This window comes from Burkholderia sp. BCC0322 (assembly GCF_902833045.1).
Taxonomy (GTDB): domain Bacteria; phylum Pseudomonadota; class Gammaproteobacteria; order Burkholderiales; family Burkholderiaceae; genus Burkholderia.
In genome coordinates this window covers 169,962-285,304 of sequence record NZ_CADFDU010000002.1, presented here as the reverse complement: position 1 = coordinate 285,304, position 115,343 = coordinate 169,962, and the positions used below count along the sequence as shown (strand labels likewise).

General features: G+C 62.6%; 82 protein-coding genes, 16 pseudogenes and 1 other annotated feature (1 of these 99 only partly in view). Of the genes and pseudogenes, 55 read left to right on the top strand and 43 right to left on the bottom strand.

All coding sequences use genetic code 11. The features are described 5' to 3' along the window. Positions 1–620: the start of a bifunctional [glutamate--ammonia ligase]-adenylyl-L-tyrosine phosphorylase/[glutamate--ammonia-ligase] adenylyltransferase gene (gene glnE, locus HWX39_RS07345; RefSeq protein WP_175966587.1), read on the bottom strand. 2,182 nt of this gene lie to the left of the window's left edge; the window shows 620 of its 2,802 coding nt (coding positions 1–620); it begins with the start codon at positions 618–620; its stop codon lies off the left edge, out of view. A 226-nt stretch (positions 621–846) separates the two neighbouring features. On the opposite strand from glnE, the gene HWX39_RS07340 reads away from it, so the two are divergent. The 4 genes from HWX39_RS07340 to aroG all read left to right on the top strand — a co-directional run bounded on the left by HWX39_RS07340 (position 847) and on the right by aroG (position 8,953). Beyond that, positions 847–5,049 carry an AsmA-like C-terminal region-containing protein gene (locus HWX39_RS07340; protein WP_175966585.1) on the top strand — a complete coding sequence of 1,401 codons (4,203 nt, stop codon included), beginning with the start codon at positions 847–849 and terminating at the stop codon, positions 5,047–5,049. 46 nt (positions 5,050–5,095) lie between these two features. After that, the gene (locus HWX39_RS07335; RefSeq protein ID WP_175966583.1) at positions 5,096–5,923 is read left to right on the top strand and encodes a carbon-nitrogen hydrolase family protein; all 828 of its coding nucleotides are present in this window, start codon (positions 5,096–5,098) and stop codon (positions 5,921–5,923) included. Positions 5,924–6,008: 85 nt separating this feature from the next. Continuing rightward, positions 6,009–7,475: a metalloprotease TldD gene (tldD, locus tag HWX39_RS07330; protein ID WP_059236024.1), complete on the top strand. Its 1,467-nt coding sequence runs from the start codon at positions 6,009–6,011 to the stop codon at positions 7,473–7,475. Between the two features lie 404 nt (positions 7,476–7,879). Continuing rightward, positions 7,880–8,953, top strand: a complete 1,074-nt coding sequence (gene aroG, locus HWX39_RS07325) for a 3-deoxy-7-phosphoheptulonate synthase AroG (RefSeq protein ID WP_089455614.1) — start codon at positions 7,880–7,882, stop codon at positions 8,951–8,953. Between the two features lie 87 nt (positions 8,954–9,040). Here aroG and hmpA read toward each other — a convergent pair whose 3' ends face one another. Both hmpA and HWX39_RS07315 read right to left on the bottom strand, forming a co-directional pair. Further along, complete coding sequence (gene hmpA, locus HWX39_RS07320; RefSeq protein ID WP_175966581.1) at positions 9,041–10,249, bottom strand: NO-inducible flavohemoprotein; 1,209 nt, start codon at positions 10,247–10,249, stop codon at positions 9,041–9,043. Positions 10,250–10,340: 91 nt separating this feature from the next. Beyond that, positions 10,341–10,892 (bottom strand): cob(I)yrinic acid a,c-diamide adenosyltransferase, encoded by a 552-nt coding sequence (locus HWX39_RS07315; RefSeq protein WP_175966579.1) that lies wholly within the window; start codon positions 10,890–10,892, stop codon positions 10,341–10,343. Between the two features lie 173 nt (positions 10,893–11,065). Between HWX39_RS07315 and HWX39_RS07310 the strand changes: the two genes are divergently transcribed. From HWX39_RS07310 to proC, 6 genes are all read left to right on the top strand, one after another. Beyond that, on the top strand, positions 11,066–12,475 hold the full coding sequence (locus HWX39_RS07310) for an FAD-linked oxidase C-terminal domain-containing protein (protein WP_175966577.1): 1,410 nt from the start codon (positions 11,066–11,068) through the stop codon (positions 12,473–12,475). 41 nt (positions 12,476–12,516) lie between these two features. Then, positions 12,517–14,010 (top strand): FAD-linked oxidase C-terminal domain-containing protein, encoded by a 1,494-nt coding sequence (locus HWX39_RS07305; protein WP_046544977.1) that lies wholly within the window; start codon positions 12,517–12,519, stop codon positions 14,008–14,010. 183 nt (positions 14,011–14,193) lie between these two features. Continuing rightward, positions 14,194–15,282, top strand: a complete 1,089-nt coding sequence (gene glcE, locus HWX39_RS07300; protein WP_175966575.1) for a glycolate oxidase subunit GlcE — start codon at positions 14,194–14,196, stop codon at positions 15,280–15,282. 339 nt (positions 15,283–15,621) lie between these two features. Then, positions 15,622–16,848, top strand: coding sequence for a glycolate oxidase subunit GlcF (glcF, locus tag HWX39_RS07295; RefSeq protein WP_175966572.1), 1,227 nt, complete (start codon positions 15,622–15,624; stop codon positions 16,846–16,848). A 131-nt stretch (positions 16,849–16,979) separates the two neighbouring features. Further along, entirely contained in the window at positions 16,980–17,678 is a 699-nt protein-coding gene (locus tag HWX39_RS07290) for a YggS family pyridoxal phosphate-dependent enzyme (RefSeq protein WP_175966570.1), read from the top strand. Positions 17,679–17,729: 51 nt separating this feature from the next. Next, complete coding sequence (gene proC, locus HWX39_RS07285; RefSeq protein WP_175966568.1) at positions 17,730–18,542, top strand: pyrroline-5-carboxylate reductase; 813 nt, start codon at positions 17,730–17,732, stop codon at positions 18,540–18,542. Positions 18,543–18,640: 98 nt separating this feature from the next. On the opposite strand, the gene ubiA is transcribed toward proC, so the two are convergent. From ubiA to recG, 7 genes are all read right to left on the bottom strand, one after another. Then, positions 18,641–19,504 (bottom strand): 4-hydroxybenzoate octaprenyltransferase, encoded by an 864-nt coding sequence (gene ubiA / locus HWX39_RS07280; protein ID WP_175966565.1) that lies wholly within the window; start codon positions 19,502–19,504, stop codon positions 18,641–18,643. 277 nt (positions 19,505–19,781) lie between these two features. Further along, positions 19,782–20,270 carry a Dps family protein gene (locus HWX39_RS07275; protein WP_175966563.1) on the bottom strand — a complete coding sequence of 163 codons (489 nt, stop codon included), beginning with the start codon at positions 20,268–20,270 and terminating at the stop codon, positions 19,782–19,784. Between the two features lie 120 nt (positions 20,271–20,390). Further along, positions 20,391–20,531 (bottom strand): hypothetical protein, encoded by a 141-nt coding sequence (locus tag HWX39_RS07270; RefSeq protein ID WP_175966561.1) that lies wholly within the window; start codon positions 20,529–20,531, stop codon positions 20,391–20,393. A 102-nt stretch (positions 20,532–20,633) separates the two neighbouring features. Next, a complete protein-coding gene (gene katG, locus HWX39_RS07265) occupies positions 20,634–22,820 on the bottom strand; it encodes a catalase/peroxidase HPI (protein ID WP_175966559.1) in 2,187 nt (728 codons plus the stop codon). 120 nt (positions 22,821–22,940) lie between these two features. After that, entirely contained in the window at positions 22,941–23,069 is a 129-nt protein-coding gene (locus HWX39_RS36625; protein ID WP_279613066.1) for a hypothetical protein, read from the bottom strand. Positions 23,070–23,462: 393 nt separating this feature from the next. Next, positions 23,463–24,422 carry a hydrogen peroxide-inducible genes activator gene (locus tag HWX39_RS07260; RefSeq protein ID WP_043189592.1) on the bottom strand — a complete coding sequence of 320 codons (960 nt, stop codon included), beginning with the start codon at positions 24,420–24,422 and terminating at the stop codon, positions 23,463–23,465. 124 nt (positions 24,423–24,546) lie between these two features. Continuing rightward, entirely contained in the window at positions 24,547–26,853 is a 2,307-nt protein-coding gene (recG, locus tag HWX39_RS07255) for an ATP-dependent DNA helicase RecG (protein WP_175966557.1), read from the bottom strand. A gap of 167 nt (positions 26,854–27,020) precedes the next feature. Between recG and queA the strand changes: the two genes are divergently transcribed. The 6 genes from queA to HWX39_RS07225 all read left to right on the top strand — a co-directional run bounded on the left by queA (position 27,021) and on the right by HWX39_RS07225 (position 34,820). After that, complete coding sequence (gene queA / locus HWX39_RS07250) at positions 27,021–28,088, top strand: tRNA preQ1(34) S-adenosylmethionine ribosyltransferase-isomerase QueA (RefSeq protein WP_175966555.1); 1,068 nt, start codon at positions 27,021–27,023, stop codon at positions 28,086–28,088. A 153-nt stretch (positions 28,089–28,241) separates the two neighbouring features. Further along, positions 28,242–29,429 carry a tRNA guanosine(34) transglycosylase Tgt gene (gene tgt, locus HWX39_RS07245; protein ID WP_175966553.1) on the top strand — a complete coding sequence of 396 codons (1,188 nt, stop codon included), beginning with the start codon at positions 28,242–28,244 and terminating at the stop codon, positions 29,427–29,429. A 233-nt stretch (positions 29,430–29,662) separates the two neighbouring features. Next, entirely contained in the window at positions 29,663–29,986 is a 324-nt protein-coding gene (gene yajC, locus HWX39_RS07240) for a preprotein translocase subunit YajC (RefSeq protein WP_006476868.1), read from the top strand. A 106-nt stretch (positions 29,987–30,092) separates the two neighbouring features. Further along, positions 30,093–32,114 carry a protein translocase subunit SecD gene (secD, locus tag HWX39_RS07235; protein ID WP_175966551.1) on the top strand — a complete coding sequence of 674 codons (2,022 nt, stop codon included), beginning with the start codon at positions 30,093–30,095 and terminating at the stop codon, positions 32,112–32,114. Positions 32,115–32,132: 18 nt separating this feature from the next. Further along, positions 32,133–33,083, top strand: a complete 951-nt coding sequence (secF, locus tag HWX39_RS07230; RefSeq protein ID WP_069247171.1) for a protein translocase subunit SecF — start codon at positions 32,133–32,135, stop codon at positions 33,081–33,083. Between the two features lie 192 nt (positions 33,084–33,275). Beyond that, on the top strand, positions 33,276–34,820 hold the full coding sequence (locus tag HWX39_RS07225) for a S41 family peptidase (RefSeq protein ID WP_175966549.1): 1,545 nt from the start codon (positions 33,276–33,278) through the stop codon (positions 34,818–34,820). Between the two features lie 18 nt (positions 34,821–34,838). On the opposite strand, the gene HWX39_RS07220 is transcribed toward HWX39_RS07225, so the two are convergent. The 4 genes from HWX39_RS07220 to HWX39_RS07205 all read right to left on the bottom strand — a co-directional run bounded on the left by HWX39_RS07220 (position 34,839) and on the right by HWX39_RS07205 (position 38,074). Further along, on the bottom strand, positions 34,839–36,116 hold the full coding sequence (locus HWX39_RS07220; RefSeq protein ID WP_175966546.1) for an MFS transporter: 1,278 nt from the start codon (positions 36,114–36,116) through the stop codon (positions 34,839–34,841). Between the two features lie 181 nt (positions 36,117–36,297). Next, the gene (locus tag HWX39_RS07215; protein WP_175966544.1) at positions 36,298–36,879 is read right to left on the bottom strand and encodes a YceI family protein; all 582 of its coding nucleotides are present in this window, start codon (positions 36,877–36,879) and stop codon (positions 36,298–36,300) included. A 65-nt stretch (positions 36,880–36,944) separates the two neighbouring features. Continuing rightward, complete coding sequence (locus HWX39_RS07210) at positions 36,945–37,505, bottom strand: YceI family protein (RefSeq protein ID WP_175955785.1); 561 nt, start codon at positions 37,503–37,505, stop codon at positions 36,945–36,947. An 8-nt stretch (positions 37,506–37,513) separates the two neighbouring features. Continuing rightward, positions 37,514–38,074, bottom strand: coding sequence for a cytochrome b (locus HWX39_RS07205; RefSeq protein WP_175966542.1), 561 nt, complete (start codon positions 38,072–38,074; stop codon positions 37,514–37,516). Positions 38,075–38,332: 258 nt separating this feature from the next. Here HWX39_RS07205 and HWX39_RS07200 point away from each other — a divergent pair, with 258 nt between their 5' ends. The 5 genes from HWX39_RS07200 to HWX39_RS07180 all read left to right on the top strand — a co-directional run bounded on the left by HWX39_RS07200 (position 38,333) and on the right by HWX39_RS07180 (position 42,361). Beyond that, entirely contained in the window at positions 38,333–38,998 is a 666-nt protein-coding gene (locus HWX39_RS07200; RefSeq protein WP_175966540.1) for a paraquat-inducible protein A, read from the top strand. Beyond that, on the top strand, positions 38,995–39,624 hold the full coding sequence (locus tag HWX39_RS07195; RefSeq protein WP_175966538.1) for a paraquat-inducible protein A: 630 nt from the start codon (positions 38,995–38,997) through the stop codon (positions 39,622–39,624). Before HWX39_RS07200 ends, HWX39_RS07195 begins: the two co-directional genes overlap by 4 nt. Beyond that, complete coding sequence (locus HWX39_RS07190) at positions 39,617–41,236, top strand: MlaD family protein (protein WP_175966536.1); 1,620 nt, start codon at positions 39,617–39,619, stop codon at positions 41,234–41,236. Before HWX39_RS07195 ends, HWX39_RS07190 begins: the two co-directional genes overlap by 8 nt. Next, entirely contained in the window at positions 41,233–41,907 is a 675-nt protein-coding gene (locus HWX39_RS07185) for a PqiC family protein (protein WP_175966534.1), read from the top strand. The genes HWX39_RS07190 and HWX39_RS07185 overlap by 4 nt, the downstream gene beginning before the upstream one ends. 130 nt (positions 41,908–42,037) lie before the next feature. After that, on the top strand, positions 42,038–42,361 hold the full coding sequence (locus HWX39_RS07180) for a DUF3331 domain-containing protein (RefSeq protein WP_175966532.1): 324 nt from the start codon (positions 42,038–42,040) through the stop codon (positions 42,359–42,361). A gap of 477 nt (positions 42,362–42,838) precedes the next feature. Here the strand turns inward: HWX39_RS07180 and HWX39_RS36165 are convergent, their stop codons facing one another. Further along, positions 42,839–43,597 (bottom strand): hypothetical protein, encoded by a 759-nt coding sequence (locus tag HWX39_RS36165; RefSeq protein WP_244134943.1) that lies wholly within the window; start codon positions 43,595–43,597, stop codon positions 42,839–42,841. A gap of 1,280 nt (positions 43,598–44,877) precedes the next feature. Next, positions 44,878–45,273 (bottom strand): hypothetical protein, encoded by a 396-nt coding sequence (locus HWX39_RS07170; protein ID WP_175966530.1) that lies wholly within the window; start codon positions 45,271–45,273, stop codon positions 44,878–44,880. Between the two features lie 34 nt (positions 45,274–45,307). Here HWX39_RS07170 and HWX39_RS07165 point away from each other — a divergent pair, with 34 nt between their 5' ends. After that, positions 45,308–46,531 carry an HAF family protein gene (locus tag HWX39_RS07165; RefSeq protein WP_175966528.1) on the top strand — a complete coding sequence of 408 codons (1,224 nt, stop codon included), beginning with the start codon at positions 45,308–45,310 and terminating at the stop codon, positions 46,529–46,531. A 230-nt stretch (positions 46,532–46,761) separates the two neighbouring features. Next, positions 46,762–47,034 (top strand): hypothetical protein, encoded by a 273-nt coding sequence (locus tag HWX39_RS07160; RefSeq protein ID WP_175966526.1) that lies wholly within the window; start codon positions 46,762–46,764, stop codon positions 47,032–47,034. A gap of 289 nt (positions 47,035–47,323) precedes the next feature. On the opposite strand, the pseudogene HWX39_RS07155 reads toward HWX39_RS07160, so the two are convergent. Then, a pseudogene (locus HWX39_RS07155) lies at positions 47,324–47,833 on the bottom strand (DNA methyltransferase); the annotation flags it as partial. Positions 47,834–47,896: 63 nt separating this feature from the next. Between HWX39_RS07155 and HWX39_RS07150 the strand changes: the two are divergent. From HWX39_RS07150 to HWX39_RS07130, 4 genes and pseudogenes are all read left to right on the top strand, one after another. After that, positions 47,897–48,166, top strand: a pseudogene (locus HWX39_RS07150) (phage baseplate assembly protein V); the annotation flags it as partial. A gap of 137 nt (positions 48,167–48,303) precedes the next feature. Next, a pseudogene (locus tag HWX39_RS07145) lies at positions 48,304–48,474 on the top strand (IS3 family transposase); the annotation flags it as partial. Positions 48,475–49,335: 861 nt separating this feature from the next. After that, on the top strand, positions 49,336–50,712 hold the full coding sequence (locus HWX39_RS07135) for a hypothetical protein (protein ID WP_175966524.1): 1,377 nt from the start codon (positions 49,336–49,338) through the stop codon (positions 50,710–50,712). 617 nt (positions 50,713–51,329) lie between these two features. Continuing rightward, positions 51,330–52,022: pseudogene (locus tag HWX39_RS07130) on the top strand (IS66 family transposase); the annotation flags it as partial. An 82-nt stretch (positions 52,023–52,104) separates the two neighbouring features. On the opposite strand, the pseudogene HWX39_RS36160 reads toward HWX39_RS07130, so the two are convergent. After that, positions 52,105–52,743: pseudogene (locus tag HWX39_RS36160) on the bottom strand (IS3 family transposase); the annotation flags it as partial. After that, positions 52,327–52,443 (bottom strand) — a sequence feature (AL1L pseudoknot). Its footprint overlaps the pseudogene before it by 117 nt. Before the next feature lie 693 nt (positions 52,744–53,436). Here HWX39_RS36160 and HWX39_RS36155 point away from each other — a divergent pair. From HWX39_RS36155 to HWX39_RS07085, 8 genes and pseudogenes are all read left to right on the top strand, one after another. Further along, positions 53,437–53,643, top strand: a pseudogene (locus HWX39_RS36155) (IS5/IS1182 family transposase); the annotation flags it as partial. A gap of 157 nt (positions 53,644–53,800) precedes the next feature. After that, the gene (locus tag HWX39_RS07115; RefSeq protein ID WP_175967629.1) at positions 53,801–54,574 is read left to right on the top strand and encodes an SDR family oxidoreductase; all 774 of its coding nucleotides are present in this window, start codon (positions 53,801–53,803) and stop codon (positions 54,572–54,574) included. Between the two features lie 261 nt (positions 54,575–54,835). Continuing rightward, complete coding sequence (locus HWX39_RS35925; RefSeq protein WP_208458834.1) at positions 54,836–54,985, top strand: hypothetical protein; 150 nt, start codon at positions 54,836–54,838, stop codon at positions 54,983–54,985. A 236-nt stretch (positions 54,986–55,221) separates the two neighbouring features. Continuing rightward, positions 55,222–56,598 (top strand): aldehyde dehydrogenase family protein, encoded by a 1,377-nt coding sequence (locus HWX39_RS07105; RefSeq protein ID WP_175966518.1) that lies wholly within the window; start codon positions 55,222–55,224, stop codon positions 56,596–56,598. A gap of 23 nt (positions 56,599–56,621) precedes the next feature. Beyond that, positions 56,622–56,891 (top strand): hypothetical protein, encoded by a 270-nt coding sequence (locus HWX39_RS07100; RefSeq protein ID WP_175966516.1) that lies wholly within the window; start codon positions 56,622–56,624, stop codon positions 56,889–56,891. Between the two features lie 50 nt (positions 56,892–56,941). Further along, positions 56,942–57,664: a DUF924 family protein gene (locus tag HWX39_RS07095; RefSeq protein ID WP_244134955.1), complete on the top strand. Its 723-nt coding sequence runs from the start codon at positions 56,942–56,944 to the stop codon at positions 57,662–57,664. A gap of 137 nt (positions 57,665–57,801) precedes the next feature. Beyond that, complete coding sequence (locus HWX39_RS07090; RefSeq protein WP_175966513.1) at positions 57,802–58,620, top strand: SDR family oxidoreductase; 819 nt, start codon at positions 57,802–57,804, stop codon at positions 58,618–58,620. A gap of 177 nt (positions 58,621–58,797) precedes the next feature. Further along, positions 58,798–59,097: a helix-turn-helix domain-containing protein gene (locus tag HWX39_RS07085; protein WP_175966511.1), complete on the top strand. Its 300-nt coding sequence runs from the start codon at positions 58,798–58,800 to the stop codon at positions 59,095–59,097. Here the strand turns inward: HWX39_RS07085 and HWX39_RS07080 are convergent. From HWX39_RS07080 to HWX39_RS07075, 3 genes are all read right to left on the bottom strand, one after another. Further along, the gene (locus HWX39_RS07080; protein ID WP_244134942.1) at positions 59,061–59,813 is read right to left on the bottom strand and encodes an IS110 family transposase; all 753 of its coding nucleotides are present in this window, start codon (positions 59,811–59,813) and stop codon (positions 59,061–59,063) included. The two genes, HWX39_RS07085 and HWX39_RS07080, sit on opposite strands and share 37 nt — an antisense overlap. A 22-nt stretch (positions 59,814–59,835) precedes the next feature. Then, entirely contained in the window at positions 59,836–60,057 is a 222-nt protein-coding gene (locus HWX39_RS36150) for a hypothetical protein (RefSeq protein WP_244134941.1), read from the bottom strand. Between the two features lie 190 nt (positions 60,058–60,247). Further along, positions 60,248–61,408, bottom strand: a complete 1,161-nt coding sequence (locus HWX39_RS07075; RefSeq protein WP_175966509.1) for an ROK family transcriptional regulator — start codon at positions 61,406–61,408, stop codon at positions 60,248–60,250. A 1,155-nt stretch (positions 61,409–62,563) separates the two neighbouring features. On the opposite strand from HWX39_RS07075, the gene HWX39_RS07070 reads away from it, so the two are divergent. The 7 genes from HWX39_RS07070 (at position 62,564) to HWX39_RS07035 (ending at position 73,055) form a co-directional block, all read left to right on the top strand. Next, positions 62,564–63,697, top strand: a complete 1,134-nt coding sequence (locus tag HWX39_RS07070) for a Gfo/Idh/MocA family oxidoreductase (RefSeq protein ID WP_208458833.1) — start codon at positions 62,564–62,566, stop codon at positions 63,695–63,697. Between the two features lie 102 nt (positions 63,698–63,799). Then, the gene (locus HWX39_RS07065) at positions 63,800–64,873 is read left to right on the top strand and encodes a sugar phosphate isomerase/epimerase (protein WP_175967623.1); all 1,074 of its coding nucleotides are present in this window, start codon (positions 63,800–63,802) and stop codon (positions 64,871–64,873) included. After that, the gene (locus tag HWX39_RS07060; RefSeq protein ID WP_175966506.1) at positions 64,870–66,078 is read left to right on the top strand and encodes an MFS transporter; all 1,209 of its coding nucleotides are present in this window, start codon (positions 64,870–64,872) and stop codon (positions 66,076–66,078) included. The genes HWX39_RS07065 and HWX39_RS07060 overlap by 4 nt, the downstream gene beginning before the upstream one ends. Positions 66,079–66,742: 664 nt before the next feature. Continuing rightward, positions 66,743–67,105, top strand: coding sequence for a transposase (locus HWX39_RS07050; protein WP_175966502.1), 363 nt, complete (start codon positions 66,743–66,745; stop codon positions 67,103–67,105). Beyond that, the gene (locus HWX39_RS07045) at positions 67,105–68,967 is read left to right on the top strand and encodes an Ig-like domain-containing protein (protein WP_175966500.1); all 1,863 of its coding nucleotides are present in this window, start codon (positions 67,105–67,107) and stop codon (positions 68,965–68,967) included. Before HWX39_RS07050 ends, HWX39_RS07045 begins: the two co-directional genes overlap by 1 nt. An 834-nt stretch (positions 68,968–69,801) precedes the next feature. Further along, entirely contained in the window at positions 69,802–70,119 is a 318-nt protein-coding gene (locus HWX39_RS07040; protein WP_244134940.1) for an H-NS histone family protein, read from the top strand. Positions 70,120–70,538: 419 nt separating this feature from the next. Beyond that, positions 70,539–73,055 carry a YadA-like family protein gene (locus tag HWX39_RS07035; RefSeq protein WP_175966497.1) on the top strand — a complete coding sequence of 839 codons (2,517 nt, stop codon included), beginning with the start codon at positions 70,539–70,541 and terminating at the stop codon, positions 73,053–73,055. Positions 73,056–73,151: 96 nt separating this feature from the next. Here the strand turns inward: HWX39_RS07035 and HWX39_RS07030 are convergent. From HWX39_RS07030 to HWX39_RS07015, 5 genes and pseudogenes are all read right to left on the bottom strand, one after another. Then, positions 73,152–73,733, bottom strand: a pseudogene (locus tag HWX39_RS07030) (transposase); the annotation flags it as partial. A gap of 28 nt (positions 73,734–73,761) precedes the next feature. After that, a pseudogene (locus tag HWX39_RS36785) lies at positions 73,762–73,869 on the bottom strand (plasmid pRiA4b ORF-3 family protein); the annotation flags it as partial. 31 nt (positions 73,870–73,900) lie between these two features. Further along, the gene (locus HWX39_RS07025; protein WP_244134939.1) at positions 73,901–74,269 is read right to left on the bottom strand and encodes a transposase; all 369 of its coding nucleotides are present in this window, start codon (positions 74,267–74,269) and stop codon (positions 73,901–73,903) included. Between the two features lie 170 nt (positions 74,270–74,439). Further along, positions 74,440–76,425 (bottom strand): CBM35 domain-containing protein, encoded by a 1,986-nt coding sequence (locus HWX39_RS07020; protein ID WP_175966495.1) that lies wholly within the window; start codon positions 76,423–76,425, stop codon positions 74,440–74,442. A gap of 316 nt (positions 76,426–76,741) precedes the next feature. Continuing rightward, positions 76,742–77,902: pseudogene (locus tag HWX39_RS07015) on the bottom strand (IS30 family transposase). Positions 77,903–78,457: 555 nt separating this feature from the next. Between HWX39_RS07015 and HWX39_RS07010 the strand changes: the two are divergent. After that, complete coding sequence (locus tag HWX39_RS07010) at positions 78,458–78,772, top strand: hypothetical protein (protein ID WP_175966492.1); 315 nt, start codon at positions 78,458–78,460, stop codon at positions 78,770–78,772. A gap of 125 nt (positions 78,773–78,897) precedes the next feature. Here the strand turns inward: HWX39_RS07010 and HWX39_RS07005 are convergent. Then, positions 78,898–79,038, bottom strand: a pseudogene (locus HWX39_RS07005) (integrase core domain-containing protein); the annotation flags it as partial. A 106-nt stretch (positions 79,039–79,144) separates the two neighbouring features. Here HWX39_RS07005 and HWX39_RS07000 point away from each other — a divergent pair. Continuing rightward, positions 79,145–80,094 (top strand): annotated as a pseudogene (locus HWX39_RS07000) (IS481 family transposase). 11 nt (positions 80,095–80,105) lie between these two features. Here the strand turns inward: HWX39_RS07000 and HWX39_RS06995 are convergent. The 6 genes and pseudogenes from HWX39_RS06995 to HWX39_RS06970 all read right to left on the bottom strand — a co-directional run. Further along, positions 80,106–80,247, bottom strand: a pseudogene (locus tag HWX39_RS06995) (IS3 family transposase); the annotation flags it as partial. Between the two features lie 456 nt (positions 80,248–80,703). Next, positions 80,704–81,331: pseudogene (locus tag HWX39_RS06990) on the bottom strand (IS3-like element ISBcen15 family transposase); the annotation flags it as partial. Between the two features lie 244 nt (positions 81,332–81,575). Continuing rightward, positions 81,576–81,923: a transposase gene (locus tag HWX39_RS06985; RefSeq protein WP_175966490.1), complete on the bottom strand. Its 348-nt coding sequence runs from the start codon at positions 81,921–81,923 to the stop codon at positions 81,576–81,578. 20 nt (positions 81,924–81,943) lie between these two features. Further along, complete coding sequence (locus tag HWX39_RS06980) at positions 81,944–82,591, bottom strand: transposase (RefSeq protein ID WP_175966488.1); 648 nt, start codon at positions 82,589–82,591, stop codon at positions 81,944–81,946. Positions 82,592–82,630: 39 nt separating this feature from the next. Beyond that, positions 82,631–83,131, bottom strand: a pseudogene (locus tag HWX39_RS06975) (transposase); the annotation flags it as partial. A gap of 193 nt (positions 83,132–83,324) precedes the next feature. After that, positions 83,325–85,250, bottom strand: coding sequence for a hypothetical protein (locus tag HWX39_RS06970; protein ID WP_175966486.1), 1,926 nt, complete (start codon positions 85,248–85,250; stop codon positions 83,325–83,327). Between the two features lie 1,880 nt (positions 85,251–87,130). On the opposite strand from HWX39_RS06970, the gene tssF reads away from it, so the two are divergent. The 7 genes and pseudogenes from tssF (at position 87,131) to HWX39_RS06935 (ending at position 98,862) form a co-directional block, all read left to right on the top strand. Next, positions 87,131–89,011, top strand: coding sequence for a type VI secretion system baseplate subunit TssF (gene tssF, locus HWX39_RS06965; protein ID WP_175966484.1), 1,881 nt, complete (start codon positions 87,131–87,133; stop codon positions 89,009–89,011). A gap of 145 nt (positions 89,012–89,156) precedes the next feature. Continuing rightward, positions 89,157–92,156: a type VI secretion system tip protein TssI/VgrG gene (gene tssI, locus HWX39_RS06960; RefSeq protein ID WP_175966471.1), complete on the top strand. Its 3,000-nt coding sequence runs from the start codon at positions 89,157–89,159 to the stop codon at positions 92,154–92,156. Then, entirely contained in the window at positions 92,156–93,025 is an 870-nt protein-coding gene (locus tag HWX39_RS06955) for an ankyrin repeat domain-containing protein (RefSeq protein WP_175966469.1), read from the top strand. The genes tssI and HWX39_RS06955 overlap by 1 nt, the downstream gene beginning before the upstream one ends. Before the next feature lie 43 nt (positions 93,026–93,068). Then, a pseudogene (locus HWX39_RS36780) lies at positions 93,069–93,511 on the top strand (hypothetical protein). Positions 93,512–93,576: 65 nt separating this feature from the next. Continuing rightward, positions 93,577–94,035, top strand: coding sequence for a DUF1795 domain-containing protein (locus tag HWX39_RS06945; protein ID WP_175966467.1), 459 nt, complete (start codon positions 93,577–93,579; stop codon positions 94,033–94,035). A gap of 21 nt (positions 94,036–94,056) precedes the next feature. Next, complete coding sequence (locus HWX39_RS06940; RefSeq protein ID WP_175966465.1) at positions 94,057–98,295, top strand: RHS repeat-associated core domain-containing protein; 4,239 nt, start codon at positions 94,057–94,059, stop codon at positions 98,293–98,295. Positions 98,296–98,301: 6 nt separating this feature from the next. Then, the gene (locus tag HWX39_RS06935; RefSeq protein ID WP_175966463.1) at positions 98,302–98,862 is read left to right on the top strand and encodes a DUF1629 domain-containing protein; all 561 of its coding nucleotides are present in this window, start codon (positions 98,302–98,304) and stop codon (positions 98,860–98,862) included. A 580-nt stretch (positions 98,863–99,442) separates the two neighbouring features. Here the strand turns inward: HWX39_RS06935 and HWX39_RS06930 are convergent. After that, positions 99,443–99,964: pseudogene (locus HWX39_RS06930) on the bottom strand (mechanosensitive ion channel family protein); the annotation flags it as partial. Between the two features lie 328 nt (positions 99,965–100,292). On the opposite strand from HWX39_RS06930, the gene HWX39_RS06925 reads away from it, so the two are divergent. Continuing rightward, on the top strand, positions 100,293–102,011 hold the full coding sequence (locus tag HWX39_RS06925) for a SulP family inorganic anion transporter (RefSeq protein ID WP_175966460.1): 1,719 nt from the start codon (positions 100,293–100,295) through the stop codon (positions 102,009–102,011). A 221-nt stretch (positions 102,012–102,232) separates the two neighbouring features. Here the strand turns inward: HWX39_RS06925 and HWX39_RS06920 are convergent, their stop codons facing one another. The 5 genes from HWX39_RS06920 to HWX39_RS06900 form a co-directional block, all read right to left on the bottom strand. Beyond that, positions 102,233–103,678 (bottom strand): DHA2 family efflux MFS transporter permease subunit, encoded by a 1,446-nt coding sequence (locus HWX39_RS06920; RefSeq protein WP_175966458.1) that lies wholly within the window; start codon positions 103,676–103,678, stop codon positions 102,233–102,235. Beyond that, on the bottom strand, positions 103,675–104,238 hold the full coding sequence (locus tag HWX39_RS06915) for an isochorismatase family protein (protein ID WP_175966456.1): 564 nt from the start codon (positions 104,236–104,238) through the stop codon (positions 103,675–103,677). Before HWX39_RS06915 ends, HWX39_RS06920 begins: the two co-directional genes overlap by 4 nt. Before the next feature lie 67 nt (positions 104,239–104,305). Continuing rightward, positions 104,306–104,761 carry a MarR family transcriptional regulator gene (locus tag HWX39_RS06910; protein WP_175030829.1) on the bottom strand — a complete coding sequence of 152 codons (456 nt, stop codon included), beginning with the start codon at positions 104,759–104,761 and terminating at the stop codon, positions 104,306–104,308. A 72-nt stretch (positions 104,762–104,833) separates the two neighbouring features. After that, positions 104,834–105,067, bottom strand: a complete 234-nt coding sequence (locus HWX39_RS06905) for a hypothetical protein (protein ID WP_175966454.1) — start codon at positions 105,065–105,067, stop codon at positions 104,834–104,836. 44 nt (positions 105,068–105,111) lie between these two features. Further along, complete coding sequence (locus tag HWX39_RS06900) at positions 105,112–106,206, bottom strand: serine hydrolase (protein ID WP_175966452.1); 1,095 nt, start codon at positions 106,204–106,206, stop codon at positions 105,112–105,114. A gap of 254 nt (positions 106,207–106,460) precedes the next feature. Here HWX39_RS06900 and HWX39_RS06895 point away from each other — a divergent pair, with 254 nt between their 5' ends. After that, positions 106,461–107,441 carry a hypothetical protein gene (locus tag HWX39_RS06895; RefSeq protein ID WP_175966449.1) on the top strand — a complete coding sequence of 327 codons (981 nt, stop codon included), beginning with the start codon at positions 106,461–106,463 and terminating at the stop codon, positions 107,439–107,441. Between the two features lie 71 nt (positions 107,442–107,512). On the opposite strand, the gene HWX39_RS06890 is transcribed toward HWX39_RS06895, so the two are convergent. Continuing rightward, a complete protein-coding gene (locus tag HWX39_RS06890; RefSeq protein WP_175967619.1) occupies positions 107,513–107,830 on the bottom strand; it encodes a hypothetical protein in 318 nt (105 codons plus the stop codon). 51 nt (positions 107,831–107,881) lie between these two features. Between HWX39_RS06890 and HWX39_RS06885 the strand changes: the two genes are divergently transcribed. Together HWX39_RS06885 and HWX39_RS06880 are read left to right on the top strand one after the other, a co-directional pair. Further along, entirely contained in the window at positions 107,882–108,757 is an 876-nt protein-coding gene (locus HWX39_RS06885; RefSeq protein WP_175966447.1) for a LysR substrate-binding domain-containing protein, read from the top strand. A 110-nt stretch (positions 108,758–108,867) separates the two neighbouring features. Continuing rightward, entirely contained in the window at positions 108,868–109,152 is a 285-nt protein-coding gene (locus HWX39_RS06880; protein WP_175966445.1) for a transcriptional regulator, read from the top strand. 70 nt (positions 109,153–109,222) lie between these two features. Here the strand turns inward: HWX39_RS06880 and HWX39_RS06875 are convergent, their stop codons facing one another. The 3 genes from HWX39_RS06875 to HWX39_RS06865 form a co-directional block, all read right to left on the bottom strand. Next, a complete protein-coding gene (locus tag HWX39_RS06875; protein WP_175966443.1) occupies positions 109,223–109,966 on the bottom strand; it encodes a transporter in 744 nt (247 codons plus the stop codon). A gap of 76 nt (positions 109,967–110,042) precedes the next feature. Then, positions 110,043–112,808, bottom strand: coding sequence for a magnesium-translocating P-type ATPase (gene mgtA / locus HWX39_RS06870; protein WP_175966441.1), 2,766 nt, complete (start codon positions 112,806–112,808; stop codon positions 110,043–110,045). Positions 112,809–113,524: 716 nt separating this feature from the next. Next, on the bottom strand, positions 113,525–115,165 hold the full coding sequence (locus HWX39_RS06865) for a S8 family peptidase (RefSeq protein WP_175966438.1): 1,641 nt from the start codon (positions 115,163–115,165) through the stop codon (positions 113,525–113,527). Positions 115,166–115,343 lie beyond the last annotated feature (178 nt).

Genomic DNA, 115,343 nt, shown 5'->3' with positions numbered 1-115,343 from the left:
CGCAGCCGCATGTCGACGCGAAATACGTAGCCGTCGGCGGTGACTTCCGACAACACGCCGATCAGTCTCCGGCCGAGCCGCGTGAAGTATTCCTGGGTGGGCAGCGGCGAACGCGCGCCGCCGGTCGTCTCGCCGTCGTCCTCGTAGACGAAGATCAGGTCGATGTCCGACGACACGTTCAGTTCCCGGCCGCCGAGCTTGCCCATCCCGACCACGCCGAGCACGACGCGCTGGCCGTCGGCGCCGCGCGGCTCGCCGTACAGCGCCTCGAGTTCGGCCGACAGTAGCGCGAGCGAGCGCTGCACGGCCACTTCCGCGAGATCGGTCATCGCGCCCGTCACTTCGGCGACGTCCGCCAGCCCGCGCAGGTCGCGTTCCGCGACCGCGCCGAACGCCTCGGCCCGCAGTTGCCGCAGCGCGCGCTTCAGTTGCTCCTCGGTCGGCGCGGCCGTGCCGGCCTGAGTCGCCAGCAATTCGGTGAGGCGCGCGTCGAGCTGCGCGCGACCGAGCGGCGCGGCAGCCCACGCGGCGACCTGGTCGGCGAGCGCGGGTCGCGCGGCTGACGCGCGGGCCAGGTAACGGGAATAGGACGTGCAGATCAGAGCGGAAGCGTCGGTCATCGAGAAGCGGGCCTGGCGGAAAGGCCGGCGGCGCGGGACACGCGTGCGCGCCCCGTTCCCGACCGGCCCCATGGACTCGGCGCGGCGTCGCGGGGCGTGTGCGCCCGTCGCGAAACCGCGCGCCGGAAAGCCCGTGCCGCGCTGCCGCAACGGCCGCCGGCACGAACCCGTGTGATACATTTCAACGTCAGTCTGCAAAACTACCATATCGCCGCCCGTCCGCCGCATGTCCGACCGTCAGGAATCCGCCGTAGCTGCGCCCGAAGCGGGACCTCCGAAGCACGATCATCCGGTCCTGCGTCGCGTGTTCAGGGTGACGCTGGCAGTCGGGATCGGCACCTACTTCGTTGCGTCCGGCGCATTCCTCGGGCTGCGCTATGTCCTGCTGCCGCGCATCGACGAATTCCGCCCGCGCATCGAGCGCGCGGTGTCCGACAAGCTCCACGCGCAGCTTTCGATCGGCAAGCTTTCCCCGAACTGGTCCGGCATGCAGCCGGGCGTCGAACTCACGAACCTGACGATCCGCGGCCGTGACGGCAAGGTTGCGCTGTCGGTGCCGCATGCGACGGCCGCGCTTTCATGGATGTCGCTGCTGCGGCTGTCGCCCGCGCTGTCCAGCCTGATCGTCGACCAGCCCGACCTGGTTGTCGCGCGTGCGGCCGACGGCTCGCTCAGCATCGCGGGCGTCGGCGTGGCGACCACCCATGGCGGCAACGACACGTTCGGCACGTGGCTGCTGAAGCAGGAGGCGATCGTGCTGCGCGGCGGCACGCTGCGCTGGCGCGACGCGCAGCATGACGCGCCGGAGCTCGTGCTGTCGGGCATCCGGCTCGCGGTGCTCAACGACGGCCGCGTGCACAAGGCCGCGCTGCAGGCGCCCGCGAACGGCACGCTGCTGCTCGGCCCGCTCGATTTCCGCGCGCGCTTCAAGCACAAGCCGCTCGCCCCGGTCGGCAAGCCGTCGAACTGGACGGGCGACGCGTACCTGTCGACCGGCCCGGTCGACCTGCAGACGCTGGCGCGCTACCTCGACATGCCGCTCACGATCCACGCGGGCCGGATCGACAACGCGATCTGGGCCACCTTCGGCGACGGCCATCTGCATTCGGCGGGCGGCGACCTGCAGGGCGCGGACGTCGCGCTGCGCGTGCGCCCGACGCAGCCGCGGCTCGACGTGCCGACGGTCGGCTTCGGCTGGGACATGCAGCTCGCCGCCGGCCACGACTACACGCTGCACCTGACCCGCTTCAATGCGGAGCTCGGCCAGCCGCCGTTGCCGGACGGCACGCCGCTCGCCCGCTCGCTGGCACTGTCGACGCTGACGGCCCGCTACCGCGTGCCGACCGCGAGCCAGGGGCAGCTGTTGAGCGTCGTCGGCGACCGCGTCGATCTCGGCATCCTCAGCGAGTTCATTCGCGGGCTGCCGCTGCCGGCGCGCCTGCGCAACGAACTGATCAAGATCGACCCGCGCGGGATGGTGTCGAACTATCAGATCGAGGTCGAACGCGCGAAGCCGGCGCGAGCCGACCTTGCCGACGAGGAGCGGCGCACGGGCGCCGCGCCGATCGTCCGCTACCGTTTCCTCGGCGATCTCCAGGGCATCAGCTTCGCCGCGCAAGAGCCGCCGCCGGGCCTGTCGCCACGCGGCCACCCGCGCGCCGGCTGGCCGGGCGTCGAAAACCTGTGGGGCCGCGTCGATGCGAACGAGACGGGCGGCAGCGCGCATTTCGACACGGTCAACGCGGCCGTCACGGTTCCCGGTGAATTCGACGAGCCGCGCCTGACGTTCGACCGGTTGCGCGGCAACGCCAAGTGGGTGATCACGCCCGTGGCCGGCGACAAGCACGCGCGCGTCGACGTGACGCTGCCCGACCTGCTCGTCTCGAACCCCGATGCCGAGATCGCGGTGTCCGGCTCGTACACGAACCCCGGCCACGGCCGCGGCTCGCTCGACCTGCGTGCCGATTTCGCCCGCGCGTCGGTGGCGCGCATTCCGCGCTACCTGCCGACCGGGATGTCCGAACACCTGCGCGACTATCTCGGCCACGCGCTGCAGGACGGCCAGGTGAGCAAGGGCGCATCGATCGTCGCCCGCGGCCCGCTCGAGAAATTCCCGTTCGAACACGAGCCCGACGCCGGCGTGTTCCATATCGTCGCGCCGTTCACCGGCGGCCGCTTCGAACCGACGCCGTACCCGCCGCGCAAGCTCGCGAACGGCACGCCGAGCGTCTGGCCGGCACTCGAGGGGATCGACGGCGTGCTCGAGCTCGCGCAGAACAAGCTGCGCTTCGACATCGAGCGCGCACACTACAAGCGCGTCGCGCTGACGAAGGTCACCGGCCGCATCGACGATCTGGGCAACCCGACCCACTCGCCGCTCGTCATCGACGGCCATGCGCAGGGGCCGCTGGCCGACCTGATCGACTACGCGGACAACAGCTCGCTCGGCACGATGAGCGGGCACATCGGCCAGCGGATCGAGGCGCAGGGGCCCGCGTCGCTCGCGCTCAAGATCACGATTCCGCAGCACGTCGCGCATCCGCACACGCACGTCGAAGGCGCGCTCGCGTTCGGCGGCAACACGCTGACGACCAGCGGCGTGCCGCCGCTGTCCGCGCTGCGCGGCAGTGTCCGGTTCACCGAGGCCGGCGCGTCGCTGCACGACCTGTCGGGGCGCTTCCTCGGCGGCCCGGTGCGCGCGAACGGCAACTTCCAGTCGCACGGGCCCTACTCGGTGGACGTCGACGGCCGGCTCGCGCTCGACGCCGCGCGCGGCCTGAACCTGCACGGCCCGGCCGCCGCGCTGCTCGAGCACGTGGTGGGCGACGCACCGTACAAGGTCGCCGTGCGCGGCGCGCCGGGCCGCCTGCCCGACATCAGCGCGCATTCCGACCTGACCGGCGTCGCGCTGAACTTCCCCGCGCCGTTCGCCAAGGCGGCCGGCACGCCGATGCCGTTCAGCTTCACGCTGCAACCGGCGCCGCAGGCGGACGGCAAGCGCCTCGAACATGCCGACCTGACGCTCGGCCCCGTGTCCGCGACCTATCTGCTCGACGCGACGCGCGGCCAGCCGCTGCGCGCGGTGCGCGGCGCGATGGGCATCCACCGGATGCCCGACATGCCTCAGGACGGCGTGAGCGCGGCCGTCGACGTCAACGAACTGGACGCCGATGCGTGGCTCGCGCTTGCCCATACGCTGAAGTCCGACACGCCGCGCGCGCAGGAGCCGCAGCCCGCCGCGCCGCGCGTCGATTTCGCGAGCTTCGCGCCGAAGCGCTTCGCGTTCCATTTCGGCACGCTGAAGCTGCTCAAGCGCAACTGGGAAAACGTGATCGTCGGCGCGTCGCACGTCGACGAGCTGTGGCAGGCGAACATCGCATCGAACCAGGTGTCGGGCTACCTGTCGTGGGCGCCGGGCGGCGGCCACAACGGCGCGGGCGTGCTGAACGCGCGGCTCGCGAAGCTCGTGGTGCCCGACAGCGCGCAGCACGATCTCGTCGGCCGCGCGATGAACCTGCCGACGCCGACCGACCGCCCGATGCCGTCGATCGACCTGATCGTCGACCAGGTCGTCGCGCGCGACCACGACATCGGCCGCCTCGTCGTCAATGCACGCAATATCGACGAAGCCGGCACGCCGGTCTGGCAGCTCGACAAGCTGGAGCTCTCGAACCCGGACGCGAAGCTGACGGCAACCGGCAACTGGCGCACGTCGCGCCGCGCGCTCGCCCGCGGCGTCGACGAGAACGACGCACCGCGCCGCACCGTGTTCGACTTCAAGCTCGACATCGGCAACGCGGGCGCGCTGCTCGACCGCGTCGGCCTGCCGCGCACGCTTGCGGACGGCCATGGCTCGGTGACCGGCAAGGTTGCCTGGCGCGGCGGCCCGACCGCGCTCGACTTCCCGTCGCTCGGCGGCCAGATCGCGCTCGATCTCGAACACGGCCAGATCCTGAAGGTCGATCCGGGCGCGGCGAAGCTGCTCGGCGTGCTGAGCCTGCAGAGCCTCGCCCGTTTCCTGACGCTGAATTTCCGCGACGTGATCGGCAAGGGGCTGCCGTTCGACAAGATCACCGGCACCGGCCAGATCTCGAACGGGATCGCCCGCACCGACGACTTCTCGATGATGACGGGGCCCGCGAACGTCACTGTGCGCGGTGCGGTCGATCTCGGTACCGAGACGCAGGACCTGCATGCGCACGTCGCGCCGAAAATCAGCGCGGGCGCGGCGGCAATCGGGGCGGCCATCATCAACCCGCTGCTCGGCGTCGGCGTGCTGGCCGCGAACTACGCGCTGTCGGAGACGCTGTCGCACGCGTTCGCGCTCGACTACGCAATCACCGGCTCGTGGGCGCACCCGCACATCGAGCGGGTGCGGGGCGATCAGGGTAAGATGAATCACGGTCCGGCCGATGCGGCGAACCATTGAGCCGCACGCCGAGCCGCACCCCATTTATGACGCAACCGATCCTGCGATGACCGACCACACCCGTTCCGCCACGCCCTTCCAGGTCGCCGCGCTGCAGATGGTGAGCACGCCGGACGTCGCGCGCAATCTCGCCGAAGCCCGCCGCCTGATCGCGGAGGCCGCCGGCGAAGGCGCGCAGCTCGTGCTGCTGCCCGAGTATTTCTGCTTCATGGGCCACCGCGACACCGACAAGCTCGCGCTCGCCGAACCCTACCGGGACGGCCCGATCCAGCACTTCCTCGCGGACGCCGCGCGTCGCCACGGCGTCTGGGTAATCGGCGGCACGCTGCCGCTGAAGGCGCCCGAGCCCGATCGCGTGCTCAACACGACGCTCGTGTTCGATCCGTCCGGTAACGAAGCCGCGCGCTACGACAAGATCCACCTGTTCAACTTCGAGAAAGGCGACGAGTCGTTCGACGAGGCGCGCACGATCCGCGCGGGCGATACGGTCGTCTCGTTCGACGCGCCGTTCGGGCGGGTCGGCCTGTCGGTCTGTTACGATCTCCGCTTTCCGGAGCTGTATCGCAGGATGGGCGACTGCGCGTTGATCGTCGTACCGTCGGCGTTTACGTATACGACGGGCCGCGCGCACTGGGAAACGCTGCTGCGCGCGCGGGCCGTCGAGAACCAGTGCTACGTGCTCGCGGCCGCGCAAGGCGGCAAGCACGAGAACGGCCGGCGCACCTGGGGCCACAGCATGCTGATCGACCCGTGGGGCGAGATCGTCGCGGTCCGCGACGTGGGCGCCAGCGTCGTGCTCGGCGCGATCGATCCGCAACGCATCGCCGACGTGCGTCAGAGCCTGCCCGCGTGGCGGCACCGCGTGCTGACCTGAATCCGCCGCGCCGCTTGAAACGCCGCGCGGCCAACCCATCTGCCCAGAAGCACCCGACAACTTTTTGAGAAACCCCGATATCCGCATGAACATCATCGAACCCGGCATCCGCAACCTCGCGCTGGCGAAGGACATCCTGCTCACGCCGTACGGCCTCGACGAAAGCCTGCTCACGCGCACGATCGCCGACATCTTCACGCATCGCGTCGACTACGCGGACCTGTACTTCCAGGCGACCCGCAGCGAAGCGTGGAGCCTCGAGGAAGGCATCGTCAAATCGGGCAGCTTCAGCATCGACCAGGGCGTCGGCGTGCGCGCGGTCGCGGGCGACCGCACCGCGTTCGCGTATTCCGACGACCTGTCGCCGGAAGCCATCGCGCAAGCCGCCGCAGCGACCAAGGCGATCGCGGCGGCCGGCGGCGGCCGCCAGAAGATCAAGGCGGCAACGTCGCTGAAGGGCATCTCGGGCCGCGACCTGTACCTGCCGTCCGATCCGCTCGCGTCGCTCGACGCGACGGCCAAGGTCAAGCTGCTCGAACGCATCGAGCAGATGGCGCGCGGCCGCGACCCGCGCATCACGCAGGTGATGGCGGGCCTCGCCGGCGAATACGACGTCGTGCTGGTCGCGCGCAGCGACGGCGCGCTCGCGGCCGACATCCGCCCGCTCGTGCGCGTATCGGTCACGGTGATCGCCGAGCAGAACGGCCGCCGCGAGATCGGCTCCGGCGGCGGCGGCGGCCGCTTCGACTACGGCTACTTCACCGACGAAGTGCTGTCGCGCTACGTCGACGACGCCGTGCATGCGGCGCTCGTGAACCTCGACGCCCGCCCCGCGCCGGCCGGCGCGATGACGGTCGTGCTCGGGCCGGGCTGGCCGGGCGTGCTGCTGCACGAGGCGATCGGCCACGGTCTCGAGGGCGACTTCAACCGCAAGGGCTCGTCGGCATTTGCTGGCCGGATCGGCGAGCGGGTCGCCGCGAAGGGCGTGACCGTCGTCGACGACGGCACGCTGCCGAACCGCCGCGGCTCGCTGAACATCGACGACGAAGGCAACCCGACGCAGTGCACGACGCTGATCGAGGACGGCATCCTGAAGGGCTACATCCAGGACACGCTGAACGCACGCCTGATGAAGATGCCGGTCACCGGCAACGCGCGCCGCGAGTCGTACGCGGCGCTGCCGATGCCGCGCATGACGAACACGTACATGCTGAACGGCGACAAGGATCCGCAGGAAATCATCGCGTCGGTGAAGAACGGCCTGTACGCGGTGAACTTCGGCGGCGGCCAGGTCGACATCACGAACGGCAAGTTCGTGTTCTCGGCGTCGGAGGCGTACATGATCGAGAACGGCAAGATCACCTACCCGGTGAAGGGCGCGACGCTGATCGGCAGCGGCCCCGAATCGCTGAAGGACGTGAGCATGATCGGCAACGACATGTCGCTCGACTCGGGTGTCGGCGTATGCGGCAAGGAAGGCCAGAGCGTGCCGGTCGGCGTCGGCCAGCCGACCCTGCGGATCGACCGGATGACGGTCGGCGGTACGGCATAACCGCATCGCGGCGCAGACATTCCGCGCATTTTGAAGAAAACGCGCGGAATGTCCGCATTTTCGACGTTTCCCGGTTGCCAGCCGCCCGGCGACGGGGTATAAATTCCGAATCAACTTTTTTTGACGAACCGAATCTCCGTCATGTCCGCCAAGTTTTACTTTTACTTTTTTTGGTATCTCAGACCGCTGGCGGATCGAGAGGGTTGATGGCGCGTAGAGCGCAACCGAAATTCCCGAAAAAACCGCCGGCGAACCCGGCGGTTTTTTTTTCGCCCTTCGCCACCCGGTCGCCGCCGCAGCGGTTCCGCAGCCCCGACCGACACCACTGAATCGCTTGAATTGATGAATCTGCCGCACGCGCACTCGCACTGACCGAACGGCGCCCGGAACCAAGGAGAAACAGCATGCCCCCGCACAACACCGACGACGTCCGCATTCGCGAACTCAAGGAACTGACGCCGCCCGCCCACCTGATCCGCGAATTCGCGTGCTCCGAAGCCGCGTCCGAGCTGATCTACAACTCGCGCCAGTCGATGCACCGCATCCTGCACGGGATGGACGACCGGCTGATCGTCGTGATCGGGCCGTGCTCGATCCATGACACGAAGGCGGCGATCGAGTACGCGGGCCGGCTGGTGAAGGAGCGCGAGCGCTTCAAGGGCGAACTGGAAATCGTGATGCGCGTGTACTTCGAGAAGCCGCGCACGACGGTCGGCTGGAAGGGTCTCATCAACGATCCGCACCTCGACAACAGCTTCAAGATCAACGAAGGGCTGCGCACCGCGCGCGAGCTGCTGCTCCAGATCAACGAGATGGGGCTGCCGGCCGCAACCGAATACCTCGACATGATCAGCCCGCAGTACATCGCCGACCTGATCTCGTGGGGTGCGATCGGCGCGCGCACGACGGAATCGCAGGTTCACCGCGAGCTCGCGTCGGGGCTGTCGTGCCCGGTCGGTTTCAAGAACGGCACCGACGGCAACGTGAAGATCGCGGTCGACGCGATCAAGGCCGCATCGCAGCCGCACCATTTCCTGTCGGTGACGAAGGGCGGCCATTCGGCGATCGTGTCGACGGCCGGCAACGAGGACTGCCACGTGATCCTGCGCGGCGGCAAGGCGCCGAACTACGACGCCGACAGCGTGAACGCCGCGTGCGCAGACATCGGCAAGGCCGGCCTCGCCGCGCGCCTGATGATCGACGCGAGCCACGCGAACAGCTCGAAGAAGCACGAGAACCAGATCCCCGTCTGTGCCGACATCGGCCGCCAGATCGCGGCCGGCGACGCCCGCATCGTCGGCGTGATGATCGAATCGCATCTCGTCGAGGGGCGCCAGGACCTGAAGGAAGGCTGCGCGCTGACCTACGGCCAGAGCATCACCGATGCGTGCATCGCATGGGACGACAGCGTGAAGGTGCTCGAAGGCCTTGCGGAATCGGTGAAGGCGCGCCGCGTCACGCGCGGCAGCGGCAACTGACCCCGCGACGCCTGTCGGCGCAGGCACAAACGAAAAAGCCCGGTTCACGCCGGGCTTTTCCGTTCCTCGGGAATCCGCGTCAACGCATCACTCGAGCGCGCCCGAGCCGAAGATCTCGGTATTCACGCGTTCCGGCGCGACGCCGAGCGCGACGAGCGCGTCACGCTGCGCCTTCATGAACCCGATCGGGCCGCAGATGTAATAGTCGGCATCCGGCACCAGTGCGTATTGCTGCACGCGTTGCGGCGTGAGGCGCCCTTCCTGGTCGTGGTCGATGCCGGCGCGATCGTTCGGACCGACCCGCTCGTACAGCACCGCGCGCTTGACGTTCGCATGGTCGCGCACCGTATCGTTCAGCCAGTCGCGAAACGCGTGCACCGCGCCCGAGCGGCAAGCGTGGACGAACCGCACTTCGCGCTTGCTGCCCTCGGCGATCAGCGCCGACGCCATCGACATCATCGGCGTAATGCCGACGCCGCCGGAGATCAGCACCACCGGCGTCTCGACGCCACGCTTCAGCGAGAATTCGCCCATCGGCGCGGTCGCCTCCACGATCGCCCCCTCTTCCACGCCGTCATGCATCAGCGTCGACACCTTGCCGGCCGGAATGACTTCCGGCTGGCCGGCCTCGCGCTTCACCGAGATGCGCAGCCACTTGCCGTGCGGCGCGTCGGACAGGCTGTACTGACGCGGCTGGTCGACGCCGAGGTCGCCGACGAAGCGCTTCACCGTGATGTACTGCCCGGGCTCGAACGTCGGTGCCGCGCCGCCGTCGGCCGGGCTCAGGTAGAACGACGTGATCTCGTCGCTTTCGCGCACCTTGCGCTCGACCTTGAACGGACGGAACCCGCTCCACGCGGCACCCGCGTACAGGTCGGCCTCGGCACCGATCAGGATCTGCGCGAGCTGGCCGTACGCGACGCGCCACGCCTCGAGCGTGTCGGCATCGACCGCGTCGCCCAGCACTTCCACGATCGACGCCAGCAGGTTCTCGCCGACGATCGGGTAATGCTCGGGGCGGATGTTCAGGCTCGCGTGCTTGTGCGCGATGTGCGACACCGCACCGCCGAGTGCGCCGAGGTTGTCGATGTTCGCCGCGTACGCGTAGACGGCCTTCGCGAGCGTTTCCGGCTGGCTGCCCGTCTTCTGGTGCGTCTGGTTGAACAGGTTTTTCAGTTCCGGATGGCGCGCGAACATGCGCTGGTAGAAGTGCTTCGTGATCGTCGCGCCGTGCACGGCGAGGACAGGGGCAGTGGCCTTCACGCGAGCCATCTGGTCAGCGGTGATGTGGGTCATGTTCGTTCTCCGTTAAACATGCACGCACAATACATCTTAAAAAATCGCTGCTCCCCGGGCAAATTGTCGCAGTGCGGCAAAGGGCAAAACGTCAGCGGACGCGGCCGCGCTCCCACAGCACGTCCGATCCGCCGCCGGTGCGGTTCAGCACGCGCGCCAGCACGAACAGCAGGTCCGACAGCCGGTTCACGTAGCGCCGCGGCGCATCATTGAGCGTCTCGGTGCGCCCGAGCGCGACGATCGAGCGCTCCGCGCGGCGGCACACGGTCCGGCACACGTGCGCGAGCGACGCCGCGCGCGAACCGGCCGGCAGGATGAACTCCTTCAGCGGCGGCAGCGTCGCGTTGTAGTCGGCGAGCCAGCGGTCGAGACGCGCGAGATGCGTGTCGTCGAGCACGGCATGGCCGGGAATGCACAATTCGCCGCCGAGATCGAACAGGTCGTGCTGGATCGTCACGAGCGCCGTGCGGATGTCGTCCGGCAGCGCCTCGGCGAGCAGCACGCCGAGGTTCGAGTTCAGTTCGTCGACGTCGCCGATCGCGGCGATCCGCGTGTCGTCCTTGCCGACGCGCCGGCCGTCGCCGAGTCCGGTGGTGCCATCGTCGCCCGTGCGCGTGGCGATCTTGCTCAAGCGGTTGCCCATGCGAATGTCCTCTCGTGCGCGGCCGCGACGCGGCCCGGTTGCGTTCGAACGCGATTATCGCAGCCCGCAGCGGCGGGCGCAGCGGGCGTTACAGCGTAGAATGGGCCGAAACCCTGCAGCACGGGAGCCGGGCCGGCGCCAACACGCTCACCCGGATCGACAAGGAGACGTACGTGAATCACCCTGCCCCGCCGGCCGCCACGCGCCGCCCCGTCCCCCCCGCCATGCTCGATGCGCTGCGCGCCGCCTTCGGCGAGCGCGTGTCGACGGCCGAAGCCGTCCGCGCGCACCACGGCCGGGACGAATCGCCGTTCGACCCGCAACTGCCCGACGCCGTCGTGTTCGCACACAGCGCGGACGACGTGCGCGAAGTCGTGTCGCTGTGCTCGCTGTACAGCGTCCCGCTGATCCCGTACGGCGCCGGCTCGTCGCTCGAAGGCCACCTGCTCGCAGTACGCGGCGGCATATCGCTCGACCTGTCGGAAATGAACCGCGTGCTGTCGATCAACGCCGAAGACCTGACCGTGACGGTCGAGCCGGGCATCACGCGCAAGGCGCTCAACGAAGCCCTGCGCGACACCGGCCTGTTCTTCCCGATCGACCCGGGCGCCGACGCCAGCATCGGTGGGATGACCGCAACGCGCGCATCGGGCACCAACGCCGTGCGCTACGGCACGATGCGCGAGAACGTGCTCGGCCTGACCGCCGTGCTCGCCGACGGCCGCGTGGTGAAAACCGGCTCGCGCGCCCGCAAGTCGTCGGCCGGCTACGACCTCACGCGCCTGTTCGTCGGCTCCGAAGGCACGCTCGGCGTGATCACCGAGATCACGCTGCGCCTGCATCCGCTGCCCGAAGCCGTATCCGCCGCGGTCTGCACGTTCCCGTCGATGGGCGACGCGGTGCGCACCGTGATCGAGACGATCCAGATCGGCGTGCCGATCGCGCGCGTCGAATTCGTCGATGCGCTCGCCGTGCGCTCGATCAACCGCCATTCGAACCTGACGCTCACCGAAGCGCCGACGCTGTTCTTCGAATTCCACGGCACCCAGGCCGGTGTCAAGGAACAGGCCGAGCTCGTGCAGGCGCTCGCCGGCCAGAACGACGGCCAGGGCTTCGAATGGGCAACCCGCCCCGAAGACCGCAGCCGGCTCTGGGCCGCCCGCCACAATGCGTATTTCGCGATGCTGCAGTTGAAGCCCGGCTGCCGTGCGGTGACGACCGACGTGTGCGTGCCGATCTCGCAGCTCGCCGCGTGTGTCGAGGAAACCGAAGTCGACCTGCGCGCGTCATCGCTGCCCTGCCCGATCGTCGGCCACGTCGGGGATGGCAATTTCCACGTCGCGATCCTGATCGACCCCGACAAGCCCGAGGAACTCGCCGAAGCCGAGCACATCAACGACCGGATCGTCGAGCGCGCGCTGCGCCTGGGCGGTACCTGCACGGGCGAGCACGGCGTCGGGCTGCACAAGATGCGCTTCCTGCCCAAGGAGCACGGCGACAACGCGATCGACACGATGCGTGCGATCAAGCTCGCGCTCGATCCGCGCAACCTGATGAATCCGGGCAAGATTTTCACGTGCTGACACGGCGGCGCGACACCATGCCGCCTGCTGCAGGAGACCCCATGAACGCTCCCGTCGAACTGTCGAGCGCGGCACGCGCGCAGCGCCAGCGTGAAGTCGTGCAGGCGCTGATGGCCGTGCTGCCGACGCACTGCCTGCTGTATCGCGACGAAGACACGGCGCCGTACGAATGCGACGGCCTGTCGGCGTACCGCCGCCTGCCGCTCGCGGTCGCGTTGCCCGAAACGGAATCGCAGGTGCAGCGGATCGTGCAGATCTGCCGCCGCATGGAAGTACCGATCGTGCCGCGCGGCGCGGGCACGAGCCTGTCGGGCGGCGCGTTGCCGATCGCGCTCGGCGTCGTGCTGTCGCTTGCGCGCTTCACGCGCATCGTCGAAGTCGATCCTTACGCGCGCACGGCGACCGTGCAGCCCGGCGTGCGCAACCTCGCGATCTCGGAAGCCGCCGCGCCGTACGGCCTGTATTACGCGCCCGATCCGTCGTCGCAGATCGCGTGCACGATCGGCGGCAACGTCGCGGAAAATTCCGGCGGCGTCCACTGCCTGAAATACGGGCTGACCGTGCACAACGTGATGCGCGTGCGCGCAGTGACGATCGACGGCGAGATCGTCGAATTCGGCTCGCTCGCGCTCGACATGCCGGGCCTCGACCTGCTCGCCGTGATGATCGGCAGCGAAGGGATGTTCGCGATCGTCACCGAGGTCACGGTGAAGCTGATCCCGAAGCCGCAAACGGCCCAGCTCGTGATGGCGAGCTTCGACGACGTCGTCAAGGGCGGCGAGGCCGTCGCGGCGATCATCGCGTCGGGGATCATCCCGGCCGGGCTCGAGATGATGGACAAGCCGGCCACGCAGGCCGTCGAGGCGTTCACGCACGCGGGCTACGACCTCGACGCGAAGGCGATCCTGCTGTGCGAATCGGACGGCACGCCGGAGGAAGTCGCGGAAGAGATCGTGCGGATGACGGCCGTGCTGCGCGAACACGGCGCGACGCGCATCCAGGTATCGCGCAACGAACAGGAGCGGCTGCGCTACTGGTCGGGCCGCAAGAACGCGTTCCCGGCCGCAGGCCGGATTTCCGCCGACTACTACTGCATGGACGGCACCGTGCCGCGCCGCGCGATCGGCCCGTTGCTTGCGCGCATCGAGCAGCTCGAAACGCGCTACGGGCTGCGCTGCATCAACGTGTTCCATGCGGGCGACGGCAACATGCATCCGCTGATCCTGTACAACGCGAACGATCCGGACGAACTGCACCGCGCGGAGCAGTTCGGCGCGGAAATCCTCGAATGCTGCGTGGAATTCGGCGGCAGCGTGACGGGCGAGCACGGCGTCGGCATCGAAAAGCTCAATTCGATGTGCGTACAGTTCTCGCCGCAGGAGCGCGACGCGTTCTTCGCGGTCAAGCGCGCGTTCGATCCGGCGGGGCTGCTGAACCCGGACAAGGGCATCCCGACCCGCGCGCGCTGCGCCGAGTACGGTCGCCAGCACGTGCGCGGCGGGCTGCTGCCGCACCCCGACCTGCCGCGCTTCTGAGCATCGCGCGCTACGCGGCCCGTGCCGGCGGCCGGGCCGCGGCGGACGGCGACGCCCGCGTCGGCCGTTCGCGCGACGGCGCAAGCATGCGGCCGGCAATACGGGGCTTAGGGATAGTCGCGATGTGGAATCGCGCCACCCCGGTACAATCGACCGAACAACAAGTCGAGGCAGCGACAGAACATGGAAGAGGACGACATCGTCGCCGGATGGGCCGAGCGCATCCGCGCCGCCAGTGCCGACGGCCGGCCGCTGCGGATTCGCGGCGGCGGCACCAAGGACTGGTACGGCCAGGCGCTCGAGGGCGAAATACTCGACACGCGCACGTTTCAGGGCGTCGTGTCGTACGACCCGGCCGAACTCGTCGTCACGGTCCGCGCGGGCACGCCGCTCGCGCAGCTTGAAACCGTCCTCGCCGAGTGCGGCCAGATGCTGCCGTTCGAGCCGCCGCACTTCGGCCGCGCGGCCACTGTCGGCGGCTGCGTCGCGGCCGGCCTCGCGGGGCCGCGGCGCGCCACGTGCGGCGCACCGCGCGATTTCGTGCTCGGCGTCACGCTGATGAACGGCCGCGGCGAAATGCTGCGTTTCGGCGGACAGGTCGTGAAGAACGTCGCGGGATACGACGTGTCGCGACTGATGGCCGGCGCGCTCGGCACGCTCGGGCTGATGCTCGACCTGTCGATCAAGGTGCTGCCGATGCCCGTCGCCGAAGTCACGCTGAAGTTCGAGATGACCGCGACCGACGCGGTGCGCAAGCTCAACGAATGGGGCGGCCATCCGCTGCCCGTCAGCGCGAGCGGGTGGCGCAACGGTACGCTCGTGCTGCGCCTGTCGGGCGCCGAAGCGGCCGTGAAATCCGCGAAGACGCTGCTCGGCGGCGAAGTCGTCGACGCTGTGGAGGCCGAGCGCTTCTGGGCCGGCCTGCGCGAGCATACCGACCCGTTCTTCAACGGCATCCCGCCCGGCTATGCGCTGTGGCGCCTCGCGCTGCCGTCGATCACCGAACCGATGCACCTGCCCGGCACCCAGCTGATGGAATGGGGCGGTGCGCAGCGCTGGTGGATCACCGACGCCGACGCGCAGACCGTGCGGATGAGCGCCAAGCAGGCCGGCGGCCACGCGACGCTGTTCCGCGCGGGCGACGCGTACGATCGCAGCGCGGGCGTGTTCACGCCGCTCCCCGCCCCGATGATGAAAATCCACCGCGGGCTGAAGGCCGCGTTCGATCCCGCGCGCATCTTCAACCGCGGCCGGCTCTACCCGGATCTTTAGGGCCTGTTCGCCTATGGAACGCACACGCGCATGCCCAAAATTGCTTGCCCCCCAAGCGGACTTCCCGCGAGGCGTAGGGCAGGAAATGACGGGCGCCGTTTGGCCGGGCCGAACGCCCCGCTGGACATCCCCTTGGGGGACAAGCGACGAGCGACGCCGCCATACGGACGACCGCGGGCATTCCCGTGGCATGTCTTCTTTAATTGGGGGTTGCCACGAGAACGGCCGCTTGCCGCGTTGCGCTCCTTGCAAGTTCGCCAGTATTCGCAACGTCGCGCGCCTCGCGAGCGGCGCTTCTCGTGGCAACGCATGCGCGTTCCCCAGGTAAACAGACCCTAAATGCAAACGAACCTCGCCGATTTCATCCGCAATACGCCCGACGGCGACGAGGCCGACGCGATATTGCGCAAGTGCGTGCATTGCGGGTTCTGTACCGCGACCTGCCCGACCTACCAGTTGCTCGGCGACGAACTCGACGGCCCGCGCGGCCGTATCTACCTGATCAAGCAGATGGTCGAAGGCGCGCCCGTCACGCGCAGCACGCAGCAGCACCTCGACCGCTGCCTCACGTGCCGCAGCTGCGAGACGACCTGCCCGTCAGGCGTCCAGTACGGCCGGCTCGTCGAGATCGGCCGCAAGCACGTCGAGGCGCAGGTGAAACGCCCGGTGCAGCAGCGTCTCGTGCGTCGCATGCTCGCGAGCGTCGTCCCGAACGCCGCGCTGTTCTCGCCGGTGATGCGGCTCGGCCAGCACGTGCGGCCGCTGCTGCCGAAGCGGCTGCGCGACAAGGTGCCGCCGCGCACGCGGCTGCTCGAATGGCCCCACCGTACGCATCCGCGCAAGATGCTGATGCTCGGCGGCTGCGTGCAGCCGTCGATGCTGCCGAACATCAACATCGCGACCGCGCGCGTGCTCGACGCGCTCGGCGTCGAGACGGTCGTCGCGCCCGATGCCGGCTGCTGCGGCGCGATCCGCCTGCACCTGAACTATCACGACGAAGCGCTCGACGACGCGCGCCGCAACATCGACGCGTGGTGGCCCCATGTCGAACAGGGTGTCGAGGCCATCGTGATGAACGCGTCGGGCTGCGGCGCGACGGTGCTCGAATACGCGCACCTGCTGCGCGACGACCCGGCCTACGCGGAGAAGGCGCAGCGCATCGTGTCGCTCACGCGCGACATCTCCGACGTGCTGCTCGCGTTCGAGGCCGAGCTCGCGACGCTCGCGCGGCGCCGCGCGATCCATACGGTCGCGTACCACCCGCCGTGCACGCTGCAGCACGGCCAGCAGTCGCGCGGCAAGGTCGAACGCCTGCTCGAGACGCTCGGCATCGACGTGCGGCTGCCGGCCGACAGCCATCTGTGCTGCGGGTCGGCCGGCACCTATTCGCTGACGCAGCCGTCGCTGTCGTACCGGTTGCGCAAGCAGAAGCTGCTGAAGCTGCAGGCGCTCGAACCGCAGATGATCGTCTCCGGCAACATCGGCTGCATCGCGCACCTGCAGAGCGGCACGCAGATTCCGGTTGCCCACTGGATCCAGCTCGTCGAGCATCTGCTGTACGGCTAGCGACTGCTCATGCGAATGACGGGAGGGCGCTGGGCCTCGCGCGCGGCGTCCGTATAATGGGCGGATCGATGCGTCGCGCGCCGCGGCGCATCCGCTACATGCCTGCTTCCGTGCCTGCTTCCGTGCCCGTCATGTCCGATCTCGCCGCCCGTCTCGAATCCGTCCATCGCCGCATCGCCGACGCCGCCCGCGCGGCCGGCCGCGATCCCGCCACCGTGTCGCTGCTCGCCGTGTCCAAGACGTTTCCCGCCGATGACGTGCGCGCCGCGTACGCGGCCGGACAGCGTGCATTCGGCGAAAACTACGTGCAGGAATCGATCGACAAGATCGACGCGCTCGCCGACCTGCGCGCGAACCTCGAATGGCATTTCATCGGGCCGCTGCAATCGAACAAGACGCGCCCGGTTGCCGAGCGCTTCGACTGGGTCCATTCGGTCGACCGGCTGAAGATCGCGCAGCGCCTGTCGGAACAGCGCCCCGCGCACCTGCCGCCGCTCAACGTGTGCGTGCAGGTGAACATCAGCGGCGAGGCGTCGAAGAGCGGTGTCGCGCCGGCCGACGTGGCCGAAGTCGCGCGCGGGGTCGCCGCGCTGCCGTCGCTGCGGCTGCGCGGCCTGATGGCGATTCCCGAGCCGGCAGGCGATACCGACGCGCAACGCGTGCCGCATCGTGCGCTGCGTGCGCTGTTCGACACGTTGCGTGCCGACGGCTTGCCGCTCGACACGTTGTCGATGGGCATGTCCGCCGATCTCGACGCGGCCGTGCTCGAAGGCGCGACGATCGTGCGCGTCGGCACCGCGATCTTCGGCGCGCGCGATTACGCGCACTGAATGCCGCGCCCTTTCCGCCCTACCGTTCACTCACTCGCTCAATCGAACATCATGAAAATCGCATTCATCGGCGGCGGCAATATGGCCGCGGCCCTGATCGGCGGCCTGATCAAGCGCGGCGTTGCCGCTGACGGCCTGTATGCCATCGACGTCAACGAAGAGGTGCGCGCGCGCACCGCCCGGCAGTTCGGCGTGCGCACCGGCGCAGCCGTCGACGCGACGCTCGCCGACTACGACGCGGTCGTGCTCGCGGTGAAGCCGCAGGTGCTGAAGGACGTCGCACGGGCGCTCGCGCCGCATCTGACGTCGCAGCTCGTGATCAGTATCGCGGCCGGCATCCGCGGCAGCGATCTCGCGCGCTGGCTCGGCGACTACGCACGCGTCGTGCGCACGATGCCGAACACGCCCGCACTCGTCGGCATGGGCGTGACGGGCCTCGCCGCGCTGCCGGGCGTCGACGCGGCAGGCCGCGAACTCGCATCGAACGTGCTCGGCGCGGTCGGCGAGATCGTGTGGTTCGACGACGAGTCGAAGCTCGACGCCGTCACGGCCATTTCGGGCAGCGGTCCCGCGTACGTGTTCTATTTCATCGAAGCGCTGCAGGAAGCCGCGCGCCAACTCGGCATGAACGACGAACAGGGCCGCGCACTCGCGGTCGCGACGTTCACGGGCGCCGCGCAACTCGCCGCGCAATCGGGCGAGCCGGCAAGCGTCCTGCGCGAGCGCGTGACATCGAAGGGCGGCACGACGGCCGCCGCACTCGCGTCGTTCGACGCGCAAGGCGTGAAGGATGCGATCGTGCGCGGCGCGCTTGCGGCCGAAGCGCGCGCGAAGGAAATGGGCGACGAGCTCGGTCGCGCGTAAGCGCGCCGGCGGTGCCTGCTGCTTTGGGTACCGGACGATAAAAAAGCGGCCGCAAGGCCGCTTTTTTATTGGCTGTGCGCGCCGACGCACGCCGTCGTTCAGCTGCCCGCCAGCAGGTAATGCACGGCGATCCCGGCGAACAGCACGCCGCCGAGCCAGTTGTTGTGGCGGAACGCCGCGAAGCACGGCATCCGCTCGCGGCCCTTGATCAGCGTGTAGTGATACAGCGCGCAGCCGACCGCCGCCGCCCAACCGGCCCAGTACGCAAGCCCGAAGCCGAGCGTCACGCCGATCCACACGTAGATGCCGAGCGTCACCGCGTAGCACAGCATGACGGCCGCGACGTCGAAGCGGCCGAACGTCAGCGCGGACGTGCGGATCCCGATCTTGATGTCGTCGTCGCGATCGACCATCGCATATTCGGTGTCGTACGCGACCGACCAGAAAATGTTCGCGACCAGCATCACCCACGCGATCGCCGGCACGGTGTCCTGCACGGCCGCGAACGCCATCGGGATGCCGAAGCCGAACGCGATGCCGAGATACGCCTGCGGAATCGCGAAGAAGCGCTTCATGAACGGATACGAGCCCGCAACGAACAGCGCGACGACGGACAATTGCTTCGTCAGCGTGTTGAGCGGCAGGATCAGCAGGAACGAGATGAAAGCCAGCCCGACGGCGATCGCAATCGCTTCCCACGCGCGGATCTTCCCGGAAGTCAGCGGCCGGTCGGCCGTGCGCTTCACATGACGGTCGAAATCGCGATCGGCATAGTCGTTCATCGCGCAGCCGGCCGAGCGCATCAGCAGCGTGCCGAGCGAGAAGATCACGAGCAGCGGCCAGCGCGGATGGCCGTCGGACGCGATCCACAGGGCGTTGAGCGTCGGCCACAGCAGCAGCAGGCTGCCGATCGGCTTGTCCATCCGGACAAGCCGCAGATACAGGGGAAAGCGGGCAAGCATGGCGAAGCACCGGGAAGATAACCCCGGCATTTTAGAGCCGAGCGGTGCTTCGCGTCATGTCGGCGCGGCGCGCGGGCGGCAGCGGCCGGATGCCGGCGCCCTGCTGCCGCCCGCCGCGCCTGGCCGAGCTACACCGCGCATCAAACAAGGGACAGAGCCAGCGCACGCGCGGATCCGCTCGTAGCACCGGCCCGGGCCCGGCCCGAAGCGTGCCGATCAATCAGGGCCGGAGCGCAGTATGCGCAGGCGTCAAACCGGCCCGCCGCGCGTCGTACGCCTATGCGAGCAGCGACCGCAGCATCCACGCGGTTTTTTCATGAACTTGCAGGCGCTGCGTCAGCAGGTCGGCGGTCGGCTCGTCGCTGGCCGCATCGGCAAGCGGGAAGATCGCGCGCGCGGTGCGCACGACGGCCTCGTGCCCTTCGACAAGCTGGCGGATCATCTCTTCGGCCGCCGGCACACCGTTCGCTTCCGGCACCGACGACAGTTTCGCGAAATCGCCGAAGGTGCCTGGCGCGGCGACGCCGAGCGTACGAATGCGTTCGGCGACCGAATCGACCGCGAGCCACAGCTCGTTGTACTGCGCCTCGAACATCAGGTGCAGCGTGTTGAACATCGGGCCCGTGACGTTCCAGTGGAAATTGTGGGTCTTCAGGTACAGCGTGAACGTATCGGCGAGCAGGCGCGACAGGCCTTCCGCGATCTTCTTGCGGTCCTTGTCGCTGATGCCGATGTTGATCCGGGCAGCTTGAGTCTTCCTGACCATGTTCCGGACTCCTTATTCAATGAAACAGAGCAATGAAAGCGAATCGGGCTACCTGCCTGTCGACACCGCACCACCCGCGCGCACGGCTCACCACGATGCGTGGCGCGTGAAACGCCGCGCTCAGGCGGCCGCGATCGCGTGCAGCGCCTGCGACACGAGTTCGGCCGCACCGCCGACGACGATCGCGGATCCGACTACGTACCGCGCGATCTCGGCCGGCGACGCCAGTGCGGCGCGCATGTTCGACATCATTTGCGACATGATCGTTACTCCTTCAACGAAACCCAGGGTCTGGAAGAAACGGCCGGTCGCCCGACCGGCCGTTTCCCGTTACTGCATCACCGCACGACTGCCCGGCGACGCTTACGCGAGATCGAAGCGGTCAAGGTTCATCACCTTGTTCCAGGCCGCGACGAAATCGCGCGCGAACTTCTCCTTCGCATCCGCGCTGCCGTACACCTCGGCCAGCGCGCGCAGTTGCGCGTGCGAACCGAAGATCAGGTCGACGCGCGTGCCCGTCCACTTGACCTGGCCCGTCGCACGATCGCGCCCTTCGAACACGTCGTTCGCGGCCGACACCGGCTTCCATTCCGTGCCCATGTCGAGCAGGTTCACGAAGAAGTCGTTCGTCAGCGTTTCCGGACGGTCGGTGAACACGCCGTGCTTCGCACCGCCGACGTTCGCGCCGAGCACCCGCAGGCCGCCCACGAGCACCGTCATCTCCGGCGCGCTCAGCGTCAGCAGTTGGGCCTTGTCGACCAGCAGCGCTTCGGCCGGCGTCTTGTATGCGCTCTTCAGATAGTTGCGGAAACCGTCCGCCACCGGTTCGAGCACGGCCATCGCGTCGACGTCGGTCTGCTCCTGCGATGCGTCCATCCGGCCCGGTGCAAACGGCACCGTCACCGCCACGCCCGCTTGCTTCGCGGCCTGCTCGACGCCGGCCGCACCGGCAAGCACGATCAGATCAGCCAGCGACACCTGCTTGCCGCCCGTCTGCGCGTCGTTGAACGCCTTGCGGATGCCTTCGAGCGTGTCGAGCACCTTCGCGAGCTGCGCGGGCTGGTTCACTTCCCAGTCCTTCTGCGGTGCGAGGCGAATGCGCGCACCGTTCGCACCACCGCGCTTGTCCGAGCCGCGGAACGTCGACGCCGACGCCCATGCGGTCGACACCAGTTGCGACACCGTGAGGCCCGACGCGAGCACCTTTGCCTTCAGCGCGGCGACATCCGCGTCGTCGATCAGCTTGTGGTCGACGGCCGGGATCGGGTCTTGCCACAGCAGTTCCTCGGCCGGCACTTCCGGGCCGAGATAGCGGGCGCGCGGGCCCATGTCGCGGTGCGTGAGCTTGAACCAGGCACGTGCGAACGCGTCGGCGAGCTGGTCCGGGTTCTCGTAGAAGCGGCGCGAGATCTTTTCGTAGGCCGGGTCGAAACGCAGCGACAGGTCGGTCGTCAGCATCGTCGGACGGTGCTTCTTCGATGCGTCGAACGCGTCCGGAATCACTTCGCCGGCATTCTTCGCGACCCATTGGTGCGCGCCGGCCGGACTCTTCGTGAGCTCCCACTCGTAGTCGAACAGGTGCTTGAAGAAATCGTGGTTCCACTGCGTCGGCGTCGTCGTCCACGTGACTTCGAGGCCGCTGGTGATCGCGTCCTTGCCCTTGCCCGTGCCGAACGTGCTCTTCCAGCCGAGGCCCTGCTGCTCGAGGCCCGCGGCTTCCGGCTCGGCGCCGACGTGCGAGGCGGGGCCCGCGCCGTGCGTCTTGCCGAACGTGTGGCCGCCCGCGATCAGCGCGACCGTCTCTTCGTCGTTCATCGCCATCCGCGCGAACGTCTCGCGGATGTCGTGCGCGGCGGCGACCGGGTCGGGGTTGCCGTCCGGGCCTTCCGGGTTCACGTAGATGAGGCCCATCTGCACGGCCGCGAGCGGGCTTTCAAGCTCGCGCTTGCCCGAGTAGCGGCTGTTCGGGCCGCCGCTCAGTTCCAGCCAGATCTTTTCCGAGCCCCAGTACACGTCGTCCGGTTCCCACGTGTCGACGCGGCCGCCGGCGAAGCCGAAGGTCTTGAAGCCCATCGATTCGAGTGCGACGTTGCCGGTCAGGATCAGCAGGTCGGCCCACGAGATGTTGCGGCCGTACTTCTGCTTGATCGGCCACAGCAGCCGGCGCGCCTTGTCGAGGCTCACGTTGTCCGGCCAGCTGTTGAGCGGCGCGAAGCGCTGCTGCCCGCCGCCCGCGCCGCCGCGGCCGTCGGCCGTGCGGTACGTGCCGGCGCTATGCCAGGCCATGCGGATGAACAGGCCGCCGTAGTGGCCGAAGTCGGCCGGCCACCAGTCCTGCGACGTCGTCATCAGCGCATGCAGGTCCTGCTTCACCGCCGCAAGGTCCAGCTTCTTGAACGCCTCGGCGTAGTCGAAATCCTTGTCCATCGGATCGGACAGCGCGGAGTGCCGGTGGAGGATGTTCAGGTTCAGCTGATTCGGCCACCAGTCCTTGTTCGTCGTGCCGCCACCAGCGGTGTGGTTGAACGGGCACTTCGTTTCGTTCGACATGCGATTTCTCCTTGGCTTGCTCGTATGACTCCACCGGTTTGCTCCGGCGGCATGCCGGACGCGGTTGATGGAGTGTCATTGCGGGGATGGGAAACGGAACAGGTTGGTCCTCCTGTCGTACTACGGGATGTCGTGCGCGGCCCGTGGCGCGCGCTCCTGCTGCGATGGGCCGCAGGCGGGACGCTCGGAGAACCGGCTGCCGGCAGGCGTCGTGCCGGCACTGCGAGCGATCTTCCAGCTTTCGGACATGCGATGCTCCCTCATGGCTTGACGGCAGGTGAATCGGGGGAACACTGAACCGGCGCGCGGCGGCGTTCAGCCACCATACACACGGTCCGCCAGGTACGCGAACGCAATCGGACGCAGGCTGCGAACCGCCGCCCTGGCGCGATGTACGACCGCGTCGCGCGACGGGATGTTCCGCTGCGCGTGCTGCAATACCGACCGCATCATGACATCCTCCTTTGACGCTTGCATTCAACGTGCGGATCAGTCGTCGACGTCAAGCCGATCCATGTAGATCATTCTATTGACATCTATCGATGGCGTGAATTTGATAAATGTTATCTATGCGATAGAGAAAAATAAACGGGGTCGCAAGACCCCGTTCATCGTGCCGCCACACGCGCATATGCGGCGTGCTCAGTTCATCGTCGCCGGCATGTCGAGCTTCGCGACGCCCGGCAGCTCACACGCGGAAATCGCATCGCTGATCGCGTCGATCGCGGGCATCCGCGTGAAGCTCTTGCGCCAAACGAGCACCACGCGGCGATCGGGCACCGGCTCGTTGAACGGCACATACGACAGCAGTTCGGCATCGGGGCCGTTCGCGCGCGGGCCGACCTCGGCGACCGACATTCGCGGCAGCACGGTGATGCCGACGCCGCTTGCGACCATGTGGCGGATCGTCTCGAGCGACGAGCCCTCGAAGGTTTTCTGGATGCCGTCGGCCGTTTGCGAGAAGCGCATCAGCTCCGGGCACACGCCGAGCACGTGATCGCGGAAGCAGTGGCCGTTGCCGAGCAGCAGCATGGTTTCCTGCTTCAAGTCCTCGGCGTCGATTTCCTCGCGCTTTTCCCACGGATGGCCGGCGGGCAGCGCGACGACGAACGGTTCGTCGTACAGCGGACGCACCATCAGGCCGGTTTCCGGAAACGGCAGCGCCATGATCGCGGCGTCGATCTCGCCCTGCTTCAGCAGTTCGAGCAGCTTGAGCGTGTAGTTTTCCTGCAGCATCAGCGGCATCTGCGGGACACGCTGGATCATCTGCTTGACGAGCGTCGGCAGCAGGTAGGGCCCGATCGTGTAGATCACGCCAAGGCGGAACGGGCCGACCAGCGGATCCTTGCCCTGCTTCGCAATCTCCTTGATCGCGAAGGTCTGCTCGAGCACGCGCTGCGCCTGCGTGACGATCTGGTCGCCGATCGGCGTCACGCTGACTTCGCTCGCGCCGCGTTCGAAAATCTGCACGTTGAGCTCGTCTTCGAGCTTCTTGATCGCCACCGACAGCGTCGGCTGGCTCACGAAGCATGCTTCGGCCGCGCGGCCGAAATGCCGTTCGCGCGCGACCGCGACGATGTATTTCAATTCAGTCAGCGTCATTGTGGGTCAATCAGAGATATACGGGCGATAGGTTTAATTTATACACCCTGTGACGCCGGTTCGCCAAGTTTCTCGGCATCGAAATGCTTCAAACGGCGGTTTTAAATCCGGCCCCAGCCTGCGATCAGGCCTTCAGGTACTGCTCCCGCGCGCCGAGCCAGCGCGCGAGATGCTGCGTGACGATCTCGGGATACGCGGCAATCAGCCGCGTCGCGGCTTCGCGGGCCGGTTCGATCAGCCAGCCGTCGGTCTCGAGGTTCGCAAAGCGCAGCATCGCCGCGCCCGACTGGCGCGCGCCGAGGAATTCGCCGGGGCCGCGGATCTCGAGGTCGCGCCGGGCGATCTCGAAGCCGTCGGTCGTCTCGCGCATCGTCTTCAGCCGCTCGCGACCGGTGATCGACAGCGGCCCCGTGTACAGCAGCACGCACACCGACGCCGCGGTGCCGCGCCCCACCCGGCCGCGCAACTGGTGCAGCTGCGCGAGGCCGAAGCGCTCCGCGTGCTCGATCACCATCAGCGACGCGTTCGGCACGTCGACGCCGACCTCGATCACGGTCGTCGCGACCAGCAGCTGCACGTCGTTGCGCGTGAACGCTTCCATCACGGCCGCCTTGTCGGCCGGCGACAACCGGCCGTGCACGAGCCCGACCTTCAGCTCCGGGAGCGCGGCGGCCAGCGTCTCGTAAGTCTCGACGGCCGTCTGCAGCTGCAGCGTCTCGCTCTCCTCGATCAACGGGCACACCCAGTACACCTGACGCCCGGTCAGCGCGGCCTCGCGCACGCGGGCAATCACTTCCTCGCGCCGCGCATCGCCGACGAGGCGCGTCAGCACGGGCGTGCGGCCAGGCGGCAGCTCGTCGATCGTCGAGACCTCGAGATCCGCGTAGTACGTCATCGCGAGCGTGCGCGGAATCGGCGTGGCCGACATCATCAGCTGGTGCGGCTGGAAGTCGCGCGCGCCGTTGGCCGCGTTCGCGGCCTTGGCACGCAGCGCGAGCCGCTGCTCGACGCCGAAACGGTGCTGTTCGTCGACGATCACGAGGCCGAGCCGAGCGAATTCGACCGTGTCCTGGATGATCGCGTGCGTGCCGATCACGAGCTGCGCGGTGCCGAGCGCGGCCGCCTCGATCGCCGCGCGCTTCTCCTTCGCCTTCAGGCTGCCCGCGAGCCACGCCACCGTGACGCCGAGCGGCTCGAGCCACGCACGCAGCTTGCGCGCGTGCTGTTCCGCAAGAATTTCGGTGGGCGCCATCAGCGCGGCCTGGTAGCCGGCGTCGATCGCCTGCGTGGCGGCCAGTGCCGCGACGACGGTCTTGCCGCTGCCGACGTCGCCCTGCAGCAGGCGCTGCATCGGGTGCGCGAGCGTGAGATCGTGCGCGATCTCGTCGACGACGCGCGCCTGCGCGCCGGTCAGCTTGAACGGCAGCGCCGCGTAGAGCCGGGTGGTGAGCGCATCGGCATCGCTCGCCGCGCGGCGCGGCATCGCGGGCGCCGCGCGCGTACGCCGCTCCTCGTGCGCGCGCTTGAGCGACAGCTGCTGCGCGAGCAGTTCCTCGAACTTGATGCGCGTCCACGCCGGATGCGAGCCATCCATCAGCGCGGCTTCGTCGGAATCGACACGCGGGTGGTGCAGGATCCGCACCGCCTGCTCGAGCGTCGGCACGTCGAGCGGCTTCAGGTAGTCGCGCTGGATCTCGGGCGGCAGCAGCTCGGGCAGCGGCGTACGCTCGACCGCGTTCTCGATCGCCTTGCGCAGATAGGCCTGCGACACGCCGGCCGTGCTCGGATAGACGGGCGTGAGCACCTGCGGCAGCGGCGCATCCGCTTCGACGACGCGCACCGCCGGATGCACCATCTCCAGCCCGAAGAAACCGCCGCGCACGTCGCCGCGCACGCGCAGGCGCTGGCCGACGGCCATCTGCTTGACCTGCGAGCCGTAGAAATTCAGGAAGCGCAGCACGAGGTGCTCGCCGTCGTCGTCCTGGATCTTCACGACCAGCTGGCGGCGCGGCCGGTAGGCGACCTCGTTGTCGAACACGACGCCTTCCGTTTGCGCGATCCCGCCCGGCAGCAGCTCGCCGATCGGCGTGAGCGTGGTTTCGTCCTCATAGCGCATCGGCAGATGCAGCACCAGATCGATCGAGCGCGTCAGGCCGAGCTTCGCGAGCTTGTCGACCGTCTTCACGGGCTTGTCGGCGGCCGGCTTCTTCTTGCGCTTCGCGCCCGCTGCGTCGCTTGCAGCGGCGCTGTCGGCATCGGGCGCGGCGGCGGCCGGCTGCGCGAGCCTGCCGTCGGCGCCGCGCTTCGGGCCGGCACGGCGCGGCGCAGTGCGCTCCGCCGCGTCCGGCGCGGGCGGCGCGACATCCTCCGCGTCGAACGGATCGGCGGAATCGGCAACGGCAGCGGGGGAACGGCGTGGTGACACTGGCATCGGATCGTCTGGGTGCTTCGCAAGGCAAGTACAATAGCGGCTTTCACGTCGTCCGAACGAACGACGCCGGCCAGGCCGCGCATCCCGCCATCATAGCGGCTCGCGCGCCCCATTTACGCGTTTCCGCCCTGCCGGCGACGCCCGCCGGCCGCTTCGAACCAGCCCGCATGTTCACGCTTTCCGATTTCGATTTCAATCTGCCGCCCGAGCTGATTGCACAAACCGCGCTGCCCGATCGCACCGCGAGCCGCCTGCTCGAGGTCGACGGCACCGTCGCGCCCGCGCGCCTGGTCGACCGCCATTTCACCGGGCTGCCGTCGTGCATCTCGGCCGGCGACCTGCTCGTCTTCAACGATACCAAGGTGCTGAAGGCGCGCTTCTTCGGCCAGAAGGCCAGCGGCGGCAGGATCGAGGTGCTGATCGAGCGCGTGACCGGTACGCACACGGCGCTCGCGCAGATCCGCGCGAGCAAGTCGCCGGGCGCCGGCACGATGCTGCGCCTCGCCGATGCGTTCGACGTGACGGTCGGCGAGCGCGTCGAGCCGTTCTTCACGCTGAACTTCCCCGAGCCGTGCCTCGACCTGATCGAACAGTACGGCCGCCTACCGCTGCCGCCCTACATCGAGCACGATCCGGACGCGACCGACGAGACGCGCTACCAGACCGTCTACGCGAGCAATCCGGGGGCGGTCGCCGCACCGACGGCCGGGCTGCACTTCGACCAGCCGATGCTCGACCGGCTCGACGCGATGGGTGTCGAGCGCGCGACGCTGACGCTGCACGTCGGCGCCGGCACGTTCCAGCCGGTGCGCGTCGACAACATCGCCGAGCACAAGATGCACAGCGAGTGGTACGACCTGCCGCAGTCGCTCGTCGACAAGATCGCCGCGACCCGCGCGCGCGGCGGCAACGTGATCGCGGTCGGCACGACGTCGATGCGCGCGCTCGAAGCCGCCGCGCGCGCTGCCGACGAAGCGGGCCGCCCGCTTACGGCCACGCAGGCCGAGACCGACATCTTCATCACGCCCGGCTATCGTTTCCGCGTGGTCGACCGGCTCGTCACGAACTTCCACCTGCCGAAGTCGACGCTGCTGATGCTCGTGTCCGCGTTCGCGGGCGTCGAGACGATCCGCGCCGCGTACCGGCATGCGATCGAGCAACGCTACCGCTTCTTCAGCTACGGCGATGCGATGCTGCTCACGCGGCGCGACGCGCCGGAGGCGCCGCGCGTTTGAGCGAAGCAGGCGCGACGGCCCGCACGCCGCTCAGCCGCCGTTCGCCCGCCGCGCGCTACGATGGCGCAGACCCCGTTTTTCCCCGCTGCCGGCTTGCCGGCGGCGTTTCCAACACGCGCCGGACTGTTCTCCGGTGGCAAGGAGAATGACGCGATGACCGAAGGTTCATCCCAAGATACGCACGCCCCCGTGCAGGAGCGCCCGGCGAACGGGCTCGAATTCGAACTACTGGCGACCGACGGCCACGCGCGCCGCGGCCGCGTGAAGCTCAATCACGGCGTGGTCGAGACGCCGATCTTCATGCCGGTCGGCACGTACGGCACAGTGAAGGCGATCCAGCCGCGCGAGCTGCACGAGATCAAGGCCCAGATCATCCTCGGCAACACGTTCCACCTGTGGCTGCGCCCGGGCCTCGACACGATCGACGCGCACAGCGGCCTGCACGGCTTCATGGGCTGGAACAAGCCGATCCTGACCGACTCGGGCGGCTTCCAGGTGTTCTCGCTCGGCGACCTGCGCAAGATCACCGAGGACGGCGTCACGTTCGCGTCGCCGATCAACGGCGACAAGCTGTTCCTGTCGCCGGAAGTGTCGATGCAGATCCAGAGGGTGCTGAACTCCGACGTCGTCATGCAGTTCGACGAGTGCACGCCGTATGCGACCAACGGCGTGCCGACCACGCACAAGGAAGCGGCCGACTCGATGCGCATGTCGCTGCGCTGGGCGAAGCGCTCGCTCGACGAGTTCAACCGGCTCGGCAACCCGAACGCGCTGTTCGGGATCGTCCAGGGCGGGATGTTCGAGGACCTGCGCGACGAATCGCTCGCGGGCCTCGCGGAACTCGGCTTCCACGGCCTCGCGATCGGCGGGCTGTCGGTCGGCGAGCCGAAGGAAGACATGATGCGCGTGCTGCGCCACGTGGGCCCGAAGCTGCCGGCCAACAAGCCGCACTACCTGATGGGCGTCGGCACGCCGGAGGACCTGGTCGAAGGCGTCGCGAACGGCGTCGACATGTTCGACTGCGTGATGCCGACCCGCAACGCGCGCAACGGCTGGCTGTTCACGCGCTTCGGCGACGTGAAGATCCGCAACGCGACGCACAAGAATTCGCTGAAGCCGCTCGACGCGAGCTGCACGTGCTATACGTGCCAGAACTTCTCGCGCGGCTACCTGCATCACCTGCACCGCGTCGGCGAGATCCTCGGCGCGCAGCTCAACACGATCCACAACCTGCACTACTACCTGCAGCTGATGAGCGAGATCCGCGCAGCGATCGAGACCCACACGTTCGACGCGTTCCGCCAGCGCTTCGCGGAGGATCGCGCCAGAGGGGTCGACTGACGGACCGGCCGCCCGCGCCGCGGCCCGTCACATGGGACGTGTACTAAATAACGCGTGCCAACTGTCGAACCCGACTGCTAAACATTACAATTACCTTTCCAAACAAGTCGCAACGGTACCGGTTCGCGCTTTAACAGCTTGATCCGAAAGCGCATTTGCCGATCCGTTTGCGCATGGGGCCGGTGGTAGAATAACCGGCTTATTTTTCGATCTTCCTTTACGGAGAGACCAACGTGCCGTTCATTTCCAACGCGTTCGCCCAAGGTGCCGGTGGCGCCGAATCGAGCCTGATGAGCTTCCTGCCGCTCATCCTGATGTTTGCCGTGCTCTACTTCATCATGATCCGTCCGCAGATGAAGCGTCAGAAGGAGCACCGCAACATGCTCGCGGCCATGGCCAAGGGCGACGAAGTCGTCACGAGCGGCGGCCTCGTGGGCAAGGTGACGAAGGTCACCGAAGGCTACATCGGCGTCGAGATCGCCGAAGGCACCGAAATCACCGTGCAGAAGGCTGCGGTCACGACCATTCTGCCGAAGGGCACGATCAAGTCGCTGTAAGCCCTTCACCGAGCGTCCGGCTCCCCGCGCCGTGCCCGCCTGAGAGAGCGGGCCGCCGCGGCGCCGGACGCGACGCTTTCACGCCAACCACCCGTTCGGCTCCCTCATGAATCGTTATCCACTCTGGAAATATGTCGTGATGGTCGTGGCGCTCGCCATCGGCCTTCTGTACACATTGCCCAACTTCTTCGGCGAAGCGCCGGCGGTGCAGGTGTCGAGCGGCAAGGCCACGGTCAAGCTCGACTCGACCACGCTGACCCAGGTCGAATCGGCGCTCGCCTCCGCGCAGATCACGCCGGACGACGTCACCTTCGAGAACACGGCGACCAACGCGAACATCCGCGTGCGCCTGAAGGACACCGATACGCAGCTGCGCGTCAAGGACCTGCTGCAGAAGTCGCTGAACACCGACCCGAACGATCCGCAGTACGTCGTCGCCCTGAACCTGCAGAGCGCGTCGCCGCGCTGGCTCACCGCCCTGCACGCGCTGCCGATGTATCTCGGCCTCGACCTGCGTGGCGGCGTCCACTTCCTGCTCCAGGTCGACATGACGGGCGCGCTGACGAAGAAGCTCGATTCCGACGCGTCCGACGCGCGCACGCTGCTGCGCGACAAGAACATCCGCGACGGCGGCGTGAGCCGCGTCGACCAGTCCGTGGTCGTCAACTTCAGCGATGCGCAGACGGCGGAAGACGCCCGCAAGGTGCTCGCGCTGTCGATCACCGAACTGCAATGGGCGACCCAGCCCGGCGGCGGCGGCACGCAGGTCGTCGGCACGTTCACGCCGGCCGTGCAGAAGTCCGTCGAGGACGCCGCGCTCAAGCAGAACCTGACGACGCTCCACAACCGCGTGAACGAACTCGGCGTGTCGGAGCCGATCCTGCAACAGCAGGGCAGCGACCGCATCGTCGTCGAGCTGCCGGGCGTGCAGGACACCGCGAAGGCGAAGGACATCATCGGCCGCACCGCGACGCTCGAGGCGCGCCTCGCCGACCCGATCAACACGCACCCGAACCCGAACGACCCGGTGCCGCCGGGTGAAGAGCTGTTCACGCAGGGCAACCAGGCGCCGGTGCTGCTGAAGAAGGACGTGATCTTCACCGGCGACCGCATCATCGATGCGTCGGCCGGCTTCGACGAACACCAGCGTCCGTCGGTCAACATCCGCCTCGATTCGGCCGGTGGCCGCTCGGTGCGCGCGGTCTCGCGCGAGAACATCGGCAAGCCGATGGCGATGGTGCTGTTCGAGAAGGGCAAGGGCGAAGTGCTGACGGTCGCGACGATCCAGTCGGAACTCGGCGACCGCTTCCAGATCACGGGCCAGCCGACGCCGCAGGCCGCGGCCGACCTCGCGCTGCTGCTGCGCGCCGGTTCGCTCGCCGCGCCGATGGACATCATCGAGGAACGCACGATCGGCCCGAGCCTCGGCGCCGACAACATCAAGATGGGCGTCCACTCGGTGATCTGGGGCTTCTGCGCGATCGCCGTGTTCATGATCGCGTACTACATGCTGTTCGGCGTGGTCTCGGTGATCGGCCTGTCGGTCAACCTGCTGCTGCTCGTCGCCGTGCTGTCGCTGATGCAGGCGACGCTGACGCTGCCCGGTATCGCCGCAATCGCGCTCGCGCTCGGTATGGCGATCGACTCGAACGTGCTGATCAACGAGCGGGTGCGTGAAGAACTGCGTGCCGGCCAGCCGCCGCAGCTCGCGATCCAGTCCGGCTACGCGCACGCATGGGCGACGATTCTCGACTCGAACGTCACGACGCTGATCGCCGGCCTCGCGCTGCTCGCGTTCGGCTCGGGCCCGGTTCGCGCGTTCGCGATCGTGCACTGCCTCGGTATCCTGACGTCGATGTTCTCCGCGGTGTTCTTCTCGCGCGGGATCGTCAACCTCTGGTACGGCGGCCGCAAGAAGCTGAAGTCGCTCGCGATCGGCCAGGTGTGGAAGCCGGAAGGCGCCGCGGCGGGCGCATCGTTCTCCGACGCAGACGAATCGACCGACACCGCGCGTGCCGCGAAGCTCGCCGCCCCCGCGAAGAGCAACGCGCCGCGCACCGGCAAGCCGCAGCTGCGCAACCGCGCGCAGCAAGGCGTGTCGCCGAAGAAACCGGGCTCGACCCAATAAGGCCCCGGAGACGAGACCATGGAATTTTTCCGCATCCGTAAAGACATTCCGTTCATGCGGCACGCGCTGGTGTTCAACGTGATCTCGCTGGTCACGTTCCTCGCCGCCGTGTTCTTCCTGTTCCACCGCGGGCTGCACCTGTCCGTCGAATTCACCGGCGGGACGGTGATCGAGGTGCAGTACCAGCAGGCCGCTGAACTCGAACCCGTGCGCGCGACGCTCGGCAAGCTCGGCTACGCCGACGCGCAGGTGCAGAACTTCGGCACGTCGCGCAACGTGCTGATCCGCCTGCAGCTGAAGGAAGGCCTCACGTCCGCGCAGCAGAGCGACCAGGTGATGGGCGCGCTGAAGGCGCAGAGCCCGGACGTCACGCTGCAGCGCGTCGAGTTCGTTGGCCCGCAGGTGGGCCGGGAGCTCGCGACCGACGGCCTGCTCGCGCTCGCGTGCGTCGTCATCGGCATCGTGATCTACCTGTCGTTCCGCTTCGAGTGGAAGTACGCAGTGGCCGGCATCATCGCCAACCTGCACGACGTCGTGATCATTCTCGGCTTCTTCGCGTTCTTCCAGTGGGAGTTCTCGCTGGCGGTGCTCGCGGCAATCCTCGCGGTGCTCGGCTACTCGGTCAACGAGTCGGTCGTCATCTTCGACCGGATCCGCGAGACGTTCCGCCGCGAACGCAAGATGAGCGTGCAGGAAGTGATCAACCACGCGATCACGACCACGATGTCGCGTACGATCATCACGCACACGTCGACCGAAATGATGGTGCTGTCGATGTTCTTCTTCGGCGGCCCGACGCTGCACTACTTCGCACTCGCGCTGACGGTCGGCATCATGTTCGGCATTTACTCGTCGGTGTTCGTCGCGGGCTCGCTCGCGATGTGGCTCGGCATCAAGCGCGAAGACCTGATCAAGGAAAAGAAGAGCGCGCACGATCCGGACGATCCGAACGCGGGCGCGCAGGTTTAAGCGCCACGCTGCTTCGGCACCGACGAAAAGCCGGCCCGGTTGGGCCGGCTTTTTCATGCCTGCGCCACTCGACCGACCTCGCGCAGCCCGCTCGTCCTGCCCCGTCACGCGCGTCGGCTACAATCGTGACCGTCCCGCCGCGCCGCCTGGCGGCTAAAGCACCTTCGCCCTCCGTTCAAACGTGCGGTCCCGATGATGCCTCCCACGCGTGTCGTTTTCCGCCTTGCCGCTTGCGCAACCGTCGCGGCCGCGCTCCTGCCGTGTGCGTCGTCCGTCGGTGCCCAACAGCCGGCGTCCGCCCCGCCCGCTTCTGCACCCGCTTCCTCACCCGCCACCGCCCGGCCGCCGTCGCCCTGCCCGCCCGACTGGGAGCCGCAGATCTGCGAGCTCAAGGCAGCGGTTGAAGTCCTGAAGCGGCAGCATCTGACCGACGTCGACATCGGCGCGCTGCTCGACGCAACGACCCACGCGGGCATCAAGACGCTACCGTACGCGCGCTTCTTCGACGCGAAGGAGGAGCAGGAGCGGCGCGAAGACGAACGGCGCGTGCGCGACGGCACGCCCGGCATCGGCATCGTGTTCGAGACGCGACCCGACGGGCTGCACATCGTCGACGTGATTCCCGACGCGCCCGCGGAAAAGGCCGGCGTGCGCCCCGACGATCTCGTCGTCGCGATGAACGATACGAGCGTCGTCGGCATCGACGCCGCCGACCTGACCCGGCTCGCCAAGGGCGACGCGGGCGTGCCGCTGAAGCTCACGGTCCAGCGCGGCCCGTCGCACGCGGTGCTGAGCTTCGCGCCCGTGCGGACGATCCTCAAACCGCATCCCGCGACCGCGAAACGGCTCGACGGCGACATCCTGTACACGCGGCTGTCGAGCTTCCCCGAACCGGCGGTCGGCGACTACGTCGACGCGGTGCAGGCCGCGCGCCGCGCGGGGCCGCCGGTGAAAGGCGTGATTCTCGACCTGCGCATCAACGGCGGCGGCGCGCTCAACGCGGCGATCGGCATCACCGCGCTGTTCGCCGGCCGCGACCGCACCGCGATGGTGACGGTCGAGCGCGGCGACGCCAACCGCCGCCGCTACACGACCAACTGGCCCGATTACGAATTGCCGGTCATGCATGGACAGGATCCGCTCGCGCCACTGCAGGCCGACGGCTGGTGGCGCACCGTGCCGCTCGTCGTGCTCGTCGACGGACAGAGCGCGTCGGCCGCCGAAGCGACCGCGGCGGCACTGAAGGATCTCGGCCGCGCGAAACTGCTCGGCATGCCGACCTACGGGAAGGGGCTCGCGCAAACGGGGGTCGACCTGATCGACGGCACGCGCCTGAATTTCACGTTCGCGCGCAACCTGCGGCCGAACGGCTGCCCGATGGACGGCTACGGTGTCGTGCCGGACTGGCTCGTGCCGCCGCGCCGCGACTCGGACGTCGACGGCGTACTCCTGTGGTACCGGGAAGCCGATCTCGCCCGCGCGCCGTATGCGGACCGGCTGGCGCCCGATCCGTTCGCGAAGGTGCGCAAGGAACGGCAGAAGCTGCGCGAGCAGCGAGCGCTCGCGAAGATCGATACGGCGAAGAGCGCGGCGCTGCCGCAGCGCGTGTTCGGCACGGCAACCGACTGGCAACTCAGGCAGGCGCTGGCCGCGCTCGCCGGGCGCCCCGTGCAGACGGTCGAGGCCCGACCGCAACTGATGCCCGCGCAGCCGGTATGCGAGCGCACCGGCAACTGACGCGCGCCGCCCGCCCTGTCACCGGAAGCCGAACCGCTTGCGCAGCACGACCAGCGCCGCGAGGCTCAGCACGGCCGCGAACATCAGGTAGAAGCTCGGCGCGGTCTTCAAGCCGGTCGCCTTGATCAGCCACGCGATGATGAACGGCCCGAAGCCGCCGAAGATCGTCACCGCGACGTTATACGCGAGCGACATCCCGGTCGTGCGCGTCTGCACCGGAAACACTTCGGACAACAAACCCGGCAGCGCCGCGAAGTAGCCCGTCATCAGGAACGCGAGCAGCACCTGCAGCGCGATCAGCGTGCCGAAGCCCGGATGGGCGACCAGGTACGCGAATGCCGGGTAGATCAGCACGAGAATGCCGACGGCCGGCGCGATCATCACGCGCACGCGGCCGTAGGTGTCCGACCAGTGGCCGACGAGCGGCGCGAACGCCATCTGGATCACGCCGACGACGAGGATCGCCGCGAACGCGGCCGACGGCGCGAGGCCGAGCTGCTTCACGCCGTAGGTCGGCATGAACAGCACGAGATAGGTCGCGACGGTACCGAGCACGACCACGCCCATCGCGGCGACGAGACGCGCCTTGTGCGTCGCGAACGTATCGCGCAGCGGGTTCGCGGTGCCTTCCGCCGCGAGGAATTCGGGGGTCTCGTCGACCTTCGTGCGGATGTAGTACGCGACCGGCCCGAGCAGCAGGCCGAAGAAGAACGGCACGCGCCAGCCCCAGGCAGCCATCTGCGCGGCCGTGAGCTGCGCGTTCAGCACGGTGCCGAAGCCAGCCGCAAGCAGCGTCGTGAGCCCCTGGCTCGCGACCTGCCAGCTCGCGAAGAAGCCGCGCCGGCCCGGCACGTGCTCGGCGAGGAACGCGGTCGCGCTGCCGAACTCGCCGCCGGCCGAGAAACCCTGCATCAGCCGCGCGGCGACGAGGATCACCGGCGCGGCGACGCCGATCGTCTCGTAGGTCGGCAGCACCGCGATGATCAGCGTGCCGGCCATCATCAGCAGGATCGACAGCGTGAGCGCGGCCTTGCGGCCCGCGCGGTCGGCATACGCACCGAGCACGATCGCGCCGAGCGGGCGCATGAAGAACGACACGCCGAACGTGCCGAGCGTGAGCAGCAGCGACACGGTATCGTTGCCCGCCGGAAAGAACAGCCTGGAAATCGTCACCGCGAAGAAGCCATAGACGACGAGATCGAACCACTCGAGCGCATTGCCGATCGACGCGGCGACCACCGCGCGCCACACGCGCGGCGACGAAGCAATGGAACGGGACTGCGTGACGGCATGCATCGGCGATCTCCTTGTCGTTGTACGTTCTGTTCGAGGCGGCCGCACGCGCCGTCGGCCTGCCCGGCGCCGCGCACGACGCTCGGGCGATTATAGGCGCGTAAAAAAACCGCCGCGCCCCCTGACGGGAACGCGGCGGCGGGCTCGCGGCGGGCCGGCGCGAAGGCCGGCCCGGCCGGCGGGCTTACTGCTGCTTGAGCGCTTCGGCCGTGATCAGCAGCTTCGTCTTCATCTTGAAGCCGTACTGCTTGCCGTAGTCGAGGCCGAAATCGCTGCGGTCGAATTCGCCGACGGCGTCGACGCCGCACACTTCGCGCTTGAGCATCGGGTGCGGCATGCACTTGAACGAATCGATCTTCAGCGTCACCGGCTTCGTGACGCCATGCAGCGTCAGGTTGCCGACCACCGACACCGGCTTGTCGCCGTCGAACTTGATCGCGCCCTTGTAGTTCGCCTGCGGGAACTTGGCCGCGTCGAAGAACTCGGCCGTTTGCAGATGCTCGTCGAGCTTCGCGCTGCCGGTGTGGATCGATGCGATGTCGGTCGTCACGTCGACCGTGCCCGTCTTCGCCGCGCGGTCCAGCGTCACGGTGCCGCTCGACTTGTCGAACTTGCCGCGCCAGACCGACAGGCCACCCATGTGGTCAGCCTCGAAGCTAGGGTACGTGTGGCTCGGGTCGAACTGGTACGTCACGCTTTCGGCGAAGGCCGAGAACGACAGCGACGCTGCCAGCGCGCCTGCGGCGATCATCAGTTGCTTTTTCAAACTCTTTCTCCTTGGAACGGCGCCGCGCCCTCGCGCGGCATTCAGGTGAGGCGACAGCCCGCCGCTTACTTGGTGGCGACGAGATGGAACTTGATCTGCACTTCGTCCGCGACGACCGACGTGTCCTTCCACTCGCCGGTGCCGACGTTGAACGTCGAACGCTTGATCGGCAGCACGCCGTCGAAGGTCTGCGTCGCGCCGCTCTGCGTGACCGTGACGGGCACCGTGACGTTCTCGGACTTGCCCTTGATCGTCAGCTTGCCGGTCACGTTGTACTTGTTGCCGCCCGCCGGCGCGATCGCCGACGACACGAAGGTGGCCTGCGGGTACGTCTTCGCGTCGAACCAGTCCTTGCCGGCGACCTGGTCGTTGTACATCTTGTCGCCGAGGTCATAGCTCGCGACGTCGATCGTCATCTGGGCGCTGCCCTGCGCGGCTTTGGCCGGGTCGAACTTCACCTGCGCGGAAAATTTCTTGAACGCGCCTTCGGTCGGCACGTTCATCTGCTTAGACACGGCGGACACCTTGCTCTTCGCGAGATCGACATCGGCGTGCGCCGTGCCCGACGCGACAAACGACACCGCGGCGAGCGCGGCCAGCATGGGGCGGGAGAAAGACATCTTCATGGGATCCTTCATTTGGCAAAGGGGAGCATCCGCGACAGCAGGCCGTCGCGGTCCAACAGCTGGTGCTTGAGCGCCGCGAGCACGTGCAGCGAGACGAGCGCAAGCAGAATGTAATTCAATGACACGTGAAGCGTCTTGAAGGTTTCCTTCAGCACCGGATCGGGGTCGATCAGCCGCGGCAGCGGCACAATGCCGAGATAGACGACCGGGATGTTCGACGCCGAGCTGTACAGGTAGCCCGTCACCGGAATCACGATCATCAGCACGTACAGCAGGATGTGCACGCCATGCGACGCCGCACGCTGCCACGCCGGCGTGCCGCCCGGCAGCGCCGGCGGCACGTGGGTCGCGCGCCACAGCACGCGGATGACGGCCAGCGCGAATACGGTCACGCCCATCCACTTGTGCCAAGAAAAGTACTTCAGCTTGGTCGGCGTGAAGCCCGGGATGTCGGTCATCACCCAGCCCAGCGCGAACGCGCAGACGATCAGCAGCGCGATCAGCCAGTGCAGCGCGATCGCCGTCTGCGTATAGCGTACCGGCCTGGCCAGCAGCGATTTCGATGCCATCTTGGATTCCTCAGTTCAGCGAACGGCCGCGCCGGCCATTCGTCCGACGCTTGTCAAGGGCGCCATGCTACCGCAACCTTTTGACACGCGCGGACTCTGAAGACAGGCGCGCCAGCCGGCTGACGGTTTCCCGTCATGTTACCGACCAGTCACCAAACCCGCGATCGTCGACACGCCGAAAAAGCCCTTTTGGTAAGATTGGCGCGGGTTCCGGCCCCGTCGACGCGTCTCCCCAGCCGTCGCACAACTGCCTTTTCCATGCAACGAAACGACCTGATTGCCTGTCACGAATGCGACGCACTGTTGCACAAACCGCGCCTGAGCGGACGTGAATCCGCGCGCTGCCCGCGCTGCGACGCGCTGCTCTATCGCAACAGCGCCGCGCAGATCGAGCGGATCTGCGCGCTCGCGCTCGCGGCGCTGATCACGTTCACGATCGCGCAGGCGTTCCCGATCCTCGAAATGGACGTGAACGGCAACCGCGTGCAGACCACGCTGATCGGTGCGATCGATTCATTGTGGCACCAGGACATGGCGATCGTCGGCGTGATGGTGTTCTGCTCGACCGTACTGTTCCCGCTCGTCGAGATGGCCGCGCTGCTGTACCTGCTGCTGCCGATCCGGCGCGGTGTCGTGCCGCCCGGTTTCAACCTGGTGCTGCGTGCGATCGAACTCGTGCGGCCCTGGGGGATGATCGAGGTGTTCATGCTCGGCATCCTCGTGACCATCGTGAAGATGGTCAGCCTCGCGCGTGTCGTACCCGATGCCGCGCTGTTCGCGTTCGCCGCGCTCACGCTGATGATCGCGGTCGTGCTGATGTTCGATCCGCGCACGCTGTGGGACATCGCCGACGAACTGCGCGCCGGGCGCGCTCCCGGGCAGCCCGACGATGCCGCCCCGCTGCCGGAAGCCGCCCGCCGATGACGATCCCGACCGCCGCCCGCGAAGGCTATGCCAGCTGCCACACGTGCGGCCTCGTGCAGACGCTCGACCATCCGCACGCACATTGCGCGCGCTGCGGCAGCGCCCTCCATTTCCGCACGCCGAACAGCCTGATGCGCACGTGGGCGCTGCTGCTCGCGGCCGCGATTCTCTACATTCCCGCGAACCTGCTGCCGATCATGCGCACCGCGTCGATCGTCGGCTCGCAGGAAGACACGATCATGAGCGGCGTCATCTATTTCTGGGTCTCGGGCGACTGGCCGCTCGCCGTCGTCGTGTTCGTCGCGAGCATCCTCGTGCCGATGCTCAAGCTCGGCGTGCTGCTGATCCTCGTGATCAGCGCGCAGCGCCGCACCGCCTGGCGACCGCTGCAGCGCACGCGCCTGTTCCGGATCGTCGAGCGCATCGGCCGCTGGTCGATGCTCGACATCTTCGTCGTGACGCTGACCGTCGCGCTCGTCCATTTCCGTTCGCTCGCCGTCATCACGGCCGGTCCCGGCGCGCTCGCGTTCGGCTCGGTCGTGATCCTGACGATGCTCGCGTCGATGCAGTTCGATCCCCGCCTGATCTGGGATCCAGTCGAAACCTCAGGGAATCACCATGAATAGTCCACAAGGCCCGCAGCACGACGCGCCCCGGCCCCCCGATCCGACGATCTCGACGAAATCCGGCTGGCTGCCGTCGCTCGTCTGGCTCGTGCCGTTGATCGCCGCGCTGATCGGCATCGGCCTCGTGATCAAGTCCGTGCGCGAGCGCGGCCCGGAAATCACGATCAGCTTCCACAGTGCCGAAGGGCTCGAGCCCGGCAAGACCCAGGTCAAGTACAAGGACGTCGAGATCGGCATGGTCAAGACGATCAAGCTGTCGAAGGACCTGTCGCGCGTGCTCGTCCAGGTGCAGCTCAAGAAGGAAGCCGAGGACTTCGCGGTGAAGGGCTCGCGCTTCTGGATCGTGCGGCCGCGCGTCGGCGCGACCGGCGTGTCGGGGCTCGGCACGCTGCTGTCCGGTGCGTACATCGGCGTCGACGCCGGGCGCTCGGAAGACACGCTGTCCGACTTCACGGGCCTCGAGACGCCGCCCGCCGTCACGGGCGACCAGAAAGGCACGCAGTACGTGCTGCGCGGCGATTCGCTCGGCTCGGTCGACATCGGCTCGCCCGTCTACTACCGCCGCGTGCAGGTCGGCCAGGTGGTCGGCTTCTCGCTCGACAAGGACGGCACCGGCGTCACGTTCAACGTGTTCGTCAATGCGCCGTACGACCAGTATGTCGGCGTGAACTCGCGCTGGTGGCAGGCAAGCGGCGTCGACCTGCGGCTCGACTCGAGCGGCCTGAAGCTGAACACGCAGTCGCTCGCGACGGTCATCCTCGGCGGCATCGCGTTCCAGACGCCGCCGGGTGAAGCTGCTGGCAAAGTTGCATCTAGTAACACGACGTTCTGGCTCAGCTCTGACAAAGCAGGCGCAATGCGTGCGCCGGATGGTGATCCGACAGAAATCGTGATGAATTTCAATCAATCATTGCGTGGGCTTGTCGTTGGCGCGCCGGTCGACTTCCGAGGCATCGTACTGGGTGAGGTAACGAACGTTGGAATCGACTTCGATCCGAAGACGAAGAACTTCCGGATGCCGGTGACGATGAACCTGTATCCGGAACGCCTTGGGCAGCGATTCCGAGAAGTAATCCAAAGACACGGTGACACAGCTCGTCGCGAGATTATTGCAAGCCTCGTCCAACACGGGCTACGCGGCCAGCTGCGCACCGGCAACCTGCTGACGAGCCAGCTGTACGTCGCGCTCGATTTCTTCCCGAAGGCGCCGGCCGTGAAGATCGACACGGCGCGCCAGCCGCTCGAGCTGCCGACCGTGCCGAACACGCTCGACGAACTGCAGCTGCAGGTCGCCGACATCGCGAAGAAGCTCGACAAGGTGCCGTTCGACCAGATCGGCGCGAACCTGAACAGCGCGCTATCGAACGCCGACAAACTGTTCAAGCAGCTCGACACGCAGGTCGCGCCGGAAGCGCGCGACACGCTGTCGGCCGCGAAGCAGACCTTCTCGACCGCCGAAGCGACGCTGCAGCAGGATTCGCCGCTGCAGTCCGACGTACGCGGCGCGCTGAAGGAGCTCACGCGCACGCTGCAGTCGCTGAACGCGCTCGCCGACTACCTCGAGCGTCACCCCGAATCGCTGCTCAAGGGCAAGCCAGGAGATCAACCATGACCACACGCGTGAACGGTTTCGCGAGCGGCGCGGCGGCGGCTGTCGCCGCCCTCGCGCTCGCCGCGTGCAGCTCGCCGCCCGCGCGGTTCTACACGCTCAGCCCGGCCGATGCCGCAGCGCCGCTGCGCACCGCGCCGGCCAACCCGGCGTTCCTGATCGAGGTGCCGTCCGTCGGCGTGCCCGAGCAGGTCGCGAAGAACCAGCTGGTCGTGCAGAAGAACGCCGCGCAGGTCGACGTGCTCGAGCAGGAGCGCTGGGCATCGCCGCCCGCCGACGAGATCCGCCGCGCGCTGTCGGACGATCTCGCCGCACAGCTCGGCACGATCGACGTCGCGAATTCCGCGTACCCGCCGGGCGTGCCCGTGTATCGGATCAGCGTGAACGTGCAGCGCTTCGAGTCGTGGCCCGGCAAGCGCGCGGCGGTCGACGCCGTGTGGAGCGTGCGCTCGCTCGCCACGCAGGCCGTGATGACGTGCCGCACGAGCGTCGCGGAACCGGTCGCCGACGGCTACGACGCGCTTGTCGCCGGCCACCGGCGCGCGCTCGATGTGATTGCCACGCAGGCCGTAGCCGGCGTGCGAACAATGGTTATGCAGCCGGTATTGGCTTTAAGGCAAGCAGCTACTCGGGTGATCGATTGCCCACGTAATGTCGTAATACAGACGAGATGAGAAATTGAGCTCCGTCAACGGCTTCCGGACAGTCGTCAGTATCAAAATCTTGCGTATCGACAGAGAAGGTGTGGTGCATAGCAACCTTGAGTAATGCGTATTTGAGTGCACTTTTCGAAGGGAGTGGGTAATGGTCTTTCGGAAGCGACGGGCGAAAAATATTGATAATCCGTATTCGTTAGTTGCGGGATCAATTCCGATATCTAAAGCATATGGAAATGTGCTCGTCAAAATCTTGGAAAAAACATCTGAGCATTTGCTTGTTCAGTGGCGGGAGCCCGGGCGTTGTCACTACGGCGAACAACTCTGGAGGCCAAGATTTGCTCGTAAGGTGGGCGTTTGTGCCTACAGTGGATTGCTAGTCGAAATCGGTGATTCTGTTTATATGCCTACGGGACGCTCTCGACCATCTAATTATGGGTCGATGATATTGGCGAATGAGATAATTGACTAAATTGGTGGGTGTATTTTTGTCATGGCAATTGCATATACAAAATATTAAACAAAAGTTTTAGAGGAGTGGTGGCGAAAATTATTACACCGATGGCGACTTTGTTGTCTTGTATTAGTTGATTTATGTGGATAGTTTGTAAATAACGTGGAAACTAAAGTCCTGATTTAGTGGAATGGAGTGGGTTGGGCGATAGTTAATCAGATCGAGGACTACCTCAGGGTGCTGGACGGCGGTGCCAGATTTTTTGGTATATAAGAGGGGATGGGGGATGCGACTGCGTGAAAATCAACACTGAGGCGGCAAGCCTCATGATCAACACGGAGCAGTAACGCTTTGCCGACGACGCATAATGTGCCGCTCGCGAGCCGCGCGTTTGCTTACCCTGCTGAGACGCTGCGCCCTGGCAGCCGCTTTGCGCACCGCCTTGATCTCCTGCAGCTTCTCGTCGGTCGCGTCGAGACGACGTTTCGTCGCTACTCATTCTGATGTCCTGTTCGAAGAAGTGGTTTGCGTGGACGGACGGCGTATTGGTGTCCGCCGGATCGTGACATCCGTGCCGTACTGCCGTGCCCACTTGTGCACTGCAGCCTCCACATCGACTGTCGGTGGCATGTCCGGCAGAACTTCTATCGTCCAGCCGCCCAGACGCTTCGGGGCGATGTAAGCTGGCCGCCAGCTGCCGTCGGCAACGACTTCGATTAGGAACAGCGACGTATCGACACATACCCGCCACGTCTCGATGACGGTAAAGTGATCAGGATCATTCGGCTGTAACATCGCGGTTCGCGGGGGTGAGGAAGAACGTACGGTTAGCTCATCAACCAGATCCAATTGGCCGAGTGACGAGGTGCTTGGGGTGGGCACGCGAGTTGGTCGAATTTGGCCGCCGCGTAGAAGTCCCTTTGCGACCGCATGCAGTCTGTGCCACAACACATCGGCCTCGGCGGGCGTCAGTAATTCGGCAGCCGCTTCCAGTGCGGTAGCCAGGGCATCCAGACGTGCCGGCGCGCTGGCAAAGATCATGCGAGCACACGTCTTCTTCTGACTGTCGTGCCAGGCGGCAAGCCATACAGATAGTTCACGGCGCTCATTCCGGTCCAAAAGATTGAGCAGTTCGGCAGGGACACCATTATCCAGGCGGAACGCACCAATCACAACCTGACGGCGTCGGCGTCTATCTTTACAGCGCTCGGTGCGCAGCAGCTTGATCAACTGGCCTTGCTCACGGATTTCCATCTTAATTTCGAATCCTAATAATAACAGAACGAAAAAATGTGCGTAGGGATGCCCGGCAATTCATCCCGCGCGTCTTGCATCGATGCAGATCACTAAAACGGCTGGATCAAACCGGCCCCCATCCTTTATCAACTTTATCAAAATCAGTGTTTCGGGTTGATGCAGTTCATCCGCCAGATTGCTGGCGTCGACATCGGCTTTCGCTTCGACGCCACCGTTCTGTCACGATAACAAGCCGAGCATGACTCAATGAGGAAGAATTCCGACTCGCAGGTGAAAAATGGACAGATTTCGCGGACTTTGTCACCACGCGTGGCGAAAGTTTGAAGTGACTACATTTTCCACTCGACATTGTCCTGATGCATGTGTGCTGGTATGTGGCCTATCCGCTAATCTTGCAGGCGATCGACACCGAGCGCGATCACCGATTCGGATTCGCCAGCAGAAGTGCCCGGACAAACTCGTCGAACATGACCACCGCGCGATCGAACGACGCATCTGCTCAATAATGAACTTCAATACGTTTAGCTGTGTCCGCATCATCCCATCAAGTGTCGAAGTGATGCACATGATCAAGAAAGGGCAGATGAAGGAGAATTGCAAGCATCAGACGTCTGCCTAGAAATTCTCTTTGATATCGATATAAGGAATCCGAGCTGACTGCGATTGTTCGTCACCAGTCATCCATTTTGCATAGAACCGGAAAAATGGCCTTCCGTCCGAAGGGAACGGAAGGCCGAAAGGCCATGGGCCTACGAACATGCTACGGAAAAGCGCTTTTCGACCAGGAGATAGTCAAAAAGCGATCACACAATACCATTGGAATTCGTCGGTGGATATGAAATTCATATTGATTTTGTTTTAAGTTAACAATATTTAACACATTGGTTATATTAAATAAATTTAATACGTAGCCTGAAGGCGGTATATTTTTAGAAATAAGGGATGTTTGGTAAGCTTGAGTCGTCTTGGGGTTCTCTTCGTTATTTCCTCGGTTCCTTTGTCTGTATTATCGCTGGCTCAGGCTCCGGCCAAACCACTTATCCGACTGTCCGAATTTGCGCGGCCACCTCTCGGCGCCCTGTTCGCCGAAGTGCAGGTTCGATGTGACGTGACGATCGTCGCCGCACGCTCGTCACGTGCATCCACGGGGTGATCGCTGCGAACGACCGAAGGGGAAATACGTCCGGCCCGACCGTAATTCAAGGGCCTGAGAGAGCAAAACCTCCCTAAAATGAGAGGGCCACTTAAATTAATTTCAAATAAATTACGTTATGGAACTAATTTAATATCTTGAATTTTTGTTCGTTTTTGATAAATTTCGGTTGCAATGTTTCCAGATTGTTGTGTAATTGATGTGGTGATTTCCAGGAATTTATCGTCTCAATGGGTGTAGCAAATGAAACATTTTTCTGTTCGGATTGTTGGTAATTTGGATTGACGGAATGGCTTGCAAGAGGTCGCCGGTGGGTTCTGCTTGCAAAGTGTTGGAAGGCCGTAGGCGTTGGCATGGGAAGGTATTGCATATCATTTGAAAATTTATCTAATAGCATTTGGTTTTTCGATGTCTCTGCCCCCATTGTTTTGTGCCGCATGATCGGCTTGGCGTTGGATATCGATGTACATAAAGAATGAATCGAAGCCTCGTACGGCATTGAATTTTTCTCGATTTCCATCACGGATCATTCAAGTTATTTCGGAGGGAGGGTTATGCGTGCATCAGTCGTTGCGTCATGGGTGATAATGGGCGCCGCCAGCGTCGGATCATCCGGGGCATGGGCCTGGATCTATGAGAATCCGTCCTCGGCGAGTCAATGTTCAGCATCTGATATCGATGATGCGGGCGTGGGCGCTGAAAACTGTTTGATTAACAACGTCCGGGTCGCGTACAAAATGCAGTCCACAGGCCCCGTCCAGTTGTCGCCGTTGTCGAGCGGCGCACCGTGTTCAGCTGGCGCAATCAACAATGCGTCGGTCGGCAAGGAAACCATCATCGGGGTGTGTGCGGACGGGAACAACGTATCGCAAGGTGTGATGTGGGCACGTGGCACCACGCCTACCCAACTGCAACCTGCCACCGCGCTGCTCGGCCTGATTGCGCTCGGTGTGTCGACCACCGCGATCAACATCAATGACGCCGGCGTCGTAATCGGCGTGAGCACTGATGGCAATGGCACAGATGCACCGGTGTACTGGTCGGGCAGTGGTGCGGCGACCCTATTGTCATCTCCTTTGCTAGAACCGCTGGCGAATTGTAGGCCTGCCTCAATCAACAGTGCGAAGTCGGTGGTGGGGAATTGTCCGTCCGGTGCGTTGGGGGGCGGCAAGAATATGCCGGTGCTGTGGTCTAGCCTGTGGGACCCCTACCAGGCGCTGCCAACGCCGTCGGGCGCGAGCTACTGCATTGCATTGGAAATCAATGCAAACAGCCAAATTTTGGGCGAATGTAGTTATGGAACGGATTCGAAGCGGGCAGTGCAATGGGGGGCAGGCGGCACGGGGCCGGTGGTGATGGCCAGTGTAAACGGCACCGCAGTGCTCCATTCTTCGGCGGCGACGCAGAACGACGCGGGTGTGGTAGCGGTGAACTACTTGGCAAACGGGGCTCAGAACGGGTTCGCGGAGCCGGCGGTCTGGAATCCGGCGGGCGGCAATACGAATGCGACATCCATCACGTTGCCATCCGGGGCAGTGAAAGGGACCGTGGGGGGGATCGGCAACAACGGCAAGCTGGTTGGGAATTTCGAGACGGCTGATGGCCGCGTGAATCCGTTTCATGTGGAGCCGGGAAGTACGGTGGCGGCGGGCGATGGCGATCCGGCCGGCGGAGCGAATGCGATGGCGACGGCACTATCCAAAGGCGGAGAGATGGAAGCGGTGACCGCTGAAGATACGTCGAAGCATGCGCAAGCGGAAGTGGGTTCCACTCCGTAGTGGTAGCGGTGAGACGAACTTGAATATATTTCCACGACTGCTGGTGTTGGAGAAACTGATTTATCCGGCCCGGTGATGATTGCCGACCTAGCCAAGGACGTCGTCGGAGATGCGTTCAATCTACCTGAAAGGCCGCTGCAGCAAAGACTGCGGCGGCCCGGTATGGTAAGCATTCGTAATCTCGGTTGACATCAGATCAAGTTATTAATTAATTGAAAGGCGGGTTTATTATGAAAAAGAATTTGGTGAAGGGTGGAAAGATTATTGCGACATTTATTGTAAGTATGTTTTTTGTTTGCTCCGCGCCTCCTGTTGTTGCGAAGAAAATTACGTTCACCAATAACGGTCATTTGATTTCCTATAATGTCTATGAATCAGATTATAATGATGATTTGTGGTATAGTGAAGAGCCGCAAAAAATTAAAGCAGATAATTGCGCAAGATCTTCCTGGTATAAACGTGCCGATGGAATGAGTGTTGAGAAATGTGATTTCTTTTGGTAAAAAATGTTGATTTTATGTCAAAAGTGGAATGCATCGCTGACGCTAGTCTAGATTGCGATTTATGTTCAATAAAGTCCGCTTTCGTGGGGTTTTATTGTTTTTATTTTGATGAGATGATTCCAAGTGTTTGCGGGAAACTAGTTTGAAAATTTGTGCCGTACCCGGTCAGTAGTTCTACCGGTTCAGCGTCGATGGTTTCCTGGGTCCATACCAGCAGGCTCCCGCACCAGTCCGCATTGGTCCATTCCGGTGCGTGAATTGCTGAATCACGGACTTCAGCCAGGCGCGATCACGCGATCGCGTAATACGCCGGGTTCGTCTTGCATCCGAGCCAATGCAGCCCGGCCTCTCTCGCGGCGACCAGAAACGTTCCCGCTCCGGCGAACAGGCCGCACTCGACGCCGCCATCTGACACCTGGCGCACCACGTCGTGCGCCAGCTCGATCGGCTTTTCGGTGACGTGTTGCTTCGGCAGCGCCAGGCGCATCGGGAACACGCCGGGCAGATACCTATCACTTTCGTTCATCGGGTCGCGGCTCGCCCAGACGATGAATTCCACCTGTTGCGCGAACCCGCCTCGACGCGGCCGTGGCCGCCCCGGCGTCTTGTCCCATACGGCGATGCCGCGCAGCGTCAGGCCGGCCGCCTGCACCACGTCCGTCAACGTCGCGAGCTGGCGCCAGTCGATGAAGCAGACGAGTAGCGCGCCGGGTTTCATCGCACGACGGCATTCGGTCAGCCAGGCGTGGCACTAGAACGCCCAGGCGCGTTGGTCCATGTTGCCGCATTCGAAGTCGGTACCCGCGAGCACGACATTTGCAGTTGCTCGCGTCGCGCGCGGGCGGCCGGCAACATGGTCGGCATGGATGCGACCGAAATTCAACGTCAGGCACGCAACTCGGTGCGCAAGGGCTCGATTCTCGATGTCGACCACGGCGCCGGCCTCTGCCGCGTCGCCGTCGGCGAGTCCGATGATGATGGCCTGCAAACCAACTGGATTCCCTGGCTTACGCCGGCGGCCGGCGGCACGCGCGAATGGCTTCCGCCGACGAAAGGCGAGCAGGTCGTGTTGCTCGGCCCGATGGGTGACTTCGCGCAAGCCGTTGCGCTGCGCGGCATCTACTCGGACACCAGTTGCTTGATCAGTTCCGGGTCCGGGTTCAAGCCCTTGCCCGGTTCTATCGTCACCTCTTCCTTGCGTTTGCGTGGCATAAAAGTGGCTCCTTGGCCGTCAGTTTATGCCACACACACAAAAGACCGGATAGGCTCCCCGAGCCAGCCCATGCGCTTACCGAAGAAGAGCGCGCAGCGATCATGCCGATCGCTAACGAGCCACGCTTTGTCGACATGCCGCCGGCGCGGACCGTGCCCGCCCTGGCCGACGAAGGGATCTACCTTGCCAGCGAATCGACTTTCTGTCGGTTGCTGCGAGCGCAAGGCGCAGAATGCGCTGTCACGCGCTCGCGGGCGGTGCTGAACTTACCAATGTGCGCGACAACCTGCGCCATGCGTCGATTGCGACGACCTCAATGTACCTGTGTGGCGATGATGCGGTACGCGCCAGGGAGATCAATCAAGCATTCAGAAGACGGTCGCGCCGAGCCCCGGCTGGCATTTGCGTACAGCATTTCGTCATCTTAAACACCGGGTGCACAGTGATTCGCTATGGTTGTTAAGAAATTCTATACATCATCTTAAAAAAAGTTGATAGCGCATAATTTTTCTTCTATCTACGCTCAGCTTTACTCGCTGGAGAATAACGGGGTCTCTAAGCTCCGGACATCACACGGCGTATTTTGTAAGGGGAGCTTCCATGCCGAAACACCGGCTGATATTAGTAGTGCTTACTTTAGCCAGCGCGACCGCGAACGCGCAGTACGATGGCGCTTACTACACGTGGCGCCATGGCGGTCGGATAACATGCGGGCCAACTGCACCCAATTCGTCCTGGCAACGCGTTGACGGGCCATACTTTGACGGTGACTGCACGCAGAAGTTGCCGGTGCGACCGGCTGCACCGGCACCAGCCAGCGCAGCTTCGGGAGGGACGGACGAATGAAAAACGCCGTACTTGTCTGCGCGTTGTGTGCCGCCGCATTGCTCCTCGACGGCTGTGGTGGTGACGATAACGTTGCCTCCAACACTGCCGTCGGACCTTCCTCGTCGACCAATCCGACTTCCGTTGGGCCAATCGTCCCCAATCTGCCCACGAACGCCCCGCTCGATCCTCCAGCCTCGCTCATTCCACCATCCAACGCGACTCCGCCTCCCGCACCGTCGCACCTGCCATACGCAGGCTGTATGAATACGAGCACTACGCTCTCGTATGAGGAGCAGCGGCTCGTCAATGTACTGCCGGGAAACACTACTCCGTTCGCTGATCAGATTCTCACCGCCTCGAACTTTGATCACTTTGGTCCTGACTTCTCAAAGCAGCTCTGCGAAGATGGCGCGATTCGCTCCTTTACCGATGCAGTGCGCATTGTGAAAATCGCTGGCGAGGGTTTATGGAATGCTGCTGTGGATCGCGTGCAGGGTCGTTCTGTCAGCGGCACACTACCGCGTAGCGACGACCGCATGCTGTACTGGGCGCGCCTCAAGATGACGCAGATACTGCGCCAGTGGGTTCCGCAGATAACGCTCACGACATTCGAGCGCGCACAGCTCCAGTGGGTACTTGAACGCGCATCGCGTGGACAATACGCTATTCAGTTTGCGCCCGGGAAGGGCGTAAAGCGAATTATCATCAGCGGCTTCGATCCGTTTACACTCGGTACACCCGGTGCAAATCATCCGTCGACCAACATCCGGATTGGCAATCCGTCGGGAGCCATTGCGCTTGCACTCGCCAATCGCAGCATCAAGCTCGCGAACGGCTCGACGGCATTAATCCAGACCTATCTGCTACCGGTGAACTACGATCCGTTCCGCAAAGGAATGCAGGAGCATACGCTCGCACCATTCTTTATCGGTGATGCACGGGTCGATGCGTCGATTACGATGAGTCAGGGTGGTTATGGTGCGTTCTGGATTGAGAATTGGCACGGCCGCTATCACGCGGCCGCATTCGCAGACAACCTCGGCACGACGATTGGCGATCCGTTTCGCGCTCCATTGCTACCTGGAATGCAAGACGCGGACATCTATCCACCCGACGACGTACTTGGCTACGATCCGCAGCCTTGGCAGCGCGATCAGCCGGAGCAATACACGACCACCACGCTACCTGTCGCGACCATAATTGCGGCGAACTCCGGCGCGGCCATTACGGAGCCGGGTAGCTCGCAGCCCGGCGGTTACAAAGTTATCTGGCATACGAACCACGATGACTTCAAGGATTGCAATAAGGCGATCACGACATCGTTCAATTCGGATACCGAATCACAGCCATATCCACCACCGACCGCCCCAATACCGGCAACCGCAACGTCGTGCGCATTTAATGGTGGAGGAGGTAATTATCTATCAAATGAGAGCGGATATCGCAACACACAGTTGCGTGACAAGCTGAATCCGCAGCACACGATCTTCGCGGGGCATCTGCATGTGCCGGTCATGACCAACTTTTCCGACGGAGACGACGGAACGCTCAGCGACAGCCTGTTCGAATCGTACCGAGACACGATTGTGCAGCAGGCAACCAATATCGTGACGGCGCTCGTGGGAGCGATCTATTAGCCGCCGACCCAGGTGTCCCACGTTCTCACTCGATGTCGGCGTTGTTGCATAAATCGTGCACGCCCGCGGTCGACTGACGTTTGCAGACAAAGGCCGGTCTGAAATCGCTTTTAGCGATTGAGGTTCCTGCATAGATTCTCGATTTTGGGCCTCGATAAGATGCGCAGGGACAAGGGCAAGACGAGCGACCCGAAGGCGCGCTACTGCGTCAAGAACTGGCCAGCCTCAACCATTGACGTCAACATGCTACGTGAACATAGACCAGTTAACAACGGAACAGGACACTGATATCTATGGACCGTGTCAAGTGCCCAAGAGTACGCGGTTCTCCGAAGTTTGACGGGTCAAGGGCGGGCTGAGCCCGGCGTAGCGGACCCTTGACGCGACTTCGGTTTTCCATGCTATGCATTGGTCGTGAGTGCAGAGCTTGCGCGCTCACGACCATGCGAGACCGTCTCTCTGGCGGTCATCAACAACAGGATGCTTGGGCCAGGACCGGGCGGCTATCCGACGGTTGATCATTCTGATATGCGCGGGTTGGTTACCGCATGACAAACGAAACGTCGGGGAGCTGCCTCAATCTAGTTTCGAGGGTTGTGCTGTTTCCAATTGCCTCCAAAGGGGTCCACCCTCAAACCCGACTCGCCACATTCCACGGCATCCTGCAGGCCGATGCTTACGCTGGGTTCGATCAGTTGTACGCGAACGGCGAGATCCAGGAGGCGGCATGCTGGGATCACGCGAGGCGGTACATATACAATGTTCACGCGCGCACGCCGACACCGGATACCCAGCAACTGCTCGAGATGATCGGCGAGCTTTACAGCATCGAAGCCGACATCCGCGGCAAGGCGCCTGACGAGCGTTTGCGCGTGAGGCAGGAAAAGACCAAGCCGTTGCTCGCGAAGTTCGACGCGACGATCAGGGCGAAACTCGCGACGCTGTCGACGAAGTCCGCGCTCGCCAAAGCGATCAACTACTCGCTGAACCACTGGGCGGCGCTCGAGTTCTACTGCGAGGACGGTCGTGCCGAGATCAGCAACGTGCTTGCCGAAAACGCCCTGTGCTGTGTCGCGCTCGGACACAAAAACTATCTGTTCGTCGGCTCCGACAGCGGGGGCGAGCGGGCTGCTGCGATATATAGCTTGATCGGGACGTGCAAGCTCAACGGAATCAACCCGCGTGCCTACCTGGAATACGTCCTGACCCATATCGCTGACCACAAGATCTCCCGCATAGACGAATTGCTGCCCTGGAACGTGGCAGACAAACTGAAGCCGGCCACCCCGCCTACACCCTCAACCGGGTGATCGCCAGCGGACTCCACCACGCCATCACCGTCATGCCTCACGCGCGCGCGAATGGGGGACTGGCCCACCCGAGTCGCTTACGAACGCCTTCCAAGCCGAGCTTGCGTATCAATCGCTCGACCGTACAGCGGGCCACCTCGAATCCTTCGCGCTTGAGCTGCTTCCACACCTTGTCGGCGCCGTAGACTTTGAAGTTCGCGTCGTAGACGCGCTGGATCTCGGGACTTAGCTCGGCGTCACGCTGAGCGCGCTCAGACAGTTTGATTGGATCGGTCCGCTGATCTGCACGCCGGAAGTACGTCGACGGCGCGATCGGCAGCACCCTGCAGATCGACTCGACGCCGTGCGACACGCGTTGCTATTCGATAAACGACACCATCATTTCGGTCGGCGGTCGAGCTCCGCCTGCGCGAAATATGCGGACGCCTTGCGCAGGATCTCATTGACCTGCCGAAGCTCGCGGACCTCGCGCTCCAACTCCTTGATCCGTTCGCGCTCTTGCGTGGTCGGCCCTGGCCGTGTCCCGCGATCCCGCTCGCCAGTTACGCAGCGATTCCGCCGAACAGCCGAGCTTCGCAGCGATCGAGCGAATCGCGGTCCACTGGCTCTCGTACTCGTGTTGGTGGTCAAACACCATGCGCACGCCACGCTCACGCATCTCCGGAGCATACTTCGGCTGCGCCTTCTTTTTTACATTACTTTCAGGTTTTAAGCTTCCCATAACCTCATTCTCTCAAAGATTGAGGTCTCCGAAAAACCCGGGCCGCTTCACCGGCGTGGCGCGCTTGTACCTGCTATGTTTCGCCTACGACCGTTTTCGTCAGGTCAACGATCACCTGATCGAGGCCTTCATTCGTCTCGTCAACGACTACGAGCAGACGTGTGGCCAATCATCCGCCCAGGCGCTGCGCGTCGACTGGCGCACCGACATCGGAAGGCTGGTTCCGATTTCCCATGCGACGTCGAGTGGATAGCGCTCTTTCAAGTGCGTAAGCTTGCCGTGACACTATTTGTAGGTGTGGCGTATCAGATCCCTGTACGCTTTGATGAAGATTGATGAATGAACCTGTCCATGATTTGAATGCTACGGGAGGTCACATCCGCCACGATTAACGCGACGTGGTCAGGAAAGCGAGCCTCTCTTCGACGTGCCTACTGCTCGGCGTGAATGTGTGCGCTGGGGGCTTTTGACGGTGCGGATGCACTTCGGTTCGACAGTGTTGTCTATGGATGTAACGAGCTCGAGTGGTTCAACATGCCGGCGTAGAAAGATACATAGATCTAGCCGTAAATCTCTTGACGCAGGCAAGGAGAGCCAGGTTGGGACGCCGTGTCTTCCGCTTGCACTTTGCAAGGGTCTGTTTACATCTGATGAAATGTGTTTTCATCTTGTCTTTTGCACCAGCGAGCCAAGGTGACCCGAAGATTGCTGAGCGACGAAGTATGGACACGAATCGAAACGGTTTAGCCGGGAAAGTAGGGCGATCTAGGACGAACGGCGTCGGACAATCGTTGGTTTTCTGGATTGGCCGCACGGGCTGCCCGTGGCGGGATCTGCAGAGGGACGGTGTACACGCTCTCTCTGTGGCGTCGCAAAGGCATGTGGGAGCGTGTGGTGCATCTTCAACCGATTCGACGTCGGTAACGAGATAGTAGACGAATTGTTCCGAATGCCTGGATGATTGATCCAGGTTTCTGGCATAAATCTTCGCATTTTTTGATGTGAATTGTCGAGTTTCACGAACAGATCGATATATCACTTAAATAGGATAACGAAATTGAAAAATCATGTCATCAAAGGCAAGACCGTCTTGATCGCCGGCGGTGCGAAGAATCTCGGCGGGCTGATTGCACGGGATCTGGCGGAACAAGGCGCGAAGGCTGTGGCGGTCCACTACAATAGCGCGGGTTCAAAGGCTGACGCGGATCAGACGGTCGCGGCGATCAAGGCTGCGGGAGCCGAAGCGGTTGCATTTCAGGCGGACCTGACGAGCGCGGGCGCGGTCGAGAAACTGTTCGCAGACGTGATCGTGGCGGTAGGGCGTCCGGATATCGCGATCAATACGGTGGGCAAGGTGCTGAAGAAGTCGTTCACGGAGATCAGCGAGGCTGAGTACGACGAGATGACAGCGGTGAACTCGAAGTCGGCGTTCTTCTTCCTGCGTGAGGCAGGCAAGCATGTGAACGACGACGGCAAGATTGTGACCTTGGTGACGTCGCTGCTGGGTGCGTTCACGCCGTTCTATGCGGCCTACGCGGGCACTAAGGCGCCGGTCGAGCACTTCACGCGGGCGGCGGCGAAGGAGTTCGGCGCACGCGGGATTTCGGTGACGGCAGTGGGGCCGGGCCCGATGGACACGCCATTCTTCTATCCGGCGGAAGGCGCGGATGCGGTCGCGTACCACAAGACGGCGGCGGCGCTGTCGCCGTTCTCCAAGACGGGGCTGACTGACATCGCGGACGTGGTGCCGTTCATCCGTCACCTGGTCAGCGACGGCTGGTGGATCACGGGCCAGACGATCCTGATCAACGGCGGCTACACGACGAAGTAACGCGGGCATGTCTCGTGCTCGTGCTGGGAGGGCGGGTCCGTATTTGACCGCTGAAAGTGGTTAAGAGCGTCCTTTCTCGGTATCCGTAACCTACATTCAAGGATGCCTAGCTTTCACTCGGACCGCACTAACAGCGCGCGGAGAATTTTGAGCGATCGACGGTTGCCGGGGTTGCTCTCCCTGCACGTCTTTCGCAGCTTGCTATTGGCGTGAGGCGACCGTAAGCCTTGGACCAGTCATCCATCATCGAGGATCGGCAACATGGATATCGGCACACTCGCTCATCCGACCATCAAACTGGCAATCAACGCATTGCAGAAGGGCGACCGGGTGGCCTGGGCCGCTCTGTTCGTGGCTGGCGCGTCGCTGTACAACGACGGCGAGCCACGCACTCTGCAGACGTTCAACTAGGAGGCGATCGGCGCGGAGCGCTTCACGCGGATCGACCGCGTCGACAACGGGGGGCGCGATGTCTATGGGCAATTCCATTCGGATCGCTCGGGCGATTTTGCTACCTGCTTCAAGTTCGAACTCGACGGCGACGGCAAGATCTCGCGGCTGGACATCGGTCAGGCCTGAGCTTCTCGCTTCTCGAAGCCGTGTTCCGGGGCAGCCGGGCGAGTGTTTCCCATCAAGATGGTGATCCCATGTCGAATCCGTTCCAGTTCATCTTCGATGCGCAACAGGCGCGCTTTCTCTCGAATGTTACGAAAAGCCGCACATGGCGCATCGACCAGCTCGCACGCATGGAGCGCATGCCGGTCGACAATCAGGAGGTGCTGTGCGCAGCGTTGCATCAGGATTTCGGCAAGCCGCCGTTCGACCAGCTATTCGAAATTTCGGTGCCGACCGGGGTGATCCGGTACTACCGTGAACACTTGGACGAGCTGATGGCGCCGCAGCTGGTTGCTATTCGAAAGGCGTTGGAGGCTGCGGGCAACAGCGGTGTGATCTACAAGGAGCCGTATGGGGTGACGCTCGTCATTGGGCCGTTCAACGCACCGATCCTGCTGCTGCTCGATCCGGCCATCGCCACGCTCGCCACGGGCAACACGGTCGTACTCAAGGCTTCCAATACAGCGCCCGCCACCGCGGCGCTGCTGGCCACTCTGGTGCCGGGATACTTCGCGCCGGAGGACGTCGCCGTCGTCACGGGCGGCCGCCAGGAAATCGGCACGCTGCTCGAACTGCCGTTCGACTTCATTTTTTTCACCGGCAGCTCGGCCGTAGGCAAGATCGTGATGCGGGCGGCCGCTGAGTATCTGACGCCGGTACTGCTGGAACTGGGTGGGCAGAACCCCTGCATCGTCGACGAGACCGCGAATCTCGACGTCGCGGCTGATCGGATTGCGTGGGGACATAACGCGATCTCCGGACAATGGTGCATCGCGCCGGGCTACGTGTATGTTCATGGGAAGGTGGCGGATGCATTTCTCGCGAAGCTTAAGGTGTCGATCACCAGGATGTACGGCGAGGACCCGCAGCGCAGCCCCGACTTCGCGCGGATGATCAGCGAGCATGACGCCGAGCGCGTGGCGTCCTATATTGTCGCGGACAAGGTCGTGCACGGCGGCCGCTACGATATCGCGGTGCGCTATGTCGAGCCGACCGTCCTGTACCCGTCGACTTGGGACGACACGGCGATGCCGCCGGAAGTGTTCGGTCCAGTACTGCCGGTGCTACCGTACCGTGACCTGCGCGGGATCGTCGACGTGATGAAGCGCAAGCAGAAACCGCTCGCGTGCTACGTATTCAGCAATCACCCGGGCAATCTCGATCTGGTGTTGAACGGGCTGTCGTTCGGCGGCGGCTGCGTGAACCAGACCAACCTGCATTGTTGGATCGACAGCGTGCCGTTTGGTGGTGTTGGCAACAGCGGAATGGGGAAGTACTACGGCAAGGAGGGTTTCGACGCACTGAGCAATACCAAATCAATGCTGATCGGCAATCCCGACGCTTTGCTCGATGTGTTTCCCCCTTATGCCGACAAGGACATCGACAAGTTGCTCGGCGTATTCGCCTGATCGATACCAACGGGAGACAACCCATGCATACGCTCTGGACGATCGTCGCTGGCCTGTTGCTGCTGGCGGTATTCCTGCTGTTTGGGTACCTTTGGGGCACGTCCGCGCCGACGTTGGCGTTGGCCGCCAAGGTATTCGTGCCGGTCTGGTTCGGCGTGTCGCTCGCCAATCTGTGGGTGGGTGTGTATAGAGCGGGATACAGCGTGCGCGAAGAACTGCCGGTCCTGCTCGTCGTGTTCGGTATGCCGGCTGCCATTGCGCTCGTCGCGGCCGCGCTGGTTCCGCGCGCGTGAGTCGTTGTCGATTGCGCACGCGGTCGCCATCAGCGCACTCGTTGGAACAAGTGATCTCGTTCTGGAACGACGCGGAACCGAAACGATGGTTCGCGAAGCATCCCGAATTCTATCGCCGCTTTCGCGATCGCTTCCGCGACATGCATTTCGCGGCCGCGCGGCGCGAGCTGAACGGCGGGCTGGACACGCCGTCCGGGACGCTGGCACTGCTGTTGCTGATCGACCAGTTTCCCCGAAGCGCGTTTCGGGGCGGTCATATGTATGCGACCGATTTCCTCGCGCGTCATTTTGCGCGTCACGCTTGCGAGCGAGGGTGGGTGGCGCGAGTCGATCGTCCGCTGCGCCTGTATTTCTGTCTGCCATTCGCGCGTCCGGAAGATCCCGGCGACGAGGCACTTTCGGTCGAGCTGAACGCGAGGCCGGGGCAGCATTTGCTGTCGCACGCAACCGGCTATCGTGACATCGTCGCGCGCTTCGTTCGATTTCCGCATTGGAGCCACATTTTCGGGCGAGAGGCGACGCCGGAGGAGGGCGCCGTGCTCGCGGGTGGCGGACTCTTCGGATTAGGTGGGCGGGGCGGGCCGATACATGCGTGTCGAACCCTCGCGCGAGCATGGAGCGAGCATCGCCACCCGGCCGGCGATGCGCGTTGCGGAGATACATGCCGAGGGCGGCTGGCGTTAGCGGGTGCGATGCGCCGTGGCTTGCATACCGCGGCAAATGCGACCGGGGTCGTCTGCAATGGGCAATCTATCGCTTCGAGCCCGACATGAAACGATGCTTGAGCCCAACGCGCAGAATTTCCGCTGCTTGGTTGGGTGCCGAACCGCCCCTATCCAGTTTCATCGCCGTTGGGCGAGGTATGAGGACGCCCGTAATGGGCTTCTCTTTTTAAAATAGGAGTATCGACATGGTTGCCATTTCCCATCAGAAAGTCGCCAAGACCTTTCCTTCGGCGACGAGTACCGGTGCGCGTCGCTTCACCGGCAAGACCGCCATCATCGCCGGCGCGTCGGCCAACGTCGGTCGCGCGCTTGCGGAGCTGTTGGCGGAGGAGGGCGCCGACATCGTGGTCCATTACAACTCGGCGAACAAGCTGGCCCAGGCCGAGGAAACCGCGGTCGCCGTGCGCAAGCGTGGACGCGAGGCGCTGGTTCTGCAGGCCGATCTGACGAAGCCAGCGCAGGCGACGGTCTTGTTCGACGCCGCCATCGCCAAGTTCGGAAAGGTCGACATTCTCATCAATACAGTCGGCAAGATTATTCGCAAGCCGCTCGCCGAGTTCGAAGAAGCGGATTTCGACGATCTGTTCGATGTCAATGCCAAGGCGGCGTTCTTCCTGCTCAAGGAAGCCTCGAAAAAGCTCGCTGACGACGGGCGCATTCTCAGCTTCGTCACCACGATGGTGGCGGCTTTTGCGCCCACCTATGCCGGTTACGCGGGCAGCAAGGCCCCCCTCGAGCACTTCAGCAAGGCGCTCGCGAAGGAACTGGGTTCCCGCGGCGTCACAGTCAACTGCGTCGCACCGGGGCCGCTCGACACGTCCTTCTTCTATCCCGCCGAATCCGATGAAAACATTGCGTGGCTCAAGTCGATGTCGATCGACGGAGGCATCGGCAACATCGGGGACATCACCGGCCTCGTGCTCTACCTCGTTTCGCCGGAGGCGCGCTGGATGACGGGGACCACCAGCTACATCAACGGCGGCATCGTCTCACCGATCAACTGACCGGGCTGTCTCCGGCTTTGTTCAGGAGGGACCTTGCGGGGCGGCCTAGAGTCGGGTAGAAAGCGGCCCGTGATCTATCCGACAGGTGAACTTTCATGCCTTAGAAGCGCTAAGTGTTGCTGGTAAACGAGATTGAAGTTTGTTAACTTCGGCGAACCGCATACACAGGAGTCTTTCATGAAGTGCGTCGTGGTACTGACTGAAGTCGAGGAGCAGACCTTGCAGCAGCTGTCGATCAATCACCCGTACCAGGACATGCGCACGCGGGCGGCCGCTCTGCTGATGCTGGCAGGCGGCAAGCTGCGTCCGCTGGCCGTTGGCGCGAAACTTGGTGTGAGCGGTCAGTCGGTCTACAACTGGGCCCTCACGTGGCGTGAACAGGGTGTGATCGGCTTGCTGGTTGAATCGCCCCGGGTTTACGGGAGACCGTTTTGTTTGAGTCAAGCCGCCTTGGCGACGTTCTCAAACTGCCGATAGTAAGCTTGCTCGGCTTCGGCCGGCGGGATGTCGCCGATCGGGCCGAACAGCCTACGATTGTTGAACCGATGACGGTAGGTCCACGCTGCTTCAACCAGCACGCGTCGCACATGGCTGTTGCCAGTCTTGGTGATGGCGCCACGGCGTTCGCGTTTGCCGCTGGAGTGTTCGCTTGGCACCAGACCCAGATAGGCCATCAGTTCGGGCGCGCCAGCGAAGCGTGCGAGATCGCCGAGTTCCGCGACCACCGTCACAGCCGCAAGCAAACAGATGCCGCGCAACGCCATCAACGCCTCGATCACTGGCCAAACCGGGCTGGCGTGCGCGGCTGTCTCGACTTCGCGGTCCAGACTGGCCACACGGCTGCCACAGGCCTGCACCGTGTCGATATATTCCTGCAACACAATTTGTTGCTCCGGCCGGGTGAACTTGATGCCTTCCAGCCAGCGCCAGTGCGCTTGCGTCCACCTCGAGCGGCCCGCGTAGCGATGGCCATGGCGCGACAGAAATGACAGCAGCCGTTGCTTGGCCTGGCGTTGCAGATGCTTCATGTCCTCCCGCGCACGGGTCAGATCGCGCAGCGCCTCTTGTGCCTTATCCGGAATCCACACGGGGCTTAACTCGCCCGCGCGATGCAGGCGTGCCAGGCTTAGGGCATCGCGCCGGTCGGTCTTCACACGTTCGCCCGGCTTCTTCGGAATCAGCGACGGCGCCACGACCTGACAGTCCTGCTTGAGCTCAAGCAGCTGTCGGCAAAATTGTGTAGCCGCAGGGGCCGGCTTCGTAGCAGAACGACAACCTTCCCGTGCCGCGCTTGATCTGTGCCACCAGTTTCGCGATGGCCTCGGGCGTGTTCACGATCTCGCCCATATACCGCAGCTCTCCGGCCGTGTCGGCAACCGCCACGGCGATCGTTTCCTGATGTACATCCAGGCCCACGTACTTGCTAAACTTGTTCATGACCTGCCCCCTCAATGCGGCTCTGAGCCGCGGAGTAACCGACCTCAAGCTTAATCCGCGTACCTTGAGGTGCGGCAGGTCCATACATGATGTCTAGATCTGTGCCGACTAATCGTCGTCGATGATCGCCTTGCCCATCTCCTCGATTTCAGATGTTCCAATGCTCGAGGCTAACAGTCCGCCTCAGAAGTCAATCGTCGCGCAAAATCACCGCGATTCCACGACCAGACAGTACATGTTCGGTGGCAAGTACGATGCCGCCGATTGTCCCCACATACCGATCCGGCGAGGTACTTTCGATCAATAGACTGCGTGTGGCCAGGGGTAAGGCACGTTGGTACACGACAGCCCGTACGCCCGCGAGCAAGTCGTTGCTGATCCGGGTCAAGCGGCCACCCAGGACGATCGTTGCTGGATTTAGTATGTGCACGAGCATTGCCATCACCTCACCAATTTTCGTCGCTGCGTCGCGGATCAAACGGATTGCGACTGGATCCCGGACTTTGATGAGCCAGGCGAGATCTTCAATCGTCGGTGTGGCGTTAGCGATCTGACCGAGTTGACGCAGCAGCGCAGTGGCTGACGCTACAGCCTCGATGCAGCCGATGTTGCCGCATCTACACACAGTGTCGTCATGCCCGGCCACGCGTATGTGCCCGATATCTCCTGCGGCGCCGTCAATACCTCGATGTAGTTGTCCGTCTGCGGTTACGATGCCGCAACCGATCCCCGTGGATATCTTTGCAAAAATTAATGGTGACTGCGTCGCCGGCCGCATGCGAGCTTCACCGAGCGCCATGAGATTGGCATCATTGTCGACAAGAACTGGAATGGGGGCGCGTAATCGATGTTGCAGATATGTTGATACGGGAAATTCGTCCCAGTCGGGCATGATTGGCGGTCTGACGCAAACACCGCGACCAAAATCGACTGGGCTTGGAAGGCCAACAACAACTGCGCGTATAGGCAGTTTCGCGAGATTTCGGCCAGCCACCATCCTCATGAAGTCGTCGGCGAGTTGATCAAGGACAACATTTGGCCCAGCCGCAAGATCAACATCGAAGTGATGCTCGGCCAGCGAATGTTGTCCTAGGTCCGCGACAACCAGTCGGCCGTGACTTGCGCCAATGTCTGCGACAAGGATTAGCCCCGCTCGCGGATTAATCGATAGTCGGGTACAGGGGCGACCACGGCCGCTTGGGCCGGCCGCATGCTCAATAACAAGCCCGGCATCAATGAGTGGTTGGATCAATTGCGAGACGGTTGAACGGGCGAACCCGGTATCGCGGGACAGGTCCGCACGACTGATGCCCGGAAGCGAGGCGATTGCCAACGCAAGCTTGCTATGCACTTCGAATTCGTCGAGCCTGAACGGTCGATCGGATGAAGTAAGCCGAGGCGACCGAGACTGATTAGTGCGTTCGTTCATTATGGCAAGGGCTTTGATGCGTAAATCGAGCGAGAGGACGAGGCAAGGCCAATGTTCGGGACTTTAGGCGAAGCGAAAGGATTGAAGGCATGCAAGTTATGCCATGTGCTCAACCCATCTGCGCGGATGGCAACCTCGGCTACCTGCTAATCGATGCCCTCGGCAGTCAACCGCGAGCATCTTGGAGCGGTAAATCGCGTCCTCCGTGAGCCGGCGCCTAGTGCGGCGGATTCGCGGGCATAACGCTGCGCGCTACGATCGTTGCGTGGCACAATTTAGAGCCGCAAGCACTGTCGTCACCGATAGCATCGAGCAGGTTGTGATCCATGACTTCGCCGAATAGTTTGGCCAGGATGTCGCGCCGGTGAAACCCTGCTGCGTTTTCAGTGCAGCCCGCGCCGACCGGTGTCCGCATCGAGACCATGATGGAATATGCGCGACGCTTCGAATCGCCACGTTGGCGCACCTTCTATTTTCCTTCGTCATAGAACTTCCCACCAGTGTTGACGACCACCGAGTGGATGGCTTGCCGTTGGCCACAATCGACAGTTCGTCGTGTAGCTCCGCGTGGGCAATCGTCCATAGAACACAGTTATGTTGCCCAGCAACGAATGGATTGACGCGTCGCTGTACAGGCGCGGACGACCGGCTCCCAGCATGTCCGCTAGAGCAGCTACATCGATCCATATCGTGACGTTCCTTAGCTGATCAGATTGTCGTTGTAGGGCACCTACCCTTGACATGGTAACGCGTCCTTGCGCCTTCTCGTCTCACCGGTGTCTCTTCGTATCTCATCGAGGCAAAAAATCAAGAATCGGCACAAAATTCGGACCAGAAAGCAAGGGCGCCAGCATCGACGAGTCCGTCAACGTCAGCCCACTTCTGGCGCAATTGATTTATGCAAGTACACCGATGCCGGCATCAATCAGCTACCCCACACGACGGACCGCGCAGTCGGTGCACCTGGACGATAGTCTATCTATTTATGATGGACATCGAATTAAATAATACAAAATTCAAACCAATCACACTAGATTGTATTGTTTGGTTCTAGCACACTGGCTGACACAGAATCACATGATGGGAAAACGTAATCTTACGGCGGCGATCATCGGGGCGGGAATAATGGGGCAGGTACATCTGCGAGCTGCACGTCTCGCTGGCTCCCGTATCGCAGGGATTGTCGCTTCCACGCCTGAGCGTACCGCGGTCGCGGCTCAGCGACTTAATGTCCACGCCTACTCCTGTGCAGATGCTGCGATCGAAGACCCGTCGGTTGACGTCATTCATATCTGCACTCCCAATGTGACGCATCACGGATTTGTAACGGCCGCGCTCACATCTGGCAAGCATGTGATTTGCGAAAAACCGCTTACAGCCCAGGCGGGGCAGGCCGCTGAACTCGCCGCGGCCGCAGATCGTGCGGATCGCGTGGCCACCGTGCCGTTCATCTATCGTTATCATCCGATGGTTCGCGAGGCACGTGCGCGGATTCAGCACGATGGAATTGGCGTATTGCAAATGATTCACGGTAGCTATCTGCAGGATTGGTTGCTCGAGCAGCATGACACGAATTGGCGCGTCGATCCAAAGGTGGGCGGAGCCTCGCGTGCCTTCGCGGACATTGGATCGCATTGGTGCGATCTCGTGGAGTGGGTCACTGGCGAGCGGTTCGCATCGGTAATCGCTTGCCTGCGAACGACGGTTTCGTCCCGTCCGACGCAGGGCGTGCGGACATTCGCGACTGGCGTCACGCACGATGGCTCGAATTATCGTTCAGTAGTCACGGAGGATGTCGCCGGCCTGCTGTTCAATACGACCCGCGGAGTACTGGCTACGCTCTCTGTAAGTCAAGTGTCGGCAGGCCGCAAGAATCGATTGTGGTTCGAAATCGACGGTTCTAAATCCAGTATCGTGTTCGATCAGGAAGACGCCGAGCGATTGTGGGTCGGCACCCGGGACGCCGCAACACTGCTCGTGCGCGATCCGACGCGCGGCAGCGAAGAGCAGCGAAGACTCGCGTTGTTGCCAGCCGGACACACTCAAGGCTATGCGCATTGCTTCGAGGCGTTTGTTGAAGACACCTACGCGACGATTCTGGGCGAGCGACGCGACGGATTACCGACGTTCGAAGACGGGGCACGCTCGGCACGGATCGTCGCCGCCGTATTGAAGTCATCGCGGAAAAACCAATGGCAAAGGATCGGCTAGGTAGTAGCCTTAAAGTTTGCGCCGGAGGAATCGGTGCCTGCGTCCGCCGTCCGTGAACAAAACCGGCGCTTCGTATATTTGGCCCACGGCTTGATAAGGGGAATATTCATGATAAAGGGACCCGGTCTGTTCTTGGCGCAGTTCTTAGGGGAAACGCCGCCGTTCGATGACCTAGATTCGCTCGCAGAGTGGGCTGCCGGACTCGGTTATACGGGTGTTCAAATTCCGACAACCACGCCACGTGTGTTTGATCTTGCGCAGGCTGCACAGAGTCAGGCGTATTGCGACCGTGTTGTGGCACAACTAGCCGACCACGGCCTAGAGATCACGGAGCTTTCAACTCATCTTCAAGGTCAACTTATTGCCGTGCACCCGGCATACGACATTTTGTTTGACGAATTTGCACCGGCACATGTGCGCGCCGCGCCGAAAGCTCGTCAAGAGTGGGCCGTCGCACAATTGAAGTTGGCCGCTCAGGCCAGTCGCCGCCTCGGGTTGCGGACACACGCTACATTTTCTGGCTCACTGGCATGGCCTTACCTTTATCCGTGGCCTCAGCGTCCAGCTGGTCTGATCGATGCAGCCTTTATCGAACTGGCACGTCGATGGCGCCCAATCCTGGATGTCTACGATGCGCATGATGTTGACGTATGCTTTGAACTGCATCCAGGTGAAGATCTCTATGACGGAGCAACATTCGAGCGATTTCTCGAAGTGATTGATCACCATCCCCGCGCAAAGATTCTGTACGACCCGAGTCACATGCTGTTACAGCAACTCGATTACCTAGGTTTTATCGATCGTTACCATGCGCGAATTGGTTGTTTTCACGTGAAGGATGCGGAATTCCGCCCGACCGCGCGAAGCGGTGTTTATGGCGGCTACGAAGGATGGCGCGAGCGAGCAGGGCGCTTTCGATCGCCTGGAGATGGACAGATTGACTTTTGCTCGATCTTCTCCAAACTCGCGCAATACGGGTACGACGGTTGGGCTGTTGTTGAGTGGGAGTGCTGCCTCAAGCATCCTGAAGATGGCGCGCGTGAAGGTGCACCATTCGTTCGGGATCACTTGATCCGTGTCACGGAGCGGGAATTTGACGACTTTGCCGGTGCGCCAATTGCACCATCCACACTTCGGGGGATGCTCGGTATTTACAACGATTCGGAGGAGCAATGAATGGGGCGATGTTGCGCGTTAGCGCGATGATGTTCCTCGAATTTTTCATATGGGGCGCGTGGTTTGTCACCCTTGGTACCTATCTCGGTCACGGGCCTTTGGCCGCGAACGGTTCGCAAATCGCTACAGCTTACCTCAGTCAGTCGATCGGAGCGATTCTCGCACCCTTTGTTGTCGGATTGATTGCTGATCGATATTGGTCCGCACAGCACATTTTAGCTGTCATGCAATTTGGTGGTGCCGTGCTGATGTGGATCGCCTCTACGATGACCAGCTTTCGGGCGTTTCTCGTACTCATCATGCTCTATATGGTGCTGTTCATGCCGACGCTTGCGCTCGTCAATGCGGTTGCCATGCGCCATATGCGCGATCCTCGCAAACAGTTTCCGCCCATCCGGGTGATTGGCAGTTTCGGCTGGATTGTCGCCGGACTTGTGATTGCGTTGTTGAATTGGGAGCAGCAGAATCGACTCGATTTGACGTTCAAGATGGCATCTATCGCTGGGTTTATCTTTTCGATGTATGCATTCTCATTACCTGACACGCCACCGTTGAAACGGCATATAGCTGTATCGCTCAATGAAATTTTCGGACTGGACGCACTTAAGCTTTTAAAAAACCGTTCGTATCTGATATTCTTCACTGCGTCAATTGCAATCTGCATACCGTTGTCATTTTATTACAATTTCACCAATTCTTTTTTGAATGAAATCGGCATACAGGGCGCTACGGGTTTGCAGTCTCTGGGGCAGATGTCAGAGGTTCTATTGATGCTCGCCATGCCTCTTCTCTTCGCTACACTCGGTGTCAAGATGATGCTGACAGTAAGTATGGCCGCCTGGGTAATGCGTTATGTACTGTTCGCCTACGGATATACCGACACGGCGCACTGGTCACTGATAATTGGCATTGTGCTGCACGGTATTTGCTACGACTTCTTTTTCGTAGCTGGACAGATCTATACTGACAGCCATGCCGGGCCCCGTTTCCGAAGTGCGGCGCAGGGTTTGATCACGCTAGCGACATACGGCGTCGGCATGTTGGTTGGTACGTATCTTTCTGGTGTGGTAGTGGATCACTTCACGCATGGCACGGTGCGGGACTGGCGAGGAATATGGACAGTACCTGCGCTAATCTCTTTCATTGTTCTAGTCGTGTTTTTTGCAATGTTCCGCGAGCAGAAATCAAATTACCAGGGAGTTTGAATGATTTTCTGTCAAATGGGAAAAATCAAATTATAATTATTTATTGTAAATATCATGACTTTTAATTTTAAGATGAGTCTCAATATTTAAATGGATGGAACGAAATGACAAGATGATTTTTCACTGAGGCTTGTCTAGGGCGGCGGTAAGCAGTCGTTGGTCGTTACCGGAAAGAGTGGGTATACGAAGAACATTGCGGCGCAAACACGACTTTCTCACACGAACGCTTTCGATATTTGCAGGCGGTACGAGTGCGACGGCGAGAGCAGCTTGCAAGGCAAGCCGCGTGGCCGACAGGTTGACGAGCAGCAGAAAATCAAGATTCGTGCACTTCTATGCGATCAGATGCAGTGCCGTTTGCGATATGGACGCGGCCCACGGTGTGGGAATTGATTTGGCAGCGCTCGGGACGAACTCTGTCGCTGTCCGGTGTCGGTATGTACTTGGCTCAATGTGACTTTACGCTGCAGAAGCCGTTTAACCAGGCGTACGAACATAGGCGGTGAACCATGAAGAAGTGGTCGAGCGAGACGTATCCGGTGATTACTCGTCGCAAGCAAGCCGAAAGCCCGGAAATTCAGCGGTGGAGACGAGATGGATTTGCGTTCGGACGATGTGCGCCCCTTCTACGCGCCGATGGGCAAGGACGCCTGAGCGACGCGTGATGAACAAGCGCAAAGAACTGTTAACCGTGACGAACCAGGGCCGAGTGCGCTGGAACGTTCTCGAGGGCTCGATGAGCGCCGACATCCTCATCGACTTCTTGAGGCGGTTGATGAAAGGCATTCAGAGTAAAAAGGTGTTTCTGATTCTCGACAATTTTAAGATTCGTCACGCCAAACTGGTCAAGGCATGGTTGGTCGAACGCATCGACAAGATCAGAGCGTTCTATCAGCCTTCGTGCAGCCTAGAGCTGAATCGCGGCAAGATGCCTCGCGTCGATCTGAAGACCGGTATCGCGCATCACAATCCGGCGCGAACCAATAAGTTCTTTATCTGCATTTTTTTTGCATTGAGTGCAACATAATGATTGATATTCTGAGTAAATTAAAATCTGCCATAGGCATTGGCATCCTGGTGTTGCTAGCTGCTTGCGGGCGGGGGATCGACGGATCTCCGTCCCCGGTGCCAGTGACGGGCGTCACACTAAACATGACGTCGTTCGGTCTGCTGGTGGGTGCCACCCAAAAAATGACGGCATCGGTCAAACCTGCTAACGCGACACGGCCTGCCGTTACGTGGAGTAGCAGCAACGAGGCTGTTGCGACGGTCAATGCATCTGGAACCGTTACTGCGGTTGCACTCGGCACAGCATCCATTTCCGCTAGAACGATTGACGGTGGTTTTGTCGCTAGTGCTGTTGTCACGGTTTCCGGTCGTACTGTTCCGGTGTCGGGCATCAGTGTGACGCCGGCAAGCCTGAATCTTGTGCCTGGCGCATCGGAACCTCTGGTCGTGAATGTGCAACCCGCTGATGCGACGAACGCATCGGTCACGTGGCATAGTGACAACCCCGCGGTGGCCACAGTCAATTCCGCGGGCATTGTCACGGCGGTGGCGCCGGGTACAACACGTGTGGCGGCACAGACGGCTGACGGAGACTACACCGCAGACGTAGCGGTGGTCGTCTCATCCATCGCGCCTGCGACTTTCCGTATTGGAGGCACGCTGAATGGGCTAAGTGGCGGAACACTAGCGCTACTGAACAACGGTAATGCAGATACCCTTAATCTGATGCAGAACGGAGTGTTCACGTTTGCCAACAAGGTGTCTAGCTACAATGTGACGGTCGGTACGCAGCCTGTCGGTTTTCAGTGGTGTGCTGTAACCAATGGCTCCGGAACCGCCACGACCGACGTGACTCAGGTGGCTGTCGAGTGCGGGACGGCAGCCGCCCGCACGACGACCCTGGCGGGTACGGCGGGCACCAGTGGTTCGGCGGACGGCACTGGTGCTGCTGCATCGTTCTCGTATCCCACCGGCATTACCGTAGACAGTGCAGGCAGCCTGTATGTAGCCGACACTATGAACTCCACGATTCGCAAGATTACGCCGGGTGGGGTGGTGACGACGCTGGCAGGCACTGCGGGTGTAAAAGGTTCGGCGGACGGAACCGGTGCTGCTGCATCGTTCTATCGTCCCGGTAGCATTACTGTAGACAAAGCAGGCAACCTGTATGTAACCGACACGGGAAACGTCACGATTCGCAAGATCACGCCAGGTGGGGTGGTAACGACGCTGGCGGGCACTGCAGGTGTATACGGTTCGGCGGACGGCACCGGTGCTGCTGCATCGTTCACAAATCTCAGCGGCATTACCGTAGACAGTGCAGGCAACCTGTATGTAACCGACAATGAAATGGTTCGCAAGATCACGCCGGGCGGGGGGGTGACGACGCTGGCGGGTACTGCAGGTGTGTACGGTTCGGCGGACGGCACCGGTGCTGCTGCATCGTTCTCGAGTCCCAACGGTATTACCGTAGACAGCGCAGGCAACCTCTATGTAGTCGACTTCGGTGGCCCCACGATTCGCAAGATCACGCCGGACGGGGTAGTGACGACGTTGGCAGGCACTGCGGGTGTAAACGGTTCGGCGGACGGCGTCGGTGCGGCCGCATCGTTCAACGGTCCTGGTGGCATTGCTATTGACAGCGCAGGCAACTTGTATGTAAACGATAGTAATAATTTTACAATCCGCAAGATTACCCCGGGTGGGGTGGTGACGACGCTGGCGGGCACTGCGGGTATACGTGGTTCGGCGGACGGCATCGGTGCGGCCGCATCGTTTTCTCTCGCTTGGGGCATCACTGTAGACAGCGCAGGCAACCTGTATGTAGCCGACACTAGGAACAACTCCATAATTCGGAAGATCATGCCGGTTGCGCCTTAGTACGGTTGGCTCGTGGAGCGACACCGTGAATCTTCGGACACTCGACGCCTCTTAAAATACGAGGTAGTTCAGTGACTAACTTTCAGCTTATCCACATCGAGATTTTGATGGAGCCGGAGCACCGCTGGCGTCGCTCCCCGCAGGAGAAGGTGGCCCGGCAGATTGACCGCGGTAAAGGCGGTGAGCCCTAGGTCCGTGAAGAACAGCGCAAACGGGACCGTCTCGCACGGGTGTGGTCGACATTTACAAGCGGTGCGAATGCAACGGCGAAAGCGGCCTGCAAGACAAGCCGCGTGGCCGACTGGTTGGCAAGCGGTGCGTTCTGAGCGCGCAGTGGGAAATCGAGGTTCTCGTACTGCGGCGCGATGAGATTCGGACCAGACGAAGATGCTGTTCGCGCCATTGGGTGCTGCAACTGATTCGGCAGCGGACGTGAGCACGCTCATATTGTCAGTTGCCTCGCCGCGTTTCGCAGGACCGACTACTCGTTGCGATTGCGTGGAGCAGACGGTGGAAGACGTTGATCTGCTCGGCGCAAGCTCGCATGTGCTGGGGTGAGCCCGGCTGACAGGCCGCGCCTGACACGCGATCCGACGAACTTTGATGACTTACTGCAGACTTTTGGCAAAGCTGGCGTCGAGGAACTGCTGGTGACAACGATACGTGATGCATGCCTCTTCAACATCGACAACAATCCTATTTGTTTTATCGATTTGAAGGCGTTGGACGTAACCCGCCGAAATAGATGAATTTGCTAATATTTATTTGACGGTAGTGTTTTCCATTTAAAAAATATATTGCGCGCACGATCTTCGTTTATTAACGTCATCTGAAATGAAAAAAATCGCCATGACGGAGTTATCTGAATATCTAAAGCGAAAAGCCTCGTTAGAGGCCAAGATTACCGAGGATAGGCTGAACTCAAGAGGGAGAGTGTTAGCAGAGATTCTGTTGGCTATTGGAGAGTTTCATTTTGCGATGGAGGAATTGTTTCCGTGCGGAGAAAGGCGAAAAGCGAGGCCGCGTTACTTTGATCCAATTAGTGGCGCAATATGGAGTGGCCGCGGCCGTGAACCTTATTGGATTCGCGGAAAGGACCGTCGGCAATTTGAATTAAATGATAATTCAATGCCTGAAAGTGACGGGAAATAGTTGGCGCCACATTTTACCCCTTTGCCTACCAGAGCGAATCGAATTTAGATGGGATAGCACGCGACCAGTGAGAAGAAAGTCGCAGATTTCATGTCGCTGCGTACTAATGCGCCGACGGATGCCTTGCAGAGCGCTGACGCAGTCGTGTCCGGCACTAACGGACTGTTTCGTTTCGACAGTACGATGGATATAAGATTGTTGTAACGGCTTATACAAACCTCGTCGGCACCAAATCGTACAACGCGGCGCTTTCACTGGCGCGGGCGCGCAACGCGCGGCCTGTTAACCGCGACACAGTCCGACGAAGCGAAGGTTCGGTCCGTCGACCAGGGGCCTCATACATTCGTGCTTCGACGGGTTACAAATACTTTGCAATCCAAATTAAATAGACAATTATTGGATTTTATAGAGATAGTGAAATGAGTAAGATATACAGCGTTGTTTGGAGTCGGTCGCGTCGGCAACCGGTTGCCACGGCGGAATTAACACGGGGAAGGGGCAAGGGTAGTGCGAGGTCGGTTGTATCGTGCGCAGCGGCCGTCGTGATAACAGGGGCGGTGCCTGTTCACGCCCAGTCCACGTATTACGGGGTCAACGACGGCGGTACGACACAGTCTAATGCGGACGGCAGCGGCGCTAAGGGCGCGAATTCGGTGGCGATCGGACCGGGCGCGTTGGCGAGCCTAGACGCCGGGGTGGCGATTGGCGCAGGTGCCCAAGCCACCGACCTGCAGACGATTGCTATTGGTAACGAAGCGGTCGCCAGCGGGTGGAAAGGCGTAGCCTTTGGTGTAAGCGCAAGTGCTGGAACTCTCAGCATTGCAGTTGGCCCCAATAGCGTTGCTTCGAACGTCGCGTCAACAGCGATGGGCTATAGCAGTGTGGCGCTTGGCTATGCGGACACCTTCGTTGGTGCGCACGCGGGGGGGCAGAGAACGTCGTCAGGTGGCTGGAATACGGGGATCGGCTGGGATGCCGGACTTGCTTCGTCCGGCATCTACAATACTTTCCTTGGCACGTGGGCTGGTTCTCGTGCGAGTGGTGCGGGAAATATCATGGTGGGTAAGAACGCCGGTAGCGGGATGACCGGCGATGACAACATTGTCCTCGGCAGCAACGCGGGCACCGCGTCTACCGGGAACAGTAACGTGGTAATAGGTAGTGGTGCTGGCTCGGCTACCAGCGCTAGCAAGACTGTGGCCGCCGGTACGAATGCCATCGCGGGTGCCGACGCCGCGCTTGCTCTGGGCTCGGGTGCCTACGCTGCAGGCGGTAGTAGTGTTGCGATTGGCACGGGAGCGCAGGTAACAGGTATGAATAGCATCAGCATCGGCACCGGAAACGTGGTGAGCGGTGCGAACTCGGGCGCGTTCGGCGATCCAAATATGGTTAGCGGTACGGGTTCATATGCGGTTGGCAACAACAATTCAATCGCCGCCAACAATGCGTTCGTTTTGGGCAACGGCGTGACGATTGGTGCCGGTCTCGACGGCGCAGTGGCGATCGGCAACGGCGTGGTGGCGAACGCGAGCAACACGGTCACGATCGGGACGGGTGCGACGGCCGCAACGAGCGGCAGTGTTGCGCTGGGTGCCGGCTCAGTCGCAGCAGGCGCGAATCCAATCAGCGGCGCTACTATCACCACTGCATCCGGAGGACAACTCACACTGTCCGGCTTCGCTGGCGCGAATCCAACAAGCGTAGTGTCGGTCGGCGCGCCGGGCGCCGAGCGGCAGATTACTAACGTCGCGGCTGGTCGCGTGACGGCGACCTCCACTGACGCGGTGAACGGCAGCCAACTTTACGCGGTGGCCAGCACGGTCGGCACGGCGGTCAACGGCGGTGGTATCAAGTACTTCCACGCAAATTCTACCGCGACTGATTCCAATGCGGCAGGGACCGACAGCATCGCGGTTGGCCCGGCCGCGACCGCCAACGGAGACTCGGCTATCTCGCAGGGCTCGGGCGCTGTGGCAGGCGTCAGCGGCGATCCCGTGATGTCGGGCGATGTCGCGCTCGGCGGCAACTCGAAGGCAATGGGCGGCAAGTCGCTGGCACTTGGCAACGGCGCGAGCGTCGCGACGCTTGGCGGCGTGGCGCTGGGGGCTGGTTCGGTGGCTGATCGTATAGCCGGCAGCTACGTCGATCCGATTAGCGGCGCCGGTTTCACGACAACGCTCGGCGCGGTGTCGGTGGGTGCGTCTGGCACGCTGCGGCAGATAACGAATGTAGCACCGGGTACACAACTGACAGATGCAGTCAACCTCAGTCAGCTCGAAAGTGCGATCAGCGCGCTGAACCATACGATTAATAATTTGCCACCTACGCCGATCGTACCGCCGAGCCCGAGCCAGCAGACCTGGATCACTGGTAGCCCCGCGACCTACATACCGCCTTCCGCCCGCGGCCAGAACGCAACCGCTGCAGGTAGCGGCGCAGTCGCGTCGGGCAGCGGCAGCACCGCGCTCGGTGATCATGCGACGGCCAGCGGAGCGAATTCCGTTGCCCTCGGCGCGAATTCGGTGGCCAGCGCGCCGAATACCGTGTCGGTTGGGGCGGCCGGCAACGAGCGTACGATCAGCAACGTTGCGCCGGGGCTGAACGGCACCGATGCGGTCAACGTGAACCAGTTGAACACGGGCGTTTCGAACGTCGTCACGCAGGCAAACCAATACACGAACCAGCAGATCGACGGCCTGAAGCGCGAGATGAACAGCGGCGTCGCGGCCGCAATGGCGGTCGCCGGCCTGCCGCAGCCGACCGGGCCCGGCAAGAGTGTAGTAGCGGTTGCTGGATCGACCTGGCAGGGGCAGCAAGGGGTCGCCCTCGGGGTGTCGGCGGTATCGGAGAACGGCAAGTGGATCTACAAAGGCTCGCTGACGACTAGCAGCCGCGGTGGCACGGGTGCTGTCGTCGGTGCGGGCTATCAATGGTAAATGCGCAGCGCGGCGGATGCGCAGAGGCGTCCGCCGCGGCGCACCGGAGAGCGGATGGACATAATGTCAAACGCGGGGGGGGCCCTATGTCTTTCGTCAAGCGTTAGGGGCTGACTTGGGTTGGTAAATGGTGCCGTCGCGCAACATGGCGAACAGGACGTCGCAGCGTCGCCGTGCCAGCGCGATGAGCGCTTGGTTGTGGCGCTTGCCCTGCTGGATTTTGCGCGCGTAGTAAGCCCGCGAGACAGGATCTCGCAATGCCGCGAAGGCGGATAGGAACAAGGCGCGCTTGAGCACCTTGTTGCCGCGTCTGGATGTATGTTCGTCACGGATCGACGAGCCTGAGCGCCGGGTGACCGGCGCGAGGCCAGCATAGGCCGCCAGATGAGCAGCCGAGGCGAAGGCTTTATGGGCGACTTCGGTCAGGAGTCTGGCGGCGGTCCTGACGCCGACTCCCGGCATGCTGGTCAGGACCGGCCAAAGAGGGGGAGCATGCACCAGCCGCTCAACTTCGGCGGCGATTTCGTCACGCTGCTTGCGCAAGGTGGCGAGTTGCTGGGCCAAGCGGGGCATGACGATGGTGGCAGCCTGCGTGCCGGGTACGATCACGGCTTGCTCGCTCAGCGCTTGAACGATTTCGGCCGCTAAGTTCTTGCCCATGCGGGGCGCGAGCTGTAAGCGCGTCACCAGCACCGTCGTGACGGAGTTATCGATTACCCCATCGATTGGTCGCGAGTCGCATCAACGCGGCGTTGGCAGCACGCAAATCGAATAGTTCCGGGCCGAATTCTGGGCCGACCCATTGACGATAGTTACTGACACGTTCATCAAATAGTGCGTGATATTCAAGCGGCGTAACGGACATGTTTCTCGTTGAACAGGTTACGAATCACGTTAGGTTCCTTCTGCCGACGATGCAGATGGCTCCGGACGTTGCGGATCATGTCCGCTTTGTTGGTCGGACGGCTCTTGCCGAGCGCGTTGGTTTTCACGTCCTGATTCAGCAATTCATCCGGGTTCAACTCGGGACAGTAGCTTGGCAGCCGGATCAGGCGCAGGCGATCGGCGTGCTCGGCGACGAACTGCTTGATAGCAACAGACCGGCGAACCGGATGACCATCAACGATCAGGTAGATCTTCCGGGTAGCCTGCTTGAACAGGCGCTTCAGGAATTCGATGAACGTCGCGTTCTTGAACGTGCCCTCGAAGACCATGAAGTGTAGAAGTCGCGACCCGATCTGACAGTTACCCGTTTTGAAGGTGCCTGACTGTCCCGGTCCGTAAAGCACAGCGTCCTGTTGACCGACATACCCGCTTGTGATGCGAAGAGATATTCGTCGCGTCGGCAATGGGATGGCAAGTCCACTGCCGACGGTACCCCGGATTACTGCAATACGGGCGCGCTGATGCCATCGACATTCGGCGCCCAGCCGGAGGGGTTCGAAATCTTCAGCGTGTTCTGAGCACCGGCGTTGAACGTGCCGGTAACCTGCATCGAATCCGTCGTCGTAAAGCTTCCCGTCGGCGGAAACGAAACCGTAATCGGTGCTGCACCGTTGAAGCTGACCTGAGCGGCTCGAGCAGCGGCATTGCCGTTGGTATAAAGTATCTGCACCGTGTACGTGCCGGACTTCGGCACGGAAATTCCATTGAACGTCAACGTCCCGCCGTTGCCGATATAGCCGACACTCTTCCCGCCCGAGCAGCCGGGGCACGTGCCGCTCTTCGCACCACCGCTTACCGTATTGGCTGATGCTTCGGCTTCGTATGCCACCGTCGGTTTCATGTAGCGGACGGGTCCGGCGACAGTGGCAATCGAATCGATGTCGGGCGCCGACGTACCGCTGTCGAGACTCGACAGCACGATGGTGTTCGCTGACGACGCTGTGAGTGGAGCATATACTGTGACGGTTCCGATGGTGCCGTCATTACCCGAGGGCGGGAATTTCACGAGCGTGGCGGGTCCACCGTTAACGCTCAGGTTTGCCTTGGCAAACCGACTACCAGTGTTTTGATATGCGATCCGCACATAGCCACCATAGGTTCCGGACGTAACGTTCCCGAAGTTGATGCTACCGAGACTGGACACAATGTTTCCGGACGAGCACTTGCTGCATGGCTTCCACGTCGAGGTACCGGAGAGCTGATTTGGCGCGTACGAGACTGCCGGACCGTCCGCGCCGCTGATCGTTAGCATGACCACGCCGTGCGACGGCACAACGGGGGCGCTATAAGATCCGCTGAAGGTGCCCAGATCGTTACGTGCCCAGAGATCACGAACCGTTGCCGGAGATGACGCATCCAGCCCCAACTGTGCCCACGTCACTGTCATGGGAGCGTCGGCAGCGGCATTGTTGAAAAGCACTACTGCGCGTCGTCCGGCTCCCATCAGCGGCTTAGCGATCACCTCTAGGTCTGTCAGAGCGTGGTTGACAATCACGCCTTGAAGCCCCAGTCCGTCCTGATCCACTGCGATCACTTCGGGATTCGTGATTATGCTCAGCGTCTCGCTGCTGAGCGGTGCGGACGTCGAGAACGCATTGCCGAGGATCAGCGGCGCACCTGATATAGCCCACAGACTGAAATGCGTGCGATCCTCGATCGCCGTCATCCCGGATGCAATCATCATCATGTCCGGGTCGTTATACGAACCGGTATGCTGCGCTTCAGGGAAGAGGTTAGGCTTGAAGTTGTTGGCGATAACACTTGCATAATTTGCCGTGATGGGGCCGCTGGCCGGTACGGTCACGATATCGCCGGTCATACGCCACATATCGGCGACGTTACCCCAGTAGTAACCGCGGTCCGCACCACCGTCGGGTCCGCCACTGTGAGGGTTGATGCTGAACACAATACGCTTTCCGACTTTGTCTCCTGCGGCATCCAAGGCGTCACGCATTGTCTGAAAGTAGGGAGCTTGATCGGCCGCAGTGGTCGCCTTGTTTGGCCAGCACCAGTCGTATTTCAGGAAATCGACGCCCCAGATTGCAAAGGTATTCGCATCCTGAACCTCATGACCGAGACTCCCCGTTACGCCCGGGTAGTTCCGGCCTGGATTGCTCTCGGCACATGTCTTCGGTCCAGGTGAACCGTAAATCCCGAACTTCATCCCCTTCGAATGAATATAGTTTCCGAGCGCCAGCATGCCACTCGGAAACGACGTCGGATTCGCGACCAGATTTCCTTGGGCATCCCGGGCCAGCGCAGCCCAGCAATCATCGACATTCACGTTCTGATATCCAGCCGCCTCCAACCCACTGCCTTCCATGTAATCCGCAGCCGCCCGAATCTTGCCTTCGTCGATGCGGCAACCATAGGCGTTCCAACTCGCCCATCCCATGGCGGGTGGCGCGACCGGAATCTGCTTCATTATGTTCTGGTTTGCCGGGGCTGACGGTGTCGCCGGAGCACCATTTCCAGTTGGTCTATTATTCGAAGTGCCATCGACGAGAGCCTGCAGTGAAGCAGCGGTCGAGCTTATGTCTTCCCCCCCACATCCAGCAATGCTCGCGGCGATCACGCACAGGGAAATACGCAGTAATGCGTACGATTTATTTTTCTTCATTGTTTTGAGTCTCCACGTTTTTAGTTAGAATAACGACATTCTTTGGCAGACTAACCGTGGGAGTCCGTTGATGTCAAAAGTTCCAATGACTTTCCAGTTTTTGGGAATTTTCCCTGCGGATTCAACCCGTCGATGCAACGAATTGATGAAATCGCTCAGCCGGTGTATCGAAGTTTAGAGTCTCTCGCGGACGCTCGTTGAGCCGTCTGGCTACTGCGTTGAGCTTGGCTTGCGAATAGGCCGAGAGGTCGATCCCCTTGGGGAAATACTGTCTGAGAAGTCCATTTGTGTTCTCGTTCGAACCCCGTTTCCAAGGGCTCTGCGGATCACAAAAGTAGACCTTGATGTCGGTGGCCACGGTGAAGCGCGTGTGATCGGCCATCTCTTTGCCCCGGTCCCAGGTCAGTGATTTGTAGAGTTCCTGAGGAAGCTTGCCGGCGTGCCGAATCAACGCATTGATGACCGTTTCCGTATCCTTGCTGCCGACCTTGACTAGCATCACGAAGCGGCTCTGACGCTCGACGAGCGTGGCAATCTGACTGTTCGCGCTGCCGAACAGCAAATCGCCTTCCCAGTGGCCCGGTATCGCGCGATCGTCAACCGTCGCGGGGCGCTCACTAATCGGGACAGTGTCGCAAATTCTGCCGTGGTCATCCGTCTTCATTGTGTGATGACGCGAACGGCGCATGGCTCGTGAGCGCCGTAAATGCTCGAGCAATTCCTTTTAGAGCGCACCACGAGCTTGTATGTAGAGGCTGCGGTATATGGTCTCGTGCGACACCTGATAGTCCCTGTTGACCGCGTACACGTGCTTAAGCCAACCGGCGATCTGCTCGGGCGACCACTGCAGTTGGAGCTTGCTTGCCACGACCTGGGCAAGTTCCCGGTTCCTGACGAGCTTACAGATTTGTGGGCGACGGGCGCGTTCCCAAGCAAGTTCGTCAGCATTGTTCGCCCGATAGCTCGGCATACCTCCGTTCCGCTTGAGCTCGCGGCTAATGGTGGACGGAGCACGTCCGAGTTGATTCGCAATTGCGCGAATCGAATCGCCAGCAATCACCGAGCGCGAGATCTCCTCCCGCTCGGCAAGGGTCAGTGCCAATCTCGAACGGTGCCGTTGCTTGGGCTGTATGCCGCCCGTTTCGGCCAGAATCCGATGTACCGAGGAATGGTTCCGATCAAACAACTGAGCGATCTGCTGCAGCGACTCGCCCGTGCGCCAACGCTCCCACATTAACGCCTTCTGGGTGTCTGTATAGTAGATCCGCCGTCTCTGTTTCATGACAACACTCCTTGCTGCTATGCAGCCTCAAGTGTGTTGCATCGACGGGTTGAATCCGCAGTGAAGACACGCCGTAGTCGCCTTTTAGTCCGGCGACCAGCTTCTTCAACCACGCATTCTCTTCCATCAGTTGCTTATGTTTCCCTCGCGCTCAAAAGCAAGTATAGAAACCGTCGTGCCGCAAGGTAACGGATGAGTCGGTTCGTCGTCGTTCTCGACGGGTGTTTCGGACGTCTAGGATCACTGCGTGTTGGACGATAACTTCGCGGAACCTGTAGGCAACATCCAGTGCGAGAAAGCCCCTGACCAAAATCTACCGGCCCGCGCAACCCGGATCTTCGACCTATATGTCACCCCCCCATATCGGTAGTCATGCAGGTCCACGCGCCACCGCGCTGCTCGAGTTGAGTCACGTATGGCAAGCAGTGCGCTTCGCCATGCTTGCGGTGCAATTCGTTAAAGAATGGCAAATCGATCTATTTCGTGACGAGCCTTCATCAACTGGGCGTGCGGATACAGTATCGTGACTGACCTTAAATCTTCTTGCGTGTTGCCATGGACGATGAGTTCGAGCCTTCTGTGCCACTCGATATCTGGCTACTTCGAATAGCTGTCGTCGAGGTCGTCGCCCTAATTCTCGGGTGTACATACGCATTGGCGATGATCGATGATTACGCGAGCTTGACGCTTGTCATGAACATGGTGGTTGGCGCAGCAGGATTTTCGATTGCATCTGCAACGGTCGGTTCAATCAAATGGATTTTGATTCGTAGTCCTAGTACATATACACTATACGCTGCATTGATATTGCATTTTGTGATTATAGGTGCTGGCGTGGTTACCATGCTAAGTAATCAAGGAATCCAGTGATTGCCTATCCCGCGGAATTATTTGGGCAAGACATTTTCAGGTCAGATGGTGGTTAGGTGCGTACTGGCGCACAGGTGATCTGCTATAGGAGTCCTGGACAGAGCTGAGCGTTAGTGTCCGGTGTTTCAGGAATTTTTGGTCGTAGGCCGAAGGCTGTATTGCCGGGCGAATTCGCGCGGTGTCAAATCCTTGGGCGCCATGTGCGGTCGAGCCTCATTGTGGTCTCGGCGCCATGCCTCAATCTCGCGTTTGGCCTCTGCCAACGACGCCGACTAGTTGTGAAGCTTCAATAGGTTGTATCGATGGTTCCTCCGGACTGAGTCTGGGAGACTGGAAGTCGCCAAACACCCAACCTTCCAGGAACCCAGCCGGATGAACACCCATAAGAATGCCCGACTCACTTTCGCACGTCGACTTGAGATGGTTCAGGAGATCACCGAATTCGGTTCAAGCGTGCCGCAGGCCGCAGCCGATCATGGCGTGACAGCGCCGACCGTGCGCAAATGGCTGGAGCGCTATCTGGCCGGTGGTGCAGCAGCGCTGGCTGACGCCTCGTCGCGTCCGGCGCGCTCCCCACGTTCAATCGCTCCGGCAACTGCCTTGCCGATCTGGAATTACGCCAGCAGCGCTTGCTACAGCGCCAGATCGCCCGACAGGCAGGCGTGTCTGCCTCGACTGTCAGCCGCGTGCTGGCGCGTGCCGGACTATCCCGGCTGAGCGACCTGCAACCGCGTGAACCCGTTCAGCGCTACGAACACGAGGCGCCCGGCGACTTGCTGCACATCGACATCAAGAAGCTCGGTCGAATCGCGCGTCCTAGCCATCGTGTCACCGGTAATCGGCGCGATACGGTGGACGGCGTGGGTTGGGAGTACCTGTTCGTCGCCGTAGACGACCATGCCCGGATTGCCTTCACGGCGATGCATCCCGACGAGACGAAGCGCAGTGCCGTGCAGTTCCTGCGCGACGCCGTTGCGTGGTACGCCGGGCTCGGCGTGCAGGTGCGCCGGTTACTGACCGACAACGGTTCGGCGTTCCGTTCGCACGAGTTTGCTCGGGCCTGTCAGGAACTGGGTATCCGACACAAATTTACGCGGGCGTATCGTCCGCAGACCAACGGTAAAGCTGAACGCTTCATCCAGTCGGCTTTACGTGAGTGGGCCTATGCATGGACGTACCAAAACTTGGCTCATCGCATTGAAGCCTTGGCGAGTTGGCAGCATCACTACAACTGGCATCGGGCTCATAGCGCCATCGGCGGCATTGCGCCGATGGCGAGACTTCCCGCGTCGAGAAACAACCTCTTGACGCTTCACAACTAGTGCAGGTTTTAGCACTCGTCGAAAAATGACCCCTCGAATGTATCGATGAAGTTGCTATCCGGAGGGGTGCCGGGACGGCTGAAGTAAATCGGCATCTTGTAGTGTCCACACATCCAGCAGGCGACCCGAGAATTCGCTGGCGTCATCGGCAAACGGGGGGGGCGGGGTAGCCGTGCCGCTGTTAGTTGACATCTAGATGAAATCGCTAGTGATGAAGCACGGAAGCCATGCCAAATAATCTATGGCATAATATTAAGTATATTTATTTTGCAATGCATATCATTTATTAATTAATAATTTCGCGTGCAAATTGACAAACAACGAAAAACTTCGGATGTAACGACGATCTTTCATGTAAAGTGAAAATGCGATGCACGCCCCCGATGCACGCGCCCTCAGGTGAGTCGAATAGACTCCGCTGGGTTGCCGGCGCCGGCGTGGCGCCGGCCTTTTTATTAAAAATTTCATAATAAGTGTTAATTTGTTTTACATAATAAAAAAGATTTTATTGGGTGCGTTGGATTTTTGAAATAATACAGAAATTACTGTGTTTCAAGAACTCTTGATTAACTTAATAGGATTGAGGCTAGCCCAATTTCCGTCCCGGTCTTAGTTGGAAAATTCCGGCTCTTCGGGGCGGGCCAATCGGCCCGATCGGTGCACTGGCGGGCGAATTCCGCCGGTGTCATCCACTGCAGCGCAGAGTGAGGACGCGCCTCGTTATAGTACTCGCGCCAGACTTCGATTTTGCGTCTGGCATCTTCCAGCGACAAGAACCAATGTGCGTGAGGCATTCCTCCCGAAAGCGTCCGTTGAATGATTCATTCTTCGCGTTGTCGGTCGGCTTGCCAGGACGCGAGAAGTCGATCTCCACGCCATTCTCGTACGCCCATTTGTCGAGCGCCTTCGAAATGAATTCGCTGCCATTGTCTGCCTTGATATAGCGGGGAAGCGGACGATGCTGCGCAAGCCGGGTCAGCGCGGCGACAACGTGCTCGCCACGCAATGAGCCGTCGACCTCTATGGCTAGGCATTCCCGCGTGTAGTTGTCCACGAGCGTGAGCGTGCGCAAGCGTCGACCATCAAACAGCGCATCGGCGACGAAGTCCATACTCCAGATTTCGTTGATTGCGCTCACTGACTGCTTTGGCTGCCTGCGCCGAGCCGACTTGTTCCGTCGAGGTCGTTTGTGGCGCAACGAAAGCCCGAGTTCCCGATACACGCGTTCGACTCGTTTATCGTCTAATTGCTGTCAATAGATCATCCTCCTGGAAAGGGTTCAGACCAGCCGTTTCCTTGTCGTCTTCGTGGTCGTGTTCACGCCACAACATGCCGTCAGAGAGTCGCTACAACGTTCCGATGTGATTGCCGCGGTTTTCCCGCAAAGCGCGTCAAGGAATCCTTGAGGCGACGTAATCAGCCTGGATGAACCGGTACCGCAGTTGTTGCAGGTAAAGCGACTTGCGATGGCGAGCGTGTGGCTATCCCGGGATGAACTCCTCGCCGCTTCTCCACATTGAGAGCAGCAGCGTCGAGAGCTTGCGAGCGGTTGCAACCAGTGCTTTGCGCAAGCCAATCCGGGGAATCAGTGCCTGCGCCCAACGTCGGAGTGCGCAGCCGCGCTTATGACGCAGGAGCAAAGCCGACGCCGCCTCGAACAGCATGTGTCTGGTCAGCCGGCAGCCGGTCTTGGATATTCCACCGTTATGATCGACGTCCCCTGATTGGTACTTCCTTGGCGTTAGACCAAGATACGGACCAATATCGCCGACACGGCGGAATCGATCCGGATTGTCGACAGCAGCAGCGAATGCCACTGCTGTCTTCACGCCGACACCGGGGACCGTCATCAGACGACGACACACACATCGCTGGCGCGCGCAATCCGCTCAAGCGCCTTATCGGTCTCATGGACTTGCCTGTCTATATGCCTCCAACTGTCGATCAGGATGTCGACTACGCCACGGATTAGCGATGTCGATGGCGTATGTTGCTCGACGAGTTTCTCGAATGCGCTGCGCGTACCAGGAGGCAGCACAACACCAAAGGTTTTGAGCACCCCGCAGATCTGGTTGTACAGGCCGGTACGCATACTGACCAATTGACTGCGCGCTCCAAGAAGCAGCCGGACTTCGTGGCTCGCGATACTTTTGACTTCGACGGCACGATACCAGCCACTGCGCGTGAGTTGAGCAATGCCGCGCGCATCATTGCTGTCAGTCTTGTTCAGTTGCGTCGCGAGCGCTGCGTGCACGTGGCGGGCATGAATGCAATCAACAGGAACACGTCGATTTCGCAGTGCGTGATAGAACCATACTGCGAGAGGGCCAGTTTCCATTCCGACGCGCCGGACCTCGGGGGCTTGCTGTCGGATGATGCTATCAATAGCCTGCGGATCCGATGCTACTGTTCCGCGCCAGACGGGATTACCGTCCCCATCGATTACGCAAACCGCCGTTGACTTCTGCGATACATCGAGACCCACATACGTTTCCATGGCAGCCTCCGTCGTTAGCCGGAGACGCAATTACAGCATGTGGTTGTCTCGCCAGCCTTCCCGGCGACGCATCACGTATGCGCGGGGTGCGCCGTAATGCACCCGCACTTCCGTGATCTCCTTGATGCGCATCTCCAGCGCGCTTTGATCCCGCGCGACCGACTCGTAACGGTAGACTGTGCGGGACAGTTGCAACAACGCGCAGGTCTGCCGCTGGCTTGCGCCGAAACGCTGCATCAAGTCCGTGACAAGCTCACGGCGCCGAGAAGGCTTCAGAGCTTTTTTTGACAGCACGTCCTGCAGCATGGCCTTGTCCAGCGACAAATCTGCTACGAGCCGCTTGAGCTTCGCGTTCTCTTCTTCAAGCTGCTTCAGCCGGCGCAGCTCCGATGGCGACAGCCCGCCGTACTTCGTGCGCCAGTTGTAAAACGTCGCGTCGCTGATCCCCATCTTGCGGCAGACCTCCGCGACAGGCGTGCCCAACTCGGCCTGCTTCAACGCGTATGCGATCTGCTCTTCGGTGAACTTGCTCTTCTTCACGGCATGACCTCCAAGTCTCGATGACATCGATATGCCGGAATTTTCCACTTCCAAGTGGGACAGTTTTGTGGGCTAGGGTCACTTTCGACTACATAAGCTCCCATTTCTTTGCATTAATGTCATATAGCCGGGGGCGATCGCAATGGCATGCGATCGCCTCGTTTTTCGCGTTACTGGCCGCTCGCTCGTACAGCTAGCGGGACATCGACGGAATGGAACTGGTGGTTGCCTTAGCGTAGAAGCCAACTAGCGTGTCGTGCATCTGTTGACGGCTGGCGTCGTCGGCATAGGCCATGTGGCCTCCCGGGTACAACACCCGCGTGTAGCTAGATTGCATCTGCGACGCTGGGATCTGGCCGCCCTTGGGATCTGAGACGTATTGCATGTCCCAGTCGACGAGCGCGGCCGGCACCACGCCGTCGTAGTATCCGGCGGCGGTCATCACCTGCATTTTCGGATTGATTGCCATTTCATCCGCAATGAAGATGGTCGCGTCGGGGAAGGACAACTGGCTTCCGTCCGGATAGCTGGTAGTGTGATTCCACGTGCCATTGGTAGCCGCATTCATCCCCTGATATCCGGAAGCGGTCTGGTATTTGAGCGTGTTATAAACATACGACGTAAAGATCGGCGTGTAGGCGGACAAATCGTCGAGGGATGGATCGTATGTTAGGTAATTATCGATCGACTTCTGAATATTGGTTCCTGCCAAAGCCTTGCGCAGATCGTATGCGCCGAGTGTTTTCCCTTGAACGAACGATTTGTCGAAACCCATTGGAATCTGCGGCCCGATGCCTTCATTGGCGAAATAGAAGGTGTCGGCAATGACCGTCGGATTGGACGGAGTCGATTGCGCCTGGGTATTGAAAAAGTACGGACTGCCGCTTGCATCCGCGTACAGGAGATTGCCGAACAGCGCGTTGAGCTGCGGCGCGATGGCTTGTGCCTGGGTGGCCGCACCGGTCGACGAGCGCCACGACGAGTCGGGCAGCCCGGTAGTCGCATTCAGCGGATCCGCGAGCTTGACGAGCGTATTGAACGAGAAATCCTCCGATTTTTGAAAGAGGTCGGACAGGCTGAGACCTGACAGCATCGGGTCGGTAATGGCCCCCCAGTATTTGGCCGCCATCGTGATGGTCGGGCCGATCAGCGATGGAACCGGATAACGGCGGCTCGGATGAACGGAGCCGTCGCTGTACATGTTGATGCGCTGTTCGTATTCGTTGAGGGCCGGCGCCTGCATGATCAGGCCGCTCAGCTTGATCCCGTAGGTGTCGTGCAGCGTGTACGACATGATCCCGACCCGCGGCCCACCGTACGACTCGCCGTAGATCATCAGCGGCGACTGTCCGCGATTGTTGATGTTCAGGTAGCGGTAGATCAGCCCTGCATTGACCAGTTCATCCGCATCGACGCCCCAGAAATCCTTGTTCTGCTTCGGCGCGATCGCTTCCGAATAGCCCGTTCCCGGCGGGTCGACGAACACGATATCGGTCTTGTCGAGCAGCGTCTGCGGGTTCTCTCCGAGCGTGACGTCATTGGGACCGGAGACGGTCGAGCCCTGTTCGGAAAATACCCGCATCGGCCCGTAGGAGCCCATGTGCAGAAAGTTCGATGACGAACCGGGCCCGCCATTGAAGAAGAAGGTGACAGGGCGCTTGGTGACGTCCGCGCCGTCCAGCGTATACGCCGTATAGAAGAGCGACGCCGTCGGCGCGTTGGTATTGGGATCCCGCACGGTCAGGTGGCCCGCCGTCGCCGTATAGGTAAGGGGTTTGCCGTTGAGCGTAATGCGGTGGTGGGTCACGGCCGCTGCTTCTGTCGCGGACGGCAGTGATCCGGTTGCGGTTGTGTCGTAGACAGTGTTGTCGACGCAGGGCTGGTCTGCGGCCAATGGCGGAAGCGACGGCGATGCCGGTGTGGTAGCAGACGTGGTTTGAGATGAAAGCGGAGCCGGCACCGCAGCAACAGGCATTGCAGCAGGCGTTGCAGCCGCCGGGCCGTCATCGCCACCGCAGGCGGATACTAGGCAGGCGGCGAGGATGGCCGCCCCGAGATAGCCGGCCTTGATCGACGGTAGCCGACAGCCGAAATGATTCGAATCAGGTGAATACGACATTTTTACCCCTTCTGTTTGAATATAAAAATGACGACCTCATGCATTTGGCAACCTCCTGTTTGCCAATATTGATGGATTAAGTAGATGCAGCCAGGATGATGTGCTTGCATGAACATCATTCAATTAATACATTAATTAAATGATGTTTTGGTTTTGCTTTCACCTTTTTGGTGGTGGCGTTTCAAATTTACGTCACGAAGCATTGCGACGCAAGAGATTTGTCGAAAGCAAAAATTTGATACGCTAATTATAAGCGCGGATTAGTTCAATGGCATTTTCAATTGCAGCGGACGCTTTTGATTATTTGATGCAGAGAGATATTCGACGAGCGTATCAGACGGAAGACCCAGTGAGGGGCAGCCGTAATGTGCGACGCGTCGATGAGATCCTGGCGTGCGTGCGGCAGACCGTTGCCTATCGACTGAGATTGTGCCTTCTGGTGAAATTGGCGCCGAACTCGACCTGCAGTGGAGCACGAGACGATGCGCCGCTGGGCCATGAGGCTGTTGCCGAAACTGGAAGAGATTCTTGGCCGTTTAAGCAACTGGTCGGGAAAAGCCGGCCGATAGACGAGATGTACATCGAGTCCGGCAAGCGGTGGTGTATCTGTAATGGGCACTCGACAAGGGCGGCATCACCGTCGACCTCGTGCTGAAGTCCCATTGTGACAAGGCCGCGACCCAGAGGCATGTTGAAAAGGCGATCGGCCCGAATGCCGGGCCGGAGAAGATGACGGTCGACTAGAACGTGTGGACCGGTCGCGCTGCAGACGATCTAGCGGCGCACCAACTATTGATATTGAGACAGATCCTCGAGAGCGGGCCAACCCAGAATTTCACTCATCAACTAAACAAATTAAATAATTATTATAATTGAGATTAAAATATCTGAAAATGAAGTTGATTGTAAATTAGTTACAAAGAAGAAAAAAAGTGACTCCAATGGCAATTATTCGTGTAGCGTGGCGCCAGAGTACGTTCCCTCTTCGAGGGGCATATGCTCCCGGTTGACTTTTGGTATTCAGATCGTGTTGATTGTTGTCGGGAATGTTAGGTGACGCTTTATTTTTAATCATTAATACATTAATTGTATATTATATTTTCTGATGTCGATGCTGCAATCAGCTGGTTCGATACCGCTCTTAAATCAAGCCCACCCAGTGTACGTACTGGCGGCGTCGGCGTACCCACCAGTTAGGACGATTGTGGTCGATCCTTCGCGGTTCGGTCCGGCACCCCGTTGTTTTTTTTCGCCATTCGATGCCTTACTAGAAATGCTTCTTTTACAGCGGCAGAAGGGGCAACCGGTTGTGGCTGTGGCACATTCCGGTTTTCTGTCCAGTCACTTCTTCTACTCACATCCATTGAGGCAGCGGCCCCTCACAATGCACGTTGCCTGGCTAGCCCACGAAGCCCGGCTCGTCACTGATTCAAACGGATTTGCCATCCGGGTAGCCCGCGAGCAAGCTGCACGATGGAGGGTTAGGTCTCGTACATTGAACGAAATGATGATCGATGCAGGCACGTGGTCATTGCTCGACCGAGCGCACGAGTGCGCTGGACTATTCGCGTGGCGCGAGACAATGCAACTCGTACGAGGATGGTTTGCGGCACCTGCTGCTTCAGAAGCCGCCCTACGACGGGCGTTGATAGCGTTGGACACGGTGGGGACGGTCGCCATCTCCGTCGACCGTGCAACCCAACTTGCAATGTACGATCCGGAAACAGGAGGGTGGCATTTCATACCGCGCAATGCGGTTGATCACTGAATCATCTTAAAGGGTGCTGAAATTCGATGCGAAAAAAATATATTCCGATGTTCAACGCATACCCAAGAGCGCGGTACTGACAGCGCCATCGGCGTAACCATTTGAAAATTGTATGGCCATCGAACCCGAGGATCTCCTACCGTATTTCGAGCGTGAATTGGCTCTGCTGCGTCGCTCGACGCGCGCATTTGCCGAGCTTTACCCAAAAATCGCAGCTCGCCTGGCGATGTCCGGCGAGCACTCGGATGACCCGCAAATCGAACGGCTGCAGCAATCGTTCGCGTTGATGTCTGCCCAGCACGATATCCGGCTCGAGGACGAAGTGCCCGAGTTTACGCACGCATTGATCGACACGATCCACGGAGCGTTCCTACGGCCGTTTCCGTCGTGCGTGATGGCCCAGTTTCGCGGCGACCGCTACGGCAAGCTGACTGCGCCGCGGCTAGTTCCACGCGGCACACAGTTGGTCGCACCGAATTCCCGGCTGGTGTTTTGCACCGCCGCCGACGTTACCTTGGTGCCGTTGATCGTCTCTGCCGTACGTTATGCGACGTCGACCGTCGCACCGACGCGAGTGCCACTGCCGCCCGACACCACGGGCATTTTGTCATTCACCCTCGAACTCACTTCGCCGTCAGTCGAGTTCACCATCGCTCCGGACATGCTGCGGCTGCATTTGGCAGGACGGAGAGAGGTCGCAGCCGCGCTCGCCGACGGCGTGCTTATTCACTCCGCGCGCGCTTTTATTGAGTTGGACGGCAACGGGCGGTGGAACCGAGTGGACATGCCGCTGACAGCCGCAGGATTCGATGATGCGGAAGCGCTGCTCCCGCCGCCTCGCGACGACACGGTTGTGCCGTTTCACCTGCTTATGGAATATGGTGCCTTTCCTGCGCGATTTGACGGCCTCGATTTGAACTTGGCTCGGTTGAAACGGTTGGCGGCTGGCGCGCGACGAATCACGGTGCATTTGGCGCTCACCGGCATCCATCCCGACTCTCGTCGCGCCCAACGACTCGCTGTAGCGTCGGCCGAGAATCTCCGATTGTTTTGCACGCCCGCGGTCAACCTGTTCTTGCGCAAAGCTGAACCAATCGAAACCAAGGCTGGGTTGGCCTATTACGCGCTGAAACCAATTTCGCTCACATCCGCGAGTACGACAGAGGTCTGGGCGGTCGATCAGGTACGGATGACGACTGCTGAGGGCGTCGTAGTTCTGCCGCCCTTCGAATCGATGCAGCACGCGCCTGGCGCAGTGCGGGATTTGTATTGGGTCGCCTTGCGAGACGAAGCCCGACGCGCGCCGAAGCCGCCCGCCGAGCCAGCTAAATCGGGGCAGGAAGCAGCACATGTTCGGGTAGCCGGAGCCAATAGCGATGCGTTGCGTGGTCTGGAGCTCGCGCTTGTGAACACGCGCGGCGAGCCTGTCGGTCCTCCCGCGCAGTGCCGACTCGACATCGTGCTGTCTTGCACGAACGGCAATCTGGCCCACATGCCGGAGAGGCAACTGGTCCTGAGCGGTGACGACTCCGTTGACGAGATCGAAATGTTGGCGAAACCAAGCGCGAGTCCCGCACCGGTTTTTCGTCGCGGTGAGCTGTGGGAATTTCTGTCATGGCTGGTTCCGCAGGCAGTACGGTTGAATGCCGATGGACTCATGAAGCTCAAGCAGCTGTGCGCCCGCTTTGGCATGTTTGCACCCGATGGCGGGCACCGATTCGACGCGCTCCTATCTCTCTCAGTTGAGCGCGTGCGGCGCTGGATGCCGGGGAAACCTGCTTCAGCGTTCGTTCAAGGGCTGGAGATCCGGCTTGTGATTGAAGAGCAGCGTTTTGCCCAATTCAGTCTCGAAGGGTTAGGGCGCGTGATGGATCGATTTTTTTCTCCGTACGTGCCAGTCACCAGCTTTGTACAGATCGTGTTGGTCTCGGGCGAGACGGGTACGGTACTGCGACGCGGTGAAGCTTGGGCAGGCAGCCAGCCACTTACTTGATGTGCCGACGTACCGGATGCTAGCAACGAAATTGCAAAGAAATCTCAGTATCTTTGTCTCGTAAGCGATTTGTCCTACAGTAGCGCGGCTTGGCACTGGTGCGCTAGTTGCGACAAGACCTCAAACGAGAACAAAGGGAATTCAAATGAGTTTCGCCCCAAATGGCGGTATTCCGGCCGGTTTCGGCGGGAATCTGTTGGGCTCGCGGAGTGCACTCGGTGGCCTTGCTGGGCCGGCTGCGTCCACGATTGCCGGTCAGATCGGCCCGCTCGCCAGCGTCGCCGGTCATCTCGACACTGTGCAACGTGCCGTTCAGCTTGCGCAGACCGGCTTCTCGCTGATGAACAAAACGCCGGCCGCGATCGCGGACGCGCTCAACAATGCGGCTGGCGGTGTTGCTCGACTGACTCAGCTAAATCGATATGTCACCGTGGACACGCCGCTCGGTTTGGACGTGTTGCTGGTCAGCACCGCGATCATCGATGAGCACGTCAATCGGTTGCCGGAGATCCACCTGGATTTGCTGTCTCACCAGCATGATCTGGCGCCCGATCAACTGATCGGCCAACCGATCAAGATCCGATTCGACCAAAGCGCACGGCAGTCCACGTTGGAGCGCATCGTCTCGTCAGGCGGGGCCGACGGTATCCGCTACTTCGACGGCTACGTCACGTCGTTCGACCGGGCCGGCACTCCGGGCAACGTGACGCAATATCAAATGACGGTGGTGCCGTGGTTCTGGTTTCTGACGCGTTCGACCGATTGCCGGATTTTCCAGAACAAGACCGCTCAGGACATTCTCACTGAGATTTTCCATGATCACGGGTTCGCCGATTTCGAATTCGACATTCGGACCGCACAGAAGCCGCTCGAATACATCGTGATGTACCAGGAGTCGTATTACAATTTCTGCGCGCGGCTGATGGAGCAGGAAGGCCTGATCTGGACGCATCGCTACGAGAAGGAAAAGCACTTCCTTGTTATCGGCGATACCAATTTCGTTTTCCGCCCGATCGACTGGCTGGCCAATTTGCCGTATGCCGCCACTGCGGCGAGCGAAGACAACGGTATCGATCAGCTGCATGAAGGGCGGCGTTTCGGCGTCGGCAAGATCGCCTTTCGCGACTTCAATTATCAGAACCCGTCGTCGCCGCTGATGCTGGCGCAGGTCGAACCGGAGAATCTCCGGCATGCGGGACTTGAGGCAACGGAGCGTTTCGAACACCAGTCGTTGTTCGACCACGGCGATGACGGTTATCGTTACGCACGCATTGCGATGCAAGCGGAAGAGGCGAGCGCGCATCGCTATACGGGCAGCGGCTATGCTTGGCGGATGACGGCTGCAGGTAGCGTGACGGTGACGAACCATCCCGTCACGGCCAACAATCAGGAATACGCGATTCTGTACGTTCGTCACGAGGCGGTGAACGACTACACGGAACACAACGCAAAACTACCGTACCGCAATACATTTTCTTTGCTCCCCAAGAAATTTCCGTATCGTTCGCCCAGAAATACCCCGAAGCCCGTCGTCCACGGCACGCAATCGGCAATTGTGGTTGGCCCAAAGGGCGAAGAAATTCATACGAACGGCAGTGCCGTAAAGGTGCACTTCCTGTGGGATCGCCGCGGCAAGTTAGACGGCTCGGATTCGATGTGGATTCGCGTGTCCCAACCGTGGGCGGGCGACGGGTGGGGGGCGGCCGCGATCCCACGAATCAACCAAGAGGTCTTGGTCGCGTTTAATCAGGGGGATCCCGACAATCCGGTCATCGTGGGGCGCGTGTACAACGGCGAGCAGGACAATCCATACCACGGCGCCGCAGGGCAGACGATGGGGATCAAGAGCCAGACGCACAAGGGGGCCGGCTCTAACGAACTGCGGTTCTCCGACGTGAACGGTGGCCAGGAAGTCTTTCTGCATGCGCAGAAGGATATGAACACGGTCATCAAGAATTCGGAAACGCATACGGTTGAAGCCGGTGCGCGCACGGTCTCGCTGCTCAAGGGCAGCGAGACGAAGCAGATCGCGCAGGGCGGGTTGAAGGAAACCATCGCGCTGACTCGTGACACCACGGCGAACGTGATCAACACGAAGGCCATCGCGAGCAAGGCCGGGCCCGGCATGCAAAGCCATCAGGCGAGCGACGGCATCGAGCATCGTGTCGGTGACGGCGTCGTGACGATGACGCCGGACAGCATCAAGCTGACGTTCGGTCCGTCAACGATCGTCATCAACGCGAACGGCATCTATCTCGACGGACCGGTCATCCATTTGAATCGCAGCAGTGCGCAGTCCGCCGAACAGGCGCTCGCCCTCGAGTGGGCGGCCGAGCAGGCAACGATCGCGAAGGGGCTGGCGAGCCCCGATCCGGCGACGCGCGCGGCGGCAGTCAAGCTGGCGAACTCGCTGAAGGCGCAACAACTGGCGAAACTCGCGGATCACGTGTATCACCCGAACGATCCGCTGCCGACCGGGTGGAAGATGGCGACCAACGATCCGGAAGCATTGAAGGCGTTCGGCCTCAAGCCGAGCGATTTCAAGAAAGGCGGTAGCAACTTCGGAGCGCAGATGTATATCCCGGATCCGAATGTCTTCGGCGACAGTATGAAGCCGACTGTTGCGTTCAAGGGGACGCAACAGCTCTTCGGAGAAGATATGAGCAACAACATGGCACAAGGGCTTGGTGCGGATGCGCCGTACTACCGCAACGCAGTTGCGATCGGCAAGAGCATCGAGACTGCGGGCGCGTCGTCTGGCGTCGATTTCACCGGGCATTCGCTCGGCGGCGCACTGGCGTCCGCTGCAGCCGAGGCCAGTGGCGGTTCGGCCGTGACCTTCAATGCAGCCGGTCTCAACCCGAAGACCGTCACGCAATACGGCGGAACCGCCCAGCCGGCCAACATCACCGCCTATCGTGTTGATGGGGATATCCTGACCGGCCTGCAAGAAGGCAGACTCGGGCCGATCAGCGCCGGTACGGCGGCGCTGATGCCGAAGGCGGTTGGAAGCCCCGTCACGCTCGAGGGTGAGAGTATGACTACGGTCGGCCGTCACCTGATGGGTGACGTGACGAACGGGATCAACCAGCAGGTCGAGAAGGATCAACTCGACCTGGTCTCCCAACTGAATTCATCTCACTGATGCGATACAAGAAAGCAATAACCGCCGGCGCGATTGCCGCACTCGTTGGAGTGTCCTCGCCGCTTTGGTGGCCCACTCAAGCCCAAGGGACGAACATGACTGGCTTCAAGCGTTACGCACCGGAAGATTTCTTTTCGGGGCAGCAACTCACGTTGGCTCAGGCCATTCATGACGGCGATCTCAGCCGGGTTCAGCAGCTCGCGCCGAAGACTGATCTGAATACGCCCGGCGCGAAGAATACGACGCTGCTGTCGTATGCAGTGCAGGAAATCGTCCCGGTCAAGAACGACGCGTCGAATCCACGGTACCAGATCATTTCCGTGCTCTTGAAGAACGGCGCGGATCCCAAGGCGCCGGTTGGCAGCAGCGGCGGATCAGTAGTCGATGTCGCATTGCGGGCCGATACGCCGAACCTCCTGCGCGTGTTGTTGAACAGCGGGCTTGATCCAAACTGGCTATACAACGGCGACACGCCGATGATCTTCGCGGTTGCAGAGAACCGGCTGCTGCCCCAGCTGAAGCTGCTGGTCGAGCACAAGGCGAACGTGAATGCTCGCGATTCGCTCGGAAAGACGGCACTCTTCGAGGCGACGATGATTCAGCAGTGGGATATCGTCGATTACCTGCTCGCGCACGGCGCGGATCCGAAGATTGCCAGCCAGCTCGGCGTGTCGTATGGGTGGGTGCTACAGAACGAGTTGAAGAACCATACGGCCGCGGACTCGCCGGCGCGGACGCGCATCGAAGAGATCCACCGCAAGATCGTCACGGCCGGCGCGCCGTGGCCGCCGCTCGATCCGAAGGCGCAACGCGCAGCGATGCGCGCGCGCGGCGAGAAGGTCGTGACACCGGCCGGCCAGACGGATTGAACGCACGTGCGACCGTTGAAGTGTCGTGGAATGGATTCGGGAAATGACGAACGTTCTTGATTCGGCGCCGTGTGTCAGGCGAGAGGCGGTCCTCGGCGTATCCGGGGTGCTGTATGTCCTCTCGCTGACGATGCCGCCGATGCATTTCGGAAAAGAATCGTCGCTCAGCGGGCTGTCGGTTCTCGCCCAAGGCTGGTGGGACTTTTCATGCTCAATCCGGCATGGCTTGCCAATCCGCTCTACGTCGTTGCGGCCGTCCAGTTCGCCCGGAACCGATATACGCGCGCGACCCAGTTTTCGGCCGCTGCGCTCGCGTGTGCGCTCCGTCCACTGTTCACGACAAAGTGGTACTTCAACGAAGCAGACGCGACGCCGATATCCGGCTACGGCGTCGCGTTTTACGTGTGGCTCGTCGCGCATTTCGTATTGCTCGCGGACAGCGTGCGCTTGCGCCGGGAGAGCACCGTCGTGCTGCGGGGAAAATGAGTGTCGGCGCGTGTGGCCGCTGATTTCGACCCATTCCAACAACTACACGTCACGAGAGAACTAGCATGACGGATTCCGAAGACCGTATCCGGATTCACGAAGGCAGCATCGTCCTGCCGGACGGTTTCGAGGATCGCACGACCAATCTCTTCGTGCCGGCCGATACGGCCGCACAGCCGAACCTCAGTGTCGCACGCGACTGGCTCAAGGACGGAGAGGCCCTTGCGCCGTATATCGATCGTCAGATCGCGCTGCTCAAATCGCGGTTGCAGGGACACCGGGTGCTTTCGCGTCAGTCTGAACGGCTTGGAGCTGAAACGGATGGAGTGCCTGGGGAGCGCATTGACGCTGCCTATCGGAACGGTCCGAAGACCGTTTTTCAACGGCAAGGTGCATTCATTGTTGCCCCGGGGCGCGTGCTGATTTTTACCGCATCGAGCGCGAAGAGCTTCGGCGAAACGCTCGACGCGTTGTGGCGCAACTGGCTCGACGGTTACCGTTCGGCAGAACAAGAGTCGGCATAACAACAGCAAAGGACAATCATCGTGTACGAAGCCGCACGAGTCACTGATCCGATCGATCACACCAGCGCACTTGCGGGCTTTCTGGTCGGAGCCGTGCTGGGCATTGCCCTGATCGCCGCAGTAGCCTTCGCCACATTTACATGCGGCTTCGGCGTGGCGTTGCTGGCTGGCATGATGGCCGGTATCGGAGCGCAGGCTCTCCTATCAATAGGGGAGTCGATCGGCAAGATGTTCAGTTCGCAATCCGGCAACATCATTACTGGTTCACCGGACGTCTACGTCAACTCCATGTCGGCGGCCTACGCGACGCTGAGCGGCGTGGCTTGCAGCAAGCACAATCCCATCCCGCTTGTCGCGCAAGGCTCGACGAACATTTTCATCAATGGGCGTCCCGCGGCGCGAAAGGACGACAAGATTACCTGCGGCGCGACGATCGCCGGCGGTTCGCATGACACGTTCTTTCACGGCGGCACGCAGACGTACCTGCCGGTTGATGACGAAGTGCCGCCATGGCTGCGGACCGCGACGGAGTGGGCGTTCGTGCTTGCGGGGCTGGTCGGCGGGTTGGGCGGCTTGTTGAAGCAGGCTGGCGGGCTGTCGCGTGCGGTTCTGCCGTGCGCTGCGAAGTTCATCGGCGGGTACGTGCTCGGTGAGGCGTTCGGACGCTACGTTGCCGGGCCCGCGATCAACAAGGCGATCAGCGGGATGTTCGGCAACCCGGTCGACGTCACGACGGGAAGAAAAATCCTATTGGCCGAATCGGAAACCGACTTCGTGATCCCGAGCCCGATGCCGGTCGCGATCAAGCGGTTCTATTCGAGCAGCATCGACTACGCGGGGACGCTCGGGCGCGGCTGGGTGGCGCCGTGGGAGCTTCGTCTGCATGCCCGCGACGGGCGACTCTGGTACACCGACGCGCAAGGGCGCGAGAGCGGATTTCCGTTGCTGCGTGCCGGGCAAGCTGCATTCAGCGAGGCCGAGCAACGGTATCTGACCTGTACGCCCGACGGCCGCTACATCCTGCATGACATCGGCGAGACATATTACGACTTCGGCCGATACGAGCCGGACTCCGGCCGCATCGCGTGGGTGCGCCGCATTGAGGATCAGGCGGGGCAGTGGTGCCAGTTCGAGCGTGATAGCCGCGGCCGCGTCACCGAGATTCTGACGTGCGGCGGGTTGAATGCCGTGCTCGATTATGAGCAGGAACACGGACGCCTTGGCGCGGTCACGCTCGTTCATGGCGATGAGCGCCGGCTGGCCGTCGCTTACGGGTACGATGAGAACGGCCAGCTGGCGTCGGTGACGGATGCAAATGGGGCGGTCGTGCGCCAGTTCGCATATACCAACGGCCTGATGGCGAGTCATGTGAACGCACTGGGTTTCACGTCGAGTTACGTGTGGTCGACGATCGAAGGGCAGCCGCGGGTTGTCGCGACGCGCACCAGCGAGGGCGAGGACGCGACGCTCGAGTACGACATCGAGGGCCGTCAGACCCGCGTACGGTACGTCGATGGCCGCACTGCGCACTGGTGCTTCGACGCACAGTTTCAGATTGTCGAGTACACCGACTTCGACGGCGGACTCTACCGGATCAAGTACAACGACGCCGGCATGCCGGTGATGCTGATGCTGCCGGGTGAGCGCACGGCCGAATTCGAGTACGACGACGCAGGCAGAATCGTCGCCGAGACTGATCCGCTTGGCCGCACGACTCGCACTCACTATGACGGTAACAGCATGCGGCCCGTGGAAGTTGTCGGGGCGGACGGTGGGGCTTGGCGTGCAGAATACGATCCGCAAGGCCGGTTGCTGTCGAGCCAGGATCCGCTTGGCCGCGAGAATCGTTACGAGTATCCGAAGGGACTGACCGCGTTGCCGATCGCGCATATCGACGTGCGTGGCGGACGCAAGACGCTTGAGTGGAATCGTCTCGGAGAATTGGTTGCCTATACGGACTGCTCCGGTAAAACCACGCGCAGCAGTTTCGATGCGTTTGGACGGCCGCTTGCACGCGAGAACGCGCTGGGGCAGCGCGTTGTGTATGACGTACGTCCGACCGGCGAACCACGTCGCATCACGTATTCCGACGGCAGCACGGAGACTTTCGATTACGACGCGGCCGGGCTAGTCGTGCGGCACGTCGGCCTCGGAGGACGGATACAGCAGTCGCTGCGCAATGCACGCGGTCAACTTGTCGAAGCGATCGGTCCTGCCGGACGACGGACCCGCTATTACTATGACGCGGCGGGGCGCTTGCGCGAACTCCAGCAGGACCACGCGCGCTATGCGTTCACGTACAGCCCTGGCGGACGTCTGTTGACCGAAACGAGGCCGGACGGTGTCCAGCGGCGATTCGAGTATGGCGAAGGCGGTGAATTGCTGGGTCTGGACATCGTGGGCTCGCCGGACCGTTATGCGACGGCGGATCGTCCGACCCGTACGATCCGATTCGAACGCGACCGGATGGGTAACCTAAAGGTCCAGCATACGCCGACCGATGTTACACGTTACGAGCACAACAAGAATGACCAATTGGTGAAGGTCGAGCGTACACCGACGTCGGCGGGTATTGCACTCGGCATCACGCCGGACGTAGTGCATTTCGAATACGACAAGGTCGGTCGTCTTGTCGCCGAACACGGTGCGAATGGCGACGTTGAATACGAGCTTGATGAACTCGGCAACGTGATATCGCTGACGCTGCCGAACGATCAGACGCTACAAATGCTGCGTTACGGCTCCGGTCACGTTCACCAGATCCGCTGCGGTGATCAGGTGGTGAGCGACTTCGAGCGTGACGATCTGCATCGTGAGATCGCGAGAACGCAGGGGCGGCTGACTCAGCGTTTTGCCTATGATCCGCTTGGCCGAAAAGTCTGGCAGTCCGCTGGCTTCCAACCGGACGCACTCGGTCGAGGACGCGGGCAGTTGTGGCGTAACTACCGTTACGACGCAGCGGGCGAACTGATCGAGACCAGCGACAGCCTGCGTGGCAGCACGCAGTACAGCTACGATCCGGCCGGACAACTGACACGTCGCGTGAACACCATGGATCGGCAGCTCGAGGAATTTGCTTGGGATGCCGCAGGCAACATGCTCGACGACGCACAGCGCAAGAGTCGCGGATACGTAGAAGGCAACCGTCTGCGGATGTGGCAAGACCTGCGCTTCGAATACGATCCGTTCGGCAATCTGGCGACGAAGCTTAGCGGAGCCAACCAGGAGCAGCGCTTCATTTACGACGGGCAGGACCGGCTGATTTCGGTGCGTACGCAGGACGCGCGTGGCGCGGTCGAAACACGCTTCCAGTACGATTCGCTGGGCCGGCGCATTGCGAAGACCGATACCACATTCGATGTACGTGGCGTGAAACTGCGCAGCGAGACGAAACGGTTCGTATGGGAAGGGTTGCGCCTCGCGCAGGAGGTGCGCGAGACAGGCGTGAGCAGCTATGTGTACAGTCCGGATGATCCGTACTCGCCAGCGGCCCGCGTCGATGCGGTGATCGCGGAGGCCCTGGCGGCGGCCGCGATCGATACGGCGAGGCGAGCATCGCGGATCTACCACTTCCATACGGATCTGGCGGGGGCGCCGCAAGAGCTCACCGACGAGGCGGGCGAATTGGCGTGGGCGGGGCAATACACGGCGTGGGGCAAAGTCGAGCCGAGCAGGCGGCAGCTCACAACCGCGCGGACGGATCAGCCGCTACGCTATGCCGGTCAGTATGCCGACGAAAGTACGGGCCTTCACTACAACACCTTCCGGTTCTATGATCCGGACGTGGGACGGTTTATCAATCAGGATCCGATTGGGTTATACGGCGGCGGAAATCTATATGCCTATGGCCCGAATTCTCAGCAATGGACCGACCCATGGGGTTGGTGTTCAGTCAAGCTGAGTAACAATATGGAGAAGTCGGGCATAACTCGCCCGGCCAACTCTGCTGCGCACCATATCGTCGGCGATACTTCGAAGCAAGCTGCGCCTGCGCGTGCTATTTTGACAAAATACGGTATTGATGTTGACTCTGAATTGAATGGGGTGTTTTTGCCTAATAGGAATAATGCCGACAATCTTGGCGGCATATTGCATAATGGGAAGCATCCTGATGTTTATTTTCAGAAGGTCAACCAACTCCTGCAAAGGGCTGATCTGGGTGGCAAGCAAGCTGTTCTTGACCAATTGCAAGCGATAAGAGAGACGCTGCAGAATGCATCCAGAGATACGCCTTGGAAGTCCGTTCTTTCTGAATTGTGAGGCTATATGGGTAATATTTATGGCATGAGACAGGATGAGGCATTTCAGCCTCTCGTTCAAGTCGATGATGATGGTGAAATAGCATATGACAAGAGCGTAGCTATACGAGCAACCGCTCTGTGCGGGCGAGGGTTTGGTCAAGATTATAACCCCGTTAAGCTTACGTGGGGCACTTCACGCAGAAAAAAGACTAGCGACGTTCATACGATGCTATCTCCGTTTCTCGTGTTTAGTGAGAGGGCATTTGATGCATTGGCGCCGCTACTTCACGACAGCGGGGAGGTATTGCAGGTCGAGGCTCCGATAAAAGGCATGCTCGGATTTCATGTAACCAGGCTGATAGAGAATGCCGTCGATATGGACGCGTCAAAATTCAAAGTCTATCCTCAGGCGACGGTTTTTAATAAGATATATCTTCTGAGAAGTCGTATCGAGGGGGGTGATATATTTCGCCTAAAAGAAAGTCCTGCAACAGTATTTGTTTCCGAGCGTTTTAGGGAGCTGGTGGAGCAGAATAAGTTAAAAGGGTTCGATTTTGGGGAGGTTATTTCGCAATCTGAGAAATAAGATTGCGCAACCCTCGGTGACTGGTCAGGGCATGGCGCAGGTGACCTCGATTTCACAAGAGTAACTTGTGAGAATCATGCGTTGAGGGGGCGACTTCTGGGCCTCTATGCGCGGGTAGGCCGATGAAAGGAATTTTTATGGAGCAGCAACGTTGTCACTCGATCAGTTGAATCGAATGCGAGAGGCACTTCGTCCATACGGACTGAAGTTGCTGGAACTAGAATGGAAAGGTTGGCACGCGCAGTATCGATTTCGATGTCGCAAGGGACATGAATCAAGCCGATGCGGCTCCTAAACCGACTCTCCCGATCCGCATTGTCGCGGGGCGAGGAACCTTTGTATCGAGAGAGGTTTGAGACAGGCTTCCTTCGGAACATTGACGTCGCGCCAATTGGATCGCCACCCAGTGGGCTGGACGACAACCGCAGGAAAGGTAGAGCGGAGCTTGGACGGTTTATCGTTTAAATGTGGCGAGCACGGAAGATATATGATTTAGTCAGCCATTTGTGGGATTGGTTCCATTCGGTTGATTTCGCCCAAATTGGAAGTTATTTGGTTGTTCCACCGGAAGTAAATCGAGTTCTTCCACAATCAGCATCAGCACCGCGGACATCGCGCCGATGCCGGACAGCAGCAGGCCGATCTGCTTGCCGGTAGCATCGCCGATCACGACCAGCGCGGCGGTGATGAACATCACGAGCTTGACGAGCTGCATCGCGCCTTTCAGCGACAGGCGCGGCTGGTCGCGATGGTGCGTGCGATGCGTGTGTTCGAGCGCGGACAGCGTCGCGCTGATCGTCATCGACACGAGGAACACGAGCAGCGCGAACAGCACCTTGTCGGCGACCTGGGCGGCCTTGTCCGGAATGCCGGGCACCGCGCCGAGGCCGAGCTTGATCACGACGAACGGGACGATGCGGTTCAGCCACTTGAACGCGCCGAACTCGAACAGCGCGTCGTCGACGCGCGTGGCGGAAAGCCGTGCGAGCCGCGCGACCACGCGGAACAGCAGGAAATGGACGACGGCGGTGATCGCGCCGGCGGCGGCGAGCAGGATGAGGATGCCGACGAGCGGCGCAAACCAGGATTCGTTCAGGGTCATAGGGGCGAACAGGGGCCTTCTTGTGCGTTGAATCGGCGCCGCGGCGCGGCGCGCGCCCGGTGAAGGGCACATGAAAGGGACCGTGATTGTGCCATCGGGTTCCAGGCACGTTGCCGTGGATGCCGGGTGCGCGGCTCCCGAACCTCCTCACCATTGCGCAGGTATCCTCTGTAATCGGGTGACGGCGGGTGATGAAAACGCATCACCGCAAGTCGCCGCACGTGCGTGTGGCCGGATGCATTGCGCACTTGCCATGCGATGCCTGTCCGGGGCACGATGCGCGAACGGCTTTGCGAACCACGTCACCCCGTAATCACGCATTCCACGCATGCAAGATTTCAACGAAAGCCGCCCGTCGGGCGTGCGGCTGCTGAAAGGCATCCTCCCGATCCGCCGTGGCGGGGCCATCCGCGACATATTCGCGGGCCTTTCGCTCGCGTCGATGGACATCCCGCAGGTGCTCGGTTATGCGCGCATCGCCGGCATGCCGGCCGTCACGGGCCTCTACACGGTGTTCCTGCCGCTCGTCGCGTTCGCGTGCTTCGGCGCGTCGCGGCATCTGGTGGTGGCCGCCGACTCCGCGACCGCGACGATCTTCGCGAGCCGGCTGTCGTCGATGGCGCCGGCCGGCAGCGCCGAGTATGTGGCGCTGGCCGGCATGGTCGCGCTACTGACCGCCGCGATGCTGCTGCTCGCGCGCATCTTCAAGCTCGGTTTTCTCGCCGATTTCCTGTCGCGCACGGTGCTGGTCGGTTTTCTCGCCGGCGTCGGCGTGCAGGTGTCGATCGCGATGCTCGGCGACATGCTCGGGCTGGCCGTGCCGTACCCGGCGTCGCGCAGCCTGGCGCAGCTCTTCTACGTCGTCACGCATCTCGTCCACGCGAACCGGCCGACGTTCGCGCTCGCGGCGCTCGTCGTCGTCGCGATTCTCGCGTGCAAGCGGTTCCTGCCGCGCGTGCCGATGCCGATGATCGCGGTTGCGGGCAGCATCGCGGCAAGCGCCGCGTTCGGATTCGCCGCGCACGGCATCGCGGTGCTCGGGCCGGTCGCGGGCGGGCTGCCGCCGTTGCGCTGGCCGTCCGTCACGTGGCAGCAGTTCCTCGATCTCGTGCCGGTCGCCGCGTCGTGTTTCGTGATGATCATTGCGCAGAGCGCGGCCGCCGCGCGCGTGTTCGCGCAGCAGTACGACGAGGAGGTCGACACCAACGCCGACATCCTCGGCCTGGCGGCCGCTAACGCGGCTGCGGCGGTGGGCGGCGCGTTCGTCGTCAACGGCAGCCCGACCCAGACGGCGATGGCCGACGGCGCGGGCGTGCGCAGCCAGATCGGGCATCTCGCGTTCGCGGCCGTGGTGGCGGTGGTCCTGCTGTTCTTCAGCACGTATCTGCAGTTCCTGCCGCATGCGGTGCTGGCCGGCATCGTGTTCACGATCGCGCTCGGGCTGATCAACCTGCGCAGCCTCGCCGCGATCCGCAAGGAAAGCCCCGGCGAATTCACGCTCGCGCTGGTGACGGCCGTGGCCGTCGTGACGGTCGGCGTCGAGCACGGCATCCTGCTGGCCGTCGCGCTGTCGCTGATGCGGCACGTGCGCCACAGCTACCAGCCGCACACGATGGTGCTCGAACCGGTCGAAGGCAATGGACGGTGGCAGCCGGTGCCTGCCAGGCGCGGCGCGATGACGGCGCCGGGGCTGATCGTCTACCGGTTCGGCTCCGACCTGTTCTTCGCGAACGATCACCTGTTCACGGCCGAAGTGATCGAGCTCGTCGATGCGGCGCCGGTGCCGACGCGCTGGTTCGTCGTCGATGCGGGCGCGATCACCGACATCGACTATTCGGCCGCGCGGACGCTGGCCGACCTCGTCAGGATGCTGCACGCACGCGGGATCGGCGTGCTGTTCGGGCGGGTCAGCCGCTATCTGCGCGCGGACATGGATCGTCACCGGATCACGGAGATCGTCGGCGCGTCGTGCATCTTCCCGACGCTGCACGAGGCCCTGGAAGCCGCCGGTACGACGTTGGCGTCGCAGGAATCGGGCATCGTTTAACGGGAACCGGCGCCGGGCGGCAGCCCGCAAGCGCGCGAAGCCGTTGCGCAGGTGGCGGGCGCGTTCCGTTGCGGCCGGCGTGCGCTGCCTGCGTTGCAACCACGGAGCGGCAGTGGCACTCGCTAAATGCAGGGCTCGGCGCGTTGCTGGCGGTGCCGATCGTGCCGATGTGGCTGCCGTGGCGATGCCGCGCGAGGCGCAGCGCGACGCAATGTCCTTGGTCAGCGCGAACCGGCGCCGGCGGGTTTCCCGCCCGCACCGGCCGACGCCAACGGCAGCCGCAGCGTCGTGACGAAGCTCGCCGCGTGCAGCGCGCAAAGCAGGCCGAACGCCCACGCATACGCGTTCGCCTGCGTGCCGCCGCTCGCCACCGATTCGGCCTGCAGCCGCCACGCGAGGAACAGCGTGCAGACCGTCGTGAACGTCGGGCCGCCGAGACGCTGCACGATATTGAGCGAGGTCGTCGCCATCGGCAGGTTGCGGCGCTCGACCGACGCATACGCGGCGGAAATCGACGGCGCGCCGATTGCGCTCTGGCCCATGCCGCGCAGAAACAGCGCCGGCACGAGCAAGTACGGATCGTAGCCGGTCAGTGCGAGGAACACGAACGGCAGCGTCGCGAACAGCGCGAGCAACGCGCCGGCGGCAGCCAGCCGCCGCACGCCGAACCAGTTCGTCAGCGCGCCCATCGACGGGTAGGTGACGAGCATGCCGAGGCCCATCGGCGCGAGCAGCCAGCCCATTTCGCCGGGCGTGCGGCCGCACGCCTGGATCAGGAACACCGGAATCAACATCTGGCCCGCGAACAGCGCGCCGTTCGACAGGAACTGCGTTGACGCGGCTGCGCCGAACACCTTGCCGCGAAACAGCGCCAGGTCGATCAGCCCGTGGTCGCCCTTGCGCGTTTCGACCCGCAGGAACGTCACGAGCAACAGCGCGGCCGCGACGATCGCCGCGATGCCGAGTGCTTCGTTGATCCGCTCGATGCCGTACAGGAACAGCACGAGCCCCGGCGACAGCAGCGCCAGGCCGACCCAGTCGAGTTCGCGCGGCTGCGTGTCGTCGCGGTCGCCGGGCAGGAACCGCACGGCCAGCGTGAGCGCCAGCATGCCGACGGGCAGGTTCACGAGAAACAGCCAGCGCCACGACGCGTGCTGCAGGATCGCGCCGGCGACGACCGGGCCGAGGATCGGCGCGAGCAGCACGGGCACGGCCGCGAAGCCGATCACGCGCGCCATCTGCTGGCCGGCGACGCGCGCGATCATCATCTGCGCCATCGGCGCGAGCAGCCCGCCACTCACGCCTTGCAGCACGCGGAATGCGATCAGCGACGGCGCGGACCATGCGAGCCCGCACAGCGCCGACGTGAGCGTGAACGCCGAGAAACACCACAGATACAGCGCCTTCGCGCCGATCCGGTCGACGAGCCAGCCGTTCAGCGGCAGCACCAGCGTGAGCGCGAGCAGGTAGCCGCTCGTCACCCACTGGATCGTCGCGAGGCTCGCGTGCAGGTCGGTCGCGAGGCTCGACAGCGACACGTTGACGATCGTCGCGTCGAGCTGCGACAGCAGCGAGCCGAGTACCGCGACCGCGCTGACCTTCCAGATCGACGGATCGGGGTGCCCGGCCGCGCGGCCCTGCGCCGTCCGGGCGTGCGGGTCGCTCACGCGCCGCGCCGGTCGAGCAGCGCGACGATGTCCTGCGTCGTGCCCGTCTCGCCGAGGCGCGGGAACAGACGCTCGACGCTGTTCACATGCCTGTCCACGTCGAGGTCGGTCATCGCGTCGACGGCGAGCGTGACGTTGTAGCCGAGTTCGTACGCCTGCCGTGCGGTCGATTCGACGCCGATGCTCGTCGCGACGCCGGCCAGCACGATCTGCGTGACGCCGGCCGCCTTCAGGTGCGCGTCGAGGTCGGTGCCGGTGAATGCCCCCCAGGTCTTTTTCGTCACGAGGTGATCGCCCGGCTGCCGGTTCAGTTCGGGCACGAGTTCGGCCCAGTCGGCGGGAAGCGGGTCCACGCGCACCTGCTGCTGCGTGCGGCCCGGAGCGCCGCCCGCGACGTTGACGAGCACGACCGGCAGGCCGCGGTGGCGGAATGCGTCGAGCAGTGTGCGGGTGTGCGCGATCACCGGTTCGACCGGGTGCGCGGTGGGGAGGGCAACGATGCCTTTCTGCAGGTCGATGACGACGAGTGCCGTGTTCGTGTCGAGACGGGTTGCGCTCATGATGGGACTCCGTGAAAGGGACGAGGAAAGCCGTGCGCGCGAATGCCGTGGGGCGCGCTGGCCGGATTCATTGCTCGCCGATGCGGCGGATCAGCGGGATCGCGGCGGCGAGCGTGTCGATGTCTTCGGGATCCAGTTGCTCGATCGCGGCGCCGAGCCACTTGTGTTTCGCGGCGTTGCGCTTGAGCCGTGCATCGAGGCCGGCCGCGGTCAGCCGGAACAGGATCTGGCGGCCGTCGGTCGGATGCGGTTCTCGTTCGACGAGACCGTCTTCCTCGAGGCTTGCGAGCGTCGCCTTCATCGACTGCGGCTTCATCGCTTCAGCGCGCGCGAGGTCGGCGGTCGTCATCGGCCCGTGCCGTTCGAGGCGCGCGAGCGCGCTCGTCTGGGACATGCCGAGCCCTCCGGATTCGATCTCGGAGCGCAGCCGGCGGATCAGCTGGCCGACCGCGAGGGTCAGGTCAGCGGCGACGATGTCGGCGGAAACGCCGGGTTTGCGTGGCGGGTTCATGCGACGGATCATATGGCACGACAGTTAAACTTGCAAGTTTAACTGTCGAATTGTCCGCCGAATCGAGGTGCAGCGGGAGGGCGGTCATGCGCTGCGGAGCGGGAGCGGGACGACTTCGCTGTATCTCGGGGTCGCGTTCTCGTGCAGCAGGTCGCCGAGGTATTGCGCGAGTTCGTCGGCGGCGAGCGTCGGCGGAACATGCAGGTTGGCCGGGCGCCGTTTGCCTTCGGTGCCAAGATCGAACACGGCCCAGCGACCGTTCGTGCGCACGACGGCCAGCAGCCGTCCGAATGCGTTGAAGCGGTATTCGTCCTGCATGGCGTCGCTCCCATAGGGTGAACGCGCCGGCCGCCCGTGTGCGCTTACTGGATCGAGCAGGACAGCCAGCGGTGGATCTTGATGGCATCGCTCGAGACGCCCGCGCGCGTGGGTGCGCCGAGCAGCACGACCGTTTCGCGGCGGCCTTTCACGCGCATGCGCATCACGACGCCGTGCCCCGACTCGTTGATGAAGCCGGTCTTCTGCAGCCGGATCGGCAAGCGGCGGTAGCGGACGAGCGGGTCGGAATTCACATACAGCAACTCGCCGTCGCCCGGGCGCACGGTGGTCGACGTATCCGTCGAGAAATAACGGATCAGCGGATCCTGCGCCGCCGCGCCGACGAGCTTCGCGAGATCCTCGGCCGTCGACACGTTGTGCGGCGACAGGCCGGTCGGCTCGCGGAAGTGCGTATGGCGCATGCCGAGCCGGCGCGCTTCGCGATTCATCGCCTTGACGAAGGTGGCGCGTCCGCCCGGATAGTCGCGGCTCAGCGCGGCGGCCGCGCGGTTTTCCGACGACATCAACGCGATATGGAACATCTCGCGGCGCGACAGTTCCGAGCCGACCTGCAGGCGCGACCCGGTGAACTTGATCGTGTCGCGGTCGTGCGCGGTGACGCGCAGCACGCCGTTCAGCGGACGGTCGGCGTCGCGTGCGACCACGGCCGTCATCAGCTTCGAGATCGACGCGATCGGCCGCACGGCGCGTGCGTTGCGCGCCAGCAGCGGCGTGCCGGAGTCGACGTCGAGCACGTAGGCCGCGCGTGAATGGAGGGAATTGACCGCGCGCGGGCTGTAGCCGCAACTCGCCATCAGGCGCGGCTTGGCGGCCGGGCGCGGGCGCACGGCGGTCGCGCGCTTGGCGCGACGCTGCTGCGGGGCCGGTGCCGCGTGACGCTTGACTGCCTGGTGCTTCACACGCGGGCGGCGATGCTTGACGGCCTTCTTGTTGCGCTGGGCCGGCTTCTTCTTGACGGTTTTCTTGACGGCTTTCGCCGGCGCATGAGCGTGCGCGGCGCGCGGCGGCGGGTTGCGTGGCGTGGACGATGCGTTTGTCGAGAAGGCGAGCACCAGCATCGACAGGGCGACGAGCAGGGTGGCTCGGGCGAAGGGCAGGCGCGCGATGAGGCCGGTCAAGCGAACGTCTCCTTTTCACGCGCGGTGAGGCTGCGTGGAACGTATGGGTGGTCAGCGGGATGCGGAAAATTATACGGTCGATCGCGGGGCGATGACGATTGAAGGCGGGAAACGATCCGCGATCCGGCGAATGGCGCAGGCACTGTTCGGCGGGGTGACGCCGCTTTGCGTGGCGATTTGCGTCGATATGCCGCGCCTGCCTGACAAACGATGGAACAGCCGGCAAGATGTCGAGATCATTTTCAGGAGCGCCCATGTCCAGCCGCCCGCACGCGTTACCCGTGCAGCCTTGCGTATCGATCGACAGCCTGTCCGCGACGGGGGAACTGGTTGCCTGCAACGTCGGACCGGATGACGCGTTGTACATGGCGTTTGCGCTGGAGCCGCGCGATGACCGGACGCTATCGAGCGGCGGGTCGTTTGCGAAAATTGTGCCGTCGGCGTCGCAGCGGTATCGCGTGATTGCCTGGCAGGGCGCCGAGGTTCGCCTGGACTGCGTGATCGATAACGCGCCGTTCAATATTCACGACATCCAGCCTGTCGGCGACGATCTGTTGCTGGTGTGCTGCCGGTCCGTCCGCCGCGGGGACGACGATTTCGACCTGAATGGCCGGTTCTATCGGCGCGACGGCACGCCGTGCGGCGCAATTCTGCTCGGCGACGGCATCGCGGCCGTGCAGGCCACGGCTGCCGGGGAAATCTGGACGTCCTATTTCGACGAGGGCGTTTACGGCAATCTGGGCTGGGATTCGCCGGTCGGTGCGCCAGGGTTGATCGCATGGAGCCGGGCCGGCGAGAAGCGCTATGCGTTTGCTCCGTCGCCGGGGTTCGGGCCGATCGACTGCTGTTATGCGCTCAACGTTCCGGACGACCGGGACGCGTGGATCTACTACTACAACACATTCGCGCTCGCCCGCGTGCGCGACCGGCAAACCGTCTGGTCATCGCGCATGCCGGTCAGCGGCAGCCATGCGTTCGCGGTCATGGAGGATGTGACGCAGCCCGACGGATACGTGGCGCTGCTCTGCGGCTCGTATCGGGAACGTGACATGTTGTACCTGGTGCGTATCGATGGCGGTGGCAACGCTCGATTGGTACGCACGTATCGCTTGCAGCGCGACGGTTCCGAACCGGTCGAGATCGCCCGAATGACTGGCCGCGGCCGCGTGCTTCATGCGGTCGCGACGGACGGCAACTGCTATCGCATCGATATCGCCGACCTGGCGCTCGGGTGAGGGCATCGCGCGTTGTGACGTCGCGACGGCGAGGGCAGGCATGAACAGCATGCACGGGCGTCGCCTGCCATTCAACGTGGCCAGTTCCGCCGCGACACCACCGCGAAGCTGAGCGCGATCCATCCGGTCACGGGGCGCGGCGGCGCGTCGTTCATCGCGCTCATCGCGTCAACGGCATCGCCGAAACGAAAGCCGCGGCCACGGCCGCCGGCGCGTTCGGAACGCTCGACGCGTCCGGCGCGACGTTTCGGCGGGCGCGGATCGGCTGTTGCGGCGCGCCCGTCGTGGGCGGCCGGTGCGCACGAAGCGTCGCCGGGCGGACATTCACTGACGAGATCAACGGACATGACGGGCGATTCCTGAAAGGGCATGTCCGTATTGAACGTCATCGCATTCGATCGGTAAAATGAATGTTTTGATCGTTGAGATTCCTTTAAAGAATGGAATTGAAACTTCTTAGAACATTCCTGACCGTCACCGAGCTGTGCCATTTCAGCCGCGCGGCCGATTCGCTGCACATGAGCCAGCCGGCACTGAGCAAGCAGATCGGCGCGCTCGAGGCGAGCCTCGGCGGCAAGCTGTTCGAGCGCGGCCGACATGGTGCGGAGCTCACCGCGTTCGGCGAGCGTTTCCTGCCCGATGCGCAGGCGCTGGTGCGCGACGCGGACGAGATTCTCGCCCGTGCGCGTGAGCTGTCGAGCGGGCAGCGCGGTCATCTGCGGCTGGGCATCTGCCTGTCGGTGCTGACGCTCGTGCCACGGCTCGTCGCGGAGTTTCGCAGCCGGAATCCTGGCATTGCCGTCACGCTGAGCGACCTGTCGTCCGCGGAGCAGACGCGTCGGTTGCGCGCGGGCAAGCTCGATGCCGGGTTCCTGCGTCTGCCATCGGACGAAGGACTGTCGTCGTTCAAGGTGATCGACGAGGCGCTGGCGCTGGCGGTGCCGCCGCATCTCGGCCTGAAGCGTGTGCCGGCCGATCTCGGCACGCTCAACGAAATCGGCTTCATCGCGTTGCAGCGCGCACGCGGGCAAGGGTTGGCCGCGCAGGTCGACCGGTGGTGCGTCGAACGCCGCTTCGTGCCGCACGTGACGCAGCAGGCCGAAGACGTGCAGTCGGTGCTCGCATCGGTTGCGGCCGGCGCGGGCGTCGCGTTCATTCCGTCGCGTGCGCAATATCTGCTGCGTGACGCGACCGTATTGCCGCTCGACGGCAAGGACGCGAAGTGGCGCGTCGGGCTCGCATGGCTGTCGGGCCGCGACGATCCCGTCACCACACGCTTCGTGTCGTTCATGCGTGCCGCGATCAAGCATGCATGATGGACGAAGCGGTATAGTGTCCGCGGCCGGCGGCGGTCGCCCCGATCGCCCCGATCGCGTGCCGGACGCCCGAACGACAGCCCCGTCTTGCTCACCGACCACCACAACCCATGACTTCGGAATCCGACGACTCCCCGCTCGATCCTGCTCTCGTCGCGACGCTTGCGACGCTGAACGACGCCGCGAGCGATCCGGCCGGCAAGACCTGGTCGTTGCCCAAGATCGCGAAACGCACGCAACTGCCGATGAGCACGCTGCGCCGCGTGCTGACGCAGCTCGACGCCGCGGGCCTGAGCGTGACGACGCTGAACGAGGACGGCACCGGCAGCGCCGCGCTGACCGACGAAGGGCGCGCCGTGTGCGCGCAACTGTTCGGCGCGAACGACGCGCAATAAAAAACGGGCCGCTGGAAGCGGCCCGTCGTCTTGCGGCCGGGTATGCGGTTCGATACGGGGTATCGGCTCGTTACCACCGCACCGTCACGCCGCCCATCACCGAATGATCGTAGGTCTGGTCGTTCAGCCCGCGCCGGTAGCCGATGTCGAGATCGAGCCACGGTTTCGGCGAATAGATCGCGCCCGCGATCACGAATGCAGGATTCGCACCGGCGCTGCTTGCCGTGTTGCGTGACGTGCCGATGTCGGCCACGATCTGCAACGTGTCGGTCACCTTGTAGATCGCCGCACCCGACACGGCCCAGATCGACGTCAGGTCGCCCTGGCGATTCGGTTGGTACGTCATGCCCGCATTCGCGAGGAACGAAAACCGCGCGACGTCGAGCTGCGCGAGCAGCGTTGCGCCGGCACCCACGCGGCCGGTGCCGAGCCCGCGCCGGTCGTTGCCGGTCGGCGTCGTCAGTTTCGGCTTCAGCGCGATCGACAGCGGGCCGCGTTCGACGAACCGCCATTTCATGCCGATCTCGACATCGCCGACCCCGGCGCCATTTTCGTCGGTGCGTGTCTGCAGATGCGTGTACGGCACGTTCACGTAGAGATCGGCGTGATCGCCGAACCCGCGCGTGAGTGTCGCGTTCCACAGCTGGTGGCGGCCGTTTTCTTCCTGTTTCGAGGTTTCCTCGGCGTTGAACTCGAATTGCCAGTTCGCGTTGCCCTGCGTGCCCGTGTCGTCGCTGACGAGCGGATGGGTGGCGAGGGCATCGAACGGCGCGAGAAGGGCGCTCGCGGCTGCGAGCGGAAGCATTCTTTTCATTGGATCACCTGTCGTGCGTGGCGAGCCGGCCGGCCCGCACGGGGCGCGCGGGCCGGCCGGCTTCAGGAAATGGCGTTCAGAACCACTGCTTGTAGCGGCGCACGTAGATCGTCTTGACGATCTGCGCGAGCAGGATGTAGCCGACCATCGTCGCGGCGAGCCACGGCCAGAAGGTACCCGGCAGGTGCATGAAGCCGAGGGATTCCGCGAACGGCGAGAACGGCAGCCAGCAGCCGATCGCGATCGCGGTGAACGTCGACAGCAGCACCGGCAGCGCGGCCGTGCTCTGCAGGAACGGGATCTTCTGCGTGCGCAGCAGGTGTACGACGAGCGTCTGCGATACGAGGCTCTCGATGAACCAGCCCGAATTCATCACGATCTGGCCGCCGGTGCCGCCGTTCAGGTGATACATCGCACCCGCGCCGAACACGGTCCACATCAGGATGTACGTCGTGATGTCGAACACCGACGACGTCGGCCCGACCCACAGCATGAAGCGGCTGATGTTGCCGGCTTCCCACTTGCGCGGCTTCTTCAGGAACTCGGGATCCATCTTGTCCCACGGCAGCAGCATCTGCGACGTGTCGTAGATCAGGTTCAGCACGAGCAGCTGGGTCGCGAGCATCGGCTCCCACGGCAGGAAGGCGCTGGCGACCAGCACCGAGAACACGTTGCCGAAGTTCGAGCTCGCGGTCATGTTCAGGTACTTCAGGATGTTGCCGAACGTCTCGCGGCCCTTGATCACGCCTTCCTCTAGCACCATCAGGCTCTTTTCGAGCAGGATGATGTCGGCGGTTTCCTTCGCGATGTCGGCGCCGCTGTCGACCGAAATGCCGACGTCGGCGTCGCGCAGCGCAGGTGCGTCGTTGATGCCGTCGCCGAGGAAGCCGACCGTGTGGCCGTTCGCCTGCAGCGCCTTCACGATGCGCGCCTTCTGCAGCGGCGTGAGCTTCGCGAACACGGTCGTGCGTTCGACGACTTCCGCGAGCGTCGCGTCGTCGAGCGCTTCGATTTCCGTGCCGAGCATCGGCTTGCCGGGTTCGAGGCCGACCTGGCGGCACACCTTCATCGTGACGATCGGGTTGTCACCCGTCAGCACCCTCACCGCGACGCCGTTTTCGCGCAGTGCGGCGAGCGCCGGCGCGGCAGACTCCTTCGGCGGATCGAGGAAGGTCAGGAAGCCGCGCACGACGAGGTCGTGTTCGTCGGCGGTGCGGTACTGCTGGCGCTCGTCGCCGCGCGGGATCGTGCGCGTCGCGAGCACGAGCACGCGGAAGCCGTCCTCGTTGTAGGCGCTGGCCTGTTCGAGCAGCCGCTTGCGCGCGACGAAGTCGAGCGGACGCACGCCGTCCTCGTCCTGAACGTGCGTGGAGACGGCCAGCATCTCCTCGACCGCGCCCTTGCAGATCAGCAGGTGCGTGCCGCGCGTGTCCTCGACCACGACCGACAGGCGCCGGCGGACGAAGTCGAACGGCAGTTCGTCGATCTTCTTGTAGCCCTGCGGTTTCACGCGCTCGCCGATTTCGTCGGCACGCGCGACGACCGCGATGTCGATCAGGTTCTTCTGGCCGCTCTGGTGGAAGCTGTTCAGCCAGCCGAGCCGCAGGATCTCCTCGTCCTTGTGGCCCGACAGGTCGAGGTGATGTTCGAGGATGATCTTGTCCTGCGTGAGCGTGCCGGTCTTGTCGGTGCACAGCACGTCCATCGCGCCGAAGTTCTGCACCGAGTTCAGGCGCTTGACGACGACCTTGCGGCGTGCCATCGCCACCGCGCCGCGCGCGAGGTTCGCGCTGACGATCATCGGCAGCATCTCGGGCGTGAGGCCCACGGCCACCGCGAGGGCGAACGTGAGCGCGCTCAGCCAGTCGCCCTTGGTCAGACCGTTGATCATGAACACGATCGGCACCATCACGAACATGAACTTGATCAGCAGCCAGCTCACGCTCGCGACGCCGCGGTCGAAGCTCGTCTCGATGCGCTTGTGGCTCACGACGTTGCGCGCGAGCGAGCCGAAGTAGGTGTCCTCGCCGGTCGCGACGACGACGGCCGTCGCCGTGCCGCTGACGACGTTGGTGCCCATGAAGCAGACATTTTCCAGATCGAGCAGCGATGCGGACGTATCGGTCGCGGCATCCGCCGCACGCGCGCTGGCGGATTTTTCGGCGACCGCGCCGAGCGTGTCGTACTTCTCGACGGGCAGCGCCTCGCCGGTCAGCACGGCCTGGCTGATGAACAGGTCGCGCGACGCGAGCAGGCGCACGTCCGCCGGGATCATGTCGCCGGCCGACAGGTGCACGATGTCGCCGGCCACGACTTCGCGCATCGGCACCTCACGGCGCGACGGTTCGGACGTGTCGGTCACCGCGCGCTGCACGGTCGCGGTCGTGCGGACCATCGCCTTCAGCTTCTCGGCGGCGCGCAGCGAACGGAATTCCTGCACGAAGCGCAGCAGCGCGCTGATCGTGACCATCGTCAGCAGGATCGTCATGCCGACGTAGTCGCGATCGTCGGGTGCCGCGAAGTAGACGTCGGTGAAGAAGCTGATGGCAGCCAGCACCAGCAGCACATAGACAAACGGGTTGTGGAACGAGAGCAGCAACTGGCGGGTCCAGTGCGGCGGCTTGTCGTGCGCGATTTCGTTCGGGCCGTAGTGCTGCAGGCGATCGGCGGCCTGGTCGTAGGTGAGGCCGCGCGTGCTGGTGTTCAGCGACTTCAGCGTGTCTTCGAGCGGACGGGCCGCTTCCTGCGCGGCGCGCATGATGCGCGGGTCGTTCTGCGGGCCGGTGCCGGCCTTGATAAAGCCGCGCTGTTTCTTTTGCGATGTGTTGTGTCGTGTTGTCATGAGTCGGTCCCTGCGCACGAGGCGGCGGGCGGGGAGCGACCGTGACGTTATCGACGCACGAGCGCTCCCTGCCGCGTCGCGTCAGGCGCGATCGGTTGTGGATCGGAGAAGGCGGGAACGCTCGCCGGCGCGTGCGGTGCGGCCGGAGGGGCGATGCGCAGCGTCGCACCGGCGAGCGATAATCGACTACTGTCGTCTGAGTTCATCTGCACTCCTGTCGGTTGTGAATGATCGGCACGGGCGATCGGCAGCGACGCACGCACGAAGGCGCGCGGCCGGACGGCACGCGAACGGAAAGCGCACGCAGCTGACGCTGCGCGCAACACGAATGCACGCGCGCGACGGCGTATCGCGTGCATTCGACAACAATGAAAATTCGGCGGGAGATCTGACCAGTCAGGCCGGAAGGGCGCCGCATCCTGCTTCCCGGGATGCGGCAGAAGACGAGGCTCTGCGCGTTTTCCTCAGGCAGCAGTCAAGTTGGTCAAGGACCAACTACAACTCGCATCGGTGTTCACAGAACACTCCATGTAATTAGACGGGAGCGATGGTAATGGGTCGCTGTGCGAAGCGTCAACCCTTTTGTCAGTCGTTATTTCGAGAAACGTAATCGGGTCGATGCGCGATCGGAGCGACGTCGGAGCGCCCGCAATGAAACGGCCGCGCGCATGCGATATCGGCATGCGCGCGGCCGCGTCGAAGCAGGGTGGCGTTGCTTAGTTGGCCGACGCGATGGCGGCCCCTGCATCGAGGATGCCCGAACCCGCCGGCATCGCGGTACACGACGTGCCGGCCGCCAGCTTGGTCGTGCGCGTGCCGCCCTGCAGCTTCTGCTGGATCTGCGCCGGCGTGAGGTTGCCGTTCACCGACAACATCAGCGCGGCGACCCCCGTCACCTGCGGCGTCGCGAGACTGGTGCCGTTCGCGAGGCCATAGGTGTCCGAGCCCGGCGTCGTGGTGCCGGTGTTCGACGTCGACAGGATGTTGACGCCCGGCGCGCTCAGCGCGACATCGGCGCCGAAGTTGCTGAACGACGCGCGGCGGCCCGTCGCGTCGGTTGCGCCGACGCTGATCACGCCACGGCAGTTCGCGGGCTGGTCGAGACCGGTCGACAGGCCGTCGTTGCCGGCCGCGACGACGACGGTTACGCCCTTCGCGGTCACGTCGTCGATCGCTTGCTGGAACGTCGTGCTGCACGCGCCGACGCCGCCGAGGCTCAGGTTGATGACCTTCGCGGGCGTCGGGTTGTTCGGGACGCCGTTGACCGGAATGCCGGCCGCCCAGCGCATCCCGTCCGCGATGTCGCTCGTCGTACCGCCGCACTTGCCGAGCACGCGCACCGGCAGGATTCGGCCGAGCCACGAGATGCCGGCGATGCCGGCGCCGTTGTTCGCAGTCGCGCCGATCACGCCCATCACGCGGGTGCCGTGCCAGCTGCTGTCGCTCGGCTGGGACGCGCAGTTATAGTACGGACCGTTCGCATTGCTGAGTTCCTGCTGCGTGACCCAGTCGCCCGGATCGGTTGCGTCAGGGCCGCGCGTCAGGCCATTGTTGCTGGTGTTGACGTTGCTGATGAAGCTGTAGCCGGGCAGCAGGTTGCCGACGAGGTCGGCATGCGGCCGGTAGCCGGTGTCGAGCACCGCCGTGACGACGGTCGGCGAACCCTTGGTCGTGCTCCATGCGGGCGGCAGGTCGATGCCCGCGGTCGGGTCGGACAGGTACCACTGCTGGCTGTAGAGCGGGTCGCTCGGCGTGTCGCGGATCTGCATCGGGTGATCCGGTTCCGCGTAGTCGACGTCCGAATCGGCTGAGAATGCCTGCGCGAGCGCGGCTGCGTCGGTGGCGGCCATGCGCTGCCCGAGCGACAGTACGGCAGCGCCGTTCGAGATCGTCCGTTCGACCTGTACGTTCACCGGCGTTTGCCCGACCGTGCTCGCATAGGCGCGTGCGCTGCCGGTGGCCGGTGCCGTCCAGCGTGTCATCGAGCGCTGGATCACCGCGTCGAGCCGCGTCCCGTCGTCGATGGCGGCCATCGCGCGCGTGGCCGTCAGCGTCTTCAGCTTGACGATCAGGTGATCGATCGGCGCTTCGGCCGGCGCCGACTGCGCGGCCATCTGCACGGCGGCCTGCTGCGTCGTGCATGCATTGTTGCCGGCCGTGGTGGGAGCGGGCGTCGGGGCGGTCGGAGCAGGCGTCGGGGCCGGCGCCGCGTTGGAGGAAGACGGATTGCTGCCGTCGCCGCCACCGCCGCCGCCGCAACCGGCGAGGGGCAGGAGGGCGGCGGCAGACAGCATGCCGGCGAGCATGCGCGCATGTGCGGAGCGCGCCAGCGCAAAATTGAATCGTTTGGCTCTCATGTTGAAACTCGATCCTCGTAGATAACCGTCGTGCCGGCGGTGGCGCTGATCCGGCTGACCCGGACCTTGTCTTTTTTGTCTGACGGTTGCAGCAAGGTTGCTGCGACGCGCCATGCACTGGGTAACGGCCTGCGTGGCGGCTTCTTGAGTGCGTTTCACGAGAAAAAACGGGGCGGGC

Excerpts from the sequence above, each read along its gene's own strand:
- HWX39_RS07340 (WP_175966585.1), top strand. The coding sequence starts at position 847 with ATGTCCGACCGTCAGGAATCCGCCGTAGCTGCGCCCGAAGCGGGACCT.
- HWX39_RS07335 (WP_175966583.1), top strand. The coding sequence starts at position 5,096 with ATGACCGACCACACCCGTTCCGCCACGCCCTTCCAGGTCGCCGCGCTG.
- tldD (WP_059236024.1), top strand. The coding sequence starts at position 6,009 with ATGAACATCATCGAACCCGGCATCCGCAACCTCGCGCTGGCGAAGGAC.
- aroG (WP_089455614.1), top strand. The coding sequence starts at position 7,880 with ATGCCCCCGCACAACACCGACGACGTCCGCATTCGCGAACTCAAGGAA.
- hmpA (WP_175966581.1), bottom strand. The coding sequence starts at position 10,249 with ATGACCCACATCACCGCTGACCAGATGGCTCGCGTGAAGGCCACTGCC.
- HWX39_RS07315 (WP_175966579.1), bottom strand. The coding sequence starts at position 10,892 with ATGGGCAACCGCTTGAGCAAGATCGCCACGCGCACGGGCGACGATGGC.
- HWX39_RS07305 (WP_046544977.1), top strand. The coding sequence starts at position 12,517 with ATGAACGCTCCCGTCGAACTGTCGAGCGCGGCACGCGCGCAGCGCCAG.
- glcE (WP_175966575.1), top strand. The coding sequence starts at position 14,194 with ATGGAAGAGGACGACATCGTCGCCGGATGGGCCGAGCGCATCCGCGCC.
- glcF (WP_175966572.1), top strand. The coding sequence starts at position 15,622 with ATGCAAACGAACCTCGCCGATTTCATCCGCAATACGCCCGACGGCGAC.
- HWX39_RS07290 (WP_175966570.1), top strand. The coding sequence starts at position 16,980 with ATGTCCGATCTCGCCGCCCGTCTCGAATCCGTCCATCGCCGCATCGCC.
- proC (WP_175966568.1), top strand. The coding sequence starts at position 17,730 with ATGAAAATCGCATTCATCGGCGGCGGCAATATGGCCGCGGCCCTGATC.
- ubiA (WP_175966565.1), bottom strand. The coding sequence starts at position 19,504 with ATGCTTGCCCGCTTTCCCCTGTATCTGCGGCTTGTCCGGATGGACAAG.
- HWX39_RS07275 (WP_175966563.1), bottom strand. The coding sequence starts at position 20,270 with ATGGTCAGGAAGACTCAAGCTGCCCGGATCAACATCGGCATCAGCGAC.
- HWX39_RS07270 (WP_175966561.1), bottom strand. The coding sequence starts at position 20,531 with ATGTCGCAAATGATGTCGAACATGCGCGCCGCACTGGCGTCGCCGGCC.
- katG (WP_175966559.1), bottom strand. The coding sequence starts at position 22,820 with ATGTCGAACGAAACGAAGTGCCCGTTCAACCACACCGCTGGTGGCGGC.
- HWX39_RS36625 (WP_279613066.1), bottom strand. The coding sequence starts at position 23,069 with ATGTCCGAAAGCTGGAAGATCGCTCGCAGTGCCGGCACGACGCCTGCC.
- HWX39_RS07260 (WP_043189592.1), bottom strand. The coding sequence starts at position 24,422 with ATGACGCTGACTGAATTGAAATACATCGTCGCGGTCGCGCGCGAACGG.
- recG (WP_175966557.1), bottom strand. The coding sequence starts at position 26,853 with ATGCCAGTGTCACCACGCCGTTCCCCCGCTGCCGTTGCCGATTCCGCC.
- queA (WP_175966555.1), top strand. The coding sequence starts at position 27,021 with ATGTTCACGCTTTCCGATTTCGATTTCAATCTGCCGCCCGAGCTGATT.
- tgt (WP_175966553.1), top strand. The coding sequence starts at position 28,242 with ATGACCGAAGGTTCATCCCAAGATACGCACGCCCCCGTGCAGGAGCGC.
- secD (WP_175966551.1), top strand. The coding sequence starts at position 30,093 with ATGAATCGTTATCCACTCTGGAAATATGTCGTGATGGTCGTGGCGCTC.
- secF (WP_069247171.1), top strand. The coding sequence starts at position 32,133 with ATGGAATTTTTCCGCATCCGTAAAGACATTCCGTTCATGCGGCACGCG.
- HWX39_RS07225 (WP_175966549.1), top strand. The coding sequence starts at position 33,276 with ATGATGCCTCCCACGCGTGTCGTTTTCCGCCTTGCCGCTTGCGCAACC.
- HWX39_RS07220 (WP_175966546.1), bottom strand. The coding sequence starts at position 36,116 with ATGCATGCCGTCACGCAGTCCCGTTCCATTGCTTCGTCGCCGCGCGTG.
- HWX39_RS07210 (WP_175955785.1), bottom strand. The coding sequence starts at position 37,505 with ATGAAGATGTCTTTCTCCCGCCCCATGCTGGCCGCGCTCGCCGCGGTG.
- HWX39_RS07205 (WP_175966542.1), bottom strand. The coding sequence starts at position 38,074 with ATGGCATCGAAATCGCTGCTGGCCAGGCCGGTACGCTATACGCAGACG.
- HWX39_RS07200 (WP_175966540.1), top strand. The coding sequence starts at position 38,333 with ATGCAACGAAACGACCTGATTGCCTGTCACGAATGCGACGCACTGTTG.
- HWX39_RS07195 (WP_175966538.1), top strand. The coding sequence starts at position 38,995 with ATGACGATCCCGACCGCCGCCCGCGAAGGCTATGCCAGCTGCCACACG.
- HWX39_RS07190 (WP_175966536.1), top strand. The coding sequence starts at position 39,617 with ATGAATAGTCCACAAGGCCCGCAGCACGACGCGCCCCGGCCCCCCGAT.
- HWX39_RS07185 (WP_175966534.1), top strand. The coding sequence starts at position 41,233 with ATGACCACACGCGTGAACGGTTTCGCGAGCGGCGCGGCGGCGGCTGTC.
- HWX39_RS07180 (WP_175966532.1), top strand. The coding sequence starts at position 42,038 with ATGGTCTTTCGGAAGCGACGGGCGAAAAATATTGATAATCCGTATTCG.
- HWX39_RS36165 (WP_244134943.1), bottom strand. The coding sequence starts at position 43,597 with ATGGAAATCCGTGAGCAAGGCCAGTTGATCAAGCTGCTGCGCACCGAG.
- HWX39_RS07170 (WP_175966530.1), bottom strand. The coding sequence starts at position 45,273 with ATGGAAATCGAGAAAAATTCAATGCCGTACGAGGCTTCGATTCATTCT.
- HWX39_RS07165 (WP_175966528.1), top strand. The coding sequence starts at position 45,308 with ATGCGTGCATCAGTCGTTGCGTCATGGGTGATAATGGGCGCCGCCAGC.
- HWX39_RS07160 (WP_175966526.1), top strand. The coding sequence starts at position 46,762 with ATGAAAAAGAATTTGGTGAAGGGTGGAAAGATTATTGCGACATTTATT.
- HWX39_RS07135 (WP_175966524.1), top strand. The coding sequence starts at position 49,336 with ATGAATACGAGCACTACGCTCTCGTATGAGGAGCAGCGGCTCGTCAAT.
- HWX39_RS35925 (WP_208458834.1), top strand. The coding sequence starts at position 54,836 with ATGGATATCGGCACACTCGCTCATCCGACCATCAAACTGGCAATCAAC.
- HWX39_RS07105 (WP_175966518.1), top strand. The coding sequence starts at position 55,222 with ATGTCGAATCCGTTCCAGTTCATCTTCGATGCGCAACAGGCGCGCTTT.
- HWX39_RS07100 (WP_175966516.1), top strand. The coding sequence starts at position 56,622 with ATGCATACGCTCTGGACGATCGTCGCTGGCCTGTTGCTGCTGGCGGTA.
- HWX39_RS07090 (WP_175966513.1), top strand. The coding sequence starts at position 57,802 with ATGGTTGCCATTTCCCATCAGAAAGTCGCCAAGACCTTTCCTTCGGCG.
- HWX39_RS07085 (WP_175966511.1), top strand. The coding sequence starts at position 58,798 with ATGAAGTGCGTCGTGGTACTGACTGAAGTCGAGGAGCAGACCTTGCAG.
- HWX39_RS36150 (WP_244134941.1), bottom strand. The coding sequence starts at position 60,057 with ATGAACAAGTTTAGCAAGTACGTGGGCCTGGATGTACATCAGGAAACG.
- HWX39_RS07070 (WP_208458833.1), top strand. The coding sequence starts at position 62,564 with ATGATGGGAAAACGTAATCTTACGGCGGCGATCATCGGGGCGGGAATA.
- HWX39_RS07060 (WP_175966506.1), top strand. The coding sequence starts at position 64,870 with ATGAATGGGGCGATGTTGCGCGTTAGCGCGATGATGTTCCTCGAATTT.
- HWX39_RS07050 (WP_175966502.1), top strand. The coding sequence starts at position 66,743 with ATGAACAAGCGCAAAGAACTGTTAACCGTGACGAACCAGGGCCGAGTG.
- HWX39_RS07045 (WP_175966500.1), top strand. The coding sequence starts at position 67,105 with ATGATTGATATTCTGAGTAAATTAAAATCTGCCATAGGCATTGGCATC.
- HWX39_RS07040 (WP_244134940.1), top strand. The coding sequence starts at position 69,802 with ATGAAAAAAATCGCCATGACGGAGTTATCTGAATATCTAAAGCGAAAA.
- HWX39_RS07035 (WP_175966497.1), top strand. The coding sequence starts at position 70,539 with ATGAGTAAGATATACAGCGTTGTTTGGAGTCGGTCGCGTCGGCAACCG.
- HWX39_RS07025 (WP_244134939.1), bottom strand. The coding sequence starts at position 74,269 with ATGGTCTTCGAGGGCACGTTCAAGAACGCGACGTTCATCGAATTCCTG.
- HWX39_RS07020 (WP_175966495.1), bottom strand. The coding sequence starts at position 76,425 with ATGAAGCAGATTCCGGTCGCGCCACCCGCCATGGGATGGGCGAGTTGG.
- HWX39_RS07010 (WP_175966492.1), top strand. The coding sequence starts at position 78,458 with ATGGACGATGAGTTCGAGCCTTCTGTGCCACTCGATATCTGGCTACTT.
- HWX39_RS06980 (WP_175966488.1), bottom strand. The coding sequence starts at position 82,591 with ATGGAAACGTATGTGGGTCTCGATGTATCGCAGAAGTCAACGGCGGTT.
- HWX39_RS06970 (WP_175966486.1), bottom strand. The coding sequence starts at position 85,250 with ATGTCGTATTCACCTGATTCGAATCATTTCGGCTGTCGGCTACCGTCG.
- tssF (WP_175966484.1), top strand. The coding sequence starts at position 87,131 with ATGGCCATCGAACCCGAGGATCTCCTACCGTATTTCGAGCGTGAATTG.
- tssI (WP_175966471.1), top strand. The coding sequence starts at position 89,157 with ATGAGTTTCGCCCCAAATGGCGGTATTCCGGCCGGTTTCGGCGGGAAT.
- HWX39_RS06955 (WP_175966469.1), top strand. The coding sequence starts at position 92,156 with ATGCGATACAAGAAAGCAATAACCGCCGGCGCGATTGCCGCACTCGTT.
- HWX39_RS06945 (WP_175966467.1), top strand. The coding sequence starts at position 93,577 with ATGACGGATTCCGAAGACCGTATCCGGATTCACGAAGGCAGCATCGTC.
- HWX39_RS06935 (WP_175966463.1), top strand. The coding sequence starts at position 98,302 with ATGGGTAATATTTATGGCATGAGACAGGATGAGGCATTTCAGCCTCTC.
- HWX39_RS06925 (WP_175966460.1), top strand. The coding sequence starts at position 100,293 with ATGCAAGATTTCAACGAAAGCCGCCCGTCGGGCGTGCGGCTGCTGAAA.
- HWX39_RS06915 (WP_175966456.1), bottom strand. The coding sequence starts at position 104,238 with ATGAGCGCAACCCGTCTCGACACGAACACGGCACTCGTCGTCATCGAC.
- HWX39_RS06910 (WP_175030829.1), bottom strand. The coding sequence starts at position 104,761 with ATGATCCGTCGCATGAACCCGCCACGCAAACCCGGCGTTTCCGCCGAC.
- HWX39_RS06905 (WP_175966454.1), bottom strand. The coding sequence starts at position 105,067 with ATGCAGGACGAATACCGCTTCAACGCATTCGGACGGCTGCTGGCCGTC.
- HWX39_RS06895 (WP_175966449.1), top strand. The coding sequence starts at position 106,461 with ATGTCCAGCCGCCCGCACGCGTTACCCGTGCAGCCTTGCGTATCGATC.
- HWX39_RS06890 (WP_175967619.1), bottom strand. The coding sequence starts at position 107,830 with ATGACGTTCAATACGGACATGCCCTTTCAGGAATCGCCCGTCATGTCC.
- HWX39_RS06885 (WP_175966447.1), top strand. The coding sequence starts at position 107,882 with ATGGAATTGAAACTTCTTAGAACATTCCTGACCGTCACCGAGCTGTGC.
- HWX39_RS06880 (WP_175966445.1), top strand. The coding sequence starts at position 108,868 with ATGACTTCGGAATCCGACGACTCCCCGCTCGATCCTGCTCTCGTCGCG.
- HWX39_RS06875 (WP_175966443.1), bottom strand. The coding sequence starts at position 109,966 with ATGAAAAGAATGCTTCCGCTCGCAGCCGCGAGCGCCCTTCTCGCGCCG.
- mgtA (WP_175966441.1), bottom strand. The coding sequence starts at position 112,808 with ATGACAACACGACACAACACATCGCAAAAGAAACAGCGCGGCTTTATC.
- HWX39_RS06865 (WP_175966438.1), bottom strand. The coding sequence starts at position 115,165 with ATGAGAGCCAAACGATTCAATTTTGCGCTGGCGCGCTCCGCACATGCG.